Consider the following 115343-nt stretch of genomic DNA (forward strand, 5'->3'; position numbering starts at 1 on the left):
GCAAGAGCGTTTTGCTTACTTTTGCGCTTTTCAAAAGTGAGCCGCCGTAAGGGCGGAACCCATAGCAGCCGTGACCGCAGAAACGGATATGTACTCGGTCTGATCCAACATCCTGGTCGGCCCAGAGGCCGCCATCGGGGGCAAGCCCCCTCCCACATTTGGACCTCGGAGTGTCAGGTAGAACCGCGTCGGCTGTCCGGCCGTCACAAGGGCAAGCCCCCCTCCCACATCTTGGATCGGCGTAAGGCGGTTAGTCTTTTTTCAGCTTTGGATTGGGAAAAAACTGCACCGCCTGCACCTTCGGATCGGCCGGCGCTTTCAAGGCCGAGGTATTGACCCGCGTGCCCAACTCCCTGGGCACTGACAGCCCCTGGTCATTGAGCGTATCGGTATACCCGCAGGCCACACATTCGCGGTGCGGCACGTTGTCCTCGGTCCACATCTTCAGCTTGTCCGGCTCGCTGCACGCCGGGCAGACCGCCCCGGCGATAAATTGCTTTTTGGTAATCACAGGCCCTTCACTCATGCTGCCGCGTCCTCACTCAGGCCGCTGTGGCGCAAGAGTGCGTCAATCGACGGCGCCCGTCCGCGGAAGTCGACGAACAACACCATCGGCTCCTGGGAACCGCCCCTTGCAAGGATCGCTTCCCGGAAGGCGCGGCCGGTCTGGGCATTGAGCACGCCGTCTTCTTCGAACTTGGAGAAGGCATCCGCCGAGAGCACTTCGGCCCACTTGTAGCTGTAGTAACCCGCCGCATAACCGCCGGCGAAGATATGCGCAAAGCTATTGGGGAAGCGGTTGTAGGCCGGCGGACGCATCACCGAGACTTCATCGCGCACACCGTCGAGTACCTGCGCCACACTGCGACCGTCGCCGTGGGTGGCGTGCAGTTCGAAGTCGAACAGCGAGAACTCCAGCTGGCGCACCATCATCAGGCCGGACTGGAAATTCTTCGCCGCGAGCATTTTTTCCAGCAGGTCCTGGGGCAGCGGTTCACCGGTTTCATAGTGACCGGAAATCAGCGCCAGGCCTTCAGGCTCCCAGCACCAGTTCTCCATGAACTGGCTCGGCAACTCCACCGCATCCCAGGCCACGCCATTGATACCGGATACGCCGGCGTGTTCAACGCGGGTCAGCAGGTGGTGCAGGCCATGGCCGAACTCGTGGAACAGGGTGGTGACTTCATCGTGGGTCAGCAGCGCAGGCTTGCCACTGTCGGCCGGGGTGAAGTTGCACACCAGGTTGGCCACCGGACTTTGCAGCACGCCATCAATGGTGCGGCGGCGGTCGCGGGCGCCGTCCATCCAGGCACCGCCACGCTTGTTGGCGCGTGCATACAAATCAAAGAAGAAGCGGCCGACGTGCTGGCCGTTTTCCTTGATCTCGAACAGGCGCACGTCCGGGTGCCAGGCGTCGAAACCTTTCTGTTCGGCGATTTCGATGCCGTACAGGCGCTGCACAATGGCGAACAGGCCGCCCAGCACCTTGTCGATCGGGAAGTAGGCGCGCAGGGCTTCCTGGGACACGCTGTAGCGCTGCTCGCGCAGTTTTTCGCCGTAGAAACCGCTGTCCCAGCTTTGCAGATCAGGGCAACCCTGTTCAGCGGCGTAGGCTTTGAGCTGCTGCAGGTCCTGGGTGGCGAACGGCTTGCTGCGCCGGGCCAGGTCGCGCAGGAAACTCAGCACCTGATCGCTCGACTCGGCCATTTTGGTGGCCAGGCTCAGTTCGGCGAACGACGCGTAGCCCAGCAATTGAGCCAGTTCCTGACGCAGGTCGAGGATCTGTTCCATCACCGGGCCGTTATCGTTCTGACCGGCATTCGGGCCCTGGTCCGACGCGCGGGTGCAGTAGGCCGCGTAGACTTCTTCACGCAGGGCACGGTCCTGGGCGTAGGTCATTACCGCGTAATAGCTGGGAAATTCGAGGGTGATCAGCCAGCCATCGAGACCTTTGGCCTGGGCGGCGGCGGCCATTTGCGCCTTGGCCGAATCGGTCAGGCCGGCGAGGGTGGCCTGGTCGGTGACGTGTTTGGTCCAGGCCTGGGTGGCGTCCAGCAACTGGTTGGAGAATTTGCTGCCCAGCTCCGACAGCTTGCTTTGCACGTCGGCGTAGCGCTTCTGCTGCTCGGGCGGCAAATCGATACCCGACAGGCGGAAGTCGCGCAGGGCGTGTTCCAGAATGGTTTTTTGCGCCACATCGAAACCGGCGGCTTCCGGGCTGTTGGCCAGGGCTTCGAAGGCCTGGAACAGCTCACGGTTCTGCCCCATCTCGGTGGAGTAGGCGCTCAATGCCGGCAGGCAAGCCTCATAGGCTTCGCGCAACTCGGCGCTGTTACACACGGCGTTGAGGTGGCTGACCGGGCTCCAGGCCGCGCCCAGGCGATCATTGAGCTCGTCCATGGCCAGGACCAGGCCCGCCCATGTCGGATTTTTGCCCTGGCTTTGCAGGATGTCTGCGATCGCTGCACGGTTGTCGGCCAGGATCTGTTCGATGGCCGGCTGGACATGCTCGGCACGGATCGCCGAGAACGGCGGCAGGTCGTAGGGCTGCAGAAGAGGGTTGTTCGCGCTCACGGTTGGCACCTTGGCTGAAGAAACAGATAAGACAAAGATGGGGCCATCTTAATTACAATCAACACCCACCGCAGCTATCAGTACAACAGAGAGAGGCTATCGTGACCCTTCGCACCTATCAGAATCACACGCCAACCCTGGGCACCGGGGCGTTTGTCGATGTTTCGGCGGTGGTGATCGGCGATGTCGAAATCGGCGCCGACAGCTCGGTCTGGCCATTGACGGTGATTCGCGGCGACATGCACCGCATCCGTATCGGTGCGCGCACCAGCGTGCAGGACGGCTGTGTGCTGCACATCACCCACGCTGGCCCGTTCAACCCGGACGGCTTCCCGCTGTTGATCGGTGACGACGTGACCATCGCCCATAAAGTCATGCTGCATGGCTGCACCGTGGGCAGCCGCATCCTGATCGGCATGGGCAGCATCGTCATGGACGGCGCCGTGGTGGAGGATGACGTGATCATCGGGGCCGGCAGCCTGGTGCCGCCGGGCAAGAAACTCGACAGCGGCTTTTTGTATGTCGGCAGTCCGGTTAAACAGGTCCGCCCGCTGACCGACAAGGAGCGCGCCTTTTTCACCTACAGCGCGGCGAACTACGTGAAGCTCAAAGACCTGCACATCGCGCAAGGATTCGACCAATGACCCTGCACCACCAGACCGTGCTGTTCGACCTGGACGGCACCCTCACCGACCCGCGCGAGGGCATCACCCGTTCGATCCAGTACGCCCTCGGCAAACTGGGCATCGACGAGCCGGACCTGACCCGGCTCGAACACTTCATCGGCCCGCCGTTGCTGCAGGCGTTCATGCAGTTCTATGGCTTCGACGAGGCCAGGGCCTGGGACGCGGTGAATTTCTATCGCGAGCGCTTCAGGGTCACGGGGCTGTATGAAAACCAGGTATTCGACGGCGTGATGCCACTGCTCGAAGAACTGAACAGCCAGGGTCGCCAACTGTACGTGGCGACCTCCAAGCCGTGGGAATTCGCCCGTGAGATCGCACGGCATTTCGACTTTGCCAAGCACTTCAAGGTGATTTACGGCAGCGAGCTGGATGGCACACGCACCAACAAGGTCGAGCTGATCGCCCACCTGATGCGTGAAGAAGGGCTGGACCCGGCCACCACCTTGATGATCGGTGATCGCAAGCATGACCTGATCGGCGCGCGCAGCAATGGGCTCGACTCGGTGGCGGTGGGTTATGGGTTTGGCAGCTTTGAAGAGCTGAATGCCGAAGCGCCGAACTGGCATTTTGAGACGTTGGCAGACATGCATCAGGCGTTTTTGCGGCGGCCCTAATGGGCAACACTCTCCAACTGCCTCAACGCCGCCTTGCGCTGCTCCACCGGCAACCCGCCTAACATTTCCACCGCCCCATAGAACTTCACCCAATCCCGCCCTTCCTGCGCAAACAACGCCGCAAACGCCGGCACCCACTGGTCATACAGCCCGAACGGCAGCAGCCGCGCGTTGTTCATCGGCTGGTTGATCCACGCGTCATAACGCTTGTCACCGCCCCACTGGCTGTCGCGCAGGTGGCGGTACTCACGGCGCAGGCGCTCGAACTGCGCGGCCTTGGCCTGGCGCATCACCTCGGCCGCCAATGGCTGGGCGTAAAGGTTTTCCAAGCGTTTGCGGGTAGCGAGAATCAACTGGGTAAACTGGTCGCGCTGCTGCAACGTCGCATCGCTCAGCGGCGCCAGGCCACGGGCGGCGCGCCATTGCCGCGTACCTTCCTGCTCGACAAAGCTGGCGAATGACTCGTTGAACTCGGTGTCGTCCTTCACATAGAAGCGCTGATGCGCCAGCTCGTGGAAGATCAGGGTGGCCAGACGTTCATCGCCCCAGTTCATCATCGAACTGATGATCGGGTCATTGAACCAGCCCAGTGTGGAATAGGCTTCGACGCCGCCAATCGACACGTCCATGCCTTGTTGGCGCAGCAATGCCGCCTCGCCACGCGCGGCGCCCTGGCTGTAGTAGCCGCGATAGGCTACACAACCGGCGATGGGGAAGCAGTGGTTTTGCGCAGACAAAGAAAATTCCTGCGTGGCGAAGACATTCCACACCACATAGGGTCGACCAATATCGGCATACAGCCGGTAGCTTTGATTGTCGGGCAAGTGCAGCTGTTCGCTGGCGAACGCACGGGCCTTCTGGGATTGAAGCAGATGCTCACGCAACCCTTGCGGACGAGCCGGATCGGCGATGACCTCGGCCACCGGTTCCCGCGCCCGCAGCAGTTGCCATTGGCCACTGGCTAACTGGCCGTAGTAACTGACGCTGGAGCAGCCGCTGAGCAGCATCACCAGCAACCCAGGAAGAAAACGCCTGATCATGCCGCGACTGCTCCTGGGTACGCTTGAATCGAATTTGAAGGTTCCACGTGATGGCGTGTTTATACTCAAAATATCTTCTCGCGTTGAGTTCCTGCCATGCGCCAGCTTTTGTACCCCGTCGCCGCCCTGTTGCTCAGCGCTTGCGCATCGACGCCGATCCCGCCCGTCGACCCGCAACAGGCCTGGGTCGATTTCACCACGCCAACCCCGGGCGCCAAATTGGTCATGGCTCAGCGCCTGGACGGGAAATACCTCGAAGACGGGCGCTATTTCCAAATGCCGCCCGGGGCCCACGAACTGATGGTGCGCTTCGACTTCGAAGTGCCCGCCGGAGGAGGGTTGGGGGGGCTCAGCCAGATGATGTATCGAACCTGCTTCATGACCTTGCAGTACGACCATTTCCAGGCCGGCCAACGCTACATACTGGAAGGGCGCTCATTGGCCTTCACGCCCAACATCCGTTTGTACGACCCGGCGCGGCAATTGCTGGCCGAAGAGCGCAGCGTGAACTGCATCTGATCAGTCGTTGTTCTTCTGGTAGATGATGCGCTTGGTGCCGTTTTCGCAGGAACCGACAATCATGGCGCTGTCATGATTCTTGGCTTCTTCGGCGGTGATGATTTCCAGGGTGTAGGACGGGATCGCCTTGGCCTGGATGTTGACTTCGATTTCTTTGCGCAGCTCTTCGCAGTCTTTTGGCGCGGCCATGGCCGAAGTGGCCAATACGCCGCAGATGACCGCCAAAGCAAAACGTTTCATGTGTGTAGCTCCCTGAATGCATTGCGCACGGGTGTGCGTCTAGGCTGCATAGGCTATAGGACCACATTTATGAAACACGAGTTCTGATTTAACGCAGAACAAAATGAGGGAGGGGACTTGCTCCCGATAGCGGTGGATCAGCTAAATTTCTTCGGCTGACCCACCGCTATCGGGGGCAAGCCCCCTCCCACACAGTCCGGGGGTTAGTTCAGGAGCGTGGCATCCAGGGTGATGGTTGCATTCAGCACCTTGGACACTGGGCACCCTTCCTTGGCCTTTTTGCTCAGTTCGTCGAACTGCGCCTGGCTCGCGCCAGGAATCTTGGCTTTAAGCACCAGATGCACAGCGGTAATCGCAAAACCGCCCTCGACCTGGTCGAGCGTCACCTGGGCTTCGGTGTCGATGCTGTCAGCCTTGAGGCCTGCATCGCCGAGAATCATGGAAAATGCCATGGAGAAGCAGCCGGCGTGGGCCGCACCAATCAGTTCTTCAGGGTTGGTGCCCTTGCCGCCTTCGAAGCGGGCCTTGAAGCCATAGGGCGCTTCGCGCAGCACGCCGGTCTCGGTGGAAATCGAACCCAGGCCAGTCTTCAGATCGCCTTCCCAATGCGCGGATGCCTTTTTAACGATACTCATAGCTTTCTCCTCGAACGGTGATTTTGCGTCAGTAAGGTTCTGAGGATAGACGCCGTCGCAAAGTTCATCTTGTCGGAAAGACCTACCAAATAAGTAGGAAATTTCATGGCTGCTATTGAATCTCGGGTATATGCCCTCATTGCATAGACCATGCACATGAAGCGGCAGGTTTTGGTTCGTCTAAGAAGCCTGCGCCCCTATTGGAGAAGCAGGCTATGAAATCGCTGTCCGACGTGAAGTTCTCGACCCTCGACCTGGTGCCCGTACGCGCCAACGGCAGTGCGGCGCAATCGTTACGCAATTCCCTGGACCTTGCCCAGCACGTGGAAAAGCTCGGCTATAACCGTTTCTGGGTGGCTGAGCACCACAATATGGACGGTATCGCCAGCTCGGCCACATCGGTATTGCTGGGCTACCTGGCCGGTGGGACCTCGACTATCCGCGTCGGCTCCGGCGGGGTGATGCTGCCCAACCACGCGCCGCTGGTGATTGCCGAGCAGTTCGGCACCCTGGAGAGCCTGTACCCTGGCCGTATCGACCTGGGCCTGGGCCGCGCGCCCGGTTCCGATCAGATGACCGCCCGCGCCCTGCGCCGTGAACGCTCCGGCAGCGCGGACGACTTCCCGCAAGACGTGGCCGAACTGATGGCCTATCTCGGCCCGCGTACGCCCGATCAGCGGGTGATCGCAGTCCCGGGCACCGGCACCAACGTGCCGGTATGGTTGCTGGGCTCGAGCCTGTTCAGTGCGCAATTGGCCGGTGAACGTGGCTTGCCCTACGCCTTCGCCTCACATTTCGCACCGCGCCTGATGCATGAAGCGGTTCGGGTGTACCGCAATCACTTCAAGCCTTCGGCGGTGCTGGACAAGCCCTACGTGATGCTCGGCATTCCGCTGGTCGCCGCTGACACCGACGAACAGGCCGACTACCTGGCCACCTCGGTGTACCAGCGCATCCTCGCGCTGATGCGCGGGCAAAGCCTGGTGCAGCGCCCACCGGTAAAAACCATGGACGGCCTGTGGCTGCCCCACGAGAAAGAAGCGGTGGGCAGTTTCCTCGGCCTGGCGATGGTGGGCAGCCCGGCGAAGATCCGCGCCAAACTGGAGGTGCTGATCGAACAGACCGGCGCCGACGAACTGATCTTTACCTGCGACCTGTATGAGCACGCCGACCGGATTCATTCCTACGAACTGCTTGCGCAGGTGATGAAGGGCTAAACCCCAGGCGAAAAAAAACCGACGCGCCTGCGTCGGTTTTTCATGTCTGCAACACGGGATCAACCGCGCTTGTAGACGATTTCCTTGGTGTTGCCTTCGCAACTGCCAATCACTTGGCCATCGGCGGCAGCGCCTTTATCCACAACATCCAGCGAATAGTGCTGGACGCCCTTGGCATCAAGCTTTGCCGCGAGTTCGCCTTTGAGCTCTTCACAAGGCTTGCCCGCCGCCAGGGCCGTACCTGCAATGCTCAACAAACCTACCGCCAACAGAAACTTCTTCATCCGATACTTTCCTTGCGCTGGTCGAAAAGAGCATGCCGACGCTCAGGGCGTCGGCATGCATTGGGTGTAGCGCAGGTTATGGCAATCGGCCAGCGGTCAAAGTTCCGCGTGCCCGATCAACTACTGGCAATTCGGAATCCCACCTTCAGGGTGACCTGATAGTGCGCGACCTTGCCATCCTCGATATGCCCACGGGTTTCAGTCACTTCAAACCACTCCAGATGCTTGAGGCTTTTGCTGGCTTCGGCCAGGGCATTCTGGATCGCATCTTCGATGGTGGTGGTGGATGAGCCCACCAATTCGACTTTCTTGTAGGTGTGATGTTCGCTCATGGTGTTTCTCCTGTAGGTCGTCAATCAAGACTAGCAGTGAATATTCGTACTGCTTGAGGCGACCGCTCGGCCACGAAAGTTCAGATTTAATGCACTTTCTGAAACGGCCGCAGTCGGTATCTACACACGCCACTCAATCACTTCAGGAGATGTCCAAATGGCCAACACTTCTTTACGCAAAGCGTCGCTGGAAAGCATGGAAGCCGAGATTTCGAGCCTGCTCAAATCCCTCGAGAGCCTCAAGGACGACGCATCCGATGAGTCGCGCAAAACGCTGAAGGCCCTGAAAAGCAATGCCGAGAATGCCCTCAAGCACTCGCGCCACCTGATCAGCGACGCGTACGAAGAAAGCAAAGTCAAAATTCGCGAAACCGGCGTTGCCACTCGCGATTACGCACAAGAACACCCATGGACCACCGCCGGCGTTGCCGTCGGTGCTCTGGGTCTGCTGGCAGCCTACCTGCTGTGCAAACGCGGCGACTAAACAGGTTGGCGTGCCAGCTCAGCCTTGAGCCACTGCGCCAATTGCCCGGCGCGCCCATCTGCGGCGCGCTTGGGTAGCCACAACGCCAGGTGCGCCGGGGTCTCACTGAAGCCCCACGGCGCCACCAGGCGACCCGCACGCAGGTCCTCCGCCACCAGCGGTTGTGGCGCAATCGCCACGCCCAGTCCTGCCACCGCCGCTTCCAGCAAATAATACAAATGTTCAAAACCCTGGCCGAGTTTCAGCGCGTCGGGCTCGATCCCGTGTTGCTGCGCCCAACTGGGCCAGGCCTGCGGGCGCGATGTGGTGTGTAAGAGAGGTTCGCCACGCAAGGCCTGGGCCGGTGCCTGGCGCAGGCGCTCATAGCCGGCGAAGCGTGGACTCATGACGGCGCCGATACGCTCGCTGGCCAGCTCGTACACCTGCATATCCGCCGGCCAAGGCGGCTCGGCGAATACCAGCAGGGCATCAAGGCCGGGGCGCCTGGGGTCGAGGTCGCCGTCACCGGCCGACAGGTGCAGACGCAAGTCCGGCAAGTCAGCATTCAAGCGCCCCAGACGCGGTATCAACCAGCGCGCCAGCAAGCTGCCCGAGCATCCCAGTACGAAGGGCGCGTCGGCGCTGCGCTGGGTGAGTTCGGCACACACATCGCGCAGACGCTCGAACGCCTCGGCGCTGGCATCGCGTAACCTTGCCCCTGCATCTGTGAGTTTAAGGCCGCGCCCCTCCTTGACGAACAGGCTGACGCCCAAGTGTTCTTCCAGCACTTTCAATTGACGACTGACTGCGCCATGGGTGACATGCAAGTGCTCCGCAGCCTGGCTGACGCTGCTGAGGCGGGCAGTGACTTCAAAGGCGCGCAGCGCATTGAGCGGCGGAAGGTCTCGGCTCATCTGTGAGTTTTCCTGACTGGTTACGGCGATCTTATCGGTTTTCAGCCCAAAGCGGCAGGGGTAGAGTGGTCCTCATTGTTTCCCACACCCCTTTCTTTCCTGGAGCGTCCCATGACTCAGTCCCAGACCGACCTGCGCAACGGCCCCGACGTCAACGGCCTGTTTGGTGCGTTCGGCGGCCGCTACGTCGCTGAAACCCTGATGCCGTTGATCCTCGAGCTGGCCCGTGAATACGAAGCGGCGAAGATCGATCCGGCGTTCAACGAAGAATTGGCCTACTTCCAACGCGATTACGTCGGGCGTCCAAGCCCGCTGTACTTCGCTGAACGCCTGACCGAGTTCTGCGGCGGCGCCAAGATCTACCTCAAGCGCGAAGAGCTGAACCACACCGGCGCGCACAAGATCAACAACTGCATCGGCCAGATCCTGCTGGCGCGGCGCATGGGCAAGAAACGCATCATCGCCGAGACCGGCGCCGGCATGCACGGCGTGGCCACTGCCACCGTCGCCGCGCGCTTTGGTCTGCAATGCGTGATCTACATGGGCACCACCGACATCGAACGCCAACAGGCCAACGTGTTTCGCATGAAGCTGCTGGGCGCCGAAGTGATCCCGGTGGTCGCCGGCACCGGCACCCTGAAGGACGCGATGAACGAGGCCCTGCGTGACTGGGTCACCAATGTCGACGACACCTTCTACCTGATCGGCACCGTGGCCGGCCCGCACCCGTACCCGGCCATGGTGCGCGATTTCCAGGCTGTGATCGGCAAGGAAACCCGCGACCAATTGCAAGCCCAGGAAGGCCGCCTGCCGGACAGCCTGGTGGCGTGCATCGGTGGCGGCTCCAATGCCATGGGCTTGTTCCACCCGTTCCTGGATGACACCAGCGTCGAGATTATCGGCGTTGAAGCGGCCGGTCATGGCATCGAAACCGGCAAGCACGCCGCCAGCCTCAATGGCGGGGTGCCCGGCGTACTGCACGGCAACCGCACCTTCCTGCTGCAGGACGATGACGGCCAGATCATCGATGCGCACTCGATTTCCGCAGGCCTGGATTACCCCGGCATCGGCCCTGAGCACGCCTGGTTGCACGACATCGGCCGTGTCCAGTACACCTCGGTGACCGACGATGAAGCCCTCGATGCTTTCCACAAATGCTGCCGCCTCGAAGGGATCATTCCGGCGCTGGAAAGCGCGCACGCCCTGGCCGAAGTATTCAAACGCGCACCGACCCTGCCCAAGGAGCACCTGATGGTGATCAACCTGTCCGGCCGAGGCGACAAAGACATGCAGACCGTCATGCACCATATGGAACAGTCCCAGCAGGAGAAACATTGATGAGCCGCCTGCAAACGCGCTTCGCGCAACTCAAAGAGCAGAACCGCGCCGCCCTGGTGACCTTCGTCACCGCCGGCGACCCGGGCTATGACGCCTCGCTGGCCATCCTCAAAGGCCTGCCCGCTGCCGGAGCCGACGTGATCGAGTTGGGCATGCCCTTCACCGACCCGATGGCCGATGGCCCGGCCATCCAATTGGCCAACATCCGCGCGCTGGAGGCCAGGCAGAACCTGGCGAAAACCCTGCAGATGGTTCGCGAGTTCCGCAAAGACAACAACGACACTCCCCTGGTGTTGATGGGCTACTTCAACCCGATCCACAAGTACGGTGTCCCGCAATTCATCACCGACGCCAAGGAAGCGGGCGTAGACGGGCTGATCGTGGTGGACATGCCGCCTGAACATAACGGCGAACTGTGCGATCCGGCCCAGGCGGCGGGTATCGACTTTATCCGCCTGACCACGCCGACCACTGATGACGCACGCCTGCCGACGGTGCTCAACGGCAGCTCCGGCTTTGTGTACTACGTGTCGGTAGCGGGCGTGACCGGTGCCGGAGCGGCCACCCTGGAGCACGTCGAAGAAGCCGTGAGCCGCTTGCGTCGCCATACCGACCTGCCGATCAGTATCGGCTTCGGCATCCGTACACCCCAGCAAGCGGCGGCCATCGCGCGCCTGGCGGACGGTGTGGTGGTGGGGTCTGCACTGATCGATCACATCGCCAACGCCGACAGCCACCAGCAAGCGATCGATGGCGTATTGAGCCATTGCGCGGCACTGTCCGAAGGCGTGCGCAACGCACGTCGGTAACTACCGGTCCGGATTCTTGCGCTAGGCCTGTGGGGGGTGACATGCCGTTACCCCCACAAGCACTTCATGCCTCTTGTCGTCTAACCGCCTCTGCAAGCCCCCCGCAGTCCTTGCCTCCCGGTTGTTAAGTTAGCTGCATCAGAAGTCATCCCTGGCTCTTAAGGAGTACATTATGGCATTTGATCTCATCACGTGTTTGGACCACCGTCATTCCACTTTGCAGAAAGGCTTCAACCTGCGCTGGCCGTTGGGCAATGTGCAGGGCGAATCGTCGCCCAATGGCGCCAGCCGCATCTACCTCTGCCACAGCCCCCAGGACATCATCGACGCTGCCGCCGAAGCGCTGGCGATCACCCACGGACGTATAACGGTTCGTAGCGGTGGCCACTGCTACGAAGGTTTCGTCGCCAACAAGATGCCCGGCAACAGCGACGAGGTGCTATCGATCCTGGATATCAGCCCGCTGAATCAGGTGGTCTACGCCGCCGATGGGCAACTGGCTTCCGACCTGGTCCCCGCGCGGCCCGAGCGCTACAGCTTTCGCCTGGAGGCCGGTGCGCAGAATTGGGACGCCTACGTCAGGTTATACAAGCTGGCCAATAAGACACTGCCGGGCGGCCTGGGCGGGCATATCTGCGGGGGCGGCTATGGATTGCTGTCACGCAAGCATGGCCTGGTGTGCGATTGGCTGCACGGTGTGGATATGTTGGTGCCCAATGCACAGGGTACCGGCCTGACCCCCGTGCATGTCTCGCGAGACAGCACAGACCCTGACGAGCTCGACCTCTTCGCGGCGTGCTGCGGCGCCGGTGGCGGTCAGTTCGGCATCATCACCAGCTACTATTTCAAGGCATTGCCCGGGGCGCCGAAGGAAGTGCTCTGGCTGGTGCTGCAATGGGATTGGTCCCTGCTGACCGATAAGTCCAGGCTCGACAACCTGCTTATCGCCTATCAGAACTGGTTCGCCCTCAACCAAAGCAATCCCGACACGTGGGGGTTGGCGACCAAACTGGAGATGCGCCATCCGCACACGGGTAATGTGACCCTGGGCATTCACTACGTTGATCGGGACGCAGGGGTAAAGGACCAGGCGCCCTTTGAAGATTTCGTCGCAAAAATGCTCGATGCCATTGGCCTGCCCGCGACGGAATGCCTGGTGCCGTTTTACGTTGTGCATATGCCAAGCGGCGGCGCCAGCGGACGCGCCATCAAAGCATTGCCAGACGCATTGGCCGCCACGCGACGCCTGGATTGGCTGGTGTGCCAGCAAACCTTGAATGGTTCAGGGGACAATCTGCGCGGGCGCTACAAGTCGGCCTATCAGAAGGGCGAATTCACCCCTCAGGTGCTCCAGGCGATATGGGACACGTTGCACTGGGACGACCCCGATGGATACCTGACCCAGAGCCTGATACAAATCCAGTCGTTTGGCGGGCGCATCAACGAGGCCACACCGGCGGTTCGCAAGGAGTCGTCGGCCTCACAGCGCTCGTCCTACCTGAAGTGGCAACCGCAGTGCTATTGGCAGGAGGCCGGCGAGGCGGCGGACCAGGCCCACGCCCGATGGATTCAGGGACTGTTTTTCCAAGCGTTCGCCAATGACCAGGGGGTGCCCCTCAATGACCAGTTCGAGGGTTGCTATATCAACTACCCGGACCTGGACATGACTCATGAGGACGGCAACCCGGCCAGGCCGAAAAACCCCTACTGGTACAAGATTTTCGTCCCCGACCTCATGATCGAAAGCCGCCTGCGCCGCACCAAGCGGCATTGGGACCCGCACAATGTGTTCCGTAACGAGATGTCCGTGCCGTGAACAGGTAAGGAAGGCGACCTCAGGGTCGCCTTGTTTCACAGCTCAATCCGCTCGACCTTGCCCACCAGCAACACGTAGGAAAGCGCGCCAAGCAGCGCCAGCACCGCGATATAGGTAATGGCCGGCGCAAACGAATCACCGCTGGCAAGAAATCCAATCACGATCGGCGTGGCGATCGCCGACAGGTTGCCGATGAAGTTGAACACGCCACCGGTCAGCCCCAACAAACGGGCAGGTGCCAGCGTGGACACCAGCGACCAGGTGATTGACGCAAGGCCGTTGCCGAAGAACGCCAGTGCCAGGAATGCGATCACCCAGGCGGTGGAGTCCACGTAGTTGGCGCCGATGATCGCCGTGGAAATCAGCAGCCCGCCGATGATCGGCAACTTGCGCGCAAAGCCTACCGACGCGCCCCGGCGAATCAACCAGTCGGAAAAAATCCCGGAGCACAGCACCCCGACGAACGCCGCCAGAAACGGCAGTGAGGCGAGCAGACCGGACTTGATGAAGTCCATGCCGCGATACTTGACCAGGTAGGTCGGGAACCAGGTGAGGAAAAACCACAGGGTGGAGTTCAGGCAGAACTGCCCAAGGTAGATGCCCCACAGCTTGCGCTTGCTCAGCACAATGCCCAGGTCAACCCAGCTGAACGGCGCCTTGCTGGATTTTTCCTGCATATCCACCAGGCCACCGCCGTCACGGATCAGCTGGATTTCCGCCGCGTTGGCGCCTTTGAAATCCTTGGGCTCGCGGTACACCGCGTACCAGATCAGCGCCCATAAGATGCCGACGCCACCGGTGGCGACGAACACCATGTGCCAGCCGAATGCATGTTGCAGCCAGGCCAGCACGGGGGTGAGAAACGCCAGCCCGACAAACTGCCCGGAGGTGTAGACGCCAATCGCCGTGGCGCGCTCGCGCTCGGGAAACCAGGTGGTCACGACCCGGCTGTTGATCGGGTAGGCCGGGGCCTCCAGGGCACCGACGGCCATGCGCAACACGAACAACGCAATGAAGCTGGCGGCAAAGCCGAGCATGACGGTGGCGATGGACCACAGCAGCAGGGCGGCGGTGTAGAGAATGCGCGGGGGCACACGGTCGACCAACCAGCCGCCAGGGATCTGCATCGCGGCGTAGGTCCAGCCGAACGCCGAGAAAATCAGCCCGACATGGACCGGGTCGATGCCCAGTTCGCTGGTCAGCGCGGGAGCGGCAATCGACAGGTTGCTGCGGTCGAGGTAGTTGATCACCACGGTGATGAACAGCAGCACCATGATGAAGAAGCGCTTTCGGCTAGGCGTGACTAAAGAAGCCTGTCCGGTGAGGGATTCAGGGTGCATGGGGAAGTGCCTCTTTTTATGTTTATTGAGGTCTGAAAAAACCGAATCAAATGTGGGAGGGGGCTTGCCCCCGATTGCGGTGTGTCATCCACTGATGTGCTGGCTGTTCCACCGCCATCGGGGGCAAGCCCCCTCCCACATTTTTACCGCGTTTCTTCAGGGCAACATCACCACTCGGCGAAACTGCCGTCGGCATGGCGCCAGATCGGGTTGCGCCAGCGATGGCCGATGGCCGCGCGCTCGACCACGTATTCCTCGTTGATCTCGATGCCCAGGCCCGGCCCGTTGGGGATCTTCACAAAGCCCTGGTCATAGTCGAATACGCCCGGATCGCGCACATAATCGAGCAGGTCGTTGCTCTCGTTGTAGTGGATGCCCAGGCTCTGTTCCTGGATAAACGCGTTGTAGCACACCGCGTCCAATTGCAGACACGCCGCCAGGGCAATCGGGCCCAGCGGGCAGTGCAGGGCCAGGGCCACGTCGTAGGCTTCGGCCATGTTGGCGATCTTGCGGGTTTCGGTGATGCCGCCGGCGTGGGACGCATCCGGCTGGATAATGTCGACATAGCCTTCACTGAGCACGCGCTTGAAATCCCAGCGCGAGAACAGGCGCTCGCCCAGGGCAATCGGGGTGCTGGTCAGGGGGGCCAGTTCCTTGAGGGCTTCGTAGTTTTCGCTGAGCACCGGTTCTTCGATGAACATCAGCTTGTACGGGTCCAATTCCTTCATCAGCACCTTGGCCATGGGCTTGTGCACGCGGCCATGAAAATCGACACCAATGCCGACATTAGGCCCGACCGCATCGCGCACGGCAGCGACGTTGGCCAGGGCCAGGTCGACTTTTTCGAAGCTATCGACGAACTGCAGCTCTTCGGTGCCGTTCATTTTCACCGCAGTGAAACCACGGGCCACAGCCTCTTTGGCCGCGCGGGCCGTGTCGGCCGGGCGGTCGCCACCAATCCACGAATACACACGGATCTTATCACGCACCTGGCCGCCCAGCAGGTCGCTGACGGACACGCCCAGGGCCTTGCCCTTGATGTCCCACAACGCCTGGTCGATACCGGCGAGGGCGCTCATGTGCACAGCGCCACCGCGGTAAAAACCGCCGCGATAGAGCACGGTCCAGATGTCTTCGATATTGCGTGGGTCTTTGCCGATCAGGTAGTCGGACAATTCTTCGACGGCAGCGGCCACGGTGTGGGCGCGCCCCTCAACCACGGGCTCACCCCAGCCGGTGACGCCCTGGTCGGTTTCGACCTTGAGGAAGCACCAGCGCGGCGGGACGATGAAGGTCGTCAGTTTGGTGATTTTCATCTGTTGTCTCTCTTATAGATGCAGCGCCAGCAGGCGCGGAACTTGAACTCAGCTCAGGGCTTTCCAGGCCGCGACATAAGCCTGGGCGCGGCTCGCAACCTGCTCTACGCTCATACCCGGTTTGAACAATCCGGAGCCCAGCCCGAAGCCCTTGGCGCCGGCGTCGGTGAACACTTGCATGTTGTCCGGCGTGATACCGCCCACCGGCAGCAGCAACGTGCCCGCCGGCAATACCGCAAGCCACGCCTTGATCACCGCCGGGGCCATTTGCTCGGCCGGGAACAGCTTCAATACGTCGGCGCCTTCGGCCAGTGCGGCAAAGGCTTCGGTCGGCGTGGCGACGCCCGGCGACAGATACAGGCCCGCCGCTTTCGCCGCCCGCAATACCCTGGCATCGCTGTGGGGCATCACGATCACCTGGCCGCCGGCGGCCTTGACCTGCTCGACCTGCTCGGGCGTCAGCACCGTACCGGCACCAATCAGGCAATCGGCGGGCAGGCTGTCGCGCAGGGTGCGGATGCTGGTGTAGGGGTCCGGCGAGTTAAGCGGCACTTCGATGACGCGAAAACCGGCCTGGTACAGCGCCTGGCCGACGGCTTCGGCTTCGTCCGGGCGCACACCGCGCAGAATCGCGATCAGACCGTTTTGTGCGAGTGCTGTTTTAAGCATGTCAGGCCTCCGTTACAGGTTGAGTGAGCCCGGCCGCCACGGCCAGTTGCCACAAACCGCGCTCGCTGGCGGCCTGCGCCAGGCTGACGTCGGTGAAGCCGCACAGCGCGAGGGCACGTTGATAGCGGGCGCAGAGGGGGGCGGCACCGACCAGGACGATCGGCTTGGGTTTTGCGCTGTCGGGTAAACCGGCCAGTTCATGACCGATCAGCAGGCCGGACAGGTAGTCGGGCTGCTGCTCGGGCGTCAGTTGGGCAGTCAGGCCGAGGGTGCGGGCACTGAACAGCGTCGAGAGCACGCCGCGCCGGCCATCTGCCGAAAGCGCCACATGCACGCCGCGATCAAACGCCTCGGTCTGGAAATGTTCCGATGATTGCTGGGTACGCCCCAGGATGCTGTGCTGGCTCAAGACGGCGAACAGCTCACCGGTCATGAAGGTGTCGAAGTGAGTGATACAGCCTTCGACGACCTCGACCCATTTGGAATGGCTGCCCGGCAGGCCAATCAGTACGTCGCTCGCAAGCCCGTGCAGCACACCGAGCACCTGGGTTTCTTCGCCGCGCATCACATTGGGCAGGCCGACCTGTTCGATCACGCCCGGCACGATATGCACATCAACCCCACGCACGCTGCGCACCTTATGCAGCGCCTGGCCCAGGCTCGCCACATCCACCGGGGTGTTGCGGTAAGCCGCTTCGCTCCAGCCCTGTGCGCTGCCGACCATGCCGCAGGCAATCACCGGCAGTTCGGGCTGGGCGTCGAGCCAGTCCCCACAGGCGCTATCGAAGGCCAGCTCGAAACCATTGCTGCAGCGCACGCCTGCAATGTCACGCGGTTCGCTGGGCAAATGCATGATGCCCGACGCCAGTGAGCGTTGTTCCAGCACCACGCCGGCGGGGCCTAGTTTGTAAGCACGAAGGGAACTGGTTCCCCAATCGAGCGCGATCAATTGCGCCTGCATCGCTTCACCTGAAATGAGTGGGTGCTGAAAAAAGCAGATGGGCGAATATAAACCTAAGCTTTGTAATATCTCAATATATAAATATCAGTCCCATATATTGGGAGATAATCGCGAAAAGTCATACATCTTCCTGGGAAAATGAGCATTGCATTGGCTTGGAAAGCGCCGGTCCTAGACCGCAATCGATGGCAGGGCCAGCCCGGTCAATGACTGCGCACTGCCGGCCTGCTCCGCCAGCAGCCAATCGACGAACCGTTCGACCAATTGCCCGCGACGCTTGCGCTGGGGCTGCACCACGTAATAGCCGAAGCGCGAGACCACCGTCTCGCTGATCGGTCTGCACAGCCAGTTCTGCTCCAGCAGGTTATCCACCAGGTGGCGCCAGCCGATCGCGACGCCCTGGCCGGCAATAGCCGCCTGAATCAGCAGCGTGTAATTGTCGAAACGCAACTGGCCAGGGGTGGGCGCGGCGCTGATACCCAGCTCGCGAAACACACCGGCCCAATCGAACCAATGGCGATTATTTTCCTGACGCAAGTGCAGCAGGGGGTAGTCCGGCAGGGTCTGCACCGTCAGCGCAGTGGCCTGGTTCTTGAGCCACTGGGGGCTACACACCGGGAACACTTCCTCGTTGAACAACCAAAGGCTGTCGCCTTGCTTGAAGCGTCCATCGCCAAACAGCACGGCCACGTCGATGTCGCTGCGCAGGCTGGCGTGGTTGCGCTCGCTGGTCACCAGGCTCACGTCAACCTGCGGGTTGGCCTCGTGGAACCGATGCAGGCGCGGCATCAGCCAGTAGGCGGCAAAGGCGAAGTCGGTGGCCACTTGCAGCACTTCGTGCTGGTCCTGCCGGGTGACGGTGCCCAGGCCCAGGTTGATGGTTTGCAGGCCGGCCTGCACGTGTTCGAACAACAGGGCGCCGGCGTCGGTCAATTCGATGCCACGGTAGATGCGATCGAACAAGCGGATCGCCAACTGCTCTTCAAGCCGTTTGATCTGCTGGCTGATGGCCGGTTGGGTGGTGCCCAACTCCATCGCGGCGGCGGTAAAACTGCGTTGCCGCGCAGCCGCTTCGAACGCGCGCAGCAGGTCGAGGGAGAGGTCACCCAGCGCTTCATACATAAGCTGTGCTTATCCTAGGCATTGTTCTTCATGGGCTTTACCACGTTTTTCATGGGCCGCATGCTCAGTGGCATAAACACCGCCTATGGAATGCCGAGAAACCATGAAGCGCAAGAACATTCTTTTCATCATGGCCGATCAAATGGCCGCGCCGCTGCTGCCGTTCTACGGAGCTTCCCCGATCAAGCTGCCCCACCTGAGCCGCCTCGCCGAACAGGCCGTGGTCTTCGACGCCGCCTACTGCAACAGCCCGCTGTGTGCGCCTTCGCGCTTTACGCTGGTCAGCGGCCAGTTGCCGAGCAAGATAGGCGCCTACGACAACGCGGCGGATTTCCCCGCCGATGTGCCGACCTATGCCCACTACCTGCGTCGCCTCGGCTACCGCACGGCGCTGTCGGGCAAGATGCATTTCTGCGGTCCCGACCAGTTGCATGGCTATGAAGAGCGCCTGACCAGCGACATCTACCCGGCGGACTACGGTTGGACGGTGAACTGGGATGAGCCGGACGTACGCCCCAGCTGGTATCACAACATGGCTTCGGTGCTGCAAGCCGGACCCTGTGTGCGCACCAACCAGCTGGATTTCGACGAAGAAGTGGTATTCAAGGCCCGGCAATATCTGTTCGATCATATCCGCGAGGACGGCGAGCAACCGTTCTGCCTGACCGTGTCGATGACCCATCCCCATGACCCGTACACCATTCCCAAACCGTTCTGGGACCTGTACGACGAGAGCGACATTCCCCTGCCAGCAACGCCGCCCCAGGGCGATCTCGACCCGCACTCCCGGCGTTTGCTCAAGGTCTACGACCTGTGGGACAAGCCGCTGCCTGTGGATAAGATCCGCGATGCACGGCGTGCCTATTTCGGCGCGTGCAGCTACATCGACAGCAATGTCGGCAAGCTGCTGCAAACCCTGGAAGACACCGGCCTGGCCGATGACACCATCATCATCTTCTCCGGCGACCACGGCGACATGCTGGGCGAGCGCGGCCTCTGGTACAAAATGCACTGGTTCGAAATGGCCGCCCGCGTGCCGTTGTTGATCAGTGCGCCGGGGCAATTTGCGGCGCGCCGTGTGACCCAGGCCGTCTCGACCGCCGACCTGTTGCCCACCCTGGTGGAGTTGGCCGGCGGCGAGCTGGACCCGCGCCTGCCCCTGGATGGCCGTTCGCTGCTGCCACACTTGCAAGGCGAGGGCGGGCACGACGAAGTGTTTGGCGAATACATGGCCGAAGGCACCATCAGCCCGTTGATGATGATTCGCCGAGGCGCTTACAAATTCATCTACAGCGAAGACGACCCTTGTCTACTGTTCGATGTACACAACGACCCGCACGAGCGGGAGAACCTCAGCCAGTCACCGGAGCACCGGCCACTGTTCGAGGCGTTTTTAAACGAGGCGCGGGCCAAGTGGGACATCCCGGCGATCCACCAGCAGGTGCTCGCCAGCCAACGCCGCCGTCGCCTGGTGTTCGAAGCACTGACCCAGGGCAAACTCAAGAGCTGGGATCACCAGCCACTGGTGGACGCCAGTCAGCAGTACATGCGCAACCATATCGACCTCGACGACCTGGAGCGCAAGGCACGTTATCCACAACCCTGCCAACACTAAAAAATACAGAGGGAAGGCCATGCAAAAGTTAACGGTAGTGCTGGGCATCCTGGCGTTGAGCAGCGCCAATGCATTTGCGGACTCGAGTTGCGAAACGGTGAAAATGGCCGATCCCGGCTGGAGCGACATTGCGGCGACCAACGCCATCACCGGTTTTCTGCTGACCGGCATGGGCTACACGGCCAAGGTCGACACCCTGGCCGTGCCGATTACCTTTGGCGGGCTCAAGGATGGCCAGGTTGACGTGTTCATGGGCAACTGGATGCCGGCGCAGCAAGGCTTCTATGACAAGTTCGTGGCCAATGGCGATGTCGTACAGCTGGCGAAGAACCTCGACGGCACCGAGTTCACCCTCGCCGTGCCGGACTACGTGTGGGACGCGGGTGTGCATGATTTTGCCGACCTGAATAAATTCGCCGACCGGTTCGGCAAGAAGATCTACGGCATCGGCTCCGGCGCGCCGGCGAATATCTCGCTGCAGGAGATCATCAAGAAAAATGACTTTGACCTCGGCCAGTGGAAGCTGGTGGAGTCGAGTGAACAGGCGATGCTCGCCGAAGTTTCGCGAGCGGTGAAGAAACAGCGCTTCGTCACCTTCCTCGGCTGGACGCCGCACCCCATGAACGTGCAGCTGAAGATGCACTATCTCACAGGCGGCGAGCAGTATTTTGGCAGCACCGGCAGCGTCTACACCTTGACCCGCAAGGGCTACGCGCAAGCCTGCCCGAATGTGGGGAAACTGCTGACCAACCTGAGTTTCACCCAGGACATGGAGAACAGCATCATGGCTGACGTGGCCAACAACAAGGTCAGTAATGCCGAAGCTGCCAAGGCGTGGATCAAGGCCAACCCGGCGGTGCTGAATAAATGGCTGGAGGGCGTGAAAACCCTGGATGGCAAGGATGCGTTGGCAGCGGTAAAAGCCAACCTCTAAGACACATCACAATCCAAATGTGGGAGGGGGCACTTGCCCTAATGCCCTCTGTAGGAGCGAGCTTGCTCGCGAAAAACGTCAACGATAACGCGTGCTTTCTGAATGAACGCGGTGCCTGTGAGTTTTTCGCGAGCAAGCTCGCTCCTACAACAAAGCTGACTGGCACTAGGGGCTTGTTCCCTCCCACAAGGATCAGTGTGTACTGATACCCTGAGCCCACCCTGTGAATCCGAGCCTGCGATGCCCCGGCCCAACCGCTACACCCTGTTCCCTTTCCTCAGTTGGCTGCCGTGCCAAACCCGCGCCAGCGTTGGCCGGGACGCCATCGTCGGCCTCAGTGGCGCCGTACTCGCGCTACCACAGTCTATTGCCTACGCACTGATCGCCGGGCTCCCACCGGAGTACGGGCTGTACGCGGCCATCATTCCGGTGTTGATCGCGTGCCTGTGGGGCTCGTCCTGGCACCTGATCTGCGGTCCTACAGCGGCAATTTCCATTGTGCTCTACGCCAGTATCAGCCCGCTGGCGGTGCCGGGCTCCCAGGATTACATCACCTTGATCCTGCTGCTGACCGTCCTCGCCGGTGTGTTCCAGTGGTTGCTGGGCCTGCTGCGCTTCGGCGCGCTGGTGAATTTCGTCTCCCATTCCGTGGTGCTCGGTTTCACCCTCGGTGCCGCGGTGGTCATCGCTCTCGGGCAGTTGCCCAACCTGCTGGGGCTGGACCTGCCGAGCCAGGCCACCGCGATCAACAGCTTGCTGGCGCTGCTCGAGCATGCCGGCGAGTGGGACCGCGCATCGCTCATCCTGGGCCTGGGCACCTTGCTGGTCGGCGCACTGCTCAAATCCCTGGTGCCGCGCTGGCCGAGCCTGTTGATCGCCCTGGCCCTGGGCAGCCTCGCCACATGGCTGTGGCCTGCGCTGTTCGGGCATGTGGCGTTGGTCAGTTCGTTCATCGGCAAGCTGCCACCCTTGCGCCCGTTGCCCATGGACCTGGACACGATCCTGCGCCTGCTGCCGAGCGCCGTGGCGGTGGGCATGCTGGGGCTGGTGACCAGCCTGTCGATTGCCCGCTCACTGTCGGCCCGTTCGCAGCAACTGCTCGACGCCAATCAGGAAGTTCGCGCCCAGGGTTTATCCAATATCGTCGGCGGATTTTTCTCCGGCTATCTGTCGGCAGGTTCGTTCACCCGTTCCGGCCTCAGTTATGAGGCGGGTGCCCGCTCGCCATTGGCCGGCGTGTTTTCCGCACTCTGGGTGGCGCTGTTTGCGCTGTTTGGCGCAGGGTTGATCGCGCACATTCCGATCCCGAGCATGGCGGCAAGTATTCTGTTGATCTGCTGGGGGCTGGTGGACCACCGCGGCATCCGTGCGTTGTACCGCGTGAGCCGCGCCGAATTCGTGGTGATGGCGCTGACGTGTGTCGCGACCTTGCTGCTGGAGCTGCAAACGGCGATTTATGCCGGGGTGCTGGCGTCGCTGTTTTTCTACCTCAAGCGCACCTCGCAACCCCGGGTGCAGCAATGGCGCGACGGTGACGAGGATGTGTTGCGCGTGGGTGGCTCGATCTTTTTTGGCGCCAGCCACTACCTGCAGGTGCGCCTGCAACGCCTGCAGGGCGAGCGGGTGGTGATCGAGGCGCAGCAGATCAACTTTATCGACTACTCCGGGGTGGAGATGCTGCACCAGGAAGCGCGGCGGCTGGCGGGGTTGGGGCGCAGCCTGACCTTGCGCGGGGCCCGGCCGCAGGTGGTTGAAGAATTGAAGAAACTGGAAGGCGCCGAAAACTGCCCCATCCATTTCGAAGACTGAACACGGTCAAAACTGTGGGAGGGGGCTTGCCCCCGATAGCGGTGCTTCAGCCAACACATGGGTAGCTGACAGACCGCCATCGGGGGCAAGCCCCCTCCCACATTTGGATGTATGTCAGGCCAACTGGCGGCGCAGCTCGGCCAGTACCGGCGCCGACTCCGGGCGTACGCCGCGCCACAGGAAGAAGGCCTCAGCCGCCTGTTCAACCAGCATGCCCAATCCGTCCATCGCTACCGCCGCACCCTGCTCATCGGCCCAGCGACAGAAGGCGGTCGGCGCCTTGGCGTACATCATGTCGTAGCAGAACGTCTTGCCCGGTTCGATCAAACTGCCCGCAATCGGCAGTACGTCGCCTGACAAGCTGGCGGACGTGGCGTTGATAATCACGTCCACCGGCTCACGCAGCCAGTCGAAACCACTGGCGGACACCGGCCCCAGGTCGTTGAACAGCTCGGCCAGCCCTTCGGCTTTTTCCACGGTGCGGTTGGCAATGATCAGTGAGGCGGGTTTTTCGGCCAGCAACGGTTCCAATGCGCCCCGTACCGCGCCACCGGCGCCCAGCAGCAGGATGCGCTTGCCTTGCAGGTCCAGCCCGGCGTTGACCTTGAGGTCGCGCACCAGGCCTGCGCCGTCAGTGTTATCACCGAGCAACGTGCCATCGGCCAGCTTGCTCAGGGTATTCACCGCGCCGGCGCGTTGGGCGCGCTCGCTGAGGGTGTCGGCCAGCCGGAAAGCGTCTTCCTTGAACGGCACGGTGATATTCGCGCCACGGCCGTGTTGAAAGAACTCACGGGCGTAGCCGATGAAGTCCTCCAGCGGCGTGAGCAGTGTGCTGTAGTCCATCTGCTCACCGGTCTGCTCGGCGAACAGGCGGTGAATCAACGGTGACTTGCTGTGACCGATGGGGTTGCCGAAGACGACATAGTGATCCATCACACGGTCGCCTTGGGCGCAGCCAGGCCGAGCCAGTCGCGGTCCTGCAGGAAATAGTCGGTAAGGCGCGCTTCTTCGCTGCCGGCCTCGGCTTTCCAGTCGTAGCTCCAGCGCACCTGCGGCGGCAGCGACATCAGGATCGACTCGGTACGCCCGCCCGACTGCAGGCCGAACAGGGTGCCACGGTCATAGACGAGGTTGAACTCAACGTAGCGGCCCCGGCGGAACTCCTGGAACTGACGCTGCTGTTCGGTATAAGCCATCGCCTGGCGGCGCTGCATGATCGGCAGGTAGGCGTCGATGTAGGCATCACCGATGGCGCGGATGAAGGCAAAGCAGGTGTCGAAGCCCCATTCGTTCAAGTCATCGAAAAACAGGCCGCCAATGCCACGCGGCTCGTTGCGGTGCTTGATATGGAAATAGGTGTCGCACCAGGCTTTATAACGCGGGTAAACGTCCGCACCGAACGGCGCACAGGCCTGCTCGGCCACGCGATGCCAGTGGATGCAGTCTTCTTCGTTGCCGTAATAGGGCGTCAGGTCAAAGCCGCCGCCAAACCACCACACCGGCTCTTCACCTTCCTTTTCAGCAATGAAAAAGCGCACATTGGCGTGGGAAGTCGGTATGTGCGGGTTATGGGGATGGATCACCAGCGACACGCCCAGCGCCTCGAAGCCGCGACCGGCCAGTTCAGGGCGATGGGCACTGGCGGACGGGGGCAAGCCGCTGCCAAACACGTGGGAAAAATTGACGCCGCCTTTTTCGATGACCGACCCGTTTTCAATCACACGGGTGCGACCGCCGCCACCGGCAGGCCGGGTCCAGGCGTCTTCGATAAAGCGCGTGTCCGTTTCGAAGGTTTCCAGGGCGCTGCAAATGCGGTCTTGCAGGTCGAGCAGGTAGGCTTTTACAGCCTCGGTGCGAGTAGTCATGGCATCACCTTGAATCGGGCAAAGCTACGCGAGGCCATTGGGCGTCGGCGGCAAATGGGCGCACAGGATACCACCGCACCCCGTGTCGTCGCAGTTGACGAAGATCAAGCTTAGGAGTCCGATAGGGGCCTTCGATTATTCGACCCAAGGAGAAGGTAGATGGCCAAACGTATCCAGTTCAGCGCCCATGGTGGCCCCGATGTGCTTGAGTATGTGGACTACACGCCGGCGGAGCCTGGCCCACAACAGGTTCGGGTGCGCAACGAAGCCATTGGCCTGAACTTCATCGACACTTATTTTCGCAGCGGCCTCTACGCGCCACCGTCCTTGCCCTCGGGCCTGGGCGCCGAAGGCGCCGGTGTGGTCGATGCCGTGGGCAGTGAAGTCAGCCAATTCAAGGTCGGCGACCGCGTGGCCTATGGCAGCGGCCCGCTCGGCGCCTACAGCCAGTTGCATGTATTGCCTGCGGCCAACCTGGTGCATCTGCCGGACGAAATCAGCTTCGAACAGGCCGCCGGTGCCATGCTCAAAGGCCTGACCGTACAGTACCTGCTGCGCCAGACCTATGAGCTGAAGGGCGGCGAAACCATTCTGTTCCACGCCGCCGCAGGCGGTGTGGGCTCCCTGGCTTGCCAATGGGCCAAGGCGCTGGGCGTGAAGTTGATCGGCACGGTGAGCTCACCGGAGAAGGCCGCCGTGGCCAAATCCCTCGGTGCCTGGGAAACCATCGATTACAGCAAGGAAAATGTCGCACAGCGCGTGTTGGAATTGACTGACGGTAAAAAGGTGCCCGTGGTGTATGACGGTGTTGGCAAGGACACTTGGCTGACGTCGCTGGACAGCGTGGCACCGCGAGGCTTGGTGGTGAGTTTCGGGAATGCGTCGGGAGCGGTGGACGGGGTGAACCTGGGGATTCTGTCGGCGAAGGGGTCGCTGTATGTCACGCGGCCGACGCTGGCGACCTACGCGAGCAACCCGAAGGACTTGCAGGCGATGGCCGATGACCTGTTCTCGATGATCAAGAGCGGCAAGGTGCGCATTGATATCAACCAGCGTTTTGCGCTGGCGGATGCGGCCAAAGCGCAGACCGAGTTGTCCGGGCGGCGCACGACCGGTTCAACCATCCTGCTGCCTTAAGAAAGCCATCGGGGGCAAGCCCCTCCCACCCTTGACCGAGGTGTCACGACGAACACCGATCAAATGTGGGAGGGGGCTTGCCCCCGATTGGCGCGACTCGGTCTCAGGACGGTCGCACCACATCCCCCGTCGCCAGGTCACGGATCAGGCTCGGGTTCTTGCGTCCACCCAGGGCGCCGCCCAGCACAAGGTCCACCTGCCCGCGGAAATACTGCTCCACCCGAATCCGCGTACGCGCGGCCGGGCGGCCCTGGGGGTTGGCCGACGTGGAAATCAACGGCCCGACCTGGGCGCACAAATCCCGCACCAGCGGATGGTCACTGACCCGCAGCGCCACGGTGTCATGCACCCCCGTGACCCATTCCGGCAGCAAGTCCTGGTGCGGCACCAGCCAGGTATTCGGCCCAGGCCAGGTGCTGGCCATGCGCTCGATCCAGGTGTCGGGAAAGTCTTCGAACAGGAAGTCGAACTGGCGGATATTATCGGCCACCAGGATCAGGCCCTTATCCACTGAGCGATTCTTGATCGCCAGCAAACGGTCCACCGCTGCTTCATTCCAAGGGTCGCAGCCCAGGCCCCAGACCGCTTCGGTCGGATAGGCAATCACCGCACCTGCGCGAATTTCTCGTGCAGCTTCCAGCACACGCCACCTGTTGACCATTGTTTACTCTCCGAACTAAAGCTCTGGGCAGTTTACCGATCTTCGTTGCAAAACCCAGCTACAACCGCTCGCCACGCGCAAGCCAGCGCCCATTTTCACAGATCACCCGGCCTTCGAGCTCCAGCTCGGTAAGGCTCGCCAGCACCTGGGCCAGCGGCCGTCCACTGGCAAGCGCCAGGGCTTCGCTGGTGTGCGGGGCCGCGTGCAACAGCGCCACCAGCGGATGCACAACCGGCACCGGGGCCGGGCGTGACAACGCCTGCCAACCGCGCAAGCCTTCAAGAATGTGCTCGATGGTTTCCACCAGCACCGCGCCATCGCGGATCAACTGATGACAGCCCTTGGCCGCCGGATGATGGATGGAACCCGGAATGGCGTACACCTCGCGTCCTTGTTCCGCCGCCAGCCGTGCGGTAATCAGCGAACCGCTGGCGATGCTGGCTTCCACCACCAGGACCCCCAGGGACAAACCGCTGATAATGCGATTGCGCCGTGGAAAGTTACCGGCCTGGGGTGGCGCGTCCAGTGGAAACTCGGAAACCACGGCGCTGCCCTGGTCAATCATGGTCGTGGCCAGCTTCCTGTGGCGCTGTGGATAAAGTTTTTCCAGACCGGTGCCGAGTACACCGATGGTATGACCGCCCACGTCCAATGCCGCCTGATGGGCCGCGCCATCGATACCCAACGCAAGACCGCTGGTGATGACAAAACCGGCGCTTGCAAGGCTGCGCGAAAAGGCGGCGGCGGTATCCATGCCGGGGCGCGAAGCACGACGACTGCCGACCACGGCCAACTGCGGTTTTTCCAGCAGCGATGGGTCGCCGGCAACGAATAACAGCGGCGGAGCGCCCTCTGTCTGGCCGAGCAGCGCAGGGTAATCGGGCTGGTCCCACATCAGTAAATGCTGGCCCGGGCGGGCCAGCCAGGCCAATGCCGCACTGGCTCCATCGCGAATATCCGCACTGCGCCGGGCATCGGCACTGACGGCCGGCAACCCGAGCGCGCGCCAGGCACTGGCAGGGGCACTGATGGCTTTGGAAGCAGAGCCGAACGCCTCGATCAACCGATGAAAACGCCTGGGACCCAGTTCCGGCAACCGGTGCAAGCGCAGCCGGGCTTCCAGCTCTGCCGGGGAAATTTGATTGCTGTTTATCGGAAACATCTGATCATCCTTGATCGGAACAAGCTGTGGATAACTCTGTTGGTAACTTATTTAGCAGGCTATTTATTGCGATTGATCGTCAGTCTCGAAACGATCCATCACCGCCAACGGGCGGGACGCGCTGAGAACCAGGGCATAGCTGAGTTTTTCATAGGTGCGAAACACTAGCAGGGTGCCGGCACGCACATCCGGGAGTCGCGTCGGGGCCCCTGTCAGCGCGTCGCGCACCGAGGCGCCGGCCCTGATCACCGTGAGCAATTGGCCTTCGACCACACCGTCCCGGCGCCCCTTGTTCAAGGTCACCGCATCCAGCACGCCGATTTGCGTGACGCCCTTGGGAATGTCGATGATGTGACCTTCAACGAAGGGTGCATGGGCGGCGGTTTTCAGATCGGCCAGCGCTACGCCAGGTTCGGCGCGCAGCAAACGGTCGCCTGGACGCACTTCCTGGGTAACCCTTTGCACAGCCAGGGTGGTGAGATCATCGGTCAGCACAAAGCGCGCGGTGCCGATGTCGTCGGCATTGATTCCAAGCAGTTCGCGGGTGTCGGGGTCGGTATAGACCTTGCCTCGGCGGAAGATCCCGTAGTTGGGCTGGGTCGGGTCCAGACTGCCCCTGGCGTAGACGCGCTCGCCGTTGGCGCCCAGCACGCGCCCGCCCTCGGCAGCGACGATATAGGGTGCGTTGTCCAGGTCCTCGGGGGAGTCGAGCAGTCGGTTGTGCAGCAGGAAGCCCTGTATGGCCTTTTGCGTGACAGGGTCCAGGCGCTGGCCGGGCTGTGGAATCAGCGCCATGGCCAGCGGGGCCCACAGCAGCAAGACGAGTAGCGATTTCCTCATGGGGTCAATCTCCTTTATTATGTGCGTTCGCGTGAAACGCCATAGCCTTCGCGGCTTTCGAACGTTTCACACCGGCTGCCTGGGTCCATCCCACCGCCGATTTGCCTCTACCTCACATGTGCAGCAATTACGCTTATGGCTATTTTGAACATCCTCGAATTTCCCGACTCGCGCCTGCGCACGATCGCCAAGCCGGTGGCCGTAGTGGACGACAAGGTTCGTCAGTTGGTCGATGACATGTTTGAAACAATGTATGAAGCCCCGGGCATCGGCCTCGCCGCGACCCAGGTCAACGTGCATCTGCGCGTCGTGGTCATGGACCTGTCCGAAGATCGCAGCGAACCCCGGGTGTACATCAACCCCGAGTTCGAACCGTTGACCGACGAGATGGGCGAATACCAGGAAGGTTGCCTGTCGGTGCCGGAGTTCTACGAGAACGTCGAACGCCCATTGCGCGTGAAGATCAAGGCCCTGGACCGCGACGGCAAGCCGTTCGAGCTGATTGCCGAAGGCCTGTTGGCGGTGTGTATCCAGCACGAGTGCGACCACCTCAACGGCAAGCTGTTTGTCGATTACCTGTCCACGCTCAAACGTGACCGGATCAAGAAGAAGCTGGAAAAAAAGCATCGCCAGCAAGCTTGATGCCCTCCTTCCAAAGGCTTGCTGCGGCAAGCCTTTTTCTTTTGTGACCGCTTTTAACGAGAACTCCGATGACCGAGCCACTGCGCATTGTTTTTGCCGGTACACCCGAATTTGCCGCCGAACACCTCAAGGCGCTGCTTGCCAGCCCCTATGACATCGTCGCGGTGTACACCCAGCCGGATCGCCCGGCCGGGCGCGGGCAAAAACTGATGCCCAGCCCGGTCAAGCAGCTGGCGCTTGAGCACAACATCGCCGTGCTGCAACCACCGACCCTGCGCAATGCCGACACCCAGGCCGAACTGGCCGCGCTCAAGCCGGACCTGCTGGTGGTCGTCGCCTACGGCTTGATCCTGCCCCAGGCCGTACTCGATATCCCACGCCTGGGCTGCATCAACAGCCACGCTTCGTTGCTGCCACGCTGGCGCGGAGCGGCGCCGATCCAGCGCGCGGTGCAAGCAGGCGACAGCGAAAGCGGCGTGACGGTCATGCGCATGGAAGCAGGGCTGGACACCGGCCCGATGCTGCTCAAAGTCACCACGCCGATCACTGCCCAAGACACCGGCGGCGGCCTGCACGATCGCCTGGCTGAAATGGGCCCGCCGGCCGTCATCCAGGCCATCGCCGGTCTTGCTGCCGGCACCCTGGAAGGCGAAGTGCAGGACGACAGCCTCGCCACCTACGCCCATAAATTGAACAAGGACGAAGCCCGCATTGACTGGAGCCGCCCGGCCGTGGAGCTTGAGCGCCTGGTGCGTGCGTTCAACCCATGGCCTGTCTGCCACAGCACGCTCAACGGCGAAGCCTTGAAAGTATTGGCCGCGACCCTGGCCGAGGGCACAGGCGCTCCGGGTGAAATTATCGGCGCCAGCAAGGACGGCCTGTTGGTGGCGTGCGGCGAACAAGCGCTGTGCCTGACCCGTCTGCAATTGCCCGGTGGCAAGGCGCTTAATTTCAGCGATTTGTTCAACAGCCGTCGTGAGAAGTTTGCCCTGAGCACCGTTCTCGGCGTGGTCGCCCAATGAACCCGCGTCTGGCCGCCGCCAAGGCCCTCGCCGCCGTGCTCAACGGCAAAGCATCGCTGAACAGTTCGCTGCCCACGCAGATGGATAAGGTTGAAGACCGTGATCGGGGCTTCACCCAGGACCTGGCCTTTGGCACTGCTCGTTGGCAGCCAAGGCTGTCGGCGTTGGCGGCCAAGTTGCTGCAAAAACCGTTCAAGGCAGCCGACGCCGATGTTGAAGCGCTGCTGCTGGTCGGTCTCTATCAACTGCTCTATACCCGCGTACCGGCCCACGCCGCCATCGGTGAAACGGTGGGCTGCGCCGACAAACTGAAAAAACCCTGGGCCAAGGCCTTGCTCAATGCCGTGCTGCGCCGCGCCCAGCGCGAAAGCGAAGGGCTGCTGGCCGAGCTGGAACATGACCCGGTGGTGCGCACCGCGCATCCGCGCTGGCTGCAAAAATCCCTGAAGGCGTTCTGGCCGCAGCAATGGGAAGCCATTTGCGCGGCGAACAATGCCCATCCGCCGATGATCCTGCGGGTCAACCGTCGCCATCACAGCCGCGACGCCTACCTGCAGTTGCTCAACGAGGCGGGCATCGACGCCGCGCCATGCGTGTACAGCATCGACGGTATCGTGCTCCAGGCTGCCACAGACGTGCGCAGCCTGCCGGGCTTTGCCGAGGGCTGGATCAGCGTGCAGGACGAAGCCGCACAACTGGCTGCCGACCTGCTCGACCTGGCACCCGGCCAACGCGTCCTGGACGCCTGCTGCGCGCCGGGCGGTAAGACCTGTCACATCCTGGAAGTCGAAAAGGACCTGGGCGGTGTGGTAGCGGTCGATCTGGAAGCCAAACGCCTGGTGCGCGTAAGGGAAAACCTCGCACGCCTGGGTTTGAGCGCCGAATTGATCGCCGCCGACGGCCGCGACACCGCCACCTGGTGGGACGGCAAACCGTTCCAGCGCATCCTGCTGGATGCGCCCTGTTCGGCCACCGGCGTGATCCGCCGCCACCCGGACATCAAGCTGACCCGCCAACCCGACGACATCGCCGCCCTGGCCGTGCTGCAGGGCGAACTGCTCGACGCACTGTGGCCCACCCTGGAAGTCGGCGGCATTCTGCTTTACGCCACCTGTTCCACCTTGCCCACCGAGAATACCGAGGTCATTCAAGCCTTCCTCGCCCGCACCAGCGGCGCACGGGAACTGGACCTCGCGACCACGGCCGGCATCAAGCAACCGCACGGTCGCCAATTGCTCGCGCAGGAAGGCGGGCATGATGGCTTCTACTACGCCAAACTGATCAAGATCGCCGCCGCGCGCGGCTGAATGGTTTTAAGGGAGTGACCGGATGAAAATCATCATCCTCGGGGCAGGGCAGGTGGGCGGCACGCTGGCTGAACATTTGGCCAGCGAAGCCAACGACATCACTGTGGTCGACACAGACGCCGAGCGCCTGCGCAATCTGGGCGACCGCCTGGACATCCGCACGGTGCAGGGCCGTGCGTCGTTCCCCACCGTGCTGCGTCAAGCCGGCGCCGACGATGCCGACATGCTCGTCGCGGTCACCAACAGCGACGAGACCAACATGGTCGCCTGCCAGGTCGCCCATACACTTTTCCACACCCCGACCAAGATCGCCCGTGTGCGCGAAGCCGCCTACCTGACCCGCGCCGGCCTGTTCGACAACGATGCCATTCCGGTGGATGTGCTGATCAGTCCGGAACAGGTGGTCACGCACTACATCAAGCGCCTGATCGAAATTCCGGGTGCCTTGCAGGTGATCGACTTCGCCGGGGGCAAGGCGCAACTGGTCGCGGTAAAGGCCTACTACGGCGGGCCGCTGGTGGGTCAGCAATTGCGTCAATTGCGCGAACACATGCCGAATGTGGAAACCCGCGTCGCCGCGATTTTTCGGCGTGACCGGCCGATCCTGCCCCAGGGCGACACCGTAATCGAAGCCGATGACGAGGTGTTTTTCATCGCGGCCAAGGCGAATATTCGTGCGGTGATGAGCGAAATGCGCCGGCTCGACGAGACCTATAAACGCATCGTCATCGCCGGCGGCGGGCAGATCGGTGAGCGCTTGGCGGAGGCCATCGAAAGCCGCTACCAGGTGAAGATCATCGAGATGAGCCCCACGCGCTGCCGGCATTTGTCCGACACGCTCGACAGCACCGTGGTGTTGCAGGGCAGTGCCTCGGACCGCGACCTGCTGATGGAAGAAAACATCGCCGACGCCGATATCTTCCTGGCGCTGACCAACGACGACGAGGCCAACATCATGTCCTCGCTGCTGGCCAAGCGGCTGGGGGCGAAGAAGGTGATGACCATCATCAACAACCCGGCCTATGTCGACCTGATCCAGGGCGGCGATATCGACATCGCCATCAGTCCGCAATTGGCTACCATTGGCACATTGCTCGCTCACGTGCGCCGTGGCGACATCGTCAGCGTGCACTCACTGCGCCGTGGCGCGGCGGAGGCTATCGAGGCGATTGCCCATGGCGACTCCAAATCGAGCAAGGTCATCGGCAGGGCCATCCGCGATATCGGCTTGCCGCCGGGCACCACCATTGGCGCAATCATTCGCGATGAAGAAGTGATCATTGCCCACGACGATACGGTGATCGCCACCGGTGACCATGTGATCCTGTTCCTGGTGGACAAGAAACATATCCGCGATGTGGAGAAGCTGTTCCACGTGGGCTTGAGCTTTTTCTGATCAAACGGAGTGACCGAAATGCTCGAATCCCTGGAAAAAATGCTCGCCAAGGGTGTGGATAATTCGCTGCTGCGGTTTGGCTTGGGCAAGGGTTATCTGGATCTGAAGGACAACGCCAAGGCGGCGGAGCATTTGCAGCGCTGCGTCGAGTTCGATCCGAAATATTCGGCGGCGTGGAAGCTGTTGGGCAAGGCGCAGCAAGGGCTGGGGGATAGCGTGGGCGCTCGCCAGGCGTGGGAGAAGGGCATCGAAGCAGCCCAGTCCCATGGCGACAAACAGGCCGAAAAAGAGATGATGGTGTTCCTGAAGAAACTCGACCGCCTGGCCTGAGCGGAATCCAAATGTGGGAGGGGGCTTGCCCCCGATAGCAGTGTGTCAGCCAATGCATCTGTGACTGAACCGCCGCTATCGGGGGCAAGCCCCCTCCCACATTGGGTTCTGTGGCGATTTTGAGTCAGGTGTGAATCAGTACCACCGCGCCTCACCCGGCGGGCGTTTCTTGAAGCGTTTCATGCTCCACATGTACTGGCTCGGGTAGGCGCCGACATACCGCTCCACCACCTTGCTCATCGCCGCGCAGGACGTGGCGGTGTCAGTGCTGTACATGTCTTCCGGGGCCGCTTCCAGGATCACCTTGTAGCCAGAGCCGTCCGGCAGGCGCAGTGCGTGCAGGAACACGCCCACCGCCTTGTGGCCGGCGAGCATGTTCGGCACGAACTTGCTGGTCAGCGCCTGGGTCGCGAAGAACGGCACGAAGATGCCGGCGGATTCAGCCGGCTCGGGGTCGGCAGGGATACCCACCTGGCCGCCTTTGCGCACTTCCTTGATCACGCTCAGGATGCCTTCCTTGGTGGAGGCGGCCACGCGGTTGCCCAGTTGCACGCGTTGCTTGCGCAACAAGTCGTCAACAGCCTTGAGCTTGGGCGGGCGATAGAAAATGATCGGTTTGCACTGGCTGCAATAAAAATGATTCAGCACTTCCCAATTGCCCAGGTGGCTGGTGATGCCCACCACGCCTTTACCCGAGGCCAGGGCATCGTGCAGCACGTGCAGGCCTTCGACTTCGCGCACCAGGTCGATGGAACGCTGGGCCGGCCAGATCCACGCGCAGGCGCTTTCGGTCAGGGACTTGCCGATGTCCATCAGGCTGCGACCTACCAGGCGCTCGCGTTCGGCTGGGTCCATGTCCGGGAAACACTTGGACAGGTTGATCCGTACTGTCTCGCGGGAGCGGTTGGGGGTTTTCCACATGATCCAGCCGATGCCCGTACCGACGGCCTGTACGGCGCGCCAGGGCAGCAGGGCAAACAACCGAAGAGCGCCTACCAGCAAGGCGCCTTTAAACTTTTCCACAGGTCACTCCTGATCGTGTGTGGTACGCAAAGCGCGCATTCTACCCGGCGTTGACCAGGTCCGCGTAACGGTCGCAGTCCTGGGTGTGGTCCATGACCATGCCCGAGGCCTGCATGAACGCGTAGCAGATGGTCGGCCCGACAAAGGTGAAGCCGGCTTTCTTCAACGCGCGGCTCATGGCTTCGGCTTCAGGCGTAATCGCCGGAACTTCACTGCGGTCTTTGAAATGATTGACCTTGGGCTTGCCGCCGACAAACGACCAGAGCAACCCCACAGGGTCTTCCAGCGCCAGCCAGGCCGCGGCGTTGCGGCGTGTGGCGTTGAGCTTCAGGCGATTGCGCACGATGCCCGGGTCCTGCATCAGCGCTTCGATTTCAGCGTCGGTCAGCCTGGCCAGACGCTGCGCATCAAAGCCGAACAGCACCTTCCGGTAATGCTCGCGTTTGCGTAAAACGGTGATCCAGGACAGGCCCGCCTGGAACCCTTCGAGCAAAAGCAACTCGAACAGTCCCTGCGCATCGCGCAGCGGCGTTCCCCACTCTTGATCGTGATAAGCCATGTACAGCGGATCTTCAGAACACCAAAAGCAGCGTGGCATAAGGCTCCAGGGAGTGGTGGCGGGGCCGAATCGGGTATACTCCCGCTCTTTAAATCGCAGCCCAAGTAACAGGTGAATTTCGTGAGCCAGCCTACGCCAGCCGTGCGTACCTTCCAAGACTTGATCCTCGCCCTCCAGCAATACTGGGCCGAGCAAGGTTGTGTGGTACTTCAGCCCTACGATATGGAAGTAGGCGCCGGCACTTTCCACACCGCTACCTTCCTGCGGGCCATCGGCCCGGAAACCTGGAACGCCGCTTATGTGCAGCCCAGTCGTCGCCCGACTGACGGCCGCTACGGCGAAAACCCGAACCGTCTGCAGCACTACTACCAGTTCCAGGTGGTGTTGAAGCCCAACCCGGACAACTTCCAGGAACTGTACCTGGGCTCGCTGAAACATGTCGGCCTGGACCCGCTGGTCCACGACATCCGTTTCGTCGAAGACAACTGGGAATCGCCGACCCTGGGCGCCTGGGGTCTGGGCTGGGAAGTCTGGCTCAATGGCATGGAAGTGACCCAGTTCACCTACTTCCAGCAAGCGGGCGGCATCGAGTGCTACCCGGTGACCGGCGAAATCACCTACGGCCTCGAGCGCCTGGCCATGTACCTGCAGGGCGTGGACTCGGTCTATGACCTGGTGTGGGCTGACGGCCCGTTCGGCAAAGTCACCTACGGCGACGTGTTCCATCAGAACGAAGTGGAGCAGTCCACCTACAACTTCGAACACGCCAACGTCGACAAGCTGTTCGAACTGTTCGACTTCTATGAAAGCGAAGCCAAGCGCCTGATCGAACTCGACCAGCCGCTGCCGTTGCCGAGCTATGAAATGGTGTTGAAGGCCTCCCATACCTTCAACCTGCTGGACGCGCGCCGTGCCATCTCGGTGACCGCGCGCCAGCAATACATCCTGCGTGTGCGCACCCTGGCGCGTTCCGTCGCCCAAGCCTATCTGCTGGCGCGTGCCAAGCTGGGCTTCCCGATGGCAACCCCGGATTTGCGTGATGAAGTGTTGGCTAAGCTGGAGGCTGCACAATGAGTGCTCAAGATTTCCTGGTTGAACTGGGCACCGAAGAGCTGCCACCCAAGGCACTCAACACCCTGGCCGATGCATTCCTGGCCGGTATCGAAAAAGGCCTGCACACTGCCGGCCTGAAATTCGCTGCAAAAAAAGTCTACGCCGCGCCACGTCGCCTGGCGGTGCTGCTGACCGCGCTGGAAACCCAGCAGCCGGACCGCAACATCAACCTCGACGGCCCGCCGCGCCAGGCCGCATTCGACGCCGAAGGCAATCCGACTCAGGCGGCACTGGGCTTCGCCAAGAAGTGCGGCGTCGAGCTGAGCGAGATTGACCAGAGCGGGCCGAAACTGCGCTTCAGCCAGGTCATCACCGGCAAGCCGACGGCCAGCCTGTTGCCGACCATCGTGGAAGACTCCCTGAACGACCTGCCGATCCCCAAGCGCATGCGCTGGGGTGCGCGCAAGGAAGAATTCGTACGCCCAACCCAATGGCTGGTGATGCTGCTCGGTGACCAGGTCATCGATTGCACCATCCTCGCCCAGAAGGCAGGCCGTGATTCCCGTGGTCACCGCTTCCACCATCCCGAGAGCGTGCGCATCACCGCGCCGGCCAACTACGTCAATGACCTGCGCGCCGCCTACGTGCTGGCCGATGCCAATGAGCGTCGCGAGCTGATCAGCAAGCGCACCGAAGAGCTGGCCCGCCTGCAGGAAGGCACCGCCATCGTGCCGCCAAGCCTGCTCGACGAAGTGACCGCCCTGGTCGAATGGCCGGTGCCGCTGGTGTGCTCGTTCGAAGAACGCTTCCTCGACGTACCGCAGGAAGCGCTGATCACCACAATGCAGGACAACCAGAAATATTTCTGCCTGCTGGACGCGGACGGTAAGTTGCTGCCGCGCTTCATCACCGTGGCCAACATCGAAAGCACGGACCCGCAACAGATCATCGCCGGTAACGAGAAAGTCGTGCGCCCGCGCCTGACCGACGCCGAGTTCTTCTTCAAGCAGGACAAGAAGCAGAAGCTTGAAGACTTCAACCTGCGTCTGCAAAACGTGGTGTTCCAGGAAAAACTCGGCAGCGTCTACGACAAGGCCGTACGCGTTTCCAAGCTGGCGGCCTACATCGCGCCGCGCATTGGTGGCGACGCCGCCCGGGCCGCACGCGCCGGCCTGCTGTCCAAGTGCGACCTGGCCACCGAGATGGTCGGCGAGTTCCCTGAGATGCAGGGCGTGGCCGGTTACTACTACGCCCTCAACGACGGCGAACCCAACGATGTGGCGCTGGCGCTGAACGAGCAGTACATGCCCCGTGGCGCCGGTGCCGAGCTGCCGAGCACCCTGACCGGTGCGGCCGTTGCCATCGCCGACAAGCTGGACACGCTGGTAGGCATCTTCGGTATCGGCATGCTGCCCACCGGCAGCAAGGACCCGTATGCGCTGCGCCGTGCAGCCCTGGGCGTGCTGCGTATCCTGATCGACAAGAAGCTGGACCTCGATCTGACCCAGGCCGTGGTGTTTGCCGTCGGCCAGTTCGGTGCCAAGGTCAAGCAAGCCGGCCTGGCCGAGCAAGTGCTGGAGTTCGTGTTCGACCGCCTGCGTGCGCGTTACGAAGACGAAGGCGTGGACGTTTCCGTCTACTTGTCGGTGCGTGCCCTGCAGCCGGGTTCGGCGCTGGACTTCGATCAACGCGTACAGGCCGTACAGGCGTTCCGCAAATTGCCGGAAGCCGATGCCCTGGCCGCCGTGAACAAACGCGTATCGAACCTGCTGAGCAAGGCCGACAACCTGGGCACTGCCGACGTGGACCCAAGCCTGTTTGCCGATGCCAAGGAGTTCTCGCTGAACTCGGCCATCGTCAAGGCCGAGAACGCCGTCAAGCCGCTGATCGCCGAGCGTAACTACGCTGAAGCGCTGGCGCGTCTGGCGTCGTTGCGTGAGCCGGTGGATGCGTTTTTCGAAGCGGTGATGATCAATGCCGACGATGCCGGCGTGCGGAAAAACCGCTACGCCATGCTCGCGCGTCTGCGTGGCCTGTTCATTAATATCGCTGACATTTCCGTACTGGGCTGATCATGTTGAAACTGCTGATTCTCGATCGGGACGGGGTGATCAATTACGACTCCGACGCTTACATCAAGTCGGTGGCGGAATGGATTCCACTGCCCGGTTCGATCGAGGCCATCGCGCAGTTGAGCAAAGCCGGCTGGACAGTGGCCATTGCCACTAACCAGTCCGGCATCGCCCGCGGTTATTACGACATCGCCACCCTGGACGCCATGCACGCGCGCTTGCGCAGGCTGGTGGCAGAGCAGGGCGGTGAGGTGGGGCTGGTGGTTTACTGCCCCCACGGGCCGGATGAGGGCTGCGCTTGCCGCAAACCCAAGCCTGGCATGCTGAAAACTATTGCAGAACATTACAAGGTGCCCTTGGCTGGGATATGGTTCGTCGGGGACAGTCTCGGTGACCTGGAGGCGGCCAAAGCCGTCGACTCTCAGCCAGTTTTGGTAAAGACCGGGAAAGGCGAAAAGACCCAGGCGAAAAACCTGCCGGTAGGCACTTTGATTTTTGACGATCTGGCGGCGGTTGCCGCAGAACTTATCAACAACTAGCCGCCCTCGACTTCCTGACCAGGGATTGTTCGGGAGTGCGCTTTTAACAGGCGGGCCGTGTCCCGCAACGGTAAATGCCGCCATGTCGATCTTGCAGGCCATCAGAACCTTTTTCTTTTACCTGCTGCTGGGCACCAGTTCGTTTCTCTGGTGCACCCTGAGCTTTTTTATTGCACCTTTCCTGCCGTTCAAGGCGCGTTATCGCTTTATCAATGTGTATTGGTGCCGCTGTGCGCTGTGGCTGTCCAAGGTATTCCTGGGCATCCGCTTCGAGATCAAGGGCGCGGAAAACGTCCCGGAGCAGCCCTGCGTGATTCTGTCGAACCATCAGAGCACCTGGGAAACATTCTTCCTCTCGGCGTACTTCTCGCCGCTGAGCCAGGTGCTCAAGCGTGAGCTGCTGTACGTGCCGTTCTTTGGCTGGGCCATGGCGATGCTGCGTCCGATTGCGATCGACCGTGACAATCCCAAGGCGGCGCTCAAGCATGTCGCCAAGAAGGGCGACGAGCTGCTCAAGGATGGCGTTTGGGTGCTGATCTTTCCCGAAGGCACGCGTGTGCCTTATGGCACCGTCGGCAAGTTCTCGCGCGGCGGCACTGCATTGGCGGTCAACGCCAACCTGCCGGTGCTGCCGATTGCCCATAACGCCGGCAAGTTCTGGCCCAAGACCGGCTGGGCCAAACGCGCAGGCACCATTACCGTGGTGATCGGCGAACCCATGTACGCAGAAGGCGAAGGCCCACGCGCGATTGCCGCGTTGAATGACCGCGCTGCGGCATGGAATGAAGCGCAGCAACGGGCCATGGGCTCATTGCCGCCGGAGCCGGTGGTGATCGATACAACAGTGATCTAATGAACTGTGGATAACCTGTGTATGATTTTCTGTCGAGTGGCGCTTTTATGGTCACAACAAGCTGATTTCATTGCATATTTCCCAAACTCATAAAATCACGTAAAAAGTGCATAAGTTTTTCTGTCACAGCGTTGCCTGTTACAGTCACCTTTCTCGGAATGGCGCTACACCTTTTAAAAAAATGCCCCGCATCAGTAATGTGGGGCATTTTTTTTAAACGTCTGGCGTCGGCGCGTGCTGACTATCGTCTATCTCGCCAGTGCCACCTGACTGGCATCAACCATTGCGCTCGTCAGCAGCAGATAGCTGTCTTCATCAAGTTGCCCCTTGCCCATTTTTTCCGCAAGGCCAGCTGATGCAGCCGAGAACTGATCCTGGTAGCGAAGTCCTAACGCCGCTACGTATCCGCGGGCTTCATCTACATTTTTTATCGTGGTTTTCGATGCCGGTTGAGGATCGCTGTTGATTGAAGGGCCGATAGTTGGAAAGTTAAATTGCGGGTTTATTTCTTTCATGGAAAAGCTCCAGGTTGTCAGACCTCATAAGTGGAGAAATCTGCACTTCAGTTCCCGAAGGGATCTTCCAATAACGGAAGTTGCAAGGTAAAGGTGGTGCCTTTTCCTACAACGCTCTCGCAACCAATGTGGCCCTTGTGACGCTCTACGACCGCTTTGACCATGCTCAGTCCCAGTCCCAAACCCTCGCTGCCCTGCGCAGACTCAAAACGCCGATACTGGCTGAACAGTTCGGGCAGGTCCGCCGCAGCAATTCCCGGCCCTTGGTCACTGATACGACATTCCAACCAGCCCTCTACAGTGCTGTGCCTCAATCTGACGGTGGTACCCGAGGATGAATACTTGATGGCATTCTCCAGCACGTTGAACAACGCGCGAGTGAGCAGCGACTGGTCTGCCGACACCATGCCTTCATCCGCTTCATCCAGATCGTGAACCAGGTGGATGCCCTTGAGCTGGGCGATAACCGCCACTTGATCGAAAGCGTCCATCACCAGCATGGCAAACAGGGTGGGTTGGAAGTGGTAACCATCAGCCTCCGCTTTCGCCAGTTGCACAAAGGACTCGGTGAGGCTCAACGCACGGCGGACCTGTTGTTCGATCTGGCCGAACACGGGCGATTCACTCTCATGCAGATCCAACAGGGCGAGGATTGCCGAATGCGGCGCACGCAGGTCATGGGAGAGGAAGCGCAGCATGGTTTCGCGATGCTGTTGGGCCTCGCGTTCCTTGCTTAAATCCGTGAGGCTCAGCAGCCAACCCAGGGCCGTGTCACCTTCGGCCGGCAGCAAGGGCGCAAGCTCCATGCGCAGACTGCGTTGGTGGATATCACGGAACTCCACGAGCACCAGCTCAGAGAGGGCAACGCGCACGCCATTGTGCAACGGCGGATAACCCAGGTCGGCCAACTGCTCCAGCAGGTTCTCGGCGACAAGGTCATTGCCGAATACCTCGCGGGCAACGCGGTTGGCCAGCAAGATATTGCCCTTGGGGTCGGTAATCAACGTGGCCACCGGTAAGCATTCGAGACCATCGGCCATGAACCGCCGGGTATCCCGTGTGCGGCTTACGGCTTGCTCCAGGGCAAAGATACGCGCCTGCAATACATCACCCTGGCTGACGGGCGCACGGCGGCGCTCAGGCAGCACTTTGGGTTCGTTATCCAGGCGCGCCAGTTCCCAGCCGAAGTAAGCGATGATCACGCTGAGGCGGCGCCAATTCCAGATCAAGTAGCTGAGCAGCAACCCGATCAGGCTGGCAGCAGGCGACCACCAATGGCCGAGACGCAACAGGGCCCAGGCGCCGAGCACCGCTGCGGCCATGCAGCCCAGGGTCATCCACAACGCATAACGCGGACGGTAGAGCAGCAAACCCAGCAACAACGCCACCAGTGACGTCGCCATCAGCGCCGCCAGCCAGCCGGGCAGATCGACAGTACTGTGCCCCTGCAACAGACTATCGAGCACATTCGTCTGAATCTCCACCCCCTCTGTAGTACCGGGCGTGGAAGACAGCGGCGTGACAAACCGGTCGCCCATCCCGGACGCCGTCGCCCCCACCAGGATCAGGCGATTGCGCAGTTGCTCGGCAGGCACTTCACCGCGTAACACGCTGGCGTAGGACACATGCGGTAAATCGGTCTGGGCCGCGCGCACGACTTCTGCCAGGCGCTTGTCATTCGCGGGAGCGGCGGGGTCACTGAAGATTGCATCGAACAGAATACCTGCTGGTTGCGCCGCACTCAGGCGCCCGATCAGATCGGCGTGCACGTTAGGCGGCCAGGGCCATGGCCCCAGCTGTTTCAGGCTGTCCTCATCGATGGTCACCAGCAGGATGCGTGAGTCCACGGGCAGTGGAGTGAGGCGGCGCAGGCTGTCGTATAACGGGTTATTCAAGGCCAGGCCCGGGCTAAGCGACAGGTAAGCGGTGATGGGCAACAACAGCAAACCGATCCACAACCACTCACGCACGAGACGGTGAAACAAGCGCTGGGCCTGGGTAGGTTGACGTTTATCGGCCGTGCTCCAGAGCGTCATCGGTCAATGTGCCTGGGTGGTTGGTGGGTGATATGAACTGTCATGGGTCGCGGTTCCTCTCTGCTGGCTATTGTCGTCATGGGCCGACCAGCGCACTTCAGAGAACGAAGCTTTGAGCCCAGTGAAGCTCATTTTTCGGCATGCAGGAAAAATTTTTCTGTCTGATGTTCATTCCAGAGAGCCACTGAGATCAGCACACAGCCGTTTACGTCAGCGCATGCGTCGGCTGATCCTTTTCCTAACCGTCGGGAGCCGGTATCTTTCCCCTGTCGGTACGGAGGACTTTAAAGTGTAAAACCGCTCATTAGCCCCATCGTACCGATAGATCCAAGGGGTCGACGAATCCGAGCACAATTCTTCAGATTCAAGACTGGCATCTGCGCAGTACGTGCCGACGACTGCCGTACTCTTCAAGAAGAAAGGACCCACCCATGCGTGTCGCAATACTGGATGACGAACCCGCAGAACTGCGCCGGGTAGAACAGACACTGCGACAGATCCCCAGTAACGTCGAACAGCCTTGGACCCTGCATTGCTTTGAGCGCGGCGAAGACCTGCTACGCCAACTGCGCCGGGAAACCTTCGACCTGTTGATACTCGACTGGCAACTGCCGGACATCACCGGGATCGCGCTTCTTCGCTGGACGCGTGAACACATGGAATCGCCGCCCGCCGTTATCATGCTGACCAGCCGGGATGCCGAGAACGATATCGTCACGGCACTGAACAGTGGTGCCGATGATTACGTCAGCAAGCCCTTTCGCCCTAATGAGCTGAAAGCTCGCGTAACGGCGGTACTAAGGCGCCATGGACTAAAGAAGTCGGCGACCCAGGAAGTGCAAAGTTTCAACGACCTGACCTTTGACGACGCTGAACTGACTGTGACCCGCTCGGGCAAGCCTATCAATCTCACTGAACGTGAATACCGTTTGGCCAGTTGCTTGTTCGCCAATTTGGCGCGGCCACTATCGCGCGAATACCTGTATGAACGGTTTTGGACTCACGAAGAAATGGTCTCCTCGCGACCGCTGGATACGCATATCTATCGGCTGCGCAATAAGCTGGGGCTGACTGCGGACAGGGGTTGGCAGTTATTGACGATTTATGGGTATGGGTATCGGTTGGAGAGCGTATCGGCAGTGACTCCGGACTGAAAAAGTTGATGTTCCACGTGGAACGCTCATATCCGTTGCAGAACATAGCTGTTCTCGAAGCCGTGCACACTGCCCAGCACGTTGAAACCTTCAAAGAAACCTGTGGCTCTGAGCAAGTCGACCGTCGGACCCACCTCTGGCGAGTGCTGAAAATCGCGGTAGTCGTCTAATACGATGAAACCGCCCGAGACTACGCTTGGCGAATACAGCAGGAAATCCAGCACCACGTTGCGCCGTGTGTGGCCACCATCGATATGCAACAGCGCAACGGAGGGCTCGAGGTTGTAGAAACGTTCGGCACTCAGTTCCGAAAAGCCACGGACCACCTGTGCATCAGGCAGCATCAGGTCCTTGTAATAACTAAACTCTTCGAACTGGTTTGGCAATTCGAACGGGTCAATACCAATGACGCGACGCTCGTGGTTGCACACCTCATTCATCAGCATCAACGATTTGCCCTTCCACACGCCGATTTCCACCAAATCACCCGGTAGCTCGGCAATCAAAAACGTAAGGTAGCCCAATAAACGCACTTGATCATGGAACGACAACTCGCGACGCTCCATTGCGAGCTCAGGCGGCAAGCTGGCCTGCGCCTGCTCGAAATGCTGGCCGATAAACTCCCAGATCTGCGTGATGTTGTCAGTCAACTCCGGGCCACTGGTAAATTCGTTGAGCGCTTGAATAGTTATCATGGTTCTCTCCGCTTACTTCTAATGATTACGAGGGAAGCTCTGAAAAAGACTTCCAGAATTGATAAGACATTGAAATAACAAGCGGAGCAGTCAATCCCTGAACCAGGCATTTCGCCAGGCAACCAGGTGTTCATCCCGGAGCATCCATTTATCGACGACAGCGCTGCGTAGAGCCTCTCCGGCAGCGGCGCTGGCGCTTGGGTCAGCAAGATGCTCGCGGATAGCGGAAATCCATTCTTTTGACTTGTTCCGCACCCGAGTCACTGGCAAGTCACCACGATAACAAAGGATGTCCGAGCAGATCACAGGGAAGCCGCAGGCGCCGTATTCCAGCAGCCGCAAGTTGCTTTTACAGGCATTGAAGAAATTGTCTTCCAAAGGCGCCAACGCCAGGTCCAGATTCAAGTTGGCCAGCTGTGCAGGATATCTCTCGATATTTACGCCGTTATGGAACTCATGGACATACGGACGAAGTTCAGGTGGGCACATGCCCATAAATACCCATTCCACTTCGCCAGCCAGTTCACGAACGACATCGGCGATCACGAGCAAGTCGCCACCGTGGCTCGACCCGCCCGCCCAACCGACCCGAGGTTTGCGGCCTTGTTGGCGATGGCTCGTCAGCCCGCTCCACCAGTGAATTGGCAGGCGGTTCTCCACCACACGAATGTCAGCGTTAAAACCCTTCAACGCATCGGCCAGTGGCTGGGTCGACACCACCAGCCGGTCGCACATACCCACAGCTTTTTTCAGGCGCTTGGCGATATCTTTGGGAAACAGTTCTCGGCTTGGGTTGCTGCTGGGCAGTTTAAGAATGTAGTCATCCAGCTCAAAAACCTTGAATGCCTTGGAGAATGCCTGGGTGTTCTGCATGATTTCCAGCTGAGGCGTACTGCATTGCCGCTGGAAAATGATCGTGTCTGGCGCCAGGCGATGCAGCTCCACGGGGCGAAGCAGCCAATTGCTTACAGTGCCCCCTATCAGGCCTGCGGCTTCAAGGGCTGCGAAGGGCTGGCGAACACGATAATGTCCAATGCCGAAAGGGTCGGAGGGACAGCACAGCGCGTAAGGCAAAGAGCGACCGGCCAGCGGTTGCCAAGCGACCTCGCTACGGCATTCGTAGCCAAAGCCGCCACGTTCCAGGGTCAGGTTTGGGTTGTAGGCAGGGTCGCCAGCGAGCTGAGGCAGCCACTTCTCGTACATCACCGACTGCTCGCGCTTGAAACGCTCTTGCTTGACGTTCAACTTCGCCTTGTCGACCTTATTCTGGCTGACGTTAGCTTCGTGCATGAGAAGCGCATAAGGCGTCCACACGATCAGTTGCCCGGCCTGGCCGACTTTCAGGCACAGATCGACGTCATTATAAGAAACCCCCAGGCTGGTTTCGTCCATGCCACCCACCTGGCGGTACAACTCGGTGCGGATCATCAGGCAGGCGGCCGTCACGGCGCTGTAATTCTGGTCAACCTGGAGACGGTGCAGGTAACCATTGGACTGCATCGGGGCACCGACGAATGCGTGGTCTGCCAAACCACGCAAGCCGAGCACCACACCTGCATGCTGAATGGTTCCGTCGGGAAAGAGCAATTTGGCGCCGACTATCCCAACTTCCGGCCGCTGGGCGTGATGGAGCAGCGAACCAAGCCAGTCCCCATCAATGACGGCGGTGTCATTGTTGAGCAACACAAGATAATCACCACGGGCGTGGCTGACGGCAAAATTATTGATCGCCGAATAGTTGAACGCGTGGGGGTAACGCAGGATGCGCACCTTTTCGCTGTTCAGGCGCTCCATCCCCGCGAACCAATTCTGTGCTTCAACCGTTTCGCTGTTGTTGTCGACGATGATGAGTTCGAAGTTCGTGTAGCGGGTTTTTTCCATGACGCTTTCGACGCAGCGCATCAGCATCGGCAGTTGGTCTTTAGTAGGAATCACTATAGACACCAGCGGCTGTGAGGTGTGCTGGTAGATCACCCGGTTGACCATCGGCAAAGGTCCTGGGCGCAACTCATGAGCCACGCCCAGACGTTGCAGGTGCGCCTCGACGATAGCAGCGCTGTACTTGACGACCTGGGGTTCGACCAGCCACTGGCCGAAGTTGATTGCATGATGTACCAGCACTTCACTGAGGTGTCCGACAGTGCCCAGTCCATTAATTTCAATCAACCGATACAGCAGATCGTGGGGTGCCAGTTCGGCAAAAGCGAGATCGAAGCCATTCGCATCCAGAGCGGCCTTTCGGTTGAAGGCCAACGCTCGGCCGACATACGGATAACTGCGCAACAGGTCCAGGTTCAGGTCCGGCTTGAATATCGGGTCTTGGCAACCCTCTGGGGTAAGCGTGTCTTCATCGCTGTAGCACACGCTGATACCCGGGTTCAGGGCTATACCCTCGGCGAGCAGCAGCAATGCGTGGGGGTCGATCTGGTCTCCACCCCGAAGCAAATAGCACCAGTCGACATCGATCCCTTGCAGCAGCTCATTCAGCTGGCTTGGCCAGCACTCAGCGAGCGGCAGCCAGACCAAATTGTCGGCCGCCGCTACCCCGACAGGCTCGGCGTTAGAAAGCACCGCGATGGCTGCCGCGCCGTAAAGCTGGCGATCAATGCTTTCCAGGCTGGAACGTAACTGCGCAATGTCACCTGTGGTATCAGTCAACACCACCAGAATGTTTGGGTGCTGCTGCCAATTTGCAAGCCGTGCGGGCAAACCTTCGAACTCAGCGGCGGATAGTTGCCGGGTATCCAGCCAGCGACGATACAGATTGATATCGCGTTGCTCTTTACCCACATTCGCCAACACGCCAAAAAACCGTTCCAGGGCGTGGGCCATGGTGCCGTCCAACTGACCGCATTCAGTTTCAAAATCTTCGTCGGTCAAATGCATCTGTTCTAAGTGAGCCAACACCTCTCTTCGCACAAAGAACATGGTACCGGCAAAAAAATCTGCCTGGCCTATTCGCTGTGGATCAATGCCAGCACGCTTAGCGAGAGTAAGGAGGTGAGAGTAGTTGGCCTCACTAAGGTTTTTGGCCACCGCCTGTCGGTAAGGCTCAGTGCCGAGTAGCGGATGATGCATTGGGTCGGCAAGGTACTCTACTGATTCCCTGAAGCGCACAGGGTTTAGCAGATCATTGAAAAGGTCTTGGGCCCAAGCGCTTTCCATGTGCAGCGAACGCTTGGTGTGGAGTTTGACCACCGTCTGGATGTTGTCTGCACGTAAAAACGGCAGCACTCGCAGGAACGGCAAAATATCCCTTCCGTGATTGGGTACCCGATACAACGAATAGCTCAGCCCGCTCGCTGCCAGCAGGTCGCCCACCTCTTTATCATCACCTCCCACGCAGGTGACGTAGAGGTGCAGGTGTTCATTCAATTGCATCAACCGGCGCAGGATTTCCTTCAGCTCACCCGGGTAATACGCATGGATGACGACTCCGATTGGCGGCTCACCGTCTTCAAGCCAGGGTTGACCCAAGAACAGGACTTCGCACTGCTCGGCGAAGGGGATAATGCTGCCGGCGGTATAGAGGTTCAGGCTGTCAGGCGCCAGGTAAGCCTCTCGCAACCGAAACAGTTGAAAGGCCTGATCGGCTGACAACGGCGCTCGGCGCACTTGCCTTAACGGCTGTGGGTTATACAGCCCCAGAGCACGTATCTGCTTGACGAACCTTGCACGCCCCTCGTTGAATAAGTCTTGCATGTCTGGCTGTTTCTGGCGCTGTTCGACGTGATGGCGAAAGAGCGACAGAGGCTCACTTAGAAACGCCAAGTGGCCGTGTTGCAGCAAGTTCACATACAACGCCAGATCGTTGATCGCATCAACGAGCACGCCTCCAAGGGCGCAAATATTCGGGACTTTGTCTATCACCTGAACCCGGCGAAACATGACGGTGGTGGGTTCGCCAATGAAGTTAACGGGCCAGTCACAGAGCAGTGAAGTAAGGTCGGCGCCATGGAGGCAGACATCCTCGTCAAATACTTTAGACGTCTCGAGGATGTCCGGCAGCGTCTCGCCTTGGGCATCTATCAAACGGCGCCGCGAGGTGACCAGCGATATGTCGGCGCGGGCATCCAGCACAGCGGCCATGCGCGTTACACAATCTGTCAGTAATACGTCATCGTCGTTGAGAAACTTGATGTACTCACCCCTGGCTTCTTCCAGGCCGCGGGTGAGATTGAGCAGACCGCCCAATTGCTGTTCGTTTTTCACGTAACGAACCGGCACCGTGGTTTGTGCGGCAAGACGTTCAGTGATCAAACGAATACCATCGCCGCGACAGTCATCGGTGACCACGACTTCGATATTGGCGTAGCACTGGTTGAGCGCACTGTTCAGCGCCACTTCGAAGAAGCGCGGGTTGTGAGCCGGTATCGCAATGCTCACAAGCGGCAAGCGTTCAGCCAAGAGGGGATTTGTCATGCTCACACCAATTTGCACAAGGGATGAAGGTAGAACTCGCTTAAGCCGCTTTCACTGCCTGGCTGACAGCCTGAATCTCTAACGGACGGCCTATACGGTGCCATTAATTGTTCTTGGATCATTGATTCACCTGCTTTTCGGCAAGCAGCTCAGCCAGGCAATCGATCACTCTCTGGATGCTTGCATCGTTCAATGAAAGGTGGAATGGCAAACCCAGCAAACGTTCGGCCAGGAGCTCAACAATTGGCAGCGGGCCCATCGCGAACCCCTGAAAGGCCGGGTGCTCCTGGAGGGGTGGGCAGTACCAGCGGCGGGTTTCGATGTTTTTGCCCAGCAGCCGCAGTTGAATATCAGTAGCCTGGAATCCCGGGGGCAGTAGCACCAGCATCAAGCTGTAAACGCCATCCATGGGTTTGGCCTGGAGTTTCAACGCGGGAATTTTTTCCAGAAGCCGTTCAGTGTAGCGCTGATGGAGATTGCGCCGTGCTTGAGCAACGGTTGGCCAGTTGTCCAGGGCAGCCAATGCAACTGCGGCGTGATATTCGCTCATCTTACCGTTCTCACCCGCCTCGAAGACGAGCCCGCCGCTGTGTGCATCGATACCGAAGTTACTCAACGCTCGCATGCTCTGGGCATAGGCAAGGTGCCGCGACGCGACGAAACCACCTTCTCCACCACCGAGGGCCTTAGTGGCGTGCAGGCTGAAGGAGACTTTGGTGGTCAGGCCAATCTCCTGGTTACCCCAGGCACCTGCGGCGTCGATAACAACAGGAATGCCGGTTTCGGCAGTGAACAGGTCCCAGCCTGTGACATCCTGGGGGCAACCGTAAGTAGAGACCGGCATCACTGCATCGAATGGCATTTCAGCAAGGGCTACGCGTGCGATAGCGGGCGTCAGTAACCAGCTTTCGGCGTTTACGTCACTGATCAAGGGAGTGAGCCCTGCCCGGATGATCGCAGTTGCCGTGGCGACGAATGTCAATCCGGGCACCAGTACGCGCGCTCCACGGCGTAGCTTCAACGCTTCCAAAGCTATTTGCAGCGCACAGGTGCCATTCGCCATGGATACAACGTGCACCTGCGTTGGCTCCCGACTGAATGAGAGCGACAGCCGACGTTCGAGCTCGGTTACAAGCGGTCCGAAGTTGGTGTACCACTGGTTTTCATCGATTTGCTGCCAGTAAGTGAGAATCTGCTCGACTTTAGGCATCTCAGGAACTAACAACTTGATGATGCTTTTCATGGTACACACTGCCGTCAATGAAATGTCGTCCTGTATGATCAGAGGAAGGCTTAAGCAGAATTCGCGCCAACTTCCAACGGCCATACCTCTGACGGCAAGTTCCACACTGCCGCCATCCTTCAGCGAGAAGGCCGGCCAGACGCATTATCCCGCTGGCTGCCTGGATGAGCAGGGTGGAGAGCTTCTTTGGAGGCATCAAGGTGTATCCGCGCGATGGCAACTCCGCCCCCGGCCTTGACCTGAAAAGCGAAATGGCAACATTATGGATTACGTAACACTCAGCCGACCCAATATGTTTGGAACGCAGAGAGAGAAGAAGGTTTGAACAAAACTCAATGAATGCGCGAGACGCTTGAATACATAAATAAGAAGTCAGTTATTCCGAGAACAGCACACTGGAATACTCAATACACTCCTGATACTGACAACGTTCGGCCGTAGCATTGCTCAGACCACGGATAATTCAGCTAACACTTTAGGAGCTGATATGAAAATTTACGCAATTGTAGGCGCGGGCGGTTTTGGCCGTGAAGTTGCACCTCTGGTCAACACAATGCCGAGCATAATAGATCAACACAGTTTCAGAGTTATCTTCGTGGTCGATAACCCGAAAGATCAGACTATTAATGGCTATGATGTGGTGAGCAGGGAGTCTTTCTTGAACATGGAGGGGGATAAATTTTTCAACATTGCCATCGCTGACAGTAAACATAGACAGGAAATCTCCGAACACCTTATTTCGGCGGGCATCACTCCATTTACTATTTCAGCGTTGAATGCGGTAAATTTGAGCCACAATACTATTGGTCAAGGCGCTGTCCTCTGCCCATTTACCACTATCACTGCGAATGCAAAAATCGGTGATTTTTTTCATGCAAACATTTATTCGTATGTTGCTCACGACTGTGTGATCGGTAACTTTGTGACGTTCGCCCCCAACGTGCACTGCAATGGACGTGTTGTCATCGAAGATCATGCCTACATTGGAACTGGCGCGATCATTCGTGAAGGCTCCCCCGACAGACCAATCGTTATTGGTGAGGGCGCCGTTGTTGGGATGGGGTCCGTTGTAACGAAAAGCGTGGCACCCTATACAACAGTCTTTGGTAATCCAGCAAAGCCCATGCGCACCGCTCAACCGTAAATCAACGCGACTAGATAACCTGGCCCAAAAGGGAAGGGCTATCGGCAGGGTCGGTCAGTTTCCAATCAGCGCCCTGTGCGGCCTCGCAACGCTACAGCACCCGCAAATACCGCTCCAACTCACCCGCACTCACTGGCTGCCTCAGCATCCCCAGCAACTGAATATGATGGGTCCTGGCCCAGGCAAATATTTTCGGCTGATCGGCGAAGGTGAAGTCACCGAGTAATAAAAAGCGCTTTATCAGGCAGCCGTGACTCAGCGTGCGGATGTGCTGTTCGTCGGCGGTGCCAATCTTGAAACCGTCGACGATAAAGCAGTCGATCTGTTGGGTTGTTGCCAGGGTACGCTTCACTTCCTTGATCGATGAGCACAGGCCGATCCGAAAGTAGCCGACGTCGTTCAACAGCGCGCTGTATTTCAGCAGGACGCCGGCGTGACGGCACAGCACCAGGATGTTTTTCTGCTTCACGCACTTGCCGTTCATGTTGATGATCCGTGTAGGTCGATGAACGCATAATCGAAGGTGCGTCAGCTGCCGGCCATCAGGCAGTTCTTAAAAGTGGATGAGGGCTACTGAAATTTCCCGGCGTTCACGCAGTAGGTCACCAGGGCCTGGTCGGTGGTGACTTCCAGCTTGCGCATGGCCGAGACCTTTTGTGCGCTCACCGTTTTACTGCTGCGATTAACCATGCGCGCGATAGCGGTCACGCTGTGGCCGGCGACGAAGAGGCGCAGCACCTCCATTTCTCGCAGGGACAGGTCGGCAAAGCGCTCGTTGACCTGCTGCGGGTTGTGCAGCACCGAGGTGGCATCCTGCACGGGACTCTGATAATTACGGCGCGATGCGATAGCGTTGAGGGCGTTCTCGATTTCTTCGTGCAGGTGGTTTTTTTGAATCACGCCCATCACGCCCAGTTCATGCAGGCGGGTCACGATCAGGCTGTTGGACATCATGGTCAGCACCAGGATCTGCGTGTCGACGAACCGCCGGGTGAGGTACTCGATCAGTTTGAGGCCGTCGCCGAATGTGGAGTCGCCGGGCATGTGGAAGTCGGTGATGACCACCTCCGGTTTTTCGCTCTGCAGCTTTTCGATCAGTTGGCTGGAGCTGGTGGCTTCGCCGACCACTTCAAAACGTCCGTCGCGCTGGATGACTTCACGCACGCCGAGCAGCACGATGGGGTGGTCGTCAGCAATCACTACGTTGATTTTCTTCATGTCTACCTGTCCGATGGTTGGCCCTGTAAGCCAGGGTTGAGCGCGAGGGCGTCCAGTACCGCTTCCAGGCGCTGTAGCAGGTTGCGCACCCGCGTGGCCAGGCTCGTGGTTAGCGAGCCTTTGTACAGCGCCTCCTCCAGCGCATTGCAGGCAGCGCTCAAGCGCGAAGCACGCACCGATGCGAGGGAGCCATTCATGCGGTGCAAGTGCCGCACGACCTGTTCCTTGTCAGCGGCGTCGAGGCCCTGGCGCGTCAAGCGCATGTCGTCCTGCATGGTGGTGATGAACAACTGGTGCATGCTCGCGGAAAACGAACTCCACCCATCCATATCGCCCTGCTGCAGGCGGGTATCTTCGAGCGGCTCGACCCCGCGCTCGCCGCAATAGCGCAGCAGGGTTTTGCGCAACGCATCCAGGCTCAAGGGTTTGACCACCCACGTGTCCATGCCCGCTGCCAGGCACTGCTCGCCTTCTTCGCGCAGGGCATTAGCGGTGACGCCAATAATCGGCATTTGCCCGTCGCGTTCGCGCAGGGCTCGGGTCAGGCCATAGCCGTCGAGCCGTGGCATGTTGATGTCGGTGATGATCAGGTCAAAGGCGCCAGGCGACCAGCGTTGCAGCGCGTCTTCACCGTCTTCAGCGACAACGACGGCGGCGCCCAGTGCTTCCAGTTGTTCCTGCAAAATGGCGCGGTTGATCGGGTTGTCTTCAGCCACCAACACTCTTAGCCCCACAGGCTGGGCGATGGCGGCTTCGGTTGCTCCGTACGGCTTGACGCTGCCCGGGCGCGCTTGCGACAGCGTACGGGCAATGCCGCGTATGTCGTAGGCGTTGACCGTCCAGCTCTGCGCCAACGCGTGGGCATACGGTGCGCCGAGTTCGGTGGCGGTAATGTGTCGGCCCTTCCAAACCGCTTGCTGGCCGGGCCCGGTCACGCTGTCCAGCAGCAATTCATTTTCATCACCCTCGTAACCCGACGGCAGTGCGAGCGCGCGAGCGCCCCAACGGTTAAGCCAGTCGATCAGCGATTGCTCAAGCTCCTTGAACGGTGCCCGTACGTAAACCGCCAACCCTTGCAGCTCGATGGCCGCACACTCCGGCAATGGGCCGGGGACGATGGGCAAGCGTTGATGCAGAGAGAAACTGCTGCCCAGCCCCGGCTCGCTGACCACCCGCAGTTGCGCGCCCATCAGCTCGCTCAAGCGTGAGCAGATCGACAAACCAAGACCCGCTCCGCCCGCCTGCTGGCTGCCAGCCAGTTGCGAGAACGGCTTGAACAATTGCCCCAGTTGCTTTTCGCTGATGCCGGCGCCGGTGTCGGACACCTGCCATTGCAACGTTGCGTGATCCGGCTCCAGGTCCGTCACCTTGAGGCGCACGATTACCCGCCCGGAGTCGGTGAACTTGATCGCATTACTGAGCAAATTATTGAGGATCTGCCGAATACGTCCAGGGTCGCCGCTCATCAGCGCCGGCACGTTCGCGTCCACACAGGCGAAGACCTGCAAGCCTTTGTTGAGCGCGGCGGCCGCGTAGCTGTTGACCGCATCTTCGAAGATGTCCAGCGGGCAGAACGCCACGGCTTCCAGCGCCATCTGCCCAGACTCGATTTTCGACACGTCCAGCACATCGCTGATCAACTGAAACAACACCGCCGAGGAGCGCTCGATGGTCTGCAGGTAGTCTTGCTGGCGGGCGTCGAGCGGGGTCAGCCCCAGCAACTCCAGGTTGCCCAGCACGCCGTACAGCGGCGTGCGGATTTCATGGCTCATGGTCGCCAGGAACAGCGTCTTGGCTGCACTTGCCTCGTCGGCCGAACGCTTGGCCTGCTCCAGCAACTGCGCATCGTCGACATGCCGGGTGATATCGTTGAACCCGCAGAGCACCACGTCTTCGTCCTGATAGCGACTGAACCTGAACGACACCAGCAAATGCCGCCCGGCCACCTCGATTTGCATCTCACGCGGGTCTTCGTTGCGATAGTCGCGGTTGAGCAGGCCGATCAGCTCTGCGGTTCCTTGCCATTCCTGGGCGCGCTGGTTTTCCAGCAACACCTTGCTGTTGTTGCGCTGCACCACGCAAAACCCCACCGGCGCGCTCTGCAGCATGGCGCGGTTGAATTCCTCGCTTTCGGTCAGCAAGCGTGTGGCGCGTAACGCCGGCTCGACGATGCCGGCGCGGTACCAGCGGTTGATCCGCCAGCCCAGGAACACCGCGAGCAGAAACGCCGCCGCCGTACCCAGCAATGACCACTTGGCGAAGCGAAAGAAGTTTTCATAGCTGATGGTGTACAAACCCACCCATTGATCCTTGCCGGTGGACACCACCTTGAAGCGCAAGCCTTCGGCGCCCAGACTCATGCCCACCGGCAGTGACGCTGAATCCTTGGCATCACCCAGCAATATTTCGCCTGCCGGCGAGATCAGCGTGACGCGGTGGTCGATCGGGCGTATCAGCAAGCGGTCCAGGTCGTTGATCTGCCCGGCGTCCAACAACGCCGCGACCGTCAGCAGGCCGTCATCCCTGTGTTCGGGCATGACCAACGGATTAATGTCCAGGCCGATAAACGCCACAATCGTTTCGGAACCCTGCAACAGCCCTGGGGGCGCGCGCATCCAGCTCACACGCCGGTTGTTGAGTTGTTCGTGACGGGGGAGGAGCCCTTGGTGGAGGCGCGACGTCACGTCAAAGAAGTTGCTCTTGAGCAACACCGATGCCTTGCGCGTGCCATCGACGCCCGGAATCGCGATGTTGAACTGGTCGGTCGGCGAAAACAGGAATATCTGCGGCGCCGAATAGAACGAGCTGGCCCAGAATGCGCTGTAGTAATCGGTCAGTTGCACGCCCAGCGAATAACCGCCCTGCAACTGCTGCAGGTCGTAATGCTTGCGCTCGCTCAGGGTAAACGGCTGGGACAGGGCCAGGCCGTGGTTCTGGAACACGCGCTCCTGGCCTTTCTGCAGGATCTCGACACGGGACACGGGGCGGATGTCGGTCAGGGTGTTCTGGTTGCTGCGGTCATACGCACTGGCGACGCTGCGCAAAAACGTGTCGTACTCGTGGATGCTTTCGATCAGGCCCGAAAAATGAAAGTCGACCTTGATCCGCTCTTCGTCCAATACCCGTTCGACCGCCCAGTAGCACATGCTGACCAGCAGCACGGTGAGACCGGCGAGTACCAGCAATAGCTTGTTGATTCGTTGAGAGCTCAAGGCGAAGACGCCGAACTTCAGGCTTGCATTTTTCATCACCGACGCCCCGGGTGCAGGAATGAGGCGGCGGGGAGTTTCTCCGCCACTGTTGCCATTCCATGGCGCGCTACAGGTAGACATTCAGGCTTCAATTTAGTGCTGGCTTAAAGCCATCTTCACGCAGCAATTCCAGAAATCTTTCAGGCGAGACCGCCGCACAAATCAAAAAGCCCTGCGCCTGATCACACTGGATCTTGCGCAAGAACTCTAGCTCGTCTTTGGTTTCCACACCTTCTGCGGTGACGATCAGGCCCAGCTTGCGGCTCAGCTCGACAATGCTCTGTAGCGCAGTGGCGAGGCTGTCGTTGTCGACACAACCGTGAACCAGCGAGCGGTCGATCTTCAGTTCGCTGAAGGGCGTAGACACCAGGTTGAAATAGGAGCTCAGGCCTTTGCCGAAGTCATCCTGCGCCAGCCCGAAGCCTTTCATGCGCAAGCGGCAGGCGCCGGCGTAATAATCGCTGAGCGACTCGGTGGTGGATGTCTCCAGCAGTTCGAAGCCGATCGAGGCGGGTTCGGCGCCCAATGCCAGCACGCGGTCATGCAGGCGATCGGCAAGGTCATGGCTGTCGAGCAAGTGGGTCGGCAGGTTGATGGATACCGGCACTTCGCAGCCCCGGCGCCGCCAGAACGCCTGGGCTTCGATGGTCTGCTCCAGCATCAGCCACAGCAATGCTTCCTCCAGCCCGAAGCATTGCAGCGACGGCAGAAAGTCCCTGGGCAGCAACGTCCCCTGCTGCGGGTGTCGCCAACGCACCAGCGCTTCAGCGCTGCACACCCTGCCGTCACGCAGGGATTTTTTCGGTTGGAACCACGCCTGTATTTCTCCACTCTGCATGGCGGCCAACAGGCACTGGCGAGCCGGCTGCAGCGGATGGTTGCGGGCGACATCCAGGTCGCTGCGGCGCTTATCGAGGCACGCGCGCAGGCGCAGGATATCGCACGCCTCCACCGGCTTTGAAATCAGCCCGAGCACCTCCAGGCTCAGGTTCTTCGCCACCAGCCCGGCACTCACTAACATGCGCCGCGAGGCCACGCTCATCAGCGCCAGGGCCGGCGCGTTGTCGAGCCTGGCGATGCTCTGGATCAGTTGCACACCGTCCATCACGGGCATGAACAAGTCCGTCACTACCAGGTCGTAGGGCTGCGCATTCAGGCGCTGCAGCGCCGTAGCGCCATCCCACACGGCCTCCGCCTGGAACCCACCCAAGGTACCGAACAGGTTGCGCAAAAATTCATGCTGAAACGGGTGGTCTTCAACAATCAGCACCCGATAGGGTTTCAATTGCCACTCCTTTGGTAAGGTTCCAGGCAGGTGTACAGCGTGCGCAAGGCAAACGGCTTGACCAGGCAGCGGTTCATGCCGGCCTGCAGGCACCGCTCGCCTTCTTCGCTCATTGCGTTCGCGGTGGCGCCGATGATCGGCAAGTGGCAGTCGAGGCTGCGCAATGTGGCGGTCAGTTCGTAACCGTTCATGCGCGGCATATTGATGTCAGTGAGGATCAGGTCGAACGTCGACTGGCGCCACATCTCCAGCGCCGTGAGCCCATCTCCGGCCAGTTCGACTGTACAGCCGAGCTCTTCGAGTTGATCGCGCAGAATCAGCTGGTTGATGACGTTGTCTTCGGCCACCAGCACGTGGATGCCCAGGTTGAATACCGGATAGCTTTGCGCCGGTGCCGCCGCGCCGCGCATGAGTTGCCCTTGAGCAGCGCCGACCGCCTTGCGCAGGGCTTTGAGACTATTGAAACTGACCACGCCGACCGGATTGCTCAATGCCTCATCGTGCAAGTCACCGATCGCCAGCACCCGCGGGCCTTGCCAGTGTGCAGCCAGGGTCTCGCCCAGTCGGCCGGGATGCAGTTCAACCAGCACCGCGCCCTCGGTGGTGTCATAAGCCTTGGGCAAACCCACCTGGGCGCGCGCACCCCAGCGGCACAACCAGCCGCAGATGCTCTCGGCCAGCTCACGTATCGGCGAGACCACGCAGACCAGCTCCGGCAACAGTTCGTCAGCGCCCGCCGAGGGCTCCAGTGCAGACAACTGCTCAAGGGGCAGGTGCAAGGTAAAGCTGCTGCCCAGGCCCGGCTCGCTCACCACTCGCATGCTGCCGTTCATCAGGTGCATCAAGCGCTTGCAGATGGACAGGCCCAAGCCGGTGCCGGCGACCACGTGAGTATTACCATCGGCCTGATAAAAAGGCTCAAACAGGTGTTGCTGGTCTTCGTGGGAAATGCCTTTGCCCGTGTCAGAGACTTGCCAGTGCAACATCACGCGCTCACCGTCGCGGCTGTCGAGTTTGACGCGCAGGATGATTCGCCCACTGTCGGTGAATTTCAGCGCATTGTTGAGCAGGTTACTGAGGATCTGCCGCAGGCGGCTGACGTCGCCATTGAGCCAATCCGGCAGTTGCGGATCGACACAGGCAAACAACTGCAGGCCCTTGCGGTGAGCGGCGGCGGCATAGCCGTGAATCACTTCCTCGATCAGCTCCAGAGGTGAGAAGCGGTTGCACTCCAGTTGCAACTGACCCGCCTCGATACGCGACACATCCAGCACGTCGCTGATCAACTGCAACAGGTTGGCAGAAGAGCCCTCGATGGCCTGCAGATAACTTCTTTGCTGATCGCTCAACTCGGTGCGTGCCAACAGTTCCAGGGTGCCCAGCACGCCGTACAACGGTGTGCGGATTTCATGGCTCATGGTCGCCAGGAACAGGGTCTTGGCCTCGTTGGCCGCGTCAGCCATACGCCGTGCGTGGTCGAGCGCCACTTCCACCTGCTTGCGTGCGCTGATATCGCTGAACGCGCAAATCAACACATCCTCGCGCTTGTAGCGAGTGCGCGCGAAGCTCAGATACAGGTGTCGACCGTCGGCCAATTGCAGCTCGTCGAAGGTGTTGTGTTCGGCATCATCAAAGCCGCGACGAATCCAGTCTGCACTGCGTTGCTCGCGTTCCTGGCTGTGGCCGATCCACTGCGTATACAGCGGATTATCAAGCACCACCTCGCCGTTCTGGCGACGCAGCACGCACAGCGCAACCGGTGCGATGCGGATGACCGCTCGGCTGAACGCCTCGCTTTCCACCAGCGCTTCAATACGGTTGCTGGCCGGAATGATCAGGCGCTGATCAATGCGCTGCATCAGCCAGATCATCAGCCAGGTAAAGAGCAAGCACAGCGCCAGGCAGGTCAGCACGGGGGATATCAGCGCGGAGAACAGCGCTTGCATGTCGAGGGCGTAGACGATTTGCCAGTTGGAAAAGCCCAGCTGTTTACGAATCGCCAGATGATCCGGCAACCAGTGGCCACCCACCAGGCCGAACGACTGGGGCGCCGGTAGTTGGGCCAATTCCTGGCGCAGTGACTGGCCTTGCGCACTGTCAAAAATCAGCTCGCCGCGGGCATCGAGCAGGATGAACTGGCCGGCGTTTTCGTTGTGCAGGGCGCTCAGCAGGTCGGGCGACTCGACTTCCAGGCCCAGCCACCCCGACTGCGGGCTGCGGTCATCCAGCCGGGTGAAGATGTACAGCGGCGAATCATCGCGCTCAGGGTCTGTGAGCCACAGCTCGTCAACGCTGCTGTTGTCTTGTGCGTTGAGCCGTTCCAGCAAATGTGGAGCAATCAGTTGGACCGGTTCGCGCGCAGGATTCAGGCGCAGGACCTCGGCCCGGTCGCCGGTCGCGACGTACAGCAGGTTCACTTTGTTGAGCCGCAGGTGGTCGGTCATGCGGCGCGTCAGCCAGAGGCTCCAGGCCTGTTTGTCCGAACCCAGGCCGACGTGCACCTCTTCGCCGGCGACCACATTGGCACTGGCGACCGGCGCCGTGGTGCTGCGCACGGCCGCCAGTCGTAGCGTATCGAGCAGCGTCTGGCGGCTGACAAAAAAGCTTTGCGCATTGGCGATTGCCGCATTCATGTAGCTGCGCCGCAGGGATATTTCCTGGCTCAAGGTGGCGCTCACGTAGCTGTAGACGCCAGCGTAGAACCCCAGCACCAGAGCGATGAACAACAGGCGCAGTAGCTTTCTCGCCGCCGCGGGGGTGGAGAGCGACGTGTCGAGCGGAGGTAAGGCTTGGCGTAGTTTCATCAGGGAACGTTAAGCCAAGGCCCTGGCCCTCGGAATAAGACGATCCTCAAAGTCGCAGACGGCGCTGTCGGCGCTCCCCCCGGCGTGACTTTTAAGAATCGCCTGATTAAACCCCGCACTTGCTCTCCCTAAGATTGCGGCGCCTGGACAAGCACCGTTACGCCCTTCGGCGAACCGGACAGCCTCCATGCATTGTCCTAATCACCGTTAATGAGGAGTTCCACCATGAAGCGTATTGCCTTGATCCTGGCGATGACCGCCGCGCCCGCCCTGACCTTCGCTGCGGGCCAGAACACCATCACGTTCACTGGCCAGGTATCGGATCAAACCTGCGCCGTATCGGTTAATGGCAACGCTGCGAACCCGGTGATCCTGATGCCTACCGTCAGCGCAGCCGCCCTGACCGCCGTGGGTAGCACAGCGGGCGAAACGCCGTTCACCATCAGCGTGAGCGGCTGCACCGCACCGACTTCGAACCTGGCCATCAAAACCGCGTTCCTCGGTAACAACGTGACCAGCGCAGGCAACCTGGCCAACGCCGGCACAGCCTCCAACGTGCAAGTACAACTCCTGAACGCCGCTGGCGGTTCTGCTGTGGTACTCAACGGGATTACCTCGGTGTCGGGCCTGACCCTGAACTCCGGCGCCACCAGCGCCAGCCACGATTTCGCCGTTCGCTACATCAGCGAAGCCGGTGCTGCCACCGCCGGTACCGTATCGGCCACCGCTCAATACGCCCTGGATTACCTGTAAGGCCAGGCATCTGCCGGGCCGCGTGCCCGGCAGGTTTATCCACACCCCCGATTCTTTATTCGCTCTGCGCCTGCTGCACGGAGAACACCATGACTCGCCTGAAGAAAACCACCCTGGCCCTGGCGCTGACGCTCGGCACAGCCATGACCTCTTGCGCGCACGCCAGCGTCGTAATGACCGGAACCCGCGTTATCTACCCGGCTCAAGCTCAGGAAAAAGTGGTGCAACTGACCAATCAGGATACCCATCCCTACCTGGTCCAAATGTGGCTCGACACGGGTAACCCGAACCTCACGGCCCAGACTGCCGATGCGCCGTTCATTGCCAGCCCGCAAGTGTTTCGCATGAACCCCAATGCCGGCCAGGTGGTGCGCCTGGTGTTTACCGGCAGCGACCTGCCAAAAGACCGCGAATCGCTGTTTTACCTCAATTTCATGCAGATGCCGGCCATCAAGACCAGCGAACTGCAAGCCAACAAATTGCTGCTCAGTGTCAACAGCCGCATGAAGCTGTTCTACCGCCCGCAAGGGCTGGCCGGCAGCCCCGACGCGCTGAGCCAGTCGCTGCATTTCAAGCTGCAGGGCAGGGCGGTGATCGCCAGCAATGACAGCGGCTATTTCGCCACCGTGCGCCGTGCCGATGTGGTCAGCCACGGCAAGGCCTACACGCTGTCCCAGGCGTCGATGATCGCGCCGTTGAGCCACGCCAACTGGCCACTGCCCGCCGGCGCCTCCGCCGCAGCGGGAGACACGGTGCGCCTGACCCTGGTCAACGACTTCGGTGCGGATGTCGTCACTGATCTGCCGCTTCTCTGATCCGCCCGGAGTATTCGTCATGCCTACTCGTCGCGTATCAACATTCAAACTGGATTGTGCACGCGCACACCACCCCTGGTTGCGCGGTTTCGTTCACTCAAGCCTGCTTGGCGCGCTCAGCCTGGTCAGCCCGGGCATTGCTATTGCGCAAAGCGCTACGGCCACGCCCGGCGACGCCTATGTGTTCGACGACAACATGCTGTTCGGCGGCGGTTCGCTGGCACGCTTCAACAAGGTCAACGCCATTGAGCCAGGCCAATACCGGGTGGACGTGTTTATCAACGGCCGCTTTATCGACCGGGTCGACCTGCGCTTCGCCGACCAAGGCGCAGGCGATGTTCAGCCCTGTCTGCCCGTCGTGCTGCTGGAAAGCGGCGGCGTACTGAAAAGCGCCATCCAGTCGCCCGCGACCGCGCAGTGCCTGGTGCTCGGCAATGCCGTCGAGGGCGCATCGACCGCCTTCGATTTTGGGCGCATGCGCTTGGACTTGAAGGTGCCGCAGAGCCTGATGCAGAAAACGCCACGGGGCTACGTTGCTCCGCAGAACCTCGACGGCGGCGCCACCATCGGCTTCGTCAACTACAGCGCCAGCCAGTACCACGTCACGCGCACCGGCAACTTCAGCGGCAGTTCCGACTCCAGTTACCTGGCCCTCAACAGCGGCTTGAACGTGGGGCTGTGGCGCCTGCGCCAGCAAGGCAACTTGCGTTACGACAGCGACAACGGCAGTCACTGGAACACCACGCGCACTTACGTCCAACGTGCGCTACCCGGGCTGCAAGGCGAGATGACCGCAGGCCAGGGGTTTACCTCGGGTCGGTTCTTTTCCGGCATGAGCTACACCGGGGTGGAGATCGCCTCCGACGACCGCATGCTGCCGGAGTCTGTGCGCGGTTATGCGCCGACGGTCCGCGGGATCGCCAAGACCAACGCGCAGGTCATCGTGCGCCAGAACGGCAATGACATTTACCAGACCACCGTCGCGCCCGGCCCTTTCGAGATCAGCGACCTCTATTCCACCAGCTACAACGGCGACCTTGACGTTTCGGTGGTCGAGGCCGACGGCAGCGTCAGTCGTTTTACCGTACCGTTTTCGGCGGTGCCTGAATCGCTGCGTCCCGGCCTTTCGCGCTACAGCATGGCGCTGGGCCGCAGCCGTGACTTGGGCGACCACGACCCGTTCAGCGAGATGACCTACCAGCGCGGGCTGACCAACAGCGTGACCGCCAACAGCGGCTTGCGCCTCGCCGAGGGCTACCAGGCGATGGTGCTGGGCGGCGTCTACGCCAGCAGCCTCGGCGCGTTCGGGCTGGACACCACCTACTCGCGCGCCAACCTGCCGAACGAAGGCAAGCTCGATGGCTGGATGGCGCGGCTGTCTTACAGCCGCACGTTCCAGCCGACCAACACCACCTTGTCGATTGCCGGCTACCGCTATTCCACCGAAGGCTATCGCGACCTCGGCGACGTGCTGGGTGTGCGCGAGTCGCTGCGCAACAATCAGGCCTGGGAGTCGACGAGCTACATGCAACGCTCGCGCTTCGAGGTGTCGATCAATCAGAACCTCAAAGAGTACGGCAGCGTGTTTTTATCCGGTTCGACCCAGGACTATCGCAGTGGCCGCGAACGCGACACGCAACTGCAATTTGGCTGGGCCAACACCTTGCGCAACAACGTCAGCGTCAACCTCTCGGTGTCGCGCCAGAGCACCGGCAGCTACCTGAACCGGCGCAGCGGTAACTACAACGATCAATTGGGCAACGCGGTGGCAAACAATGGCGTGGGCACCACGCGCACCGCCGGTACCCAGGAGACCGTCACTCTGCTCTCGGTGTCGTTCCCGCTGGGCAGTCCGGCCCGTGCGAACGTGCCGTCGCTGAGCAGCTCGGTGACGCACAGTTCCAGGTCAGGCGACCTTTACCAGACCTCGCTATCAGGCACCCAGGGCGCCGACCAGACCTTGAGCTACAGCGTGGACGTGTCCCGCGATGCCGATCAAAAGCAGAACGTGTGGAGCGCCAACGTTCAAAAATACCTGCCCAACACCTCGATCAGCGCCAGCGCGTCCAAGGGGCAGGATTATTGGCAAGCCTCCGGCAGCGCGCGCGGGGCCCTGGCCGTGCACGGCGGCGGGGTGACTCTCGGGCCGTACCTGGGCGATACCTTTGCCTTGATCGAAGCCAAAGGCGCCAGCGGGGCAAAAGTCATGAACGGCATGGGTGCAACCATCGACAGCGACGGCTACGCGCTGGTGCCGTCGCTAACCCCTTACCGCTACAACACCGTGGCCATCAACCCCGAGGGTATGAGCGAAAAAGCCGAACTCGATGACGGCCAGCGCCGCGTCGCACCGTATGCCGGCGCCGCGGTGAAGGTTGAGTTCAGGACCCGTGTCGGCAACGCCATTCTGGTCAAGGCCGTGCGCCCAGGCGGTGAGGCCGTGCCTATGGGCGCCGATGTACTGGACGAAAACGGCAGCGTGATCGGCATGGTTGGCCAAGGCAGCCAGGCGTACCTGCGCACCGAAAAACTCAAGGGCCGCCTGACCGTGCGTTGGGGCGACGGCGCAGACGAACAGTGCCGGATGCAGTTCGACCTGGCGCGACAGGATGTCAGTCAAGCCCTGATCAAACTCAACAGCGATTGCCGTCGCCCCTGAACCTCTTTGAAATCGGAGCTCCCCATGACTCTTGCTCGCACACTGTTCACTGTGCTTCTAGTCCTCGGCGCCACGCTGGGCGCAAACGCCGAGGCAACCTGCAGACGCGTCTACAACGGCAGTCAGGTCTACGATGGCAACTCGGCGCAACTGACCTTTGGCCGGGTCAACCTCACATCAACCTACCTGCAACCGGTCGGCACGCAGCTGGGTTCGGTGGTGATCTCACCCGCAACGGCACCCGGGCTCACGAGCGAGACAGTGCTGTGGGAGTGCGATGTGAGTGACGCTGACAGTATTTACGAGGTGTTCGCCACCAACGGTGACGACCGGGTCGGTGGCTACTGGGAAATCGGCAACGGTTCAGGGGCTTCGGTCAACGATGGGTTGCCCGGTTACTACGCCACTTGGTTCCCCTATGTCGGGATCAAACTGACGCACCTGAACTCCGGCAAGGTGTTCACACGCTATTGGCAGGACGCCAAAATTACCCAGTACGACACGGTCGGCAGCAAGATCCAGATCAAAGCCAAACACTTGAGCATGATCCAGGGCGACCTGGCTCGCGTGTCCAGCCTGCCGCCTGCGTCGGGCTCGGGAAGCAACTATTGCGGCGGCCAGGCGGCCTCCAGTGGCAGCGGCACCTACAGCTACACGTGTACCCAACCCAATGGCTATGTGCAGTTTCGCGGTGGCGGCATCGCCTCGGACCCCATTGGCTCGGACTCCAATAACCACTACAACTTTTGGGGCGCGGCCAACGGCATCGCGTTTGGCATGCGCTCGGCGTCTTCGATCAGCTACACCGCCACCTGCGTGGCCCGCAACGTTACGCCGGTGGTGAGTTTCTTGCCGATCACCGCAACTGAACTGAACCAGGGCATGACGCGCAGCAGTGACTTCACTATCGGCCTGGAATGCAGCAACACCGCAAGCTCCGGCACTGCCAACAACCAGACTGCATTGGGTATTCAAGTGGCCTACAGCGCGTATACCCAGGCCCAGTCGCTGGGACTGTTGACGGGTGGCGGCGGGGTTACCTACCTGGTATCCAACGGCTACGGCACCGACCCTTCGGTCGCGACCGGCGTGGGGATCAGCTTGCGCAACGCCAGCAACGGCAACGCGATGAATTTCCTCGGATGGTCAGGCACCGGCACGGGCGCCACCGGTGGCTGGTACCCGGTGCTGGCGGGCGCCAGCAATGCCGGCAGCAGTACGTCCGGCTACACCAGCTACCTGCAGACGATCACCGCGACCCTCAGTACTTTGCCAGGCGCAACGGCCAAGCCGGGCAGGGTGAACGCCACCGCTTACGTCTTGGTGAAGGTGCAATGATCAAGTTGATGTTCTACGCAGTGCTGGTGTGGGCATGCTTTGCAATGAGCGCGCCCTCCATTTCGCATGCCGGCGTGATGCCCGAGCAGACCCGGTTGATCTTCCATGAGGGCCAGACCCAACGCTCGTTGATGCTCGCCAATACCAACCCGTATCCGGTGGTGGTGCAAACCTGGGTCGACGACGGCGAAGGCAACCGTGCGCCGGAAAACTCAACCTCGGCGATGATCGCGCTGCCCTCGGTATTTCGTTTGCAACCTCAAGCGTTGCAGGGCCTGCGCATTGTTTACGACGGCAGCGCGTTGCCCAAGGACCGCGAGTCGGTGAGCTGGCTGAACCTGTACGAAATCCCGCCGGCCAAGACCGATGCGCCGGCGCTGCCTACGCGCATTGCCGTAGCGATGAACACCCAAATGAAAATTTTCTACCGTCCCGCTCACCTGCCCAGCCAACCGGAAAGCATGGCGAGTAGCCTGACGTTTCGGATTGAACAGCAGGCCGGTGCCTGGGTGCTGGTATGCCATAACCCAAGCCCCTATCACGCTTCGTTTTCTTCTTTACGCGTGAGCGCCACAGGACATGAATATCCTGTGGCAAAGGCACTCGACATGATGACCCCGCCTTTGAGCGAGAAAACCTACCCACTGGGCCATTTCACCGACGACGCAAGGGCCAGCGTGCCCGTCAACTACACCCTAATCGATGATGACGGCCATTATCTGGATGGTCACGCAACCGCCTACGTGCACCGAGCGCAGTAATGAACATGGCGAGATTCGCTCCCCCTGTGGCAACGTCACCATCGCGCATCCCACCGTTTTATGAGCAAAAAAAAGCCCGCTATCAGCGGGCTTTCTTCTGAAATGACTACCTAACCCCAGGGGCTGGTCGAACCATTTCTTTGTGAAACGTCGCAACTATTCTGTGAACCTGCACCTGATCAGAAATCCAGGTTGGACACCGCCAGCGCATTGCTCTCGATAAAGTCACGACGAGGCTCGACCGCATCACCCATCAGGGTGTTGAAGATCTGGTCGGCGCCAATGGCGTCTTCGATGGTCACGCGCAGCATACGACGCTGAGCCGGGTCCATGGTGGTTTCCCACAGCTGATCCGGGTTCATTTCGCCCAGGCCTTTGTAGCGCTGGATGGTGTGACGCTTGGTGCTTTCAGCCATCAACCAGTCCAGGGCTTCCTTGAACTCCTTGACCTGCTTCTTGCGTTCGCCACGCTGAATGTAAGCGCCGTCGTCCAACAGGGTGCTCAGTTGCGCGCCGAGGGTGACGACTGTCTTATAGTCATTGCTGCCGAAGAAGTCGCGGTTGAAGGTGACGTAGTTCGACAAACCGTGGGAGATCAATTCGATCTCCGGCAGCCATACGTTACGTTCACGGTCTTCGCGCAGGCTGGCTTTGTATACCAGGCCAGACTTCTCCACCGTGCGCAGACGCACTTCGTACTGGGCCAGCCAATCCTGCATGTGTGCATGATCGCCCAACTGTTCCAGGGTGATGGCCGGCAGGTAGATGAAGTGCTCGGTCAGCTCCTGAGGGTACAGGCGCGACAAGCGCTTGAGCGTCTTCATCACCATGCGGAAGTCATTGACCAGGCGCTCCAGCGCTTCCCCGGAGATACCTGGGGCTTCGTCGTTCAAGTGCAGGCTCGCATCTTCCAGGGCCGACTGCGTCATGTACTCTTCCATGGCATCGTCGTCTTTGATGTATTGCTCTTGCTTGCCCTTTTTCACTTTGTACAACGGCGGCTGGGCAATGTAGATGTAACCGCGCTCGATCAGTTCTGGCAACTGACGGAAGAAGAAGGTCAGCAGCAGGGTACGGATGTGCGAACCGTCGACGTCAGCATCGGTCATGATGATGATGTTGTGGTAGCGCAGCTTGTCGATGTTGTACTCGTCACGGCCGATGCCGCAGCCCAGTGCCGTGATCAAGGTGCCGACTTCCTGGGAGGAAATCATCTTGTCGAAGCGCGCTTTCTCGACGTTGAGGATCTTGCCCTTCAACGGCAGGATGGCCTGGGTGCGACGGTTACGACCCTGCTTGGCGGAACCGCCAGCAGAGTCACCTTCCACCAGGTACAGTTCGGAGAGGGCAGGGTCCTTCTCCTGACAGTCAGCCAACTTGCCCGGCAGACCGGCGATGTCCAGAGCGCCTTTGCGACGGGTCATTTCACGGGCTTTACGCGCCGCTTCACGGGCACGCGCGGCGTCGATCATCTTGCCGACAACCAGCTTGGCTTCGTTCGGGTTCTCCAGCAGGAAGTCGGAGAAGTACTTGCCCATCTCCTGTTCCACAGCGGTCTTCACTTCGGAAGACACCAGCTTGTCTTTGGTCTGGGAGCTGAACTTCGGATCCGGCACTTTTACCGAGATGATCGCCGTCAGGCCTTCACGGGCATCATCACCGGTGGTGGCGACTTTGTGCTTCTTCGCCAAGCCTTCCGCTTCGATGTAGGTATTGAGGTTACGCGTGAGCGCGGAACGGAAACCCACCAGGTGAGTACCGCCATCGCGCTGCGGAATGTTGTTGGTGAAGCACAACAGGTTCTCGTTGAAGCTGTCGTTCCACTGCAGGGCGATTTCAACGCCGATGCCGTCTTCACGCTGGATGTTGAAGTGGAACACCTGATTGACCGCAGTCTTGTTGGTGTTCAGGTATTCAACGAACGCACGCAGGCCGCCTTCGTACTTGAACAACTCTTCTTTGGCGCTGCGCTCATCCTTGAGGATGATGCCGACACCGGAGTTGAGGAACGACAGTTCACGAATCCGCTTGGCCAGGATGTCCCAGCTGAAGTGGATGTTCTTGAAGGTTTCAGCCGAGGGCTTGAAGTGGATCTGGGTGCCTGTGGTTTCACTGTCACCGACGATTTTCATCGGTTCCTGTGGCACACCGTGAACGTAAGTCTGTTCCCAGATCTTGCCGCTGCGCCGTACGGTGAGCACCAACTCTTCGGACAGCGCGTTCACTACCGATACACCTACACCGTGCAAGCCACCGGATACTTTGTAGGAGTTGTCGTCGAACTTACCGCCGGCGTGGAGCACGGTCATGATGACCTCTGCCGCCGAGACGCCTTCTTCTTTATGCACATCTACCGGAATACCGCGGCCGTTGTCGCGCACGGTAATGGATTCGTCCGGGTGGATGATGATGCTGATGTCGTCGCAGTGACCGGCCAGAGCTTCGTCGATGGAGTTATCGACCACCTCGAACACCATGTGGTGCAGACCGCTACCATCATCGGTGTCGCCAATGTACATACCGGGACGTTTGCGTACGGCATCCAAACCTTTCAGCACTTTAATGCTGGTCGAGTCGTACGTGTTTTCTTCGCTCATGCCTTCACTCCCGATGGTCGTGGGTCTGGGTGATACGGCCTTGTTCCACGTGGAACAAAGCGACTGGCGTTTCCGTCTGCCAGCCTTCCCTCAATAATTCGTGGTCTACACAGGTGATAAACACTTGGCAGCGTAAGTCTTCCAATAAGCGGCATAACGCGCGGCGGTGTTGCTCGTCGAGTTCGGACGGCAAGTCATCCACCAGATAAATACACTGACCGCGTCGGGCCTGGCTGACCAGGTGCCCCTGCGCGATACGCAATGCACACACCACCAACTTCTGCTGGCCGCGGGACAGAATATCCGCAGCATTGTGAGCGCCTAATCTAAGACGCAAATCAGCACGTTGGGGTCCGGCCTGGGTGTGGCCAATCTGCTGGTCACGCTGCAGGGAGGTCGCAAGCACTGCACTCAGCTCGCGCTCCTTGTCCCAACCACGGTAATAACTCAGCGTCAGCCCCTCGAGGTCCAACAGCTCGCTCAAGGTCTGCTCAAAGACTGGTTTCAAGGCTTTGATATAGGCACGGCGGTATTCATCTATTTCGTCGCTGGCCAGGCACAGCTCCCGGTCCCAGGCCGCTTGTGAAGCGGCGTCAAGTGTACCATGCCGCAGCCATGAGTTCCGCTGCCGCAGGGCCTTCTGCAAGCGCTGCCACGTGGCCATGAAACGGGGTTCCACGTGGAACACTCCCCAATCGAGGAATTGTCGGCGGATTTTTGGTGCACCTTCCAACAGACGGAAGCTGTCGGGGTTGATCAACTGCAACGGCAGGATTTCCGCCAACTGCGCTGCGCTGCGTGCATTTTGCCCATCGATGCGAATCTGAAACTCCCCGCTGCGATCACGGGATATCCCCAATGCGCTGTGCCCACCTTCAGCCAATTCAACTTGGCCAAATACCGTGCACGCCAACTGCTCGTATTGGATCACCGGCAACAAGCGAGCGCTGCGAAAGGAACGGGCGAGCCCCAGCAGGTGGATGGCTTCCAGCACGCTGGTTTTGCCACTGCCATTGGCGCCATGAAGAATGTTGATGCGAGGGGAAGGGGAGAAGGTCACCGGGTGCAGATTGCGCACCGCGGTGACCGAGACACGACTGAGGGACATCTAGCTTCTGCTGAGCATGATTACAGACGCATCGGCATAACAACATAAGCCGAGTCGTCGTTATCGGATTCTTGTACCAGTGCGCTGCTATTGGAGTCCGACAGAATCAGGCGAACCTGTTCGGTGGTCATCACCCCCAGAACATCCAGCAGATAGCTCACGTTAAAGCCGATCTCCAGGTTGCCGCCGTTGTAGTCGACGCCGACTTCTTCTTCCGCCTCTTCCTGCTCCGGGTTGTTCGCCTGGATCTTCAGCTGACCATTGGCCAGTTGCAGACGAATACCCCGATACTTCTCGTTAGAGAGAATGGCGGTACGGCTGAACGCTTCACGCAAGGCCTGGCGATCGCCAAGTACCAACTTATCGCCACCTTTAGGCAACACGCGCTCGTAGTCGGGGAACTTGCCGTCGACCAGCTTGGAGGTGAAGGTGAATTCGCCAGTGGTCGCGCGGATGTGGTGCTGACCCAGAACGATGCTGACGTTGCCGTCCGGCTCAGTCAGCAAACGCGCCAACTCGAGGATACCTTTACGCGGCACGATGACCTGGTGCCGATCCGGCTGGCCGATATCGGCGCGCATCGAACACATCGCCAGGCGGTGACCGTCAGTGGCGACCGCGCGGATGATCCCTTCGGACACTTCCAGCAGCATGCCATTAAGGTAGTAGCGCACGTCCTGCTGGGCCATGGCGAAGCTGGTGCGCTCGATCAAGCGACGCAGCTTGCTCTGCTCCAGGCTGCAGGTCAACGAACCTGGGCCTTCTTCCACCGTCGGGAAATCGTTGGCCGGCAAGGTGGACAGGGTGAAACGGCTGCGCCCGGCTTTGACCACCAGTTTCGATTCATCAACCTTGATGTCGATCAGCGCGTCGTTCGGCAGGCTCTTGCAGATATCCATCAGCTTGCGTGCCGGCACGGTGATCTCGCCAGGTTCAGCGGGCTCTTCGAGCTGCACGCGGCCAACCAGTTCGACTTCAAGGTCAGTACCGGTCAGGGACAACTGCTGGCCTTCGACCACCAGTAATACGTTGGAAAGCACCGGCAAGGTCTGTCGGCGCTCGACGACGCCTGCGACCAGTTGCAGGGGTTTCAACAGGGCTTCGCGTTGAATGGTGAAATGCATGGTCTAGTCCCTTGCCTTAATAAGCTGCGCTGGTGTCATCAGGTAGTCAGTGTACGCAGCAGGTTCTTGTAGTCCTCGCGAATATCCGCGTCGGATTCCTTAAGTTCGTTGATCTTGCGACACGCGTGCAAAACCGTGGTGTGGTCGCGACCACCAAACACATCACCGATTTCCGGCAGGCTGTGGTTGGTCAACTCTTTGGAGAGGGCCATGGCCACCTGGCGCGGGCGTGCGACCGAGCGCGAACGGCGCTTGGACAGCAGGTCGGAAATCTTGATCTTGTAGTACTCGGCAACGGTGCGCTGGATGTTATCCACACTCACCAGTTTGTCCTGCAGCGCCAGCAAGTCTTTCAGGGATTCGCGAATCAGCTCGATGGTGATGTCGCGCCCCATGAAGTGGGAGTGCGCGATGACCCGCTTGAGCGCTCCTTCAAGTTCACGCACGTTTGACCGAATACGTTGGGCAATAAAGAACGCGGCGTCGTGGGGCAGGTCGACTTTGGCCTGGTCGGCCTTTTTCATCAGGATCGCGACGCGGGTTTCCAGCTCGGGCGGCTCGACGGCAACCGTCAAACCCCAGCCGAAGCGCGACTTCAGGCGCTCCTCGAGGCCTTCGATTTCCTTCGGATAACGGTCACTGGTGAGAATGACCTGCTGTCCGCCTTCGAGCAGGGCGTTGAACGTGTGGAAAAACTCTTCCTGGGAACGTTCCTTGCGCGCGAAGAACTGAATGTCATCGATCAGCAACGCATCAACGGAGCGGTAGAAACGCTTGAACTCGTTGATGGCGTTGAGTTGCAGGGCCTTGACCATGTCAGCCACGAAGCGCTCCGAATGCAGGTAGACCACCTTGGCATTCGGGTTCTTCTTTAACAGATGGTTACCCACAGCGTGCATCAAGTGCGTTTTACCCAAGCCGACGCCGCCATAAAGGAAGAGCGGGTTGTAACCGTGCTTGGGGTTGTCGGCCACTTGCCAGGCGGCCGCACGGGCCAACTGGTTGGACTTGCCCTCGACGAAATTCTCGAAGGTAAACGTGCGGTTCAGGTAGCTGGTGTGCTTGAGCGCGCCCTCGACCTGCACGGTGCGCTGCTCGGCACGAACGGGAGCTTGTTGAGAGCTGGCTCCGGCCATGGGATCGAAGCTGTCACGGGACGGCTCTTCATTCTGCGGTGCATTTTTAGGCGCAGATGATTTGGCGGGCGTCGGTGCCGGCGCTGCAGCAACCGGTGCAGCCTGGGACTGCGATGCAGCCGCAGCCAATGGCGCATTCGGGGCGGCGCGAGGGGCGGAGCTGCGTTTGCTGCCTATTAATAAGGAAAGCACGGGGGCGATGCCGTTGCCATGCTCGTCGAGCAATTCGAGAACGCGGCTCAGGTACTTCTCGTTGACCCAGTCGAGAACAAAACGATTGGGCGCGTAGACACGCAACTCGTCGCCTTCGGCTTCGACCTGTAGCGGACGGATCCAGGTGTTGAATTGCTGGGCAGGCAGCTCATCGCGCAAAAGCTCCACGCACTGCTGCCAAAGTTCCACTGACACGGATATCCCCTAAGTTGAAAGCCGGTGAGGCAAAAACAGCCGCCATTGTAGCGGCCAGCCGTCCACTTATCCACATGAAGGTTGCTCACAGGGCACCCAAAATCAACGCCTTAACGGGAATAAAGGCGACCGCCGGTCTGTGAATAAGCTCTGTGGATAACCGTACCTGAGCTCGTTGCACAAGTAGGGGCAAAAGTCTGTGGGTAACTGGCCTGTGGATAACAACCCATTCCACCCACAGCTTATCCGACAGCGCAGCACAGGCAGAGCACCGTTTCTCCCCTGTGTTGTCATCCTCTGTACACCACGTTGAATATGGCCTGAAGGTAGTTATCCACAGAAGAACGCCTCTCTAGCTTTTATAAGCTTTACAGAAAAGCTTTAAATAACTTCCTTCTTTATTTTTATATCTATGCCACTCCCCGTGGAAGCCAGGCGGATGGAAAGGGGGAGGTGGCCTCCAGATATCTAATTGAAGGAAAAGCTGGTTGGAAATTGACCTAGAGGCTTGCTTTCTCTAGAATCGCCGGTCTCTTAAAACGGGGGCCATTCCGGCCCGTTGTGGACGAACCAGGTAACAACGCCATGAAACGTACTTTCCAACCAAGCACCATCAAACGCGCCCGTACTCACGGCTTCCGTGCTCGCATGGCTACCAAGAACGGCCGTGCTGTCCTGTCGCGTCGCCGCGCCAAAGGTCGTGCGCGTCTGGCAGTTTGATAATCCGGTACTGGTGGTGAGTCAGGACTTCAGTCGGGAAAAGCGTCTGCTAACCCCCCGGCACTTCAAGGCAGTCTTTGACTCCCCCACCGGCAAGGTTCCGGGGAAAAATCTCCTGCTCCTTGCGCGTAACAACGATCTTGATCACCCCCGTCTCGGGTTGGTGATCGGCAAGAAGAGCGTAAAGCTCTCCGTTGAGCGCAATCGCCTCAAGCGTCTGATGCGCGAATCGTTTCGCCTCCACCAGGACACTCTGGTTGGGTGGGATATTGTTATCGTCGCGCGCAAAGGCTTGGGGGATGTAGAAAACCCCGAATTGATTCAGCATTTCGGCAAGCTCTGGAAACGTCTGGCGCGTACCCACAAACCAGCACCAGCAGTCAGCACCGAAACTGTAGGGGTAGACAGCCTTGATGCGTAAACTGGCAATCGTTCCGATCCAGTTTTATCGCTATGCCATTAGTCCTCTGATGGCCAGCCACTGTCGTTTCTACCCCAGTTGTTCCTGCTACGCGTTAGAAGCCATAGAAAACCATGGTCTTCTGCGCGGTGGCTGGCTGACCTTTCGTCGTTTAGGTCGCTGTCATCCGTGGAATGCCGGTGGTTATGACCCGGTTCCACCTATCCCTACCTCCCGTTCTTCTTCGATGGCCGAGTAATCATGGATATTAAACGCACGATCCTGATCGTCGCCCTGGCAATCGTGTCCTACGTCATGGTCCTGAAATGGAACCAGGACTACGGCCAGGCTGCCCTGCCGACTCAGAATGTTGCTACCAATCAGGCTGCGCCGGCTATTCCGGACACCCCGCTGGGTAACAATGCGTCCGCGAGTGCCGATGTTCCCAGCGCGAATGGCGAGACAAGTGCCCCGTTGGAAACGCCAGTGGTCACCAACAAAGACCTCATCCACGTTAAAACGGATGTGCTCGACCTGGCGATCGACCCGCAGGGTGGCGATATTGCCCAGCTGAAGCTGCCGCTTTATCCACGTCGCCAAGACCATCCGGATGTTCCGTTCCAGCTGTTCGATAACGGCGGTGAACGTACCTACCTGGCGCAAAGTGGCCTGACCGGCACCAATGGTCCGGACGCTCGTGCTACCGGTCGTCCGATTTATTCGACCGAGCAGAAGAGTTACCAACTGGCTGATGGCCAGAACCAGTTGAACGTCGACCTGAAATTCAGCCTCGACGGCGTCAATTACATCAAGCGTTTCAGCTTCACCCGTGGTTTGTACGATTTGAAGGTCACTTACCTGATCGACAACACCAGCGACAAGGCCTGGAGCGGCAACCTGTTTGCCCAGCTCAAGCGTGACGCCAGCTCCGACCCTTCTTCCAGCACCGCCACCGGCACCGCGACTTACCTGGGCGCCGCCCTGTGGACAAGTAACGAGCCATACAAAAAAGTGTCGATGAAAGATATCGACAAGGGCGCGCTGAAAGAAACCGTTCAAGGTGGCTGGGTAGCGTGGCTGCAGCACTACTTCGTAACCGCGTGGATCCCGAACAAGGCTGAAGCGAACCTGGTGCAAACCCGCAAGGACAGCCAGGGCAACTACATCATTGGTTTTACTGGCCCGGCATTGACCGTCGCACCAGGCGCCAAGGCTGAAACCAGCGCCACCCTGTATGCCGGCCCGAAAAGTCAGGCGGTACTGAAAGAGTTGTCCCCAGGCCTGGAACTGACTGTGGATTACGGCTTCCTGTGGTTCATTGCCCAGCCGATCTTCTGGCTGCTGCAACATATCCACAGCATTGTCGGTAACTGGGGCTGGTCGATCATCTTCCTGACCATGCTGATCAAGGGGATCTTCTTCCCGCTGTCGGCCGCCAGCTACAAGTCGATGGCACGCATGCGTGCCGTGGCGCCGAAACTGGCTGCGCTGAAAGAGCAACATGGTGACGACCGGCAGAAAATGTCGCAGGCCATGATGGAGCTGTACAAGAAAGAGAAGATCAACCCGCTGGGTGGATGCTTGCCGATTCTGGTACAGATGCCGGTATTCCTGTCGCTGTACTGGGTACTCCTGGAAAGCGTGGAAATGCGCCAGGCACCGTTCATGCTGTGGATAACCGACCTGTCGATCAAGGACCCGTTCTTTATCCTGCCGATCATCATGGGCGCAACCATGTTTATCCAGCAGCGTCTGAACCCGACTCCGCCGGACCCGATGCAGGCCAAGGTAATGAAAATGATGCCAATCATCTTCACCTTCTTCTTCCTGTGGTTCCCAGCGGGCCTGGTACTGTACTGGGTAGTCAACAACGTGTTGTCGATCTCCCAACAGTGGTACATCACACGTAAAATCGAAGCGGCTACCAAAAAAGCCGAGGCGTAATTTACTCTGTGGATAACCACTCAAGACGCCCCCTAGTGGGGCGTTTTGCATTCCGACACTTTAATTCTGGAACCTGCTGATGAGCGCTCCCCGTGAAACCATCGCTGCTGTCGCAACCGCTCAAGGTCGCGGCGGCGTCGGTATCGTTCGAATTTCCGGGCCGCTCGCCAGCGCGGCCGCCAAGGCGATCAGCGGACGGGAGTTGAAGCCGCGGTTCGCCCATTACGGTCCGTTTCTGGATGGCGACGCAAGTGTGCTGGACGAAGGCCTGGCGCTCTACTTCCCGGGGCCAAACTCCTTCACGGGTGAAGATGTACTGGAGCTGCAGGGCCATGGTGGTCCGGTTGTCCTGGACATGTTGCTGCAACGCTGCCTGCAATTGGGCTGCCGCCTGGCCCGTCCGGGTGAGTTCAGCGAGCGCGCATTCCTCAACGACAAACTCGACCTGGCCCAGGCCGAGGCCATCGCCGACCTGATCGAGGCCAGTTCTGCACAGGCTGCGCGCAACGCATTGCGTTCGTTGCAGGGAGCGTTTTCCCTGCGTGTGCATAACTTGACCGAGCAGTTGATCAGCCTGCGTATCTATGTCGAGGCGGCCATTGATTTTCCTGAAGAGGAAATTGATTTCCTCGCCGATGGCCACGTCCTGGCAATGCTGGATAAGGTCCGCGATGAGTTATCCACAGTGCTGCGCGAAGCCGGGCAGGGTGCATTGCTGCGTGACGGCATGACCGTGGTGATTGCGGGGCGACCCAATGCCGGCAAGTCCAGCCTGCTGAATGCGTTGGCGGGGCGCGAAGCAGCCATCGTTACCGAAATTGCCGGTACCACTCGCGACATCCTGCGCGAACATATCCACATCGATGGCATGCCGTTGCACGTGGTCGATACGGCAGGGTTGCGCGATACCGACGACCAGGTGGAGAAGATTGGCGTAGAACGTGCGCTCAAAGCCATTGGCGAAGCCGATCGTGTCTTGTTGGTGGTGGACGCCACCGCCCCCGAGGCGGTGGATCCTTTTGCGTTGTGGCCGGAATTCCTCGAGCAACGGCCAGACCCGGCCAAAGTGACCCTGATCCGGAACAAGGCCGACCTGACGGGTGAAACCATCGCGATGCAAACCAGCGAGGATGGCCATGTGACTATCAGCCTGAGTGCCAAATCCGCGGGTGAGGGCCTTGAGTTGCTACGTGACCATCTCAAGGCCTGCATGGGCTACGAGCAGACCTCGGAAAGCAGCTTCAGTGCACGCCGCAGGCATCTGGAGGCGCTTCGCCATGCCAGTGCGGCATTGGAGCACGGTCGAGCACAGCTGACCCTGGCGGGCGCCGGAGAGCTGCTGGCTGAGGATTTGCGTCAGGCGCAGCAGCTGCTAGGTGAGATTACCGGCGCATTCAGCTCCGATGACTTGCTCGGCCGAATTTTTTCCAGTTTCTGTATCGGCAAATAACCAGGTCTTTACCAGTTGTAGGACACCGTACCCAACAGGGTGCGGCTGTCACCCCAATAGCAGCGCCCCGCATCGTTGCAACCGGATACATACTCCTTGTCGAACAGGTTCTTGGCGTTCAGGTCCACTGACCAGTGCGGGTCGATCTGATACCCCACCACGGCATCCACCAACGTGACACTGCCTGCATCCAACTTCCCGTAGAGCGTCGGCGCCGTGTAGGAAAAAGTGCTGTCGAAATAACGCACACCTCCCCCCACGGACAGGCCCTTGAGCTGACCCTCCAGGAAACGGTATTTGCTCCATACCGAAGCCTGATTGCGAGGAACGCCGGTCATCTGGCGCCCTTCGACCAGGGAGGTGGCGGAATCCTTGGTAATCCGCGCGTCAGTGTAGGTATAAGCCGCCGTTACGTTCAGGTTGGGCGTAAGGTTGCTGTTGATTTCAACTTCGGCGCCCTTGGCGCGGCTCTCACCCACCTGACGATAGCTGTTGGTGGTGGCATCCAGGTAGGTGTCGTCCTGTTTGCGCAAGTCGTACACCGACAGGGTCATCGCCGTGTCCCAGCCGATCGGCTCGTACTTCACACCCGCTTCATATTGGCTGCTGGTGATGGGTTTCAACGGGGCGCCGGCATTGGAAATCTGCTGGACCGGAACGAATGCCGTGGAATAGCTGACATACGGCGTGAGGCCGTTGTCGAACTGGTACATCACGCCACCTTGGTAGGTGAACTTGCGGTCTTGACTGCCGGTGTTGCTGGCCTTGTTGACCTTGTCGCGGAAATCGCTGTCGACCCAGTCCTGCCGCCCCCCGAGCAGGAACAGCCAGTGGTCATACTTGCTCTGGATCTGAGCGTATGCGCCTTTCATCTGTTGCTCGAGCAAGGTGTTTTGCACCGCGATCGGCGTGAGCGGTTCGCGCAGGTACACCGGGTTATACACATTGATGGTACCGGCGAAACCGGCGTCCCAATCCTGGTTGAACGAGGTGCGGTCGTAACTGGCGCCAAACAACACAGTGTTTTCCAGTGCGCCGATATCGAATTTGCCCTCAAGCTGGTTATCCAGGGAATAAACCATGGATTTGTTGTAGCGATCGTAGGCGGTCATGTTCAGCTGAGTACCGAAGCCCCGATTATTCAGTGCGCTCGGCCAGGTTTCATGGCGGTTGATGCGTGACTGCATGTATCGGGAATTCTGACGGAACTGCCAGTCGTCGTTGAAGCTGTGGCTGAACTCGTAACCGGTGCTCCAGGCTTCGCGCTCAAAGGTATTCCAATCCGGGTCGCCGAGCATGGTGTGCTTGGACAGTTTACCGTTGGGATTAGTAAGCAAAGTGCCTGCAGCCGGCAGGCCGAGTTCCAGGTTGGTGTGGTCCTTCTGGTAGTTGGCCAGGAGGGTCAGGGTGTTGTAGTCGTCGAAATTCAGGGTCAGGGAAGGGGCGATGTAAACACGATCATCCGGTACATGGTCGGTCTGCGTGTCGGATTTGCGGCCCAGCATTACCAGGCGGCCGAGAACATTGTCGCTGTCATTGAGCGGACCGGAGATATCCACACCCAGTTGGCGTCGGTTGTTTGAGCCATACCCCAATTGCACCTCGCCGCGCGGGTTGGCGGTCGGATGTTTGCTCACCAGGTTGACCAAGCCGCCCGGTGCGTTCTCACCGTAGAGCAGCGAAGAAGGACCGCGAAACACTTCGACCCGCTCCAGGCCATACGGCTCGCTGGTGGTGTCGTACCGATTACCTTGCACACGTAGTCCGTCTCTCAACAGGCCGTAACCGTAGTCCGTGGCGTTGAAGCCTCGAATGAAAAAGAGATCGCCCGCCAGCCCATCGCCCGCGGCAAAAGGCGGCGCGAAGATACCGGGTACGTACCCCAGCACTTCGGTCAATGTCTGCGATTTCTGATCCTTGATACGTTGCCCGGTCACCACCGATACCGAACGGGGTGTCTGCGACAGAGGCGTACTGGTTTTGGTGCCGACCCGGCTGTTCTGCGCCTTGTAGCCCACATCCCCTGCTATGTCCTGATTGAAGCCATCCGGTTGATAAGCACTGACGGTGGTGGGTGCGAGCGTGAGCTGGCCCGTAGGGACTGTGTGCAATCCATAGCTGCCGGGGGCCTGGGCGACGGCTTGCAACCCGGAATTCTGCAGCAACAGGGCAAAACCTTGATCCACCGAATAATCACCATTGAGTCCGGAAGTGGTCAGCCGTGAAGTCTGTTGTGGCGAGAAGGACAGGATCACATTGGCCCGGGCGGCAAACTGGCTTAACGCACTGTCCAGGGGACCGGCTGCGATGACGTAGTGCTGGGTGGTGCTGGCGGCCATGACCCCTGTGGATAACAACGTACCGCCGGTGCTGGCAAGCAGCAGGCCGTAGGTGATGGCATGGCAGGAAAGTCGCTGACGGAGCGGGATGGAAAGGCGCATGGATGGGTAAGCCCTGAAGGTAGCGTCGTGATTACCTGAAGGGCCGTGCGTGATAAAAAAAAGATAACCCCCCTGAGGATTATTTTTTATCAACCGATACGGTTAACCGACACCCAGTAGCGCGTGAAGTACTTCACCTGGATCGGCAAGGTCGCTTGCAGGTTGGCCAGTACCGCGTCGGTCGAGTCCAGACGGAACGCGCCGGAAACGCGCAGTCGAGCCGAAGCCGGGTCACAGTGCAGCACGCCCGGCCGGTAGCGCGCCAACTCATCGATGACATCGCCGAGTCTGGCATCGAGCACGATCAATTGACCGTCCGCCCAGGCGGCTTGTGCCACGCCATATCGCTGGGGGAGGCTAATCGTGTGTCGATCAAAATCAGCGCTTTCCCCAGCTCCGAGGGTCTGGTTGTGGTCGGGTTGATCGCCTGGGGACAAATTGACCCGATCTTCCAGCACACCGACCCGGGTGAAATCCGGCAATTGGCGAACAGTAAACCGAGTACCCAGTGCCTGAACCCGACCGTGGCGAGTCTCCACATACAAGGGCGTGTTGGCGCCACGTTTGCCACTGTGGATAAGTACTTCACCGTCACGCAGGCGAATCAAGCGTTGGCGCGAGTCGAACATCACATCAATGGCTGTGCTGGTGTTGAGATCAACCTGAGTGCCGTCGGCCAGTTCGATCCTTCGATGTTTACCCACAGGCGTGTGGTAGTCGGCCCATACGTTACCCACGGACGTGTGTTGTTGAACATTCCAGCCCAAATACCCGCTGCCGCCCAGTACCAGCATCCACTTGAGCACCTGCCGGCGTTGTTGCGTGCTGCTCAATGCGCGGCGTGTGAAGTCCTGGGGCAGGGCGCCGAGGCTGCGCTGCAACTGCTCCAACTGGTTCCACGCCGCCTGATGGGAAGGATCGCCATTAATCCATTGTTGCCAGGCCAGCCGATCAGCCGGCGTCGGCGATTGCGCCTGGAACTGCACATACCAACTGGCGGCCGCCTCGAATGTCTTGCGATCAGGGGCGGGCATCAGAGGCTGGCCATGATCAGTGAACACTCGGTCAAGGCACGGACCATGTGCTTCTTCACAGTGGTCAATGACACCCGCAGTTGATCGGCGATTTGTTGATAAGTCCGGCCCTCGATCTGCGACAGCATGAAAATCCGTCGAGCACGTTCGCCCAACCCAGATAGCGCTTTATCCACAGCTACCAGGGTTTCGATAATGATTGCCTTGTCTTCTTCACTGATGGCGGTGGCTTCAGGACGCTCGGCCAGGGTTTGCTTATAAGCCTGCTCAATGGCGTGCCGGCGATAGCGATCAATCACCAGGCCCCTTGCAATGGTTGCCAGGTAATCCCGTGGCTCAAGGATCTGCACGGCGTCGCGTCCACCCAGGATACGCACGAACGTATCGTGGGCCACGTCGGCTGCATCGCAGGCGTTATGCAATTTGCCCTTGAGCCACCCGTGTAACCACGAATGATGTTGCTCATAGATGCGCTGCACAGCTGCCGTGTGTGAAGGAGGGGACATAGGCGCGACGAGGTAGGTTAATGATAATCGCTATTATTAACTGCCCTCGTGTGTTCCCACAATAGCCGTCTTGACCGCGATCCGCGCTGAATCCCTAGGTTGGTCGACATTGAATCAGCCGTTTCTGTGGATTAAGCCCTGTGAATAACCGCCCTTGTGCCCGGTTGATAACCACGCTTGAAACCTGAGTAAAAACCCGTCTGTGGATAACAACCTGTTTAATCCACAGGCTTAAAGCACTTATCCAAGCCCCTCATTGGCACATGACCACAGACTTTTGAATCCCTGTACACGACGTAGATAAAGGCCTGTAGAAATCTATCCACAGAAAGTATGCTCAGTAGAAATAAACATAAAAACAAAGATTTAATAAATTTCTCTCTTTTAATTTCTATTGTCCGTGATCCATCCACAGCTGGTTAAATTTTGTGCAAAGGGTTCTTTAGGCAGGGCGAAGTCCCTATACTTGCCGCCATAAGCTGCAAAACTCTTTCAACCAACAATTCCTGATTACCTACATAAGCAGGCACGAGGTGCGTGGTGGATTTCCCTTCCCGTTTTGAAGTGATCGTCATCGGCGGCGGTCATGCCGGTACCGAGGCAGCACTGGCGTCAGCACGCATGGGCGTAAAAACCCTGTTGCTGACGCACAACGTGGAAACCCTCGGCGCCATGAGTTGCAACCCTGCCATTGGTGGCATCGGCAAAAGCCATCTGGTCAAGGAAATCGATGCCCTTGGCGGCGTAATGGCCATGGCCACCGACAAAGGTGGTATTCAATTTCGCGTGCTCAACAGCCGCAAAGGCCCGGCCGTACGTGCCACTCGTGCACAAGCCGACCGTATTCTGTACAAGGCCGCCGTACGTGAAACCCTGGAAAACCAGCCGAACCTGTGGATATTTCAACAGGCCGCAGACGACCTGATCGTCGAGCAGGACCAGGTACGCGGGGTTGTCACGCAAATGGGCCTGCGCTTCTTCGCAGAATCCGTGGTGTTGACCACCGGGACCTTCCTTGGCGGACTTATCCACATCGGCATGCAGAACTATTCCGGTGGTCGCGCCGGTGATCCGCCGTCGATTGCCCTGGCACACCGTCTGCGTGAATTGCCGCTGCGCGTGGGCCGCTTGAAAACCGGGACTCCGCCGCGTATCGACGGACGTTCTGTGGATTTTTCGGTGATGACCGAGCAGGCCGGCGATACGCCGATCCCGGTCATGTCCTTCATGGGTTCCAAGGAGCAGCATCCCAAACAGGTCAGCTGCTGGATTACCCATACCAATGCGCGTACCCACGAAATCATTGCCGCGAACCTCGACCGTTCGCCGATGTATTCCGGGGTGATCGAAGGCATCGGCCCGCGTTACTGCCCGTCGATTGAAGACAAGATCCATCGCTTTGCCGACAAGGAAAGCCACCAGGTGTTTATCGAGCCCGAAGGCTTGACGACTCACGAGCTGTACCCGAACGGGATTTCCACTTCCCTGCCGTTCGACGTGCAAATCCAGATCGTGCAATCGATTCGCGGCATGGAAAATGCCCACATCGTTCGCCCTGGCTACGCCATCGAGTACGACTATTTCGATCCGCGTGACCTGAAATACAGCCTGGAAACCAAGGTGATTGGCGGCTTGTTCTTCGCCGGGCAAATCAATGGCACCACCGGTTACGAAGAAGCCGGCGCCCAGGGTTTGCTGGCCGGTACCAACGCTGCATTGCGTGCTCAGGGCAAAGACAGCTGGTGCCCGCGTCGCGATGAAGCGTACATCGGCGTGTTGGTCGACGACCTGATTACCCTGGGCACCCAGGAACCGTACCGGATGTTCACGTCCAGGGCCGAATATCGCCTGATCCTGCGCGAAGACAACGCCGATCTGCGCTTGACCGAAAAAGGTCGCGAGCTGGGTTTGGTCGATGACGCACGCTGGGCGGCCTTCTGCAAAAAACGCGAGAGCATCAGCCTCGAAGAGCAGCGCCTGAAGAGCACCTGGGTTCGCCCGGGCACTGAACAGGGCGATGCGATCGCCGAAAAATTCGGCACGCCGCTGACGCACGAATACAACTTGCTCAACCTGCTATCGCGTCCGGAGATCGATTACGCTGGCCTGGTCGAAGTGACCGGCGGCGGCGCAGAAGATCCACAGGTCGCCGAACAGGTGGAAATCAAGACCAAATACGCCGGTTACATTGATCGCCAGCAGGACGAAATCGCCCGCCTGCGCGCCAGTGAAGACACCAAGCTGCCTGTGGATATCGACTACACCGGGATTTCCGGGCTGTCGAAGGAAATTCAAGGCAAGCTGGGGATAACTCGGCCGGAAACCCTCGGTCAGGCTTCACGTATCCCCGGCGTCACCCCGGCAGCGATTTCGCTGTTGATGATTCATTTGAAGAAACGCGGCGCGGGCCGTCAGTTGGAGCAAAGCGCTTGAGTTCGTTGGTCACCTCGCAACACGCCGAAGAGTTATCCACAGGTGCGCGCCAGTTGGGCGTCGACCTGACCGAAGCCCAGCACGCCCTGCTGATGGGCTACCTGGCCCTGTTGATCAAATGGAACAAGGCTTACAACCTGACCGCAGTGCGTGATCCGGACGAAATGGTCTCACGCCATCTGCTCGACAGCTTGAGCGTGATGCCGTTTATCGAAAACGGTCGCTGGCTGGACGTCGGCAGCGGCGGCGGCATGCCTGGCATTCCACTGGCCATCCTGTTTCCCGAGTCGCAAGTGACCTGCCTGGACAGCAACGGCAAGAAGACCCGCTTCCTGACCCAGGTCAAACTCGAACTCAAGCTGGACAACCTGCACGTTATCCACAGCCGCGTCGAAGCCTTTACGCCTGAACAGCCCTTCAACGGAATTGTTTCCCGTGCGTTCAGCAGCATGGAGAACTTCAGCAACTGGACTCGCCACCTCGGCGACCACGACACCCGCTGGCTGGCAATGAAGGGCGTCCATCCAAGCGACGAGCTGTTAGCATTGCCGGCGGACTTCCACCTCGATAGCGAACACGCCTTGGCCGTACCCGGTTGCCAAGGCCAACGCCATCTGCTGATACTGCGCCGCACGGCATGATTGGGAACACAAGCAAGAATGGCTAAGGTATTCGCGATAGCGAACCAGAAAGGTGGCGTGGGTAAGACCACCACCTGCATCAACCTCGCAGCATCCCTGGTCGCGACCAAGCGCCGGGTGCTGTTGATCGATCTCGATCCACAGGGCAACGCCACCATGGGTAGCGGTGTGGATAAACACGGCCTGGAAAACTCGGTCTACGACTTGCTGATTGGCGAGTGCGACCTGGGCCAGGCCATGCACTACTCCGAGCACGGCGGTTATCAACTGCTGCCGGCCAACCGCGACCTCACTGCGGCGGAAGTGGTGCTGCTGGAAATGCAGATGAAGGAAAGCCGTCTGCGCAGCGCCCTGGCGCCCATCCGCGAGAATTACGACTACATCCTGATCGACTGCCCGCCGTCGCTGTCGATGCTCACGCTCAACGCCCTGGTGGCCGCCGACGGGGTGATTATCCCCATGCAGTGCGAATACTTTGCGCTTGAAGGCTTGAGCGACCTTGTGGATAACATCAAGCGTATCGCCGAATTGCTTAACCCGAACCTGAAAGTCGAAGGCCTGCTGCGGACCATGTATGACCCGCGCCTGAGCCTGATGAACGATGTGTCGGCGCAGCTCAAGGAACATTTCGGCGACCAGCTCTACGACACGGTGATTCCACGTAACATCCGCCTGGCCGAAGCGCCAAGCTATGGCATGCCGGCGCTGGCCTACGACAAATCATCCCGTGGCGCCATTGCATACCTGGCGTTGGCCGGTGAGATGGTGCGTCGCCAACGTCGCAATTCACGCACCGCTGCAGCTCAGCCAACTTAAGGAATTCCCATGGCCGTCAAAAAACGAGGTCTCGGACGTGGACTGGATGCACTCCTGAGTGGTCCGACCGTCACTTCGCTGGAAGAGCAAGCGGTGCAGGCCGACGAGCGTGAGCTGCAGCACCTGCCGCTGGACCTGATCCAGCGCGGTAAATACCAGCCGCGCCGGGACATGGACCCGCAGGCACTGGAAGAGCTGGCCAACTCGATCAAGGCCCAGGGCGTGATGCAACCGATCGTGGTGCGCCCCATTGGCGGCGGCCGCTTTGAAATCATCGCCGGCGAACGCCGCTGGCGCGCCAGCCAGCAGGCGGGCAAGGACACCATCCCGGCGATGGTGCGCGACGTACCGGATGAAACCGCCATCGCCATGGCGCTGATCGAAAACATCCAGCGCGAAGACCTCAACCCGATCGAAGAAGCGATCGCGTTGCAACGGTTGCAGCAGGAATTCCAGCTGACCCAGCAACAAGTGGCCGAGGCGGTGGGCAAATCCCGCGTGACCGTGTCCAACTTGCTGCGCCTGATCGCGTTGCCGGAAGTCATCAAGACCATGTTGTCCCACGGCGATCTGGAAATGGGTCACGCCCGTGCTTTGCTCGGTTTGCCGGAAAATCAACAGGTTGAAGGGGCGCGACACGTTGTCGCACGCGGGCTTACCGTTCGTCAGACCGAAGCCCTGGTTCGCCAATGGTTGAGCGGCAAACCTGCACCGGTCGAAACCGTCAAAGCTGATCCGGACATCGCGCGCCTTGAGCAGCGCCTGGCCGAACGCCTAGGCTCTGCGGTACAAATTCGCCACGGCAAGAAAGGCAAAGGGCAATTGGTCATCGGATATAACTCCCTCGACGAGCTTCAAGGCGTCCTTGCCCACATCCGTTGAAACATTCGCTGAAACATTTACTCATGTAGCGTGTGATCGGAAATCACTACCCGGCAGTTGAATAGGGGCAGAACCGCCCCTATACTCTGCGCGCATTTTGTCGGCACAAAGTATGCCAAGTTATTGATTTCCGGCAGCCGACCATTGAGGAGCAAGCGTGATGGAAACCCGCACGCCAAACACGTTGCCGTTCCATCGCTTGGCTGTTTTTCCGGTTTTATTGGCGCAACTTGTCGTTTTACTGATCGCTGCATTGGCGCTTTGGTACTGGCATGGAGTCGTAGCCGGATATTCAGGACTCTGCGGAGGCCTGATAGCCTTGCTGCCCAATATGTATTTTGCTCACAGGGCCTTTCGGTTTTCCGGCGCCCGAGCAGCCCAGGCCATCGTCCGGTCTTTTTATGCCGGCGAGGCGGGGAAACTGATTTTGACGGCAGTGCTGTTCGCACTGACCTTTGCAGGTGTGAAGCCATTGGCGCCGCTGGCTGTATTCGGCGTCTTCGTGTTGACCCAATTGGTCAGCTGGTTCGCTCCCCTGCTAATGAAAACAAGACTTTCGAAACCTTAGGGCGTTTGAGGCAACCATGGCAGAAACAACCGCTTCGGGCTATATCCAGCACCACTTGCAGAACCTGACCTTCGGTCAGCTTCCCAACGGCGGCTGGGGCTTTGCCCACACCGCAGCAGAAGCCAAGGAAATGGGTTTCTGGGCCTTCCACCTGGATACTCTGGGCTGGTCGGTCGCATTGGGTCTGATCTTCGTCCTGATTTTCCGCATGGCGGCAAAAAAGGCGACTTCCGGTCAGCCAGGTGCTTTGCAGAACTTCGTTGAAGTATTGGTCGAATTCGTCGATGGCAGCGTGAAAGACAGCTTCCATGGCCGCAGCCCGGTGATCGCACCGCTGGCACTGACCATCTTCGTTTGGGTGTTCCTGATGAACGCCGTCGACCTGATCCCGGTTGACTGGATTCCTCAGCTGGCCATCCTGATCTCCGGCGATGCGCACATCCCGTTCCGTGCCGTATCGACCACTGACCCGAACGCTACCCTGGGCATGGCCCTGTCGGTGTTCGCGTTGATCATTTTCTACAGCATCAAGGTCAAGGGCATCGGCGGCTTCATCGGCGAACTGACCCTGCACCCGTTCGGCAGCAAGAACATCTTCGTTCAAGCCCTGCTGATCCCGGTGAACTTCCTGCTGGAATTCGTGACCCTGGTTGCCAAGCCGATTTCCCTGGCCTTGCGACTGTTCGGCAACATGTATGCCGGCGAGCTGGTGTTCATTCTGATCGCTGTGATGTTCGGCAGCGGTCTGCTCTGGCTTAGCGGCCTGGGCATTGTTCTGCAGTGGGCGTGGGCTGTGTTCCACATCCTGATCATCACCCTGCAGGCCTTCATCTTCATGATGCTGACCATCGTCTACCTGTCGATGGCGCACGAAGAGAACCATTAAGACCAGTCTCGACTAGTCTGATGTCCTTCCCGGTCAAACGGGAAGGTGGCCCTCCAGGGCTATGAAACGATTTGTTTTACCGCTTTAAAATCTAAAAAACCTAAACCATACGACGTAAAAGTCGGGAGGAAAGATGGAAACTGTAGTTGGTCTAACCGCTATCGCTGTTGCACTGTTGATCGGCCTGGGCGCCCTGGGTACTGCCATTGGTTTCGGCCTGCTGGGCGGCAAATTCCTGGAAGGCGCAGCGCGTCAGCCGGAAATGGTTCCAATGCTGCAAGTTAAAATGTTCATCGTTGCCGGCCTGCTCGACGCCGTGACCATGATCGGCGTTGGTATCGCACTGTTCTTCACCTTCGCGAACCCCTTCGTTGGTCAACTCGCTGGCTGATCACTCGACTTTTCGAGTGATTGGGGTGATGGACAACGAATGAGCGAGGTGTTGGCGTGAACATTAATGCAACCCTGATTGGCCAATCCGTTGCGTTCTTCATTTTTGTAGTGTTTTGCATGAAGTTCGTGTGGCCTCCGGTCATCGCGGCTTTGCACGAACGTCAGAAGAAGATCGCGGACGGTTTGGACGCTGCCAGCCGTGCAGCTCGCGACCTGGAGTTGGCCCACGAGAAAGTGGGTCAGCAACTGCGCGAAGCTAAAGCACAGGCAGCCGAGATCATTGAGCAAGCCAAGAAGCGCGGTAACCAGATCGTCGAAGAGGCTGTTGAAAAAGCCCGCGTCGAAGCTGACCGTGTAAAGGCTTCGGCTCATGCCGAGATCGAACAGGAACTGAACGGCGTCAAAGACGCGCTGCGTGCCCAACTGGGTGCTCTGGCGGTCGGCGGTGCCGAGAAGATCCTCGGTGCCACAATCGATCAAAACGCGCACGCGGAGCTGGTTAACAAACTGGCTGCTGAAATTTAAGCGAGGGCGATCATGGCAGAACTGACCACGTTGGCCCGACCTTACGCTAAGGCAGCCTTCGAGCACGCCCAGGCCCACCAGCAGCTGGCCTCTTGGTCAGCCATGCTCGGCCTGGCTGCAGCAGTGTCGCAAGACGACACCATGCAGCGCGTGCTCAAGGCCCCGCGCCTGACGAGCGCAGACAAGGCCGCCACTTTTATTGAAGTGTGCGGCGACAAGTTTGATGTGAAAGTGCAGAACTTCATTCACGTCATTGCCGAAAACGACCGTCTCCCGCTCTTGCCGGAGATTGCCGCTCTGTTCGACCTGTACAAGGCCGAAGCAGAGAAATCGGTAGACGTTGAAGTGACCAGTGCTTTTGCATTGAACCAAGAACAGCAAGACAAACTCGCCAAGGTTCTCAGTGCACGACTCAATCGGGAAGTGCGCCTGCAAGCTTCGGAGGACGCATCCCTGATTGGTGGTGTCGTTATCCGTGCCGGCGACCTGGTTATCGATGGCTCGATTCGCGGCAAAATCGCGAAACTTGCCGAAGCATTGAAATCTTGAGTTTGAAGGGGCAGCAGAGCAATGCAGCAACTCAATCCTTCCGAAATAAGTGAAATTATCAAGGGCCGCATCGACAAGCTCGATGTGACCTCCCAAGCCCGTAACGAAGGCACTGTCGTCAGCGTATCTGACGGCATCGTGCGGATTCACGGTCTGGCCGACGTCATGTACGGCGAGATGATCGAGTTTCCGGGCGGCGTCTACGGTATGGCCCTCAACCTGGAGCAAGACTCCGTAGGTGCCGTTGTATTGGGCGCATACACCAGTCTGGCCGAAGGCATGAGCGCCAAGTGCACAGGCCGCATCCTGGAGGTTCCGGTTGGTAAGGAACTGCTGGGTCGCGTAGTCGACGCACTGGGTAACCCTGTTGACGGTAAAGGTCCACTGGGCAACACCGAGACCGACGCGGTCGAGAAAGTTGCTCCAGGCGTGATCTGGCGTAAGTCGGTAGACCAGCCTGTACAGACTGGCTACAAGGCTGTCGATGCCATGATCCCTGTCGGCCGTGGCCAGCGTGAGCTGATCATCGGTGACCGTCAGATCGGTAAAACCGCTCTGGCCATCGACGCGATCATCAACCAGAAGAACAGCGGCATTTTCTGCGTCTACGTAGCCATTGGTCAGAAGCAATCGACCATCGCCAACGTGGTTCGCAAGCTGGAAGAAAACGGCGCCCTGGCCAACACGATCATCGTGGCTGCCAGTGCTTCGGAATCTCCTGCGCTGCAATTCCTGGCACCGTACTCCGGTTGCACCATGGGTGAATTCTTCCGCGACCGCGGTGAAGACGCGCTGATCGTTTATGACGATCTGTCCAAGCAAGCAGTGGCTTACCGCCAGATTTCCCTGCTGCTGCGCCGTCCACCAGGCCGTGAAGCCTACCCAGGCGACGTGTTCTATCTCCACTCCCGTCTGCTGGAGCGCGCATCCCGCGTTTCGGAAGAGTACGTAGAGAAGTTCACCAACGGCGCAGTGACCGGCAAAACCGGTTCCCTGACCGCACTGCCGATCATCGAAACCCAGGCTGGCGACGTTTCCGCGTTCGTTCCGACCAACGTGATTTCCATCACCGACGGTCAGATCTTCCTGGAATCGGCCATGTTCAACTCAGGCATCCGTCCTGCTGTGAACGCCGGTGTTTCGGTATCCCGTGTGGGTGGTGCCGCTCAGACCAAGATCATCAAGAAGCTCTCCGGTGGTATCCGTACCGCTCTGGCTCAGTACCGTGAACTGGCGGCATTCGCCCAGTTCGCTTCTGACCTGGACGAAGCGACCCGTAAGCAACTTGAGCATGGTCAGCGCGTTACCGAGCTGATGAAGCAGAAGCAATACGCCCCGATGTCGATCGCTGACATGGCGTTGTCGCTGTATGCCGCTGAGCGTGGGTTCCTGACCGACGTTGAAATCGCCAAGGTCGGCAGCTTTGAACAAGCGCTGATTGCTTACTTCAACCGCGATCACGCCGAATTGATGGCGAAGATCAACGTGAAGGGTGACTTCAATGACGATATCGACGCTGGCATGAAAGCCGGTATCGAGAAGTTCAAGGCCACCCAAACCTGGTAAGCCGCAGCGGGAGCCGCAAGGCTCCCGCTTGCTAACCTGATAGGTGTTACATGGCAGGCGCAAAAGAGATTCGCAGTAAGATTGCGAGCATCAAAAGCACGCAAAAGATTACCAGCGCCATGGAAAAAGTGGCGGTCAGCAAAATGCGCAAGGCACAAATGCGCATGGCTGCTAGCCGTCCTTATGCGGAGCGTATCCGCCAGGTAATTGGGCATCTGGCCAACGCCAACCCGGAATACCGCCACCCGTTCATGATCGAGCGCGCCGTCAAGCGTGTCGGTTATGTGGTAGTGAGCAGTGACCGTGGTTTGTGCGGTGGCTTGAACACCAACCTGTTCAAGGCCCTGGTCAAGGACATGGCGGTAAACCGCGAAAACGGCGTCGAGATCGATCTGTGTGTTGTGGGTAGCAAGGGTGCGGCCTTTTTCCGTAACTTCGGCGGTAACGTCGTTGCAGCTATCAGCCACCTGGGTGAAGAGCCGTCGATCAATGATTTGATCGGCAGTGTGAAGGTGATGCTGGATGCGTATCTGGAAGGCCGGATTGACCGCCTGTCCGTGGTATCCAACAAGTTCATCAACACCATGACCCAGCAGCCAACCGTGGAGCAATTGATTCCACTGGTGGCGACCCCGGATCAGGAACTCAAGCACCACTGGGACTACCTCTACGAACCAGACGCCAAAGAGCTGCTTGACGGCTTGATGGTGCGCTACGTGGAGTCGCAGGTGTACCAGGCGGTGGTCGAGAACAACGCAGCTGAACAAGCGGCGCGGATGATCGCGATGAAAAACGCTACCGATAACGCCGGTGATCTGATCAGCGATTTGCAGCTGATCTACAACAAGGCGCGTCAGGCTGCGATCACCCAAGAGATCTCGGAAATCGTCGGCGGCGCTGCCGCGGTTTAACGGTTCAAATATTCAGAGGATCCAGCTATGAGTAGCGGACGTATCGTTCAAATCATCGGCGCCGTTATCGACGTGGAATTCCCACGCGACAGCGTACCGAGCATCTACAACGCGCTGAAAGTACAAGGCGCGGACACTACTCTGGAAGTTCAGCAACAGCTGGGCGACGGCGTAGTTCGTACCATTGCGATGGGTTCCACCGAAGGCTTGAAGCGCGGTCTGGACGTTGTCGATACTGGTGCTGCCATCTCCGTACCGGTCGGTAAAGCGACCCTGGGCCGGATCATGGACGTACTGGGCAACCCGATCGACGAAGCGGGCCCGATCGACACCGAAGAGCGCTGGGGCATTCACCGTCCAGCACCTTCGTTCGCCGAGCAGGCGGGCGGCAACGACCTGCTGGAAACCGGCATCAAGGTTATCGACCTGGTTTGCCCGTTCGCCAAGGGCGGTAAAGTCGGTCTGTTCGGTGGTGCCGGTGTAGGCAAGACCGTCAACATGATGGAACTGATCCGTAACATCGCCATCGAGCACAGCGGTTATTCCGTGTTCGCCGGTGTGGGTGAGCGTACCCGTGAGGGTAACGACTTCTACCACGAGATGAAGGACTCCAACGTTCTGGACAAAGTGGCACTGGTTTACGGCCAGATGAACGAGCCGCCGGGAAACCGTCTGCGCGTAGCACTGACCGGCCTGACCATGGCCGAGAAGTTCCGTGACGAAGGTAACGACGTTCTGCTGTTCGTCGACAACATCTACCGTTACACCCTGGCCGGTACTGAAGTATCCGCACTGCTGGGCCGTATGCCTTCGGCAGTAGGTTACCAGCCGACCCTGGCTGAAGAGATGGGCGTTCTGCAGGAACGTATCACTTCGACCAAGGAAGGTTCGATCACCTCGATCCAAGCGGTATACGTACCTGCGGATGACTTGACCGACCCGTCGCCAGCCACCACCTTCGCCCACTTGGACGCCACCGTCGTACTGTCCCGTGACATCGCTTCCCTGGGTATCTACCCGGCGGTCGATCCACTCGACTCGACGTCGCGCCAGCTGGACCCGAACGTGATCGGCCAGGAGCACTACGACACCGCTCGCGGCGTTCAGTACGTGCTGCAGCGTTACAAAGAACTGAAGGACATCATTGCGATCCTGGGTATGGACGAGCTGTCGGAAGCCGACAAGCAGTTGGTAAACCGTGCTCGTAAGATCCAGCGCTTCTTGTCGCAGCCGTTCTTCGTGGCTGAAGTCTTCACCGGTGCCTCGGGTAAATACGTTTCCCTGAAAGACACCATTGCTGGCTTCAAAGGCATCCTCAACGGTGACTACGACCACCTGCCAGAACAAGCGTTCTACATGGTCGGCGGCATCGAAGAAGCGATCGAGAAAGCCAAGAAACTGTAATCCTGGCGCCCGGAAACGGGCGCTCATCAGGTTGAGGCAATCAGATGGCTATGACAGTCCATTGCGATATCGTCAGCGCGGAAGGGGAAATCTTCTCCGGTCTGGTCGAGTTTGTAACAGCGCACGGTGACCTGGGTGATCTTGGTATCGCCATGGGTCACGCTCCGCTGATTACCAGCTTGAAGCCAGGTCCGATCACGCTGACCAAGCAAGGCGGGGAACGTGAGGTGTTTTACATCTCCGGTGGTTTCCTCGAGGTTCAGCCGAACATGGTCAAGGTACTTGCCGACACTGTGCAACGTGCCGGCGACCTGGATGAAGCCTCCGCTCAGGAAGCCGTCAAGGCTGCCGAGAAGGCGCTGAACGAAAAAGGCGCAGACTTCGACTACAGCGCTGCTGCAGTCCGTCTGGCCGAAGCTGCAGCGCAGCTGCGTACGCTCCAGCAGATCCGCAAGAAGTAAGCGGCTTTGCCGTTACGCCTCACGCGTGATTGATTAAAAAGGGTAGCCTCGGCTACCCTTTTTCTTTTTTTGCATAACACTTCTCTGGTCTGAAGCCGGACCGCCCAGGATTGGTAGCCATTCATGTCTCTTGAAATCGTAATTCTCGCCGCAGGCCAGGGCACCCGCATGCGTTCAGCCCTGCCCAAGGTGCTGCACCCGGTCGCAGGCAATTCCATGCTCGGTCATGTTATCCACAGCGCCCGGCAGTTGGATCCGCAACGCATTCACGTCGTCATCGGGCACGGTGCCGATGTGGTACGTGAGCGCCTGGCCGCAGACGACTTGAATTTCGTATTGCAGGACAAGCAACTGGGCACCGGCCACGCCACTGCGCAAGCCGTGCCGTTCATTAGCGCTGACACCGTGCTGATTCTCTACGGTGACGTGCCGCTGATCGAAGTGGAAACCCTGCAACGCCTGCTCAAGCATGTGGTGCCGGGCCAGATGGGCCTGCTCACCGTTGAGCTGGACGACCCTACCGGCTACGGACGCATCGTGCGCAACGCCGACGGCAAGGTCGCCGCGATCGTCGAGCACAAGGACGCGAGCGAAGCCCAGCGCGCCATCACCGAAGGCAATACCGGCATTCTCGCCGTGCCGGCCGATAAGCTGGGCGACTGGATGAGCCGCCTGTCCAACAACAACGCCCAAGGCGAGTACTACCTCACCGACGTTATCGAGATGGCGGTCAGTGACGGCCTGGTGGTCGCCACCGAACAGCCCCACGACCCGATGGAAGTGCAGGGCGCCAACGACCGCAAGCAGCTGGCAGAGCTGGAGCGCCACTACCAACTGCGCGAAGGCCGCCGCCTGATGGCCCAGGGCGTCACCCTGCGTGACCCGGCGCGTTTCGATGTGCGTGGCGAAGTGACGGTGGGCCGCGACGTGTTGATTGATATCAACGTGATCCTCGAAGGCCGCGTGATCATCGAAGACGACGTGGTGATCGGTCCTAACTGTGTGATCAAGGACAGCACCTTGCGCAAAGGCGTGGTGGTCAAGGCCAACAGCCATATCGACGGTGCGGTGATGGGCGAGGGCAGCGATGCCGGGCCGTTTGCGCGGTTGCGTCCGGGAACGGTGATGGGCGCGCGGGCGCACGTTGGTAATTTCGTCGAGCTGAAAAACGCGAAAATGGGCGACGAGGCGAAGGCCGGCCACCTGGCTTACCTCGGTGATGCGGTGATCGGTGCTCGCAGCAACATTGGCGCCGGAGCAATTACCTGCAACTACGACGGCGCCAACAAATACCAGACGACGATTGGTGAAGACGTATTCATCGGCTCCAACAACTCGCTGGTTGCTCCTGTGACCATCGGTGATGGTTCCAACACCGCAGCGGGCTCAACCATCAACCAGGATGTGGATAAGTCGCAACTGGCCGTGGCCCGTGCCCGCCAGCGCAACATCGACGGCTGGAAACGCCCGGTCAAAATCAAAAAGACCTGACGCCCTTGGCAGCAACAAAACTCCAATGTGGGAGGGGGCTTGCCCCCGATAGCGGTGGGTCAGTCAACAAAGGGCTGACTGATAACCGCTATCGGGGGCAAGCCCCCTCCCACATTGTTCTGTGTTGCTTCAAAAATAGTTGTCTTCCCCGCTTGACGATCTTTCGCCAATAGGTTTTGATTGCCTTCGTTATCTTTCGAAACGAAACTTATAACTCCCATGTCGAAACGAAATACCCCCCAACGTCGCCACAACATCCTGACCTTGCTCAATGAACAGGGCGAAGTCAGCGTGGACGAATTGGCCAAGCGTTTCGAAACGTCGGAGGTGACCATCCGCAAGGACTTGGCCGCCCTCGAGAGTAATGGCCTGCTCCTGCGCCGCTACGGTGGCGCAATCACCATGCCTCAGGAACTCGTGGGCGACGCGGCCCAGCCGGTCTCGGCCTACAAGCGCGCGATTGCCCGCGCCGCCGTGGTGCGCCTGCGTGAACACGCGCGCATCATCATCGACAGCGGCAGCACCACCGCCGCGATGATCCCCGAACTGGGCCATCAACCCGGCCTGGTGGTCATGACCAACTCCCTGAACGTGGCCCGCGCCTTGAGCGAGCTGGAGCATGAACCGGTGCTGCTCATGACCGGCGGCACCTGGGATCCACATTCGGACTCGTTCCAGGGCCAGGTTGCCGAGCAGGTGCTGCGTTCCTACGATTTTGATCAACTGTTCATCGGCGCCGACGGCATCGATTTGCAGCGCGGTACCACCACCTTCAACGAATTGCTGGGCCTGAGCCGCGTCATGGCCGAGGTCGCCCGTGAAGTCGTGGTGATGGTCGAATCCGACAAGATCGGCCGCAAGATTCCCAACCTGGAACTGCCCTGGAGCAGCGTCCATACCCTTATCACCGATGATCGCCTGCCGCTCGAGGCCCGCGACCAGATCCAAGCCCGCGGCATTACGCTGATATGCGCGGCAGTCATCTAGGAGAAATACCATGTGTGGAATTGTTGGCGCAGTCGCCGAACGTAACGTAACGGCCATCCTGATCGAAGGCCTCAAGCGCCTGGAATACCGTGGCTATGACAGCGCCGGTGTGGCGGTCTTCACCAACGCCGGCAAGCTGGAGCGTATGCGCCGTCCGGGCAAAGTCAGCGAGTTGGACCAGGCCCTGGCCGGTGAGCCACTGGCAGGCCGCCTGGGTATCGCCCACACCCGTTGGGCCACCCACGGTGCGCCGTGCGAGCGCAACGCTCACCCGCATTTCTCGGGTGACCTGGCCGTGGTGCACAACGGCATCATCGAAAACCACGAAGTGCTGCGCGAACAACTCAAGGGCCTGGGCTACGTGTTCACTTCGGACACCGATACCGAAGTCATCGCCCACCTGCTCAACCACAAGCTCAAGGACCACAGCGACCTGACCACCGCCCTCAAGGCCACGGTCAAGGAACTGCACGGCGCCTACGGCCTGGCCGTGATCAGCGCCAGCCAGCCGGACCGCCTGGTTGCCGCGCGCAGTGGCAGCCCACTGGTGATCGGCCTGGGCCTGGGCGAGAACTTCCTCGCTTCCGACCAACTGGCCCTGCGCCAGGTCACCGACCGCTTCATGTACCTGGAAGAGGGCGATATCGCCGACATCCGCCGTGAAAGCGTGCAGATCTGGGACATCAACGGTCAGTCCGTCGAGCGCGAAGCCGTGCAATACCGCGACGGTGCCGAAGCCGCCGACAAAGGCGAGTTCCGCCACTTCATGCTCAAGGAAATCCACGAGCAGCCTTCCGTGGTACAGCGCACCCTCGAAGGTCGCCTGAGCCAGAACCAGGTGCTGGTCAACGCCTTCGGCCCACAAGCCGCCGAGCTGTTCGCCAAAGTGCGCAACGTGCAAATCGTCGCCTGCGGCACCAGCTACCACGCCGGCATGGTTGCGCGTTACTGGCTGGAAGAACTGGCCGGCATCCCGTGCCAGGTCGAAGTTGCCAGCGAGTTCCGCTACCGCAAAGTGGTGGTGCAGCCCGACACCCTGTTCGTGACCATCTCCCAGTCCGGCGAAACCGCCGACACCCTGGCCGCCCTGCGCAACGCCAAGGAGCTGGGCTTCCTCGGCAGCCTGGCGATCTGCAACGTCAGCATCAGCTCCCTGGTGCGTGAATCGGACCTGACCCTGCTGACCCAGGCCGGTCGCGAAATCGGCGTCGCCTCGACCAAAGCCTTCACCACCCAACTGGTCGGCCTGTTGCTGCTGACCCTGTCCCTCGGCCAAGTGCGCGGCACCCTCGCCGAAGGCGTTGAGGCCACCCTGGTGGAAGAACTGCGCCGCCTGCCGACCCGCCTGGGCGAAGCCCTGGCCATGGACGGCACCGTGGAAAAAGTCGCCGAACTGTTTGCCGACAAGAACCACACCCTGTTCCTCGGCCGTGGCGCGCAATACCCGGTGGCGATGGAAGGTTCGCTGAAACTCAAGGAAATCTCGTACATCCACGCCGAAGCCTACCCGGCCGGCGAGCTGAAACACGGCCCACTGGCCCTGGTGGATGACGACATGCCGGTTGTCACCGTGGCGCCGAACAACGAACTGCTGGAAAAGCTCAAGTCCAACCTGCAGGAAGTGCGCGCTCGTGGCGGCCAACTGATCGTGTTCGCCGACGAAAAGGCCGGCATGACCAACGGTGAAGGCACGCATGTGATCAACATGCCGCACATCCACGACACCCTGTCGCCGATCCTCTACACCATCCCGCTGCAGTTGCTGTCGTACTACGTCGCCGTGCTCAAGGGCACCGACGTGGACCAGCCGCGCAACCTGGCGAAGTCGGTGACGGTGGAATAAGCCTGACTGGCGTTACCGAGAGGGGTGAAGCTACGAAATAAAGTCTGTCGGAAATAAATAAAGTCTGTCGCTGGCGCCTTCGATCCCCCGCGATTGAGGAGCCGGTGACGCTTTGTCCGGGCCACCGTGCTCGGGACGCACTTCAAGGTTTAGACGAGCAAATGATCTTAGCTATTCAGCCTGAGGAGACGGTGCGTTCCTTTGTGGCAAGAACTCTTTTTATTAAAGGGAAACATTCTTCCGAGGAGGTTTTTCGGAAGTTTCCCAAAAACTGCATCTTAAGCACGGATATTTTGTCAATCGCCGGAACGCAGGGATGGATTGGTTGCTACGGCTTTAACAAAATTCTTCATAAGCATACTGATTATCCGTTAAAAGAGATTTTTAAAAATATTCAAGATATTTCCTACTCTAGGGACGAATATATAGGTCGTCCGAATCTCTATAGTTCCGATAGTACCCAGGCCGGATTTTGCCCAGTTTGTGTTGCCGAAGATGTTGAACGCTTAGGGTTCTCCTTTTGGCGACGTGCTCACTGTTGTGAGCTGAAAGTCTGTGCTGAGCACAATGTAGAGTTAGTCAAACGCTGCCCATACTGTGACAAGCCGTTCCGCCATGGTGGCCATGATCTGAATGTGATGTGGGCTAACTGTGAGGGACAGCAGTTTAAAGATAGCTCAGTGATGTTGAACGCAGACCAATTTGAGCTGAAGAAAGCTCAATTCTTTGCAGAGATCCTGTCAGCCACCCATCACCTCTCTGAGGAGGCAGTTCTTGCAGCCTTGGATGAGAAAGTCCATCAAAATGACAAACTAAAGCTTAAAATTTGGAACTCCAGATACAACCAGCCTCTAGGATATACAATTAAACGGCGGCTAGAGATTGTCCAAGAGGCCAGGTCTAGGAACAGGCTGCCACATGGAGAAACTACTGATTTTATTATTCAGGCTATATTGGGAGTCTATGAAAGATTTGCTGACTTTGTCATTGACGTGAAGTCGTATGGGGACGAAGTTCGCCCAGTGGAGACATTATGGTCTACTTATATAGCAGGACATCAAGAGTCAACACATTTCGTTGAAGAAAACTATGACCAAGGTGTTGGTGTCTGGTGTTGTCCGTTCCCTGCTAGGGACTTTTTACGGATGTGGGATTGGCGGCCAGTGTATTATCCCTGCTGTAGTTTTGAGCGACCAAAAAGAAAAGGTCCTCAACCTCGACCCGAGCTAGTCAAGAAAGCGCCGCCGGGTGTTTACAGACGGAAATAGGTTTCCGCTCTAAATGTACGCTACGAGGACTAACCTCCAATAAAGTGATTCCCATGAGTATCGATATCCCCGTCATACTATAGGATCAACAGCTCAATCCCTGGCGGTGAGCACCGCTTTTCCTCTCTCAGGCCGCTAGGGAGCCAGAACAGGTCACATATAGACTCCGTGTTCAATTCTGAGCAATACGTCTCGAACCTCGGGATACCCGCTAGGTTTGGTCAGCATCTCGCAAGGGCTGCGTCGGTTGAGCGCAAGTACTGGTGAACCGAGCCACCTATCGGCGCTTTTACGGTTTCCTAAGGTGTGACTTGCCTGCATCAAGACTTGTACCCGTCTGAACTCGTAGCCACGGTATGTTGAGCTCCAGCATGCTGGCGGGCGCGAAAGGGCCAATCCTAGGATCGAAATCTTACTCATGTCCTTACACCTCGTTCGTTTCTTCAGCTAGCGTGAGGGGCTACCGAAATCCGCTGGCCTTACCGCATTGCACGTGGTCGTGAAGGACCTTCGACTTGGAGCGATGCAGCACCGTGGATAAGAATGCTCTTGAGGCGGGGTATCGGTTCCGATTTTCCAAGCAAGACGAGAGCATGGGAACCCGGGCGTAAAGCTCGGTTGTAGTGACTGGACCGCGCTGCAGTCCAGTAATCGCCTCGTACGCCGTTCGTATCATGCTGAGCAGCCGAGAATCCCGGGCCTCCCAGTCAATGGGGTGTTTTTCCACTTTGGCCGGTTTGACGAAGGTTTGCTCTTTGGCCATCAACCATGCTTTGTCGTTTCTATAAAGCCAGGCATAGATAGAAGGAATGGTGTTTCTCAAAGCCTGGACCCCCAGTTCAGGATGCAAATTGTGTAGGTATTGCCACTGCGCTCTGTGCTCCGCTAGTTCCCGGCTGTTCCTAGCTTCAATAGCCAGGGCATTGGTAACTGGATTGGCACGCAACAACCTATTGATCGTTGAGACCGAGATATCAAGCTCTTTACAAAGCTTCTGTTTCGGAATGCCCTTGCCCAGTTTTGAGAGCAGAACCTCTTTAAGCTGGCCTTTTAATCGTTTGGGCCTTGGAGTGTTTTTGGTTGGAGCCGCAGCGTTTGAAAGCGAGACTTGCTCATCAGGTTTTCGCGATGGAGTGCTAGCGACTCGCTGGACTAATCTGGCGACTTCAGCGTCGTAGGCCTTCAGGAACGAGCGCAGGTCATCAAATAGCCAATCAATCAGTAGCAGATGCTTCAAAGGATGAATGCTTCTGCGGGGGGTACGGATAAGCTGGTTCATAAATGACTCAGTGCTTTTCTCATCTTCCGGCAATGATTCAAACAGATGAAAGCGGCGAAGCGGCTCTATGCGATCAAGCAGCGATGCAGATCTACCCCCTTGGAGCACAGCTTTTCGATAGGTCGCAGCGACGGTGCAGGACTCGAGGGACATTACTCTGCCGATGACCGCAAGATCGATGACATTGTTTGCCAAGTTCAGGAAAGCCGGGCGTAACCACAGCTTCTGTGAGGAGGCCTGTTGGATCAAGCAGTCCTTGGTAGGTAGCGACCATTCAAACCTACCTGACCACCGCCTACTTTTGGTGGATACCATGAGCCAAGCTTGGTGGCGTGGACAGATCAACACACCTGGATATTGGTGTGTGAGGTGCCAGTAAGCTATACCATGTGCGTACACATCCTCGCGCATACAATACGGACATGCTTTCAACGGATGTTCAGCGCCAAAACCACTTGATACCAAGCCAAGTCGATATTTAAGTGAATCAATTCGATCGCCTTTTATAGTTATTATTGCATCTTCAATTTTGGTTTTATTTTGGAACGGTATAAATACTGAGAATATTGTGTGATGTAGGAGAATCGATTCAGCGTTTCCCCAATAATGAAATCCATTCTGTTCTAAAGCTGCTATGCCGCAAGGAATATCATGCTTTATAAATTTCTCAGATAGGCCCAGCACGGAAGTCGATGTAGTCGCAGGGTCCAGGTTACCCATTACCAGATGCTGTCGACTGCATAGGCTGAATAGTGTTTCGTCGGGTAGCCAGTCCAGCCGAGGGAATTGCCCTCTCACCCATTCCTGACCTGAAGTGACGCTCATGTGGCCTCCGAGCGGAAACAGAGGAAATGAGTTTAGCTGCCAGCTACTCGTGCTACGGATCAATTTCGCCTAAACAGGTAGGCGATTATTCACGAATCGTAGGTCCCATAACTGGGGGGATTTACCAGATTTTTTTAATTACCGGGTCATCTATGCATGTGGGTTTTTGGCGCTACAAGCACCGAAAATACTGGGAAGTCAGTAAAAAAGCGCCGGCGGAGGCGCAACTTAGCTGTTTTATTCCAGTTGTCAACCGACATTTTTCAGCGGTACCATGCATCATTAATTGACGTTTACTAAAGGCAGTACTGAATCTGAAGATGCATTACAAACGACCGATGCAAATTCTGCCTAATTAACGTCGAGGTTGCTATGAAAGTGCAGCTATCTCAAACGAGATAGTTTGAGTGCCTATTACTGAAGCTTGAGGAACCACAACATGGAATCTGGATAGAAAACCCAGGAGCCAGATAGACAAAGGCCCAAGTGTGACCTTGGGCCTTTGAGGATAAGTCAGCTTTCGACTCCTGACGAATCCATTGTCTATCCCCTCGCGTAGGGCGTCAAGCCCTGCACGGCTCCGCTCGTCTCCAGAAAAGTATACTGCGCGTGGTGTAGCTATCGCCGTGCCCGCGCTATTGGATGGCTTATTCAACCGATGTAGGTGGACTGTTATTCGTCACCTGCTAAGGATTGAATGGATGGTAGATAACATAAGTGGATCTAAAAAAATCGTTACTCCGCATAATAGGCCGACAAGGCCGTTTCAAATGGGGAGATATTTACTTATCCGGAATTTATGCGGTCCCTGGTGAAGCGCCCAAGGGCTCTCGTATATGCCGCCTTAATAGCAGGAAGCTTGGACGAGCACTGCATCTTCTTTCTACCCCTGAAAGAATCTTCGCACAACTCGCTCTTTATAATCCCGACGTGTTCGAGTTGCATGAGCAGAAAATGCTCAGCCCCATTCCACAAGTTCATCCACTTCAAGGAAACCCCTTAGCTGCTGGGCTGAAACTTCTGCCAGTGAAGGGAACATCATTGGTTGCAGAGGAAATCGGTCTCAAACACGCTACAGCTGTCGTGACCTACGATGATGGTGAGCGCCAGAGGGTTCCCCACCCCTATTTGGGCGATCTGCTTCTCTATATCCAGCCGCAAGGCTCGGACCCCTATGCCGTGAACTGGACAGTAAAGTTGAATGCGATGGATTTTGATGAGGTCGCTCGGGGAAGTTTGAAGAGCTTGGCGAAACAGAAAGAAAACCGCGAGAAAGCTCGCTTACGGCACGCCTTGGAAGAGATTTACTACCACAGTGCAGGCATCAGGACTGTGAGGGTTTCCAGGGATCTGCTGGACCCAGTCCTAGTGGCCAACTTGGATCTTCTGTATGGCTACCATGATCGCGAGATCAGCCTCGAATCAAATCTTCTCGAGGATTTCTCACACGACATCGAAGACTGTGTCACCCAAGGGAGACCAGTAGCGTCCGTTGCGTTGATGTACGGACAGCGGTGGGGGCGGCGTGATCTGTTTCTGACGAAGATCTACAAAGACATATGGGAGCGCAAACTACCGGTCAGTTTGTTTGACCCGATACTTATCGATCATCCATTGGTGACGGATGCGCCGGATGTTCTGCGGGTCTATAGCTCACTTTTTGCCGGGCTGCCCGAATGATCACTGGTTCTAAGCTGAGAGCACCTGAAGGATTCAAAGGGCTGACGAAGGATGTCGAATACTATTTCCTTGCAGGTGACGGCAGGGCAAACAGGGCACGCCTTGTATTTTTTGATGAAGAGGGCACCACTGCGAGTTTGCTAACGCTTTCCCGGCCTGAATTTGATCTGGCCCTGACCAATGGTGATCTTGTGGAATGCGGTAGTGACGCCACACCTCCTTGGTTAATGGCCATCCGGGGCATTTCAGTGGATCAATTGGAAAAAGATCGGGTAAGGGCAACGAAAAGCTACGATGAGATGGTTAACAAGCGTTACCTCGCCATAGCGGAGTTGGTAGATCATGCTGAAGAGATCCTCTCGAACGACAATCCCGAATCGATCATCAACGCTCATGCTGCCAATCAGTCACCTTCTCAGAATGCAGCCCGGTTGAGGTTTTGGTTTTTTAGCTATCTAGTGTTCGGCCGCTCGAAGTGGGCGCTTATGCCCAAGTTCGACCGCTGCGGTAGAGGCAAAAGGGAACAGAACGCAGACGGGCAAATGTTGGGAAGGCCGCCAAAGTCAGGACGCAAATCCCGATCCCCTGCTACGGCCGAAATGCAGGCTTCTATCCTGGACGGGTTCATCAAATACAACGATAAAACTAAATCTGACGCTGAAATCTTTGGTGCAGTGCTGGTCGGTGAATTCGGTTGTGTTCCTTTTACAACATCGACAGGAAATAAGAAGTTCTATCATCCCGAAGGTAAGCCTTTCCCCACAAAAGGACAGTACGATTACTACCTTGGTCAGGCGATAAGTACGAAGGCGTATAGGAAAGCACGTAGAGGTACCAGTGGGGCTCGAGCTAAGTCCGGGTTTGTTGGGAGCTTTTCCCATGACTTGGTCAATGTAAACCAAGTTGTTGAGTTTGACGGCTACAACCCCAAAGGCAAGATATCTGGCTTGCTCGAAGGATCCGCTATGGATTCGGCCTGTATAGTTCGAGGGGTGTGTGGCCAGTCTGGTGCCGTCGTCGCCTTGGGTTTCTCCGAAAACAAAGAAACCATGGAAGCTTACCGCATGGCCCTGTTCTCGATGGCCATAAGCAAGGTCAAATTTGCGTCGTTGTTCGGCCTGACTATCAGAAAAGAAGACTGGCCTACTTACGGTCTGCCGCAAAACATCGTCTTCGACCGTGGGCCAGGCTCTACCATGGGCGTACCGACTCGTTCAGAAGCAGTGGCCCGTGACGAAATGATGAGTTGGTTATCCAGACTTGAGCTGACTCCTACCCACTCGGGTCAGTCGAAGGCCACGGTTGAATCGTCACATCCTCGGACTAAGTCCGACAATGATCAGCCAACACACTTTCATAGCTCGCTCAACTTTGTGGAGATATGCAAGCGGCATATTCTACAAGCTATTTACGATAACCATGCTTCAGATGCTGAAGGGAAGATGACACCTGAGATGCTAGATGTGGGCTTCAGCCCCACCCCACATAACATTTACAAGTTCTACAGTGATCTTGGTTACGATTCCGGCACGGAGGTAACTTTTGACTACGCCGTGAGAGAATTCCTGACACCTCATCCGGCGCACATCAAAAGGAGTGGGGTTTATTTTTATGGTCGTAAGTACAATTCATCGAAGCTGATTGATACCTCGGTTTTTGACCGCATTGCGCTCAATGGCCAGATACCGGTCACAGCTTATGTGATGACCATGTGTGTTAGACATATCTGGATCGAATTAGAAGGCGTTTTGTACGAGTTGGACTTTGTAAAGCCGGCGAGCGTCCATCCCAGCAGCGTCGACATTTCGCTGTCGGATCTTCAGGTGCTCAATGAGAATCGGCTGCGTGGCAATGCGCAGCTTCGTGAAGAGCAGCCCGCAATCCTTCAGGATCGCAATGCCCAATTTCTTCACGCTACAGGCAAAGCCTGGGACAGTGGTACCCGCAAGCTTGGGCGTCCTGCGAAGGGAGGAGCGTCTGAACGTGATGCCGCCGACCAGAAGCGGTTGATGGGGAAAGGCAATGACTAACATCTTTTCTGCGCGCTTTGACGGGCTGGACACGCTGGCTGATATCCGGAGTTTGATTACAGTGCAACCTGATCCGGTGACCGGGCTTGAAGAGTTGAGTCCTGGATTGGCCGCTGAGCGTTTGTCAGAGGTACTGAAGACGATTTTCCTTCCCAACCAGTTTTCTTTGGACTTCATCAAAGACAGCGTTGATCGTGCGCGCAGCTTTTCGGCTGAGAGTTTCTCCACGGACCAGCAATATCAGCGTCGGCTGTATCACCCCCCTGAGAACGAGGCCTTTCCTATCTGCCTCACCGGCCTTGCAGGGGTTGGGAAGAGCCAAACTATCAGTGCGCTGATGAAGGTGATGCCTGGACCTGCACCATATGCATCCGCTCATTACCACGAACCTCATATATTAATCTCGTACTGGTACGCCAGCGCGAGGGGTAAAGCTGGCGGCAGACAGCTGTTGGAAGACTTCCTCGGTGGCGACGCGACAGGAGTTAGAGCGAATACATCAAAGCTACTGACGGAGTGCCGGCGTAGGGTTAATCGTGATGGTGTATCACTAATGATGCTCGAAGAGATGCAGCATCAGAGCACTGGCCAAGGGGGGGCCCGCGTTACGGATATTCTCCTCACCATGGCCGGGCTTGGGGTTCCGATGATCTATGTAGCCAACTACAGCCTGGGTCACAAATTGCTGACAAGGAACAGTGAGGACAAGCAACGGCTTCTCTCTGAACCCCGTGTGATGCTACCGGACCATCCTGACTCGAAGGCCTGGAAGGAGTATGTTCTAGAATGCATACGCGTGAGCGGGGGGCGCGTATCTGCAGATCCCTGTGCCCTGGTACATGAGCTGTATCGCTGGACGTTCGGTATAAAGCGTCTGGCGGTTCAACTGATCAAGGTGGCGTATCTTGAGGCCCGTGCAGCCCGTCGCCATACGATTACTTTGGAGGACGTCAACAAGGCATACCTTTCAGCCGCTTACTCCAGCAGTAGGGACGACGTCGAGGAGCTAATTCGCCTCAGCGTTCATAAGAGCAAAACCGGGGGCAGGCCTGACCTTCGTTGCCCGTTCCCGGTGCCGATGCCATCAAACGTCTTGAGCTTTGCCAAGGACGATCGTGCTTTACGGGTGAGCGAGAAGATTTTTGTTTCATCCCTTACAGCCGAGGAGCGCAAGACTTTCGAGCTGCTCCATCCACCGGGTTCACCGTCCAATCTCCCTTCGAAGCCCAAGCGAGAGAAGAAACCAGCATTGCCCGCCCAAACTCGAGAAGGCTTAGAGGATGCGTACAGCCGATTGCTATCAGAGTCCAAAGGGCCACCTAAGCCCAGAGGCCCTACAAAGTAAGCGCTACGAAAGCGGTCCCATTGTCCTCCCAAGACATTGTCAGTCCTATGAAGAGGGTGTGGCCAGCAACAGCGCAGGCAACACTTGCTCGGCCGAACCCATGAGCATCAGCTCGTTTGGAGCCCCTAGGCAAACGTCTGCAATGTTTACGTGGATGACCGTCGCGCCAGATGTCGACGCGATTTCAGGTATATCCGCCGCAGGCCTGACGATTCCTGAGGTCCCGACGGAGATCAGAACGTCGCAACTTTTGACGTCAGCCAATGCTGCTTTCCAACATCCTGAAGGCAGATCCTCTCCAAACCACACAACTCCGGGTCGGAGTTTCCCATTGCACCGGGTACACCGTGGAGGCTCTACCCATTGTCCTTCTGCAGAAACCTGGAGTTGTTCAGTTGTGAGTTCAGCCGGACGCTTGCAGGCAAAGCAGATCGGATTGATCAAGCTGCCGTGCAAATGCACAACGTTTTGAGATCCCGCGCGCTTGTGCAGGTCATCAATATTCTGAGTGATAACTGAAACCTGTATGCCGGTGCTCGCCAGTCGGCTAATCGAAAGATGAGCGGCGTTTGGTTGGGCTTGGCCAGCTTGGGAACGCCGCCAGAGGTACCATCCCCAGACCAGTTGAGGGTTCTCTCGAAAAGCCCGTGCTGTTTCCAACTTTTCAGGGGCATGCTTCTCCCAAAAGCCTGTGAGCTTGTCGCGAAATGTTGGAATCCCACTTGCAGCAGAGACGCCGGCGCCGGTGAAAAACACGACTTTTCGAGCAGCAGCCAGGGCTCCGATAGCTCTATCCCAATCGTTCATCTGGGGACTTTCGCGTCTGTAGCGTAAGTGACCGGGGAGTGATAGCTGCTTTCGGTAGAAGAGCTGAAAACCGGACCCATTGGGGACACGTCAGGATCTGACGCTTCTTCGATCCGACCCGCCAGCAGCATCTGAAACGGATTTGGATAGTGGCGCAGGAGAAATTTGGCGTCACGGCGTATCCGTTCGGGCAAAGATGAATCTTGGGATAGCTCGAGCAGAAATTCCCCCGTTTGGATGACTGCTTGGGTGCGTTCATTCGGCATGGTCATTTTGAGGCCCTCAAAGTCATCACTCAGTAATACTTGGGTACTCAATCTCGGCAGTTGCGTCATTGCACAGACTTGACCGCTCGTTTGCATTCGATTTTGAGCTGCAAGTCCAAGAGTTATCGTGGTGCTGTAGATGGAGGATTTGGGAAAGCGTGAAGCCACATCGTCACAATTGCACTGTACGGAGCTTTAACGGCATTCTCAAGACTCCCCGTGGCACGCGGCCTCTTGCGTTGTTCAGTGCGCAGGGTACGACTTGCGAATGGAGTTGCTCACTCGACCGTTTCTGGTTGCTCAGGCATGCGGCCCTATCCTAGCTAGCCTGGGTGCTGGACACCTTCGCCTCGGTATAGATGCGGTTAGCTCGGGAAGCTTTCCCAGTGGTCGAGTGAATCAGCGAGCCTTGCAGACGCTGGAACCCGGGGGGCGAAATCGCTAATGGAATAAATGCAGGTTGCAGCGCTGTGCTTTTCTGCGATTGCGGCCGAATCCATTTGTGGACGAGGTTATGGCTGAGTGCGATGCTGGCAATCGAAGCACCAGGCTGGGCACACTCTTGAATGACTTGGGCTCTGAAGGACTTGGAGTAGGAACGGCGTGTTGGTTGCACGAAATACCCGCTTAAAAGGCTAGAACTGGTGTCCACTTAATTTAAGTGAACACCATGTCTTGGCTTTTCGGGGCTGGGTAGATGACTTGGCCGGACGCATATACCGTATCGTTCACAAGTCCCACATCATCGAACTGAAAGGCGAATCAATGCGAAGAATCAAAATTCGCAAACGGCCGTAAGAGCATCTGACGCTTATCCAGGTGGGGAATACGAATGCAATTGGTCAAGTTGAATGCAAGCAGGTGGTCAAATACAACTAAATCAGATTTTTTAAGTAATTTTTCCTTAACGGAATTAAGTTTTTTGCTATGCTCCTTGGATCATCCTACCTAATCAGATCTGTGGGTTGAAACCGTAATAAATCCCAGTCCCGCTGCTAGCCCCTATTGGAGTTCAACAGTCCAGAGGTGATCCAGGTGGGTTGTGTAGATGCGGCTTAGTTTCTGGATGCTTCATACCCCAGGCTGGCGTTACGGGAATACGTCCAAGGTGTACCGTACCTCGGCCTCATTTTTCGTTGAAATGATCCATCAAAGATTTATGAGGCGCGGCGGCTGTATGTTGGCGAAAATATCAGGTGTGTATTCTTCTGGTTTGCGCCACTGACAAAGCCAGTGGCGTAAGCCAGCCTATTAATTATCTGACGTTACGGCTTGGCAACGTGCCAGACTTGGTTGACGCCGTCACCGGTTGTATCCCCTGGCTTGGTATCTTTGACCCAGCTGTAAAGTGGCATGCCTTTGTATGCCCATTGTTTTGTGCCATCGTCTCGAGTGACGACAGAGTAATCATGACCCGCTTTCGCGTCTGCGGATACCGGTAAAGGTGGCCAGTTTGAAGCGCATGGCCCATTGCAGACCGACTTGCCCGAGGTGTCCTTACCGAAGGTATAAAGAGTCATACCTTTCGCGTCTACGAGTACTTTTCCCTTGTCCGTTTCAGCAAGCTTGACTGGCGCATCGGCGAGCGCCAAACCCGACATGCAGTTGGCGGCAACAGCGACGGTGAGAATCATCTTTTTGAACATATGTATTTCCTTTGGTCATTTTTAATTTTTAGAAGACCCACCTGCTTTTGAAACGGCAAGCGATCAGACAATAGACGAGCCACAAACAGGTTAATTCGATTCCGTAGAAAAAACGTCCCGATATCATTTTTTGCTGGAATGCTGGGCTCCCCCCCCCCCGACCCTGTGCCTTCCTCAATTGAGCAAAGCGACGCTCACGGTCAAGCATCATTGGCTCATCTCAATGAGCGACGGCGATCCATCATCCAGGACTCATCATTTTCACTCATTATTATTCACTTGGTCGTGGAGTATCAGCAGGCCCCCATGAAGGCCTGCGCTGTTCAATCAGTCGGCCTTGAGCGTCGACACCACCTTGTTGCTGGCGAGATTGACTGTGGAGATACTCAAGTCCTCATTGAGGACATACGCCTTCGACTTGTCTTTGGTGAAGACAATGGCCTGGCGGGGTGCCTTCAAACCGGTCACAGTGGTGGTCACTTTCAGCGTTTTGGTGTCGATCACTGAAAGGCTGTTGTCACCGAGGTTACCCGAGTAGACGTGCAGCCCGTCTGGAGTGAGGGCTGCGCCGTAGGGGTCTTTGCCAACCATGACGGTGGTTGTGATGGCGCGTTTTTGAGTGTCGACAACTGCGATGCTGTTACTGCCGCTGTTAGCCGCGTACAGCGTATTGCCGTCCGCCGATATGGAGATGGCGCGCAACTTGTTGAAGCCAGTGATCTCACCTTCAATCGTATTGGTCTTGCTGTCGACCAAGGTAATTTTGTCCCCAAGAAAGTTGGTGACATAGACGGTTTTGCCGTCAGGGCTTACTCGGATGCCCTGGCGCGGTTGGGAGAAGCCAGGTACCACAGCTACTGGCCGCTGGTGATCAAGGTCAATGACCGACAGCGTGCTGGCCGCTTCATTGTTGACGTAGAGCAGGCTTCCGTCCTTGCTGAGTGTGGTACCAAAAGCACCTGCACCCAACGGAATATCTGCGATCACTTTTAAAGTCTTGGTGTCAATCTTGCGCACGACCCCCAAACTGCTGTCGGAGAGGTAGAACACATCGCCAGTTGGCGAAAACACAATATTTCGCGGCGTGACGTAGCCGGTGAGAACCTGGCGAACCTTACCGGTTTTCAAATCATAAACCACTACATCTGGACGCTGACTGTAAGAGACCACCGCCGTCGTTTCATCAGGGCTGACGGCCAGCGAGTTGTTGTGAATATCGCCGTCAAACGTCCAGCGATCTTGCGCGGCCCACGCGCTCATCGATGCGGCCAACGCAACACCCAACGTCAGGGCTGTGACGGTTTTCTTTATCACATTCATCAGAGTTTCCTCATAGGGTAAGCAAGGCATCCAGTCGCGCCTTGGCATATACAACTCGTTCATCGCTGCAAGGCAATGAGTTGACTTTATGCGTCGTTGATAAATTCCGCAAACAACTTGTTTTGGTAGCTCTTACCTGTTTTATAAATAGGTCTAGCTATTCCTGGCTCACGAATTGACTGCAGTTTTCCCAGAATCGCTCAAGCCCAGGCGAGATGTATTTGTCCCGGTGGCGGATCAGAAAAAAACGTCGGGTCAGTGCAGGCAACGCGTGCGGCAGTTCAACCAGAACTTCAGAGGCCAGTAGATCCCGAACGACCCAGCGGGACAGGCAACTGATGCCGATGCCTTGTGCGAGGGTATGCTTGATGGCCTCCGAACTGCCGATCTGGCGCGTTTCGGCGAGATCGTGCAAATGACGCAGCAGCAATTGTTCGACTTCTTCACGGGTACCAGAACCTGGCTCGCGCAGTAGCCATTCAGCGGTACGAAGATCATCAAGTGTGACCTGCTGCTTTAGTGCCAAGGGGTGCCGTTGGCCTGCGACAATAAGCAACTCATCAATAAGCCAAGGCTCGGCACTGAGTTCGGGCAGGTGGCAAGGCCCCTCGATCAGGCCCATATCAATCTCGAAATCAGCGACTCTTCTTGCGATAGCCATGCTGTTGGCCATGTCGACATCGACCCTCAAATGTGGTGTTGATTGACGTAGCTCACCGAGAATTAATGGCAGAACATAATTGCCTATCGTGGTACTGCATCCTACCCGCAAGCGTGTCTTCAGCCCGGCATGGCCGGGTAAGAAACTGGCCTCTATCTGTTGTGCATTCTCAAGCATCCTTCTGGCTTGAGGCAGTAAGGCATGGCCGTTATCGTTCAGCACTAAACGCTTGCCTACACGGTCGAACAGCCTGGTATCCAAGGCGCTTTCCAACTCGTTCAGTGCGGCGCTGGTTGCAGATTGGGACAGTGATACCGAAATGGCGGCGCTGGTGGTGCTACCGTGCTGCGCGACGGCGCAGAAAATTTGTAGCTGGCGTAGGCTTAGCTTCAAGTAATCTACCTTCTTAATAGGTAATATAAACCTATACTATCCGTTTTTACCGCTATGCCCATCAAGCTATACTTCAACCATGTCATATTGAAGGCACACTGAAGCGGGAGCGCGAAAATGAGTGAGACACGACTCGCAGCTATAATGGGCGGCAGCCATCCACTGGCGGCTTTGTCCAATCCACGAGAAGCGATCCGGCAGTTCACACCCAACTGGTTCGCCGCCACGATGGGCACCGGGATTCTGGCGCTGGCTCTGGGCCAACTGCCCTTTGTTGCGCAGTGGCCCAAAGCGTTAGGGGAAGCCTTGTGGTTTTTTAATATCGTGCTGTTTTGCCTGTTTACGCTGATGTACGCGAGCCGTTGGGTATTGTTCTTCGACGAGGCCAAACAGATCTTCGGCCACTCCACTGTATCGATGTTTTTTGGAACTATCCCCATGGGATTGGCGACCATCATCAACGGTTTTCTCCTTTATGGTTTGCCACGCTGGGGGGGTGGGGTAGTCGCTTTAGCGGAAGTGTTGTGGTGGATCGATGTCACCATGGCATTGGCCTGCGGGGTGCTGATCCCGTATATGATGTTTACTCGCCAGCAGCACAGCATTGATCAGATGACAGCAGTATGGCTGCTGCCAGTAGTTGCGGCTGAGGTGGCTGCCGCCAGTGGCGGTCTATTGGCTCCGCACCTCGCTGATGCGAGCGCACAGTTCACCATGCTCATCACCAGCTACGTGCTGTGGGCCTACTCGGTGCCCGTCGCCTTGAGCATACTGGTGATCCTGTTACTGCGCATGGCGCTGCACAAACTACCTCATGAAAGCATGGCAGCATCGAGCTGGCTGTCTTTAGGGCCGATCGGTACCGGGGCTTTGGGGATGTTGCTGCTGGGCAACGATGCTCCAGCAATCTTTGCTGCTCATGGAATGGCAAGCATCGGCGGCGTAGCCGAGGGCATTGGCTTGATCGGTGGTGTGCTGTTCTGGGGGCTGGGATTGTGGTGGATGGTATTGGCGCTGCTAATTACCGGGCGCTACTTCAGGGAGGGCATTCCCTTCAACCTCGGCTGGTGGGGCTTCACCTTTCCGCTGGGAGTGTACGCTGTAACAACCCTCAAATTGGGCTCTATGCTGCACCTCACGTTCTTTAGCTTCTTTGGCGTGGTGCTGGTGTTGATGCTGACTGTCATGTGGATGATCGTCGCGGCTAAAACCCTGGCTGGTGCCTATCGCGGCAACTTGTTCGTCTCGCCGTGTATCCACTCGCTGAGCAAGGCGAGCAAAACCTGAGCCTTTGGCTACTTGATCGACTGTTTGGCGTGACGCAGTGTGGACAAAATGCGCTGCCTAACATTCGGGTGAGTGCAAACAGAAAGGGGACTTGGGTGTGGCATTTCCAGCAATGAAAAATTAGGGAAGGCGAGCCGAACACGCGGTATGGCTTTCTGGGCAACACGTCCGGCAAACACGATAGTGACGAGATCAGGGAAAAGCGTCAGTAGCGTGATCAGCATCTCGATACCTTCCTCAATTTGCGCTCTGCGGAGCGGACCCTTGGGCTTATCGAGATCTGGTAACCAAGGGTACAAATTCCAAAGGACGGTTTTGTGACGTGCCAGTCCAACCTGCTCAATGAAACCTTTCAGGTTGCGTTGTGCAGGCCCCGGATTGTCTCTTGAGACATACCGTGGAAGACTGACCGTTCGAGCGGGCGATTCCAACAAGATCAATACCCTTGCGAAGACGCCGCCATCCAGTGGATCGAAATACGGTAATGTTCTTTCGCCCGTGGACTGGGCCATTACCCAGCGCGTCAATTCAGCAGTTTTCGGCAGCAGCAAAAAGTCTTCTCTTACCTTCAGAGAAATTTCCTGCTCTGCGCTCTTCTGATTGAGTAACACTACTTGGAAGCCTCCTTCTTCAGGTTATAGGCCGCTACCGATTTACGAATATCTTCCCGCGCTTCGTCTGCGCTCCCCCAGCGGCCCATTTTCACCCACTTACCCGGCTCTAACGCTTTGTAGTTTTCGAAGAAGTGCTGAATCTGTGCGAGGAGTAATGCTGGGAGGTCAGAGCATTCCTTTACATTGCTGTACATAGAGCTGAGTTTTTCATGAGGCACTGCGATTACCTTGGCATCCGCACCAGCTTCGTCCGTCATGTACATCACACCTACTGGGCGACTGCGGATGACAACGCCAGGTGATACCGGGTAAGGGCAAATCACGATGACGTCCAAAGGATCGCCGTCATCGCTCAAGGTATTTGGAATGAACCCGTAGTTAGCCGGGTAGAACATCGGCGTGCTGAGGAAGCGATCAACGAAGATCTGTCCACTTGGCTTGTCCACCTCGTACTTGATCGGCGAGTGGTTTGCAGGAATCTCGATAACGGTGAAGAAGTCATCGGGGATCGCGTTACCAGCTGGAATATCCGTGTAGCTCATGCTCATATCTCCAAGCGTCTAGGAAAGGCCAGTGCCACTGACATTTTTGCCAACAGCTATACGTGGTTCGTTTTTTTACGGTAACCAGTCCAACAGGTTTACCGGCGATAGGCCGTCAGCGCACGAATGCATCATGTCCTGCATAAAACGCACGGCTGCCAAGATGCTCTTCTATTCGCAGAAACTGATTGTATTTCTCGACCCGCTCCCCCCGGCATGGAGCTCCTGTCTTGAGATGGCCAGTCCCCATCGCGACAGTCAGATCAGCGATGGAGCTGTCCACCGTCTCCCCGCTACGATGAGAAACCATCGCCCCCCAATTTGCCCCATAGGCCATTTCGATGGCGGCTTTGGTCTCAGTCAGCGTTCCGATTTGATTAGGTTTGATCAATACGGCATTGGCGACGTTTTCTGTGATGCCTCGCTGAATCCGTTCGACATTGGTGACAAATAGGTCATCTCCAACCAACTCGATCCGGCCACCCAGAGCAGCATTCAATAGCTTCCAGCCTGACCAATCGTCTTCCGCGAGGCCATCTTCCAGTACCGCAATCGGATACTTGTCGACCCAGGAGGAATAGAGACTAATCAGCTCTTGAGCATCGACCTTACGACCCTCAGAGCGCAGATGGTAAAGCCCGTTTTCATAGAAGCCGCTGGATGCTGGATCGATAGCGATCTCGATCTGAGATCCAGAGGCGTAACCAGCCCTTTCGATTGCCTTGATGATCAGCTCAATGGCGTCTGAGTTTTTCTTGAGTGCCGGCGCAAAGCCGCCCTCATCTCCGACCGCTGTTGAATAGCCGACGTCCTTAAGCACCGCTTTCAGCTCGTGGTACACCTCGGCGCCCCATCGCAAGGCTTCCTTGAAACTGCCAGCCCCTGTAGGTGCAATCATGAATTCCTGAAAGTCAGGGCCTTGCCAGTTGGCGTGGACACCTCCATTGAGAATATTGAACATCGGGACGGGCATTCTTGCTACTTGTTCGCCGCCCAGATATTGGAACAAGGGCAAGTTCAGCGCAGAAGCCGCCGCTCTGGCAATGGCGAGGCTCACGCCCAATATCGCGTTTCCTCCAAGCCTGGATTTATCAGAGGTTCCATCCAGCTTAATCATCAAATGATCAATTTGTTCCTGGTCAATCGCATTCATGCCCCTCAGAGACTCAAGTATTTCGGTATTCACATTGCTAACGGCCTTTAACACTCCCTTGCCGGAGTACCGCTGTGTATCTCTGTCACGCAACTCAACTGCTTCGTGAGCGCCTGTAGAGGCACCGGACGGTACTGAAGCCCGGCCCATGGCGCCGCACTCCAAGGTGACGTCGACTTCAACGGTAGGGTTGCCGCGTGAATCGAGAATTTCACGTGCATGAATGGCCTGGATTTGCGTTTTCATAGATCTTCTCCAAGTAACGATTCGGGAACGTCATTAACGATGTGAAACCGTTGAGAGGCCTCTATGTCGGACGTCAGCCCTCCATGAGTATCCTGAACAGCTGCACTGCCGACACCGCAATTGCGGGAACCAAGAAGCCTCCAATAATTAGTTCAGGAATCTCTCCCACCAAGGGCATGAACTGCCCTCTTTTTGCCATCTGGAAAAGCTCCATCATTTGGTTTGAAGCAACCATTACAGAGCAGCAATACGCCGTCTGGGCTTGTAGCCTGACGCGCCTTTGATTTAGCAGATGAAAGGTCAGCAAGGACACTCCAACGCTTACGATGAAAAGCGCGGCGAACTCATAGACGGATCCTGTGAAAAACCTGCCCATCACAAGCCCGAATACTATGCTCAGCGTCACTGCGCTCATGTGGTCTCCCAATTCTCTAAAATGATTTTGATGAGCCGACGTCGGTGAGCTCCATTTCGCGATCTCATCTTTGGATTGCCAACCGCCATCGCGCTCAACGTTGCTGTGCTCTCAGCTTGTAGCCCGGTACGCAGGTCTGGGCTACGTCGGCCTTGCAGGACTTCTCACTGGGCATACGCAGCGTGACCAATGCGCCTTCGAGCGAGGTGACGATGTACCACCCCTCGCTCGAGACCTGTTGACTGCCTGCGATGCCGGCCAGAAAAAGTGACCAGAAAACCAGTCCTACGAGAAGCGGCTTGTTGTCACGAGCCCAGTTAGCAGGGGCTGGCTGTGGACGTAGGTTATAAACTCGGTACATGGCGCTTATCCTTTTTATTGGTTGTCCAACAAGGTGCGTTTTTTAGTTTTTCGCCTGGCCCACTCGACCGTATTCGATGGGCAGTTTGATATAGCTCAGTGAAAACGACTCCTTGGCCAATGCCTCCAGCAACCTGTCGCACCCAATTTCATCAGTGGATATAGTCACCGTGACGGGATG

The 115343-nt window shown here is 58.5% G+C and carries 105 protein-coding genes (1 of these 105 running past the window's edge); 54 read left to right on the forward strand and 51 right to left on the reverse strand.

Features of this window, described 5'->3' with window-relative positions; all coding sequences use genetic code 11:
• Window positions 1-250 precede the first annotated feature (250 nt).
• Window positions 251-526 carry a YheV family putative zinc ribbon protein gene (locus tag BFQ00_RS11615; protein ID WP_065886753.1) on the reverse strand — a complete coding sequence of 92 codons (276 nt, stop codon included), beginning with the start codon at window positions 524-526 and terminating at the stop codon, window positions 251-253.
• Window positions 523-2574: an oligopeptidase A gene (gene prlC, locus BFQ00_RS11620; RefSeq protein WP_065895261.1), complete on the reverse strand. Its 2052-nt coding sequence runs from the start codon at window positions 2572-2574 to the stop codon at window positions 523-525. The genes BFQ00_RS11615 and prlC overlap by 4 nt, the downstream gene beginning before the upstream one ends.
• A gap of 101 nt (window positions 2575-2675) precedes the next feature.
• On the opposite strand from prlC, the gene BFQ00_RS11625 reads away from it, so the two are divergent.
• Together BFQ00_RS11625 and BFQ00_RS11630 are read left to right on the forward strand one after the other, a co-directional pair.
• Window positions 2676-3218: a gamma carbonic anhydrase family protein gene (locus BFQ00_RS11625; RefSeq protein WP_065886751.1), complete on the forward strand. Its 543-nt coding sequence runs from the start codon at window positions 2676-2678 to the stop codon at window positions 3216-3218.
• Window positions 3215-3874 carry an HAD family hydrolase gene (locus BFQ00_RS11630; protein ID WP_065933606.1) on the forward strand — a complete coding sequence of 220 codons (660 nt, stop codon included), beginning with the start codon at window positions 3215-3217 and terminating at the stop codon, window positions 3872-3874. The genes BFQ00_RS11625 and BFQ00_RS11630 overlap by 4 nt, the downstream gene beginning before the upstream one ends.
• Here BFQ00_RS11630 and BFQ00_RS11635 read toward each other — a convergent pair.
• Complete coding sequence (locus BFQ00_RS11635; protein ID WP_065933607.1) at window positions 3871-4914, reverse strand: aminopeptidase; 1044 nt, start codon at window positions 4912-4914, stop codon at window positions 3871-3873. The genes BFQ00_RS11630 and BFQ00_RS11635 overlap by 4 nt on opposite strands.
• A 96-nt stretch (window positions 4915-5010) precedes the next feature.
• On the opposite strand from BFQ00_RS11635, the gene BFQ00_RS11640 reads away from it, so the two are divergent.
• Window positions 5011-5433 (forward strand): PA0061/PA0062 family lipoprotein, encoded by a 423-nt coding sequence (locus BFQ00_RS11640; RefSeq protein ID WP_065895258.1) that lies wholly within the window; start codon window positions 5011-5013, stop codon window positions 5431-5433.
• Here BFQ00_RS11640 and BFQ00_RS11645 read toward each other — a convergent pair whose 3' ends face one another.
• Entirely contained in the window at window positions 5434-5673 is a 240-nt protein-coding gene (locus BFQ00_RS11645; protein WP_065886747.1) for a DUF1161 domain-containing protein, read from the reverse strand.
• Window positions 5674-5876: 203 nt separating this feature from the next.
• Entirely contained in the window at window positions 5877-6308 is a 432-nt protein-coding gene (locus BFQ00_RS11650; protein WP_065886746.1) for an OsmC family protein, read from the reverse strand.
• A 215-nt stretch (window positions 6309-6523) separates the two neighbouring features.
• On the opposite strand from BFQ00_RS11650, the gene BFQ00_RS11655 reads away from it, so the two are divergent.
• Window positions 6524-7525 carry an LLM class flavin-dependent oxidoreductase gene (locus tag BFQ00_RS11655; RefSeq protein ID WP_065933608.1) on the forward strand — a complete coding sequence of 334 codons (1002 nt, stop codon included), beginning with the start codon at window positions 6524-6526 and terminating at the stop codon, window positions 7523-7525.
• A gap of 59 nt (window positions 7526-7584) precedes the next feature.
• Here the strand turns inward: BFQ00_RS11655 and BFQ00_RS11660 are convergent, their stop codons facing one another.
• The gene (locus BFQ00_RS11660; RefSeq protein ID WP_065933609.1) at window positions 7585-7809 is read right to left on the reverse strand and encodes a DUF1161 domain-containing protein; all 225 of its coding nucleotides are present in this window, start codon (window positions 7807-7809) and stop codon (window positions 7585-7587) included.
• Between the two features lie 116 nt (window positions 7810-7925).
• Window positions 7926-8141 (reverse strand): dodecin, encoded by a 216-nt coding sequence (locus BFQ00_RS11665; RefSeq protein ID WP_065886743.1) that lies wholly within the window; start codon window positions 8139-8141, stop codon window positions 7926-7928.
• Window positions 8142-8298: 157 nt separating this feature from the next.
• Here BFQ00_RS11665 and BFQ00_RS11670 point away from each other — a divergent pair, with 157 nt between their 5' ends.
• Window positions 8299-8625: a DUF883 family protein gene (locus BFQ00_RS11670; protein WP_003170746.1), complete on the forward strand. Its 327-nt coding sequence runs from the start codon at window positions 8299-8301 to the stop codon at window positions 8623-8625.
• On the opposite strand, the gene BFQ00_RS11675 is transcribed toward BFQ00_RS11670, so the two are convergent.
• Complete coding sequence (locus BFQ00_RS11675) at window positions 8622-9518, reverse strand: LysR family transcriptional regulator (RefSeq protein ID WP_065933610.1); 897 nt, start codon at window positions 9516-9518, stop codon at window positions 8622-8624. The two genes, BFQ00_RS11670 and BFQ00_RS11675, sit on opposite strands and share 4 nt — an antisense overlap.
• A 111-nt stretch (window positions 9519-9629) precedes the next feature.
• On the opposite strand from BFQ00_RS11675, the gene trpB reads away from it, so the two are divergent.
• The 3 genes from trpB (at window position 9630) to BFQ00_RS11690 (ending at window position 13481) form a co-directional block, all read left to right on the forward strand.
• Complete coding sequence (trpB, locus tag BFQ00_RS11680) at window positions 9630-10856, forward strand: tryptophan synthase subunit beta (RefSeq protein WP_065933611.1); 1227 nt, start codon at window positions 9630-9632, stop codon at window positions 10854-10856.
• Complete coding sequence (gene trpA, locus BFQ00_RS11685) at window positions 10856-11665, forward strand: tryptophan synthase subunit alpha (RefSeq protein WP_065897843.1); 810 nt, start codon at window positions 10856-10858, stop codon at window positions 11663-11665. Before trpB ends, trpA begins: the two co-directional genes overlap by 1 nt.
• Window positions 11666-11837: 172 nt before the next feature.
• On the forward strand, window positions 11838-13481 hold the full coding sequence (locus BFQ00_RS11690; protein WP_065933612.1) for an FAD-dependent oxidoreductase: 1644 nt from the start codon (window positions 11838-11840) through the stop codon (window positions 13479-13481).
• A gap of 35 nt (window positions 13482-13516) precedes the next feature.
• Here BFQ00_RS11690 and BFQ00_RS11695 read toward each other — a convergent pair whose 3' ends face one another.
• The 5 genes from BFQ00_RS11695 to BFQ00_RS11715 all read right to left on the reverse strand — a co-directional run bounded on the left by BFQ00_RS11695 (window position 13517) and on the right by BFQ00_RS11715 (window position 18889).
• Entirely contained in the window at window positions 13517-14821 is a 1305-nt protein-coding gene (locus BFQ00_RS11695) for an MFS transporter (RefSeq protein WP_065933613.1), read from the reverse strand.
• Between the two features lie 167 nt (window positions 14822-14988).
• On the reverse strand, window positions 14989-16137 hold the full coding sequence (dgoD, locus tag BFQ00_RS11700) for a galactonate dehydratase (protein WP_003187297.1): 1149 nt from the start codon (window positions 16135-16137) through the stop codon (window positions 14989-14991).
• Between the two features lie 48 nt (window positions 16138-16185).
• Window positions 16186-16806 carry a 2-dehydro-3-deoxy-6-phosphogalactonate aldolase gene (locus BFQ00_RS11705; protein ID WP_065886736.1) on the reverse strand — a complete coding sequence of 207 codons (621 nt, stop codon included), beginning with the start codon at window positions 16804-16806 and terminating at the stop codon, window positions 16186-16188.
• 1 nt (window position 16807) lies between these two features.
• Window positions 16808-17767 (reverse strand): 2-dehydro-3-deoxygalactonokinase, encoded by a 960-nt coding sequence (locus BFQ00_RS11710; protein WP_065933614.1) that lies wholly within the window; start codon window positions 17765-17767, stop codon window positions 16808-16810.
• 171 nt (window positions 17768-17938) lie between these two features.
• Complete coding sequence (locus BFQ00_RS11715; RefSeq protein WP_065933615.1) at window positions 17939-18889, reverse strand: choline sulfate utilization transcriptional regulator; 951 nt, start codon at window positions 18887-18889, stop codon at window positions 17939-17941.
• Window positions 18890-18992: 103 nt separating this feature from the next.
• On the opposite strand from BFQ00_RS11715, the gene betC reads away from it, so the two are divergent.
• The 3 genes from betC to BFQ00_RS11730 all read left to right on the forward strand — a co-directional run bounded on the left by betC (window position 18993) and on the right by BFQ00_RS11730 (window position 23247).
• On the forward strand, window positions 18993-20504 hold the full coding sequence (gene betC / locus BFQ00_RS11720; protein ID WP_065933616.1) for a choline-sulfatase: 1512 nt from the start codon (window positions 18993-18995) through the stop codon (window positions 20502-20504).
• Window positions 20505-20523: 19 nt separating this feature from the next.
• Complete coding sequence (gene choX, locus BFQ00_RS11725; protein ID WP_065933617.1) at window positions 20524-21438, forward strand: choline ABC transporter substrate-binding protein; 915 nt, start codon at window positions 20524-20526, stop codon at window positions 21436-21438.
• Between the two features lie 240 nt (window positions 21439-21678).
• The gene (locus tag BFQ00_RS11730; RefSeq protein WP_065933618.1) at window positions 21679-23247 is read left to right on the forward strand and encodes a SulP family inorganic anion transporter; all 1569 of its coding nucleotides are present in this window, start codon (window positions 21679-21681) and stop codon (window positions 23245-23247) included.
• A 114-nt stretch (window positions 23248-23361) separates the two neighbouring features.
• On the opposite strand, the gene aroE is transcribed toward BFQ00_RS11730, so the two are convergent.
• Both aroE and hemF read right to left on the reverse strand, forming a co-directional pair.
• Window positions 23362-24180 (reverse strand): shikimate dehydrogenase, encoded by an 819-nt coding sequence (gene aroE, locus BFQ00_RS11735; RefSeq protein WP_065933619.1) that lies wholly within the window; start codon window positions 24178-24180, stop codon window positions 23362-23364.
• Window positions 24180-25112, reverse strand: coding sequence for an oxygen-dependent coproporphyrinogen oxidase (gene hemF / locus BFQ00_RS11740; protein WP_065933620.1), 933 nt, complete (start codon window positions 25110-25112; stop codon window positions 24180-24182). The genes aroE and hemF overlap by 1 nt, the downstream gene beginning before the upstream one ends.
• Before the next feature lie 159 nt (window positions 25113-25271).
• On the opposite strand from hemF, the gene BFQ00_RS11745 reads away from it, so the two are divergent.
• Window positions 25272-26249, forward strand: a complete 978-nt coding sequence (locus BFQ00_RS11745) for an NADPH:quinone reductase (protein WP_065933621.1) — start codon at window positions 25272-25274, stop codon at window positions 26247-26249.
• Window positions 26250-26352: 103 nt separating this feature from the next.
• Here BFQ00_RS11745 and BFQ00_RS11750 read toward each other — a convergent pair whose 3' ends face one another.
• From BFQ00_RS11750 to BFQ00_RS11760, 3 genes are all read right to left on the reverse strand, one after another.
• Window positions 26353-26910 carry an L-threonylcarbamoyladenylate synthase gene (locus BFQ00_RS11750; protein WP_065886727.1) on the reverse strand — a complete coding sequence of 186 codons (558 nt, stop codon included), beginning with the start codon at window positions 26908-26910 and terminating at the stop codon, window positions 26353-26355.
• 58 nt (window positions 26911-26968) lie between these two features.
• On the reverse strand, window positions 26969-28072 hold the full coding sequence (dprA, locus tag BFQ00_RS11755; protein WP_065933622.1) for a DNA-processing protein DprA: 1104 nt from the start codon (window positions 28070-28072) through the stop codon (window positions 26969-26971).
• Window positions 28073-28135: 63 nt separating this feature from the next.
• Window positions 28136-28912 carry a peptidoglycan-binding protein gene (locus BFQ00_RS11760; protein WP_065933623.1) on the reverse strand — a complete coding sequence of 259 codons (777 nt, stop codon included), beginning with the start codon at window positions 28910-28912 and terminating at the stop codon, window positions 28136-28138.
• A 135-nt stretch (window positions 28913-29047) separates the two neighbouring features.
• Between BFQ00_RS11760 and def the strand changes: the two genes are divergently transcribed.
• From def to BFQ00_RS11785, 5 genes are all read left to right on the forward strand, one after another.
• On the forward strand, window positions 29048-29554 hold the full coding sequence (gene def, locus BFQ00_RS11765) for a peptide deformylase (RefSeq protein WP_005783383.1): 507 nt from the start codon (window positions 29048-29050) through the stop codon (window positions 29552-29554).
• 68 nt (window positions 29555-29622) lie between these two features.
• Window positions 29623-30576 carry a methionyl-tRNA formyltransferase gene (gene fmt, locus BFQ00_RS11770; RefSeq protein WP_065933624.1) on the forward strand — a complete coding sequence of 318 codons (954 nt, stop codon included), beginning with the start codon at window positions 29623-29625 and terminating at the stop codon, window positions 30574-30576.
• The gene (rsmB, locus tag BFQ00_RS11775) at window positions 30573-31883 is read left to right on the forward strand and encodes a 16S rRNA (cytosine(967)-C(5))-methyltransferase RsmB (protein WP_065933625.1); all 1311 of its coding nucleotides are present in this window, start codon (window positions 30573-30575) and stop codon (window positions 31881-31883) included. Before fmt ends, rsmB begins: the two co-directional genes overlap by 4 nt.
• A gap of 22 nt (window positions 31884-31905) precedes the next feature.
• Complete coding sequence (gene trkA, locus BFQ00_RS11780; RefSeq protein WP_065886722.1) at window positions 31906-33279, forward strand: Trk system potassium transporter TrkA; 1374 nt, start codon at window positions 31906-31908, stop codon at window positions 33277-33279.
• Between the two features lie 18 nt (window positions 33280-33297).
• Entirely contained in the window at window positions 33298-33609 is a 312-nt protein-coding gene (locus BFQ00_RS11785) for a tetratricopeptide repeat protein (protein ID WP_065933626.1), read from the forward strand.
• Window positions 33610-33744: 135 nt separating this feature from the next.
• On the opposite strand, the gene BFQ00_RS11790 is transcribed toward BFQ00_RS11785, so the two are convergent.
• Both BFQ00_RS11790 and BFQ00_RS11795 read right to left on the reverse strand, forming a co-directional pair.
• Window positions 33745-34632 (reverse strand): lysophospholipid acyltransferase, encoded by an 888-nt coding sequence (locus BFQ00_RS11790; protein ID WP_065895239.1) that lies wholly within the window; start codon window positions 34630-34632, stop codon window positions 33745-33747.
• Between the two features lie 40 nt (window positions 34633-34672).
• Window positions 34673-35230 carry a DNA-3-methyladenine glycosylase I gene (locus BFQ00_RS11795; RefSeq protein ID WP_065933627.1) on the reverse strand — a complete coding sequence of 186 codons (558 nt, stop codon included), beginning with the start codon at window positions 35228-35230 and terminating at the stop codon, window positions 34673-34675.
• A gap of 81 nt (window positions 35231-35311) precedes the next feature.
• Here BFQ00_RS11795 and glyQ point away from each other — a divergent pair, with 81 nt between their 5' ends.
• From glyQ to BFQ00_RS11815, 4 genes are all read left to right on the forward strand, one after another.
• Window positions 35312-36265: a glycine--tRNA ligase subunit alpha gene (gene glyQ / locus BFQ00_RS11800; protein ID WP_003187265.1), complete on the forward strand. Its 954-nt coding sequence runs from the start codon at window positions 35312-35314 to the stop codon at window positions 36263-36265.
• Complete coding sequence (gene glyS / locus BFQ00_RS11805; RefSeq protein ID WP_065933628.1) at window positions 36262-38316, forward strand: glycine--tRNA ligase subunit beta; 2055 nt, start codon at window positions 36262-36264, stop codon at window positions 38314-38316. The genes glyQ and glyS overlap by 4 nt, the downstream gene beginning before the upstream one ends.
• Entirely contained in the window at window positions 38316-38855 is a 540-nt protein-coding gene (gene gmhB / locus BFQ00_RS11810) for a D-glycero-beta-D-manno-heptose 1,7-bisphosphate 7-phosphatase (RefSeq protein WP_170827553.1), read from the forward strand. Before glyS ends, gmhB begins: the two co-directional genes overlap by 1 nt.
• 82 nt (window positions 38856-38937) lie before the next feature.
• A complete protein-coding gene (locus BFQ00_RS11815) occupies window positions 38938-39708 on the forward strand; it encodes a lysophospholipid acyltransferase family protein (protein ID WP_065933629.1) in 771 nt (256 codons plus the stop codon).
• 248 nt (window positions 39709-39956) lie between these two features.
• Here BFQ00_RS11815 and BFQ00_RS11820 read toward each other — a convergent pair whose 3' ends face one another.
• Together BFQ00_RS11820 and BFQ00_RS11825 are read right to left on the reverse strand one after the other, a co-directional pair.
• Complete coding sequence (locus tag BFQ00_RS11820) at window positions 39957-40223, reverse strand: hypothetical protein (RefSeq protein WP_065933630.1); 267 nt, start codon at window positions 40221-40223, stop codon at window positions 39957-39959.
• 47 nt (window positions 40224-40270) lie between these two features.
• Window positions 40271-42259 (reverse strand): CHASE2 domain-containing protein, encoded by a 1989-nt coding sequence (locus BFQ00_RS11825; RefSeq protein WP_065933631.1) that lies wholly within the window; start codon window positions 42257-42259, stop codon window positions 40271-40273.
• Window positions 42260-42690: 431 nt separating this feature from the next.
• On the opposite strand from BFQ00_RS11825, the gene BFQ00_RS11830 reads away from it, so the two are divergent.
• On the forward strand, window positions 42691-43413 hold the full coding sequence (locus BFQ00_RS11830) for a response regulator transcription factor (protein WP_065933632.1): 723 nt from the start codon (window positions 42691-42693) through the stop codon (window positions 43411-43413).
• Window positions 43414-43439: 26 nt separating this feature from the next.
• On the opposite strand, the gene BFQ00_RS11835 is transcribed toward BFQ00_RS11830, so the two are convergent.
• The 3 genes from BFQ00_RS11835 to BFQ00_RS11845 all read right to left on the reverse strand — a co-directional run bounded on the left by BFQ00_RS11835 (window position 43440) and on the right by BFQ00_RS11845 (window position 49773).
• A complete protein-coding gene (locus tag BFQ00_RS11835) occupies window positions 43440-44108 on the reverse strand; it encodes a class I SAM-dependent methyltransferase (protein ID WP_065886714.1) in 669 nt (222 codons plus the stop codon).
• Window positions 44109-44198: 90 nt separating this feature from the next.
• Complete coding sequence (locus BFQ00_RS11840; RefSeq protein WP_170827552.1) at window positions 44199-48530, reverse strand: glycosyltransferase; 4332 nt, start codon at window positions 48528-48530, stop codon at window positions 44199-44201.
• A 118-nt stretch (window positions 48531-48648) separates the two neighbouring features.
• Entirely contained in the window at window positions 48649-49773 is a 1125-nt protein-coding gene (locus tag BFQ00_RS11845) for a DegT/DnrJ/EryC1/StrS family aminotransferase (RefSeq protein ID WP_065933708.1), read from the reverse strand.
• A gap of 487 nt (window positions 49774-50260) precedes the next feature.
• On the opposite strand from BFQ00_RS11845, the gene BFQ00_RS11850 reads away from it, so the two are divergent.
• Window positions 50261-50917, forward strand: a complete 657-nt coding sequence (locus BFQ00_RS11850) for an acetyltransferase (protein ID WP_065933633.1) — start codon at window positions 50261-50263, stop codon at window positions 50915-50917.
• Window positions 50918-51008: 91 nt separating this feature from the next.
• Here the strand turns inward: BFQ00_RS11850 and BFQ00_RS11855 are convergent, their stop codons facing one another.
• The 5 genes from BFQ00_RS11855 to BFQ00_RS11875 all read right to left on the reverse strand — a co-directional run bounded on the left by BFQ00_RS11855 (window position 51009) and on the right by BFQ00_RS11875 (window position 59475).
• Window positions 51009-51401 carry a hypothetical protein gene (locus BFQ00_RS11855; RefSeq protein ID WP_065933634.1) on the reverse strand — a complete coding sequence of 131 codons (393 nt, stop codon included), beginning with the start codon at window positions 51399-51401 and terminating at the stop codon, window positions 51009-51011.
• Between the two features lie 86 nt (window positions 51402-51487).
• Window positions 51488-52135, reverse strand: a complete 648-nt coding sequence (locus BFQ00_RS11860) for a response regulator transcription factor (RefSeq protein ID WP_065886711.1) — start codon at window positions 52133-52135, stop codon at window positions 51488-51490.
• Window positions 52136-52137: 2 nt separating this feature from the next.
• On the reverse strand, window positions 52138-55383 hold the full coding sequence (locus BFQ00_RS11865; protein WP_065933635.1) for a response regulator: 3246 nt from the start codon (window positions 55381-55383) through the stop codon (window positions 52138-52140).
• Between the two features lie 91 nt (window positions 55384-55474).
• Window positions 55475-56671, reverse strand: coding sequence for an EAL domain-containing response regulator (locus BFQ00_RS11870; RefSeq protein WP_065886709.1), 1197 nt, complete (start codon window positions 56669-56671; stop codon window positions 55475-55477).
• Complete coding sequence (locus BFQ00_RS11875) at window positions 56668-59475, reverse strand: ATP-binding protein (RefSeq protein WP_065933636.1); 2808 nt, start codon at window positions 59473-59475, stop codon at window positions 56668-56670. Before BFQ00_RS11875 ends, BFQ00_RS11870 begins: the two co-directional genes overlap by 4 nt.
• Before the next feature lie 225 nt (window positions 59476-59700).
• On the opposite strand from BFQ00_RS11875, the gene BFQ00_RS11880 reads away from it, so the two are divergent.
• From BFQ00_RS11880 to BFQ00_RS11900, 5 genes are all read left to right on the forward strand, one after another.
• Window positions 59701-60228, forward strand: a complete 528-nt coding sequence (locus BFQ00_RS11880) for a fimbrial protein (RefSeq protein ID WP_065886707.1) — start codon at window positions 59701-59703, stop codon at window positions 60226-60228.
• An 89-nt stretch (window positions 60229-60317) separates the two neighbouring features.
• Window positions 60318-61043: a fimbrial biogenesis chaperone gene (locus tag BFQ00_RS11885; RefSeq protein WP_065886706.1), complete on the forward strand. Its 726-nt coding sequence runs from the start codon at window positions 60318-60320 to the stop codon at window positions 61041-61043.
• Between the two features lie 19 nt (window positions 61044-61062).
• Window positions 61063-63702, forward strand: coding sequence for a fimbria/pilus outer membrane usher protein (locus BFQ00_RS11890; RefSeq protein WP_083227363.1), 2640 nt, complete (start codon window positions 61063-61065; stop codon window positions 63700-63702).
• Between the two features lie 24 nt (window positions 63703-63726).
• Entirely contained in the window at window positions 63727-65040 is a 1314-nt protein-coding gene (locus BFQ00_RS11895) for a fimbrial protein (protein WP_065933637.1), read from the forward strand.
• Window positions 65037-65801: a fimbrial biogenesis chaperone gene (locus BFQ00_RS11900; protein ID WP_065933638.1), complete on the forward strand. Its 765-nt coding sequence runs from the start codon at window positions 65037-65039 to the stop codon at window positions 65799-65801. Before BFQ00_RS11895 ends, BFQ00_RS11900 begins: the two co-directional genes overlap by 4 nt.
• 179 nt (window positions 65802-65980) lie before the next feature.
• Here BFQ00_RS11900 and gyrB read toward each other — a convergent pair whose 3' ends face one another.
• Genes gyrB through dnaA form a run of 4 tightly spaced genes read right to left on the reverse strand, consistent with a single transcriptional unit; the run spans window position 65981 to window position 72174 of the window.
• Entirely contained in the window at window positions 65981-68398 is a 2418-nt protein-coding gene (gene gyrB / locus BFQ00_RS11905; RefSeq protein WP_065894369.1) for a DNA topoisomerase (ATP-hydrolyzing) subunit B, read from the reverse strand.
• Window positions 68399-68402: 4 nt separating this feature from the next.
• Window positions 68403-69506, reverse strand: a complete 1104-nt coding sequence (recF, locus tag BFQ00_RS11910) for a DNA replication/repair protein RecF (protein ID WP_057725758.1) — start codon at window positions 69504-69506, stop codon at window positions 68403-68405.
• Window positions 69507-69526: 20 nt separating this feature from the next.
• Window positions 69527-70630: a DNA polymerase III subunit beta gene (gene dnaN, locus BFQ00_RS11915; protein WP_065886702.1), complete on the reverse strand. Its 1104-nt coding sequence runs from the start codon at window positions 70628-70630 to the stop codon at window positions 69527-69529.
• Between the two features lie 38 nt (window positions 70631-70668).
• Window positions 70669-72174: a chromosomal replication initiator protein DnaA gene (gene dnaA, locus BFQ00_RS11920; protein ID WP_065886701.1), complete on the reverse strand. Its 1506-nt coding sequence runs from the start codon at window positions 72172-72174 to the stop codon at window positions 70669-70671.
• Between the two features lie 585 nt (window positions 72175-72759).
• Here dnaA and rpmH point away from each other — a divergent pair.
• From rpmH to mnmE, 5 genes are all read left to right on the forward strand, one after another.
• The gene (rpmH, locus tag BFQ00_RS28070) at window positions 72760-72894 is read left to right on the forward strand and encodes a 50S ribosomal protein L34 (protein WP_003213577.1); all 135 of its coding nucleotides are present in this window, start codon (window positions 72760-72762) and stop codon (window positions 72892-72894) included.
• 13 nt (window positions 72895-72907) lie between these two features.
• A complete protein-coding gene (gene rnpA / locus BFQ00_RS28075; RefSeq protein WP_020302575.1) occupies window positions 72908-73315 on the forward strand; it encodes a ribonuclease P protein component in 408 nt (135 codons plus the stop codon).
• The gene (yidD, locus tag BFQ00_RS28080) at window positions 73308-73553 is read left to right on the forward strand and encodes a membrane protein insertion efficiency factor YidD (RefSeq protein ID WP_003233592.1); all 246 of its coding nucleotides are present in this window, start codon (window positions 73308-73310) and stop codon (window positions 73551-73553) included. Before rnpA ends, yidD begins: the two co-directional genes overlap by 8 nt.
• A gap of 2 nt (window positions 73554-73555) precedes the next feature.
• Entirely contained in the window at window positions 73556-75238 is a 1683-nt protein-coding gene (gene yidC, locus BFQ00_RS11930; protein ID WP_065933639.1) for a membrane protein insertase YidC, read from the forward strand.
• Window positions 75239-75317: 79 nt separating this feature from the next.
• A complete protein-coding gene (gene mnmE, locus BFQ00_RS11935; protein ID WP_065886699.1) occupies window positions 75318-76688 on the forward strand; it encodes a tRNA uridine-5-carboxymethylaminomethyl(34) synthesis GTPase MnmE in 1371 nt (456 codons plus the stop codon).
• A gap of 8 nt (window positions 76689-76696) precedes the next feature.
• On the opposite strand, the gene BFQ00_RS11940 is transcribed toward mnmE, so the two are convergent.
• From BFQ00_RS11940 to BFQ00_RS11950, 3 genes are all read right to left on the reverse strand, one after another.
• Window positions 76697-79129, reverse strand: coding sequence for a TonB-dependent siderophore receptor (locus tag BFQ00_RS11940; protein WP_065933640.1), 2433 nt, complete (start codon window positions 79127-79129; stop codon window positions 76697-76699).
• Window positions 79130-79218: 89 nt separating this feature from the next.
• Window positions 79219-80163, reverse strand: coding sequence for a FecR domain-containing protein (locus tag BFQ00_RS11945; RefSeq protein WP_065933641.1), 945 nt, complete (start codon window positions 80161-80163; stop codon window positions 79219-79221).
• Entirely contained in the window at window positions 80163-80669 is a 507-nt protein-coding gene (locus tag BFQ00_RS11950; RefSeq protein WP_065933642.1) for a sigma-70 family RNA polymerase sigma factor, read from the reverse strand. Before BFQ00_RS11950 ends, BFQ00_RS11945 begins: the two co-directional genes overlap by 1 nt.
• 540 nt (window positions 80670-81209) lie before the next feature.
• Between BFQ00_RS11950 and mnmG the strand changes: the two genes are divergently transcribed.
• The 17 genes from mnmG to BFQ00_RS28085 all read left to right on the forward strand — a co-directional run bounded on the left by mnmG (window position 81210) and on the right by BFQ00_RS28085 (window position 98293).
• On the forward strand, window positions 81210-83102 hold the full coding sequence (mnmG, locus tag BFQ00_RS11955; protein WP_065933710.1) for a tRNA uridine-5-carboxymethylaminomethyl(34) synthesis enzyme MnmG: 1893 nt from the start codon (window positions 81210-81212) through the stop codon (window positions 83100-83102).
• On the forward strand, window positions 83099-83743 hold the full coding sequence (gene rsmG, locus BFQ00_RS11960) for a 16S rRNA (guanine(527)-N(7))-methyltransferase RsmG (protein WP_065933643.1): 645 nt from the start codon (window positions 83099-83101) through the stop codon (window positions 83741-83743). Before mnmG ends, rsmG begins: the two co-directional genes overlap by 4 nt.
• An 18-nt stretch (window positions 83744-83761) precedes the next feature.
• On the forward strand, window positions 83762-84559 hold the full coding sequence (locus BFQ00_RS11965) for a ParA family protein (protein WP_057725767.1): 798 nt from the start codon (window positions 83762-83764) through the stop codon (window positions 84557-84559).
• Between the two features lie 9 nt (window positions 84560-84568).
• On the forward strand, window positions 84569-85441 hold the full coding sequence (locus BFQ00_RS11970) for a ParB/RepB/Spo0J family partition protein (protein WP_065933644.1): 873 nt from the start codon (window positions 84569-84571) through the stop codon (window positions 85439-85441).
• A gap of 160 nt (window positions 85442-85601) precedes the next feature.
• Complete coding sequence (locus BFQ00_RS11975; RefSeq protein ID WP_065886693.1) at window positions 85602-86009, forward strand: F0F1 ATP synthase subunit I; 408 nt, start codon at window positions 85602-85604, stop codon at window positions 86007-86009.
• Between the two features lie 16 nt (window positions 86010-86025).
• Entirely contained in the window at window positions 86026-86895 is an 870-nt protein-coding gene (gene atpB, locus BFQ00_RS11980; RefSeq protein ID WP_057725770.1) for a F0F1 ATP synthase subunit A, read from the forward strand.
• A 133-nt stretch (window positions 86896-87028) separates the two neighbouring features.
• The gene (gene atpE / locus BFQ00_RS11985; protein ID WP_002555987.1) at window positions 87029-87286 is read left to right on the forward strand and encodes a F0F1 ATP synthase subunit C; all 258 of its coding nucleotides are present in this window, start codon (window positions 87029-87031) and stop codon (window positions 87284-87286) included.
• A 56-nt stretch (window positions 87287-87342) separates the two neighbouring features.
• Window positions 87343-87813, forward strand: a complete 471-nt coding sequence (locus tag BFQ00_RS11990; protein ID WP_003195835.1) for a F0F1 ATP synthase subunit B — start codon at window positions 87343-87345, stop codon at window positions 87811-87813.
• Between the two features lie 12 nt (window positions 87814-87825).
• Window positions 87826-88362 (forward strand): F0F1 ATP synthase subunit delta, encoded by a 537-nt coding sequence (locus tag BFQ00_RS11995; RefSeq protein ID WP_003195833.1) that lies wholly within the window; start codon window positions 87826-87828, stop codon window positions 88360-88362.
• A gap of 21 nt (window positions 88363-88383) precedes the next feature.
• Window positions 88384-89928 carry a F0F1 ATP synthase subunit alpha gene (atpA, locus tag BFQ00_RS12000; protein WP_003177064.1) on the forward strand — a complete coding sequence of 515 codons (1545 nt, stop codon included), beginning with the start codon at window positions 88384-88386 and terminating at the stop codon, window positions 89926-89928.
• 50 nt (window positions 89929-89978) lie between these two features.
• Window positions 89979-90839 carry a F0F1 ATP synthase subunit gamma gene (gene atpG / locus BFQ00_RS12005; RefSeq protein WP_003195829.1) on the forward strand — a complete coding sequence of 287 codons (861 nt, stop codon included), beginning with the start codon at window positions 89979-89981 and terminating at the stop codon, window positions 90837-90839.
• 27 nt (window positions 90840-90866) lie between these two features.
• Window positions 90867-92243, forward strand: a complete 1377-nt coding sequence (gene atpD, locus BFQ00_RS12010; RefSeq protein WP_065886692.1) for a F0F1 ATP synthase subunit beta — start codon at window positions 90867-90869, stop codon at window positions 92241-92243.
• Window positions 92244-92287: 44 nt separating this feature from the next.
• Window positions 92288-92704, forward strand: coding sequence for a F0F1 ATP synthase subunit epsilon (locus BFQ00_RS12015; RefSeq protein WP_003195825.1), 417 nt, complete (start codon window positions 92288-92290; stop codon window positions 92702-92704).
• Between the two features lie 123 nt (window positions 92705-92827).
• Window positions 92828-94195 carry a bifunctional UDP-N-acetylglucosamine diphosphorylase/glucosamine-1-phosphate N-acetyltransferase GlmU gene (glmU, locus tag BFQ00_RS12020; RefSeq protein ID WP_065886691.1) on the forward strand — a complete coding sequence of 456 codons (1368 nt, stop codon included), beginning with the start codon at window positions 92828-92830 and terminating at the stop codon, window positions 94193-94195.
• Window positions 94196-94414: 219 nt separating this feature from the next.
• Window positions 94415-95182, forward strand: coding sequence for a DeoR/GlpR family DNA-binding transcription regulator (locus BFQ00_RS12025; protein ID WP_065886690.1), 768 nt, complete (start codon window positions 94415-94417; stop codon window positions 95180-95182).
• 10 nt (window positions 95183-95192) lie between these two features.
• Complete coding sequence (glmS, locus tag BFQ00_RS12030) at window positions 95193-97025, forward strand: glutamine--fructose-6-phosphate transaminase (isomerizing) (protein ID WP_065886689.1); 1833 nt, start codon at window positions 95193-95195, stop codon at window positions 97023-97025.
• Window positions 97026-97186: 161 nt separating this feature from the next.
• Window positions 97187-98293 carry a TniQ family protein gene (locus BFQ00_RS28085; protein ID WP_053481462.1) on the forward strand — a complete coding sequence of 369 codons (1107 nt, stop codon included), beginning with the start codon at window positions 97187-97189 and terminating at the stop codon, window positions 98291-98293.
• 153 nt (window positions 98294-98446) lie between these two features.
• On the opposite strand, the gene BFQ00_RS30450 is transcribed toward BFQ00_RS28085, so the two are convergent.
• Together BFQ00_RS30450 and BFQ00_RS12035 are read right to left on the reverse strand one after the other, a co-directional pair.
• The gene (locus tag BFQ00_RS30450; protein WP_081002946.1) at window positions 98447-98713 is read right to left on the reverse strand and encodes an antitoxin Xre/MbcA/ParS toxin-binding domain-containing protein; all 267 of its coding nucleotides are present in this window, start codon (window positions 98711-98713) and stop codon (window positions 98447-98449) included.
• A 40-nt stretch (window positions 98714-98753) separates the two neighbouring features.
• Entirely contained in the window at window positions 98754-100397 is a 1644-nt protein-coding gene (locus BFQ00_RS12035; RefSeq protein WP_082638305.1) for a TnsD family Tn7-like transposition protein, read from the reverse strand.
• 954 nt (window positions 100398-101351) lie between these two features.
• On the opposite strand from BFQ00_RS12035, the gene BFQ00_RS12045 reads away from it, so the two are divergent.
• From BFQ00_RS12045 to BFQ00_RS28095, 3 genes are read left to right on the forward strand one after another with little or no spacing between them, the layout of a single operon-like run.
• The gene (locus BFQ00_RS12045; protein ID WP_224791158.1) at window positions 101352-102077 is read left to right on the forward strand and encodes a transposase; all 726 of its coding nucleotides are present in this window, start codon (window positions 101352-101354) and stop codon (window positions 102075-102077) included.
• Window positions 102074-104107: a hypothetical protein gene (locus BFQ00_RS12050; protein WP_057006249.1), complete on the forward strand. Its 2034-nt coding sequence runs from the start codon at window positions 102074-102076 to the stop codon at window positions 104105-104107. The genes BFQ00_RS12045 and BFQ00_RS12050 overlap by 4 nt, the downstream gene beginning before the upstream one ends.
• Window positions 104100-105452 carry a hypothetical protein gene (locus BFQ00_RS28095; RefSeq protein ID WP_057006250.1) on the forward strand — a complete coding sequence of 451 codons (1353 nt, stop codon included), beginning with the start codon at window positions 104100-104102 and terminating at the stop codon, window positions 105450-105452. Before BFQ00_RS12050 ends, BFQ00_RS28095 begins: the two co-directional genes overlap by 8 nt.
• 45 nt (window positions 105453-105497) lie before the next feature.
• On the opposite strand, the gene BFQ00_RS28100 is transcribed toward BFQ00_RS28095, so the two are convergent.
• The 6 genes from BFQ00_RS28100 to BFQ00_RS12080 all read right to left on the reverse strand — a co-directional run bounded on the left by BFQ00_RS28100 (window position 105498) and on the right by BFQ00_RS12080 (window position 110545).
• The gene (locus tag BFQ00_RS28100) at window positions 105498-106259 is read right to left on the reverse strand and encodes an SIR2 family NAD-dependent protein deacylase (protein WP_082638307.1); all 762 of its coding nucleotides are present in this window, start codon (window positions 106257-106259) and stop codon (window positions 105498-105500) included.
• Window positions 106256-106594 (reverse strand): BPSL0761 family protein, encoded by a 339-nt coding sequence (locus tag BFQ00_RS12060; RefSeq protein WP_282955812.1) that lies wholly within the window; start codon window positions 106592-106594, stop codon window positions 106256-106258. Before BFQ00_RS12060 ends, BFQ00_RS28100 begins: the two co-directional genes overlap by 4 nt.
• Before the next feature lie 250 nt (window positions 106595-106844).
• Window positions 106845-107177: a transposase gene (locus tag BFQ00_RS30455; protein ID WP_122334530.1), complete on the reverse strand. Its 333-nt coding sequence runs from the start codon at window positions 107175-107177 to the stop codon at window positions 106845-106847.
• Between the two features lie 613 nt (window positions 107178-107790).
• Window positions 107791-108171 carry a COG4315 family predicted lipoprotein gene (locus tag BFQ00_RS12065; protein ID WP_053481456.1) on the reverse strand — a complete coding sequence of 127 codons (381 nt, stop codon included), beginning with the start codon at window positions 108169-108171 and terminating at the stop codon, window positions 107791-107793.
• A 327-nt stretch (window positions 108172-108498) separates the two neighbouring features.
• The gene (locus BFQ00_RS12075) at window positions 108499-109491 is read right to left on the reverse strand and encodes a YncE family protein (protein ID WP_057006251.1); all 993 of its coding nucleotides are present in this window, start codon (window positions 109489-109491) and stop codon (window positions 108499-108501) included.
• 157 nt (window positions 109492-109648) lie between these two features.
• Entirely contained in the window at window positions 109649-110545 is an 897-nt protein-coding gene (locus tag BFQ00_RS12080; RefSeq protein WP_017709553.1) for a LysR family transcriptional regulator, read from the reverse strand.
• Window positions 110546-110662: 117 nt separating this feature from the next.
• Here BFQ00_RS12080 and BFQ00_RS12085 point away from each other — a divergent pair, with 117 nt between their 5' ends.
• On the forward strand, window positions 110663-111832 hold the full coding sequence (locus tag BFQ00_RS12085) for a TDT family transporter (protein ID WP_010428856.1): 1170 nt from the start codon (window positions 110663-110665) through the stop codon (window positions 111830-111832).
• 8 nt (window positions 111833-111840) lie between these two features.
• Here BFQ00_RS12085 and BFQ00_RS12090 read toward each other — a convergent pair whose 3' ends face one another.
• From BFQ00_RS12090 to BFQ00_RS12115, 6 genes are all read right to left on the reverse strand, one after another.
• Window positions 111841-112443, reverse strand: coding sequence for a uracil-DNA glycosylase (locus BFQ00_RS12090; protein ID WP_003317532.1), 603 nt, complete (start codon window positions 112441-112443; stop codon window positions 111841-111843).
• Window positions 112443-112988, reverse strand: a complete 546-nt coding sequence (gene ppa, locus BFQ00_RS12095; protein ID WP_057006252.1) for an inorganic diphosphatase — start codon at window positions 112986-112988, stop codon at window positions 112443-112445. Before ppa ends, BFQ00_RS12090 begins: the two co-directional genes overlap by 1 nt.
• Window positions 112989-113103: 115 nt before the next feature.
• Window positions 113104-114387 carry a phosphopyruvate hydratase gene (gene eno / locus BFQ00_RS12100; protein ID WP_057006253.1) on the reverse strand — a complete coding sequence of 428 codons (1284 nt, stop codon included), beginning with the start codon at window positions 114385-114387 and terminating at the stop codon, window positions 113104-113106.
• Window positions 114388-114460: 73 nt separating this feature from the next.
• Entirely contained in the window at window positions 114461-114802 is a 342-nt protein-coding gene (locus BFQ00_RS29645) for a hypothetical protein (RefSeq protein WP_057006254.1), read from the reverse strand.
• Between the two features lie 94 nt (window positions 114803-114896).
• Window positions 114897-115163, reverse strand: a complete 267-nt coding sequence (locus BFQ00_RS12110) for a hypothetical protein (RefSeq protein WP_057006255.1) — start codon at window positions 115161-115163, stop codon at window positions 114897-114899.
• 42 nt (window positions 115164-115205) lie between these two features.
• Window positions 115206-115343 carry the final stretch of a DUF190 domain-containing protein gene (locus BFQ00_RS12115; protein WP_053481452.1) on the reverse strand. 186 nt of this gene lie beyond the right edge of the window, so only the last 138 of its 324 coding nucleotides appear in the window; its start codon lies beyond the right edge, outside the window; it ends in the stop codon at window positions 115206-115208.

This window comes from Pseudomonas sp. 28 E 9 (assembly GCF_900004785.1).
GTDB classification, from domain to species: Bacteria; Pseudomonadota; Gammaproteobacteria; order Pseudomonadales; family Pseudomonadaceae; genus Aquipseudomonas; species Aquipseudomonas orientalis_A.

Bases quoted from the DNA above. Each gene is read 5' to 3' on its own strand.
- atpD (WP_065886692.1), top strand. From the start codon at position 90,867: ATGAGTAGCGGACGTATCGTTCAAATCATCGGCGCCGTTATCGACGTG.
- BFQ00_RS11670 (WP_003170746.1), top strand. From the start codon at position 8,299: ATGGCCAACACTTCTTTACGCAAAGCGTCGCTGGAAAGCATGGAAGCC.
- BFQ00_RS11690 (WP_065933612.1), top strand. From the start codon at position 11,838: ATGGCATTTGATCTCATCACGTGTTTGGACCACCGTCATTCCACTTTG.
- BFQ00_RS11630 (WP_065933606.1), top strand. From the start codon at position 3,215: ATGACCCTGCACCACCAGACCGTGCTGTTCGACCTGGACGGCACCCTC.
- atpB (WP_057725770.1), top strand. From the start codon at position 86,026: ATGGCAGAAACAACCGCTTCGGGCTATATCCAGCACCACTTGCAGAAC.
- choX (WP_065933617.1), top strand. From the start codon at position 20,524: ATGCAAAAGTTAACGGTAGTGCTGGGCATCCTGGCGTTGAGCAGCGCC.
- BFQ00_RS11815 (WP_065933629.1), top strand. From the start codon at position 38,938: ATGTCGATCTTGCAGGCCATCAGAACCTTTTTCTTTTACCTGCTGCTG.
- dgoD (WP_003187297.1), bottom strand. From the start codon at position 16,137: ATGAAAATCACCAAACTGACGACCTTCATCGTCCCGCCGCGCTGGTGC.
- hemF (WP_065933620.1), bottom strand. From the start codon at position 25,112: ATGACTACTCGCACCGAGGCTGTAAAAGCCTACCTGCTCGACCTGCAA.
- BFQ00_RS11705 (WP_065886736.1), bottom strand. From the start codon at position 16,806: ATGCTTAAAACAGCACTCGCACAAAACGGTCTGATCGCGATTCTGCGC.
- BFQ00_RS11645 (WP_065886747.1), bottom strand. From the start codon at position 5,673: ATGAAACGTTTTGCTTTGGCGGTCATCTGCGGCGTATTGGCCACTTCG.
- glyS (WP_065933628.1), top strand. From the start codon at position 36,262: ATGAGTGCTCAAGATTTCCTGGTTGAACTGGGCACCGAAGAGCTGCCA.
- BFQ00_RS12050 (WP_057006249.1), top strand. From the start codon at position 102,074: ATGATCACTGGTTCTAAGCTGAGAGCACCTGAAGGATTCAAAGGGCTG.
- BFQ00_RS11830 (WP_065933632.1), top strand. From the start codon at position 42,691: ATGCGTGTCGCAATACTGGATGACGAACCCGCAGAACTGCGCCGGGTA.
- gyrB (WP_065894369.1), bottom strand. From the start codon at position 68,398: ATGAGCGAAGAAAACACGTACGACTCGACCAGCATTAAAGTGCTGAAA.
- eno (WP_057006253.1), bottom strand. From the start codon at position 114,387: ATGAAAACGCAAATCCAGGCCATTCATGCACGTGAAATTCTCGATTCA.
- dnaN (WP_065886702.1), bottom strand. From the start codon at position 70,630: ATGCATTTCACCATTCAACGCGAAGCCCTGTTGAAACCCCTGCAACTG.
- aroE (WP_065933619.1), bottom strand. From the start codon at position 24,180: ATGGATCACTATGTCGTCTTCGGCAACCCCATCGGTCACAGCAAGTCA.
- BFQ00_RS11945 (WP_065933641.1), bottom strand. From the start codon at position 80,163: ATGCCCGCCCCTGATCGCAAGACATTCGAGGCGGCCGCCAGTTGGTAT.
- BFQ00_RS11640 (WP_065895258.1), top strand. From the start codon at position 5,011: ATGCGCCAGCTTTTGTACCCCGTCGCCGCCCTGTTGCTCAGCGCTTGC.
- BFQ00_RS11665 (WP_065886743.1), bottom strand. From the start codon at position 8,141: ATGAGCGAACATCACACCTACAAGAAAGTCGAATTGGTGGGCTCATCC.
- BFQ00_RS11850 (WP_065933633.1), top strand. From the start codon at position 50,261: ATGAAAATTTACGCAATTGTAGGCGCGGGCGGTTTTGGCCGTGAAGTT.
- BFQ00_RS12060 (WP_282955812.1), bottom strand. From the start codon at position 106,594: ATGACGCAACTGCCGAGATTGAGTACCCAAGTATTACTGAGTGATGAC.
- betC (WP_065933616.1), top strand. From the start codon at position 18,993: ATGAAGCGCAAGAACATTCTTTTCATCATGGCCGATCAAATGGCCGCG.
- rpmH (WP_003213577.1), top strand. From the start codon at position 72,760: ATGAAACGTACTTTCCAACCAAGCACCATCAAACGCGCCCGTACTCAC.
- atpE (WP_002555987.1), top strand. From the start codon at position 87,029: ATGGAAACTGTAGTTGGTCTAACCGCTATCGCTGTTGCACTGTTGATC.
- BFQ00_RS12110 (WP_057006255.1), bottom strand. From the start codon at position 115,163: ATGTACCGAGTTTATAACCTACGTCCACAGCCAGCCCCTGCTAACTGG.
- BFQ00_RS11660 (WP_065933609.1), bottom strand. From the start codon at position 7,809: ATGAAGAAGTTTCTGTTGGCGGTAGGTTTGTTGAGCATTGCAGGTACG.
- BFQ00_RS11880 (WP_065886707.1), top strand. From the start codon at position 59,701: ATGAAGCGTATTGCCTTGATCCTGGCGATGACCGCCGCGCCCGCCCTG.
- yidD (WP_003233592.1), top strand. From the start codon at position 73,308: ATGCGTAAACTGGCAATCGTTCCGATCCAGTTTTATCGCTATGCCATT.
- mnmE (WP_065886699.1), top strand. From the start codon at position 75,318: ATGAGCGCTCCCCGTGAAACCATCGCTGCTGTCGCAACCGCTCAAGGT.
- BFQ00_RS11895 (WP_065933637.1), top strand. From the start codon at position 63,727: ATGACTCTTGCTCGCACACTGTTCACTGTGCTTCTAGTCCTCGGCGCC.
- BFQ00_RS12045 (WP_224791158.1), top strand. From the start codon at position 101,352: ATGCTCAGCCCCATTCCACAAGTTCATCCACTTCAAGGAAACCCCTTA.
- BFQ00_RS11745 (WP_065933621.1), top strand. From the start codon at position 25,272: ATGGCCAAACGTATCCAGTTCAGCGCCCATGGTGGCCCCGATGTGCTT.
- BFQ00_RS11615 (WP_065886753.1), bottom strand. From the start codon at position 526: ATGAGTGAAGGGCCTGTGATTACCAAAAAGCAATTTATCGCCGGGGCG.
- BFQ00_RS11820 (WP_065933630.1), bottom strand. From the start codon at position 40,223: ATGAAAGAAATAAACCCGCAATTTAACTTTCCAACTATCGGCCCTTCA.
- BFQ00_RS11965 (WP_057725767.1), top strand. From the start codon at position 83,762: ATGGCTAAGGTATTCGCGATAGCGAACCAGAAAGGTGGCGTGGGTAAG.
- atpA (WP_003177064.1), top strand. From the start codon at position 88,384: ATGCAGCAACTCAATCCTTCCGAAATAAGTGAAATTATCAAGGGCCGC.
- recF (WP_057725758.1), bottom strand. From the start codon at position 69,506: ATGTCCCTCAGTCGTGTCTCGGTCACCGCGGTGCGCAATCTGCACCCG.
- BFQ00_RS28095 (WP_057006250.1), top strand. From the start codon at position 104,100: ATGACTAACATCTTTTCTGCGCGCTTTGACGGGCTGGACACGCTGGCT.
- BFQ00_RS11795 (WP_065933627.1), bottom strand. From the start codon at position 35,230: ATGCCACGCTGCTTTTGGTGTTCTGAAGATCCGCTGTACATGGCTTAT.
- BFQ00_RS12065 (WP_053481456.1), bottom strand. From the start codon at position 108,171: ATGTTCAAAAAGATGATTCTCACCGTCGCTGTTGCCGCCAACTGCATG.
- BFQ00_RS12075 (WP_057006251.1), bottom strand. From the start codon at position 109,491: ATGAATGTGATAAAGAAAACCGTCACAGCCCTGACGTTGGGTGTTGCG.
- BFQ00_RS11890 (WP_083227363.1), top strand. From the start codon at position 61,063: ATGCCTACTCGTCGCGTATCAACATTCAAACTGGATTGTGCACGCGCA.
- BFQ00_RS11655 (WP_065933608.1), top strand. From the start codon at position 6,524: ATGAAATCGCTGTCCGACGTGAAGTTCTCGACCCTCGACCTGGTGCCC.
- BFQ00_RS11940 (WP_065933640.1), bottom strand. From the start codon at position 79,129: ATGCGCCTTTCCATCCCGCTCCGTCAGCGACTTTCCTGCCATGCCATC.
- rsmB (WP_065933625.1), top strand. From the start codon at position 30,573: ATGAACCCGCGTCTGGCCGCCGCCAAGGCCCTCGCCGCCGTGCTCAAC.
- BFQ00_RS29645 (WP_057006254.1), bottom strand. From the start codon at position 114,802: ATGAGCGCAGTGACGCTGAGCATAGTATTCGGGCTTGTGATGGGCAGG.
- dprA (WP_065933622.1), bottom strand. From the start codon at position 28,072: ATGTTTCCGATAAACAGCAATCAAATTTCCCCGGCAGAGCTGGAAGCC.
- BFQ00_RS11855 (WP_065933634.1), bottom strand. From the start codon at position 51,401: ATGAACGGCAAGTGCGTGAAGCAGAAAAACATCCTGGTGCTGTGCCGT.
- BFQ00_RS11875 (WP_065933636.1), bottom strand. From the start codon at position 59,475: ATGAAACTACGCCAAGCCTTACCTCCGCTCGACACGTCGCTCTCCACC.
- BFQ00_RS28085 (WP_053481462.1), top strand. From the start codon at position 97,187: ATGATCTTAGCTATTCAGCCTGAGGAGACGGTGCGTTCCTTTGTGGCA.
- BFQ00_RS11730 (WP_065933618.1), top strand. From the start codon at position 21,679: ATGCCCCGGCCCAACCGCTACACCCTGTTCCCTTTCCTCAGTTGGCTG.
- BFQ00_RS11845 (WP_065933708.1), bottom strand. From the start codon at position 49,773: ATGAAAAGCATCATCAAGTTGTTAGTTCCTGAGATGCCTAAAGTCGAG.
- BFQ00_RS11995 (WP_003195833.1), top strand. From the start codon at position 87,826: ATGGCAGAACTGACCACGTTGGCCCGACCTTACGCTAAGGCAGCCTTC.
- atpG (WP_003195829.1), top strand. From the start codon at position 89,979: ATGGCAGGCGCAAAAGAGATTCGCAGTAAGATTGCGAGCATCAAAAGC.
- BFQ00_RS12015 (WP_003195825.1), top strand. From the start codon at position 92,288: ATGGCTATGACAGTCCATTGCGATATCGTCAGCGCGGAAGGGGAAATC.
- BFQ00_RS11835 (WP_065886714.1), bottom strand. From the start codon at position 44,108: ATGATAACTATTCAAGCGCTCAACGAATTTACCAGTGGCCCGGAGTTG.
- def (WP_005783383.1), top strand. From the start codon at position 29,048: ATGGCTATTTTGAACATCCTCGAATTTCCCGACTCGCGCCTGCGCACG.
- BFQ00_RS11675 (WP_065933610.1), bottom strand. From the start codon at position 9,518: ATGAGCCGAGACCTTCCGCCGCTCAATGCGCTGCGCGCCTTTGAAGTC.
- BFQ00_RS11865 (WP_065933635.1), bottom strand. From the start codon at position 55,383: ATGAAAAATGCAAGCCTGAAGTTCGGCGTCTTCGCCTTGAGCTCTCAA.
- BFQ00_RS11785 (WP_065933626.1), top strand. From the start codon at position 33,298: ATGCTCGAATCCCTGGAAAAAATGCTCGCCAAGGGTGTGGATAATTCG.
- trpB (WP_065933611.1), top strand. From the start codon at position 9,630: ATGACTCAGTCCCAGACCGACCTGCGCAACGGCCCCGACGTCAACGGC.
- BFQ00_RS11710 (WP_065933614.1), bottom strand. From the start codon at position 17,767: ATGCAGGCGCAATTGATCGCGCTCGATTGGGGAACCAGTTCCCTTCGT.
- BFQ00_RS30450 (WP_081002946.1), bottom strand. From the start codon at position 98,713: ATGAGTAAGATTTCGATCCTAGGATTGGCCCTTTCGCGCCCGCCAGCA.
- BFQ00_RS11885 (WP_065886706.1), top strand. From the start codon at position 60,318: ATGACTCGCCTGAAGAAAACCACCCTGGCCCTGGCGCTGACGCTCGGC.
- BFQ00_RS11715 (WP_065933615.1), bottom strand. From the start codon at position 18,889: ATGTATGAAGCGCTGGGTGACCTCTCCCTCGACCTGCTGCGCGCGTTC.
- trkA (WP_065886722.1), top strand. From the start codon at position 31,906: ATGAAAATCATCATCCTCGGGGCAGGGCAGGTGGGCGGCACGCTGGCT.
- BFQ00_RS11900 (WP_065933638.1), top strand. From the start codon at position 65,037: ATGATCAAGTTGATGTTCTACGCAGTGCTGGTGTGGGCATGCTTTGCA.
- BFQ00_RS12085 (WP_010428856.1), top strand. From the start codon at position 110,663: ATGAGTGAGACACGACTCGCAGCTATAATGGGCGGCAGCCATCCACTG.
- BFQ00_RS11840 (WP_170827552.1), bottom strand. From the start codon at position 48,530: ATGACAAATCCCCTCTTGGCTGAACGCTTGCCGCTTGTGAGCATTGCG.
- BFQ00_RS11750 (WP_065886727.1), bottom strand. From the start codon at position 26,910: ATGGTCAACAGGTGGCGTGTGCTGGAAGCTGCACGAGAAATTCGCGCA.
- BFQ00_RS12025 (WP_065886690.1), top strand. From the start codon at position 94,415: ATGTCGAAACGAAATACCCCCCAACGTCGCCACAACATCCTGACCTTG.
- BFQ00_RS11970 (WP_065933644.1), top strand. From the start codon at position 84,569: ATGGCCGTCAAAAAACGAGGTCTCGGACGTGGACTGGATGCACTCCTG.
- BFQ00_RS11635 (WP_065933607.1), bottom strand. From the start codon at position 4,914: ATGATCAGGCGTTTTCTTCCTGGGTTGCTGGTGATGCTGCTCAGCGGC.
- BFQ00_RS11695 (WP_065933613.1), bottom strand. From the start codon at position 14,821: ATGCACCCTGAATCCCTCACCGGACAGGCTTCTTTAGTCACGCCTAGC.
- BFQ00_RS11760 (WP_065933623.1), bottom strand. From the start codon at position 28,912: ATGAGGAAATCGCTACTCGTCTTGCTGCTGTGGGCCCCGCTGGCCATG.
- BFQ00_RS11950 (WP_065933642.1), bottom strand. From the start codon at position 80,669: ATGTCCCCTCCTTCACACACGGCAGCTGTGCAGCGCATCTATGAGCAA.
- glmU (WP_065886691.1), top strand. From the start codon at position 92,828: ATGTCTCTTGAAATCGTAATTCTCGCCGCAGGCCAGGGCACCCGCATG.
- glmS (WP_065886689.1), top strand. From the start codon at position 95,193: ATGTGTGGAATTGTTGGCGCAGTCGCCGAACGTAACGTAACGGCCATC.
- BFQ00_RS11975 (WP_065886693.1), top strand. From the start codon at position 85,602: ATGGAAACCCGCACGCCAAACACGTTGCCGTTCCATCGCTTGGCTGTT.
- BFQ00_RS12035 (WP_082638305.1), bottom strand. From the start codon at position 100,397: ATGAGCGTCACTTCAGGTCAGGAATGGGTGAGAGGGCAATTCCCTCGG.
- trpA (WP_065897843.1), top strand. From the start codon at position 10,856: ATGAGCCGCCTGCAAACGCGCTTCGCGCAACTCAAAGAGCAGAACCGC.
- BFQ00_RS28100 (WP_082638307.1), bottom strand. From the start codon at position 106,259: ATGAACGATTGGGATAGAGCTATCGGAGCCCTGGCTGCTGCTCGAAAA.
- BFQ00_RS11860 (WP_065886711.1), bottom strand. From the start codon at position 52,135: ATGAAGAAAATCAACGTAGTGATTGCTGACGACCACCCCATCGTGCTG.
- BFQ00_RS11650 (WP_065886746.1), bottom strand. From the start codon at position 6,308: ATGAGTATCGTTAAAAAGGCATCCGCGCATTGGGAAGGCGATCTGAAG.
- ppa (WP_057006252.1), bottom strand. From the start codon at position 112,988: ATGAGCTACACGGATATTCCAGCTGGTAACGCGATCCCCGATGACTTC.
- BFQ00_RS11825 (WP_065933631.1), bottom strand. From the start codon at position 42,259: ATGACGCTCTGGAGCACGGCCGATAAACGTCAACCTACCCAGGCCCAG.
- fmt (WP_065933624.1), top strand. From the start codon at position 29,623: ATGACCGAGCCACTGCGCATTGTTTTTGCCGGTACACCCGAATTTGCC.
- yidC (WP_065933639.1), top strand. From the start codon at position 73,556: ATGGATATTAAACGCACGATCCTGATCGTCGCCCTGGCAATCGTGTCC.